The sequence below is a fragment of the Nostoc sp. genome, assembly GCF_036917235.1.
Classification (GTDB): Bacteria; Cyanobacteriota; Cyanobacteriia; order Cyanobacteriales; family Nostocaceae; genus Nostoc.
Genome location: NZ_JBALDU010000040.1, coordinates 1 through 115343, shown reverse-complemented (window position 1 = coordinate 115343; position 115343 = coordinate 1). Strand labels below are relative to the sequence as shown.

Genomic DNA, 115343 nt, shown 5'->3' with positions numbered 1-115343 from the left:
AAAGCTTAGGACTTGCAAAAATTCAGCAATACATTTTTATTTGCGCTGACTAGGCAATTGCTGCCCAAAAGGAGCTAGTCTGGAATTCTGGGATTACTTAAAAAAGCGACTTCAAGAGTTAAAACTCGATGAGCCGCACTAAAGTCATTCTATTTGCGTCTATAAAACTAAAGCCAACTGCTTGCGCGTTTCTTGTTCTAGATCGATAATGGTGGTTTACCCTGATGGTGTCTGGTATCGCCAAGCAAACCCGGAAGTTACCCTGCGGATCATCCGAGAACACTGAATAGGCAATAAAGTGGTAGAAAAATATGCGTTTTCAATCCATCTTTTGCCAGAAACTTCCCTAGTTTCTTGTGAACACCTCATAGAGGCTTAACAACTAAAGGATATGGTATAGCAGTAAGCTTAAAGAAAGTGCGGGTTGGTTTTGAGGTAGGGTCATCTTTAAGCCAATACTTACTTGTGAGTCCGAAAGATTATTATTTAATCAGTGTTTTTTACCCCGCCCCTTTCAAAGCGATATATAATAGCGCATTATAGATACTACTGCTATACGTATCCTTGCTGGACTTTTGCTATCGAGCGACTAGTCTATTGAAAGTGCTCGGCATTTTTGAGACTTCGAGACAGCAAAGGCAAGTTAAGTAGGAAAAAGGACAACATCTCGAATAACCCACCATAGAGGATAAATATTCAAGACTTTGATGGACCGAAGCGCGACAAGTGCCACTGCTATGAAAGAGCCCAGCATGAAAGATCACAAACGACTTCTATTGATTGATGATGACCCTAACCTCATCTTGCTGGTGAAGGATTACTTAGAATTCCGGGGATATGAAGTCATCACCGCTGAAAATGGACGTGAAGCTCTGGAAATTTTAGAGCAAGATGTTCCAGACATGATCATCTGCGACGTGATGATGCCGGAAATGGACGGATATACTTTTGTGGAACAAGTCCGGCAAAACGAACGCACCAGCTGGATTCCGGTTCTTTTCCTTTCAGCCAAGGGACAAAGTGCAGACCGAGTTAAAGGTCTGAACAAAGGTGCTGATGTTTATATGGTCAAGCCCTTTGAACCAGAAGAACTCGTCGCCCAAGTTGAATCCTCACTGAAACAAACTATCCGTTGGAAAGAACACCAAGCAAAAGGAGGCGAAAACGGTTCCCGCATCCAAGTTCCCTTTGATGTGCAGTTAACCCCAACCGAACTGAAAGTAGTTCAGTTTGTTGCTAGAGGTTTAGCTAACCGTGAAATTGCTGAAGAACTAAACGTTAGTCAGCGTACAGTTGAAAGCCATGTGTCCAATATGTTGGGCAAAACCAATCTCCACAACCGCACTGAACTAGCGCGGTGGGCGATTGAAAATCAAATGGCATAGTGAATTTTAGATTTTAGTTAGATTTTGGATTTTGGATTATCAATCTAAAATCCAAAATCCGAAATCCAAAATTAATTACCAACCATCTTCTTCAGGGCTGGATTGGTGCAAAACTTCTAAATCCAGTTCATCCAGGTAAGTTAGGGCGCTTTCAATTTGGGAAACAGTACCTCGCAGTTCCAAATCGAAGTAGCTATATTGTGGCACGTTTGCGCTTACCTGAGCATCAGCAATAATGACTGTAATGCCATAGTGAGAAACCAGTCGTGAAATGACTGGTTCCTCATGTAACTCTTTAGGGATACGAACCTGGATGCGAGTTTGGGTGCGTCTATTATCTAAAATATCAGTATTAAATTTTACTTGTTTATTTGGAATTGCCATTGTAGCTTCCTATTCGACTTCTTGGATAAGGGTTTAGCTTTGCACGATTTCTTTTAACACTAGCGTCACTCATCCCATGCACGCAAGCGGTAGCAAATGATTCATAATTCATCATGAAGATTAGATGATATGAATTATGGATTTTCATAAACAAGTGCGATCGCATCTAATGCAATACGGTTCGGTTAAGGTTTTTTGATGAAAATTATAGAGCGCAAAGATGCGAGAAATTATTGTAGAGACGGCGATTCATCGCTTCTCTTGTCTTAACCAAATAGTATTAGTATCTAATAAATTATGTATTTATTAAAACAGAATTCAGCATTCTTCTTTAGAAACTTATAAGTTAAATTTTCTTAGAAGATAAATCAACGCCCTAAAAAATAATTCTCCAGTGAAGTCTTAGTTTGAGTGTCGCTTTTATTATTAACATTTAATGCTATTGGAATTTCGATCGTAAATTCCGTTCCATAAGTAAGTTCAGACTTTAGCTGGATATTTCCCTGATGTTTCTCAATAATTTGATGGCTAATTGCTAAACCTAGTCCCGTTCCTTTGTTGATAGGTTTAGTTGTAAAAAAAGGATCGAATATCTTGCTTTGAATCTCAGAATCTATTCCATCACCGTTATCTCTAAATGTAATTATGACTGTTTCTAATTTAGTTACTTCAGTTTGAATTACAATTTGCTTTTGGCTCTGATTATCTAGCTCTAGTAAAGCGTCAATGCTATTACTAAGGATATTCATGAATACTTGGTTTAGTTGTGCTGGATAACATTGAACTGGTGGGAGATTACCATATTTTTTAATCATCTCAATTTTTGGTTGTAGTCGATGATTTAAAAGTAATAAAGTACTTTCTATACCTTCATGAATATTAACAGCTTTTTTCTCTGACTGATCGAGTCGAGAAAAGTTTTTTAGGGACAGCACGATGTCACGAATCCGATCGGTTCCTATCCTCATGGATGAAAGAATTTTTGGTAAATCATCGATGATGAAATCAATATTAAAGTCGCCGAATTTTTCTTCAAACAAAGAATACGAATCTGGATGTTCTTGTTGATATAGTTGGATTAAATTTAAAAGACAGTTTACATGGTTATTAAGATGATTAAAATTCCCGTGAATAAAATTAACAGGATTATTAATTTCGTGCGCTAAACCTGCAACCATCCGACCCAAGCTAGACATTTTCTCTGTCTGGATCAATTGAACTTGGGTAGTTTGTAATTCTCGTAAGGTATTTTCTAACTGTTGTGCTTGAAGTTGGGCAGTAGCAGTTGCAGTAGTGAGTGCTTTGAGGTTATTGTAAGCTTTAGAATGATAACGAATGCGGGCAATTAACTCAACTGGATCGGGTAATTTGATTAGGTAGTCATTTGCACCCTCAGCAAAAGCTTCTGCTTTGAGCTTTGCTTCTTCTTTACTGGATAGCATGACGATCGGAATATCACGAGTTACTGGATGAGAGCGAAACCAACGCAGTAACATTAATCCATCGATATCTGGCATGATCATATCCAAAAAGATCGTCGTTGGTTCTATGGCGATCGCATCTTGAATAGCTTTAGCTGGATTACTTGTGTAGTGAAGAGAAATATCTGTTTCTGTCGCAACGATTCGACGGAAGGCTTCGCTGATAATTACCTGATCGTCAATTAGCAAAAGTCTGACTGTGGATATTTTAGCATCCAGAATAAATGGCACAGCTTGCGGGGTTTCTGGTTCACTCCACTTCGGTGATAATTTTTCTGTCTTTTGAGATATTTGTAAGAGTGCTGTTTCTTGCGGGTTCATTTAGCACCTCTAAATGGGTCTTTGTTTTCACGACTACAAACTAATAAATTAAATGTACTAATTTGCAATTGTCGCAATTATATCTCAGTAATTCAGGATTTTGAAATACTTCGTAAAGGTGTTTTAAGCATTTGCTTCAAAGCATATATTTTGACAAAAGTATAATAAAGTACTATTTATTTAAGTATTTTGCCGTAAATTTGATACAGGCTGATGCGATCGCCTCAACTGGCAAAACCTCCACCGCAGCTTTTAATTCTACGGCTACTTTCGGCATACCATAAACAACGCAAGTTTTGCGGTCTTGAGCAATAGTATGCCAACCTGCTTCGCGCAATTGTTTTAAGCCTTGAGCGCCATCTCCACCCATCCCCGTCAGCAACGCCCCAACCCCCTTTCCAGTCCAATTTTTAGCCACACTCTTGAAGAAAACATCGACTGATGGACGATAGGAAAAATTTAGTGGTTCTTTGTCATAGCCAAGGGTGAGATCGGGACGCATGACCAAATGATGGTTTGTGCTGGCAAGCAGAACTTTACCGGGGTGTGGTGTATTTCCTGCGATCGCAATTTGCACAGGCATAGAAATTTGCTCATTTAACCAGGTGGCAAAACCTTGGACAAATTGGGCATCTATATGCTGAACAACAACCACAGCTGCCGGAAAGTCTTGGGGAAATTGGGAGAGAATAGTTGTCAATGCTTGGGGGCCACCAGTGGAAGCCCCGATAACAATTAGGGATGGAAGTGATTTTGAGTAATGGACACGCCGATGTGAAGATTTGCCAATTAAGCGGGCGATCGCAGCAATTTTATTTAGTAGCCCATCATCAGCCAAGGCTGGCGTATTGATGGCATCCAAGGCTCCATAACCCATTGCTTCAAAAACCTTGGCTGCATAGCGATTAACGCTAGCTGTCACCATCACAATGGCGCAGGGAGATTGGCTCATGATGCGCCGTGTCGCTTCTACTCCATCCATGCTGGGCATTAGTACATCCATCAAAATCAGGTCGGGAGTATCAGCTGCACATTTGCTCACAGCTTCCGCACCATCGTAAGCAACCCACGCCAGCTTGTAATCTGGTATTTTTACCACAGCCCGCCGCAGTGCTTCTACAGCCATGAACATATCGTTAGCGATCGCAATTCTCACAAATTATGGCATTTTTCCAAAATAACGCTACAAATACAACAGATAAAAACCCAGATTAAATCTTACTTTCTTAATTACGAATTACGTTAGCGTAGCGTTAGCGAGTCCTCGAGCGTCATTACGAATTACGAATTATTATCAAGCTTCTCCAATTAAATCAATCACTGCCTTTAATAGAGTGTCATCATGAAAGCTACTCTTAGTTAAGTAGTAGTCTGCACCTGCTTCTAACCCTTGCAGTCGGTCTTCTTCTCGGTCTTTGTAAGAAACAATAATCACAGGTATTTGCTTCAACTTGGCATGAGTTTTTATCTGGCTGGTGAGTTCAAAGCCGTTCATCCGGGGCATATCAATATCTGTCACCACTAAGTCATAATCGCCGCTGCGGATTGCATTCCAACCATCAATGCCATTAACTGCTACTTCAGCTTTGTAACCGTTGTTTTCCAAAAGTTTGCGCTCCATTTCGCGCACAGTTATTGAATCATCTACTACTAATACTCGCTTGTAAGTTTTGGTAACTGCCTGATGAGCAGACTGATTTACCTGAGAAAGTTGTCCACTGGAAAACACCTTTGCAATGGAACGGACTAAATCTTCGACATCGACAATCAAGACTGGCGAACCATCATCCATCAGGGCGGCGGCGCTAATGTTGGGGACTTTACCAAGGCGAGGATCTAAAGGTCGGACAACCAAATTGCACTCACCGAGAAACCGATCTACAACTAATCCATAACGATTGAGGCGATCGCTAATTACAATAACTGATAACGATTCTACATTCACCGCAGGCGAGGCTAACTCTAAAACTTGACTTGCCATAATCAACTCCACAGGTTGATTATTCATCATGAAAAATGGACGATTTTCCGATACAGCAATCTTAGACTTGGATAATATCAACACCTGTTCAATGCGCGTTAGCCCAAAAGCATAGGGTTCGCCAGCAATTTCCACCAACAGGGTGCGAATCACAGATAGCGTCAGCGGTAACTGCAAGTAAAAGGTCATACCCCTTCCCAACACAGAAACCGCCCGCAACGTCCCGCTAACTTCCCGCACTGCGCTATGGGCTATATCTAAACCCACACCTCTACCCGAAATTTCGGTGACAGTTTGGGTTGTGGAGAAACCAGGCAAAAACAGGAATTCCATCAACTCAACTTCGGTAAGTTGAGCTGCCATTTCCGGGTTTGTCAGTTGTTTGCTGATGACTACTTGGCGCAAAAACTCGATATCGATTCCCCGTCCATCATCTGCAACGGTGATAAACAACATTCCGGCACGATGGGTAACTTCAATACGAATAATTCCTTCTTCTGGCTTTCCGGTTGCTAAACGTTCCTGGGGCGATTCAATGCCATGATCGATCGCATTCCGCAGGATATGAGTCAACGGAGCTTCCAGACGTTCTAGAATATCTCGATCTACCAAAGTAGATTTACCGACGATTTCCAGTTTCACCCGTTTACCCAATTGTCTTGCTAAGTCGCGCACCATCCGGGGAAATCCCTGTCCCCCATCAGCAAAGGAACACATTCGAGTAGCAATAACTTCTTGATATAGGCGCTGGGAAAGGTTAGCAGAACGCTGAGAAAATTGTTCTAGTTCGTTTTGGCGATCGCTCATCATCTGGTAACATTCGTTAGCTTTTTGATGAGTTGCACTCAAGGTTTCCTTAATTTGCCGATCCAGATGATAGTTGCCCAATAAATCCTGTAACTTCTCCAACAGGTTAGATAATTCCCCCTGATTCTTTCTCAGCTTCAGCAAAGAGTTAGCAAATGGTTCTAACAAGTTCGCCTCAACTAAAGACTCTCCTGCTAAACCCATCAAGCGATTGAGATTTTCAGTACTCATTCGCACCGCCCGATTTTGGGTAATCCCCAGTTCTTCTAATGGGGATGGGGAAATAAGGGTTGTCTGTTGGTTGTCTTCTAACTGCGCTGTTGTTACTAGGGGATGAATTTCTGTAGAGGTTGCCTCTGGAGTTAGGATATTAGCGATCGCCCTCACCAATGATTGAATGCCAACATCTTCTAACACCTGCAAATTTGGGTTGGCTGTAACCGTTTCCGCTATACGCAGGAGCATATCTACCCCTTGCAACAATACATCAATGCGATCGGCAGTTAAGGTAAATTTTCCCTCTTGAGCCGCCACAAAGCAGTCTTCCATGACATGGGCAAGGTTGACAGCCGGATCGATTTGGACAATTCGCGCAGCGCCTTTGATGCAATGGGCTGCCCGCATTAAAGCTGCCAGTTCTGGTTGGGGATCGGGCTTAGTTTCCAGTGCCAACAGGCAATCATTCAATACCACAACTTGGGCTTTTACTTCCATGTTGAATAAATCAAGCAAGGAAAGATTGCTGACATCAAATTCTTCTAACATTACTACACCTTCCTAGAACACCGATTCATTAATCCTGGAAGAACCTCTCCCCCAACCCCTCTCCTACGAAGCTATGGTGTACACAAGTCTCTTGATCTGCACCTTTGTTGCATCGCCCTGCACGTTTGTTGTATTGACTCGAACCTTTGTTGCATCGCCCTGCACGTTTGTTGTATCGACTTGCACCTTTGTTGCATCGCCCTGCACGTTTGTTGTATCGACTCGCACCTTTGTTGCATCGACCTACAAAAATTAACCCACCCTACGTTCTGCAGCAACTTTAAAAGATTTGTGTACACCACCGTAGCCTACGAGGAGAGGGGAGTTTAGCTCCCCCTTCCCTACAAGAGAAGGGGGTTGGGGGGTTAGGTCTTTGATTACAGCACCTTCCTAGCTAAGGTAGTGAATAACAATTCATCATCTAAATAACTGACACTGTGGGATCGCTCCATTTGCGATCCGCCAGGTTGCCAGTGAAATAATCCTTTTGTATAAGTTTGAGTCAGACTCTTAGGCGAATCTTGTAACTCATCCCGGTGAAATCGGTGTACTCCATAAAGTTCGTCTACACCAAACACCCAAGTTTTATCTGCTTTTTCCAGCACCACCATGCGCGAATACACCACTGAACTGAGCGTTTGTACTGCTGTATCGACAGTTTCCAGATTCAACAAATCGCTCAAAGAGATACACAATCGCAATTCGCCTCGGATACTTACCAATCCGCGCAAGATTTGGTTGCTGCGATGCGGTATGGTATGAACCACACTCGCAGGAGAAATTTCTTTGAAGATTTGGGCAGAAAGTGCCAGCCATTCCCGTTGCAGACGAAAAATCACAACCGTGATTTGAGTTGTGCGTAAAGCATGGGATATCTGAGAATTTTCATCAGTTCTAGATTTAGCCAGTAACTCAGTCCACTGATGGCGATAATCTTCAGGTATGGAGCGCTCTAGCAAATAGCGTCCAGCAGTAGAGTAAACGGGGCAATTGCGGCAATGGGTATAGGTGGCTAATTGGGGACAAGAGCGATCGCCCTCAATGCCGATAAAATTCCAACAACGTTCAATATTTAATGGCGTAGCGGGGTTCATAAGGGCTGCTCAAGAGAATTGGTGAATCAGGGGTATAACGTCTTCTGTTTTCACCTGAAAGCGGGCAATCTCTTGACGCAATCCCTGCGCCACTTGGTTAAGTTGGGCTATAGCATGATTAATTTCCCGCAAAGAATCCGTAGTTTGCACAGAGGTACTGCTCAACTGCACCATCGCCTCACTAATTTGTTGCGCTCCCACAGATTGGGTTTCCATACCCTGGTTGACAAACTCAAATCGCGGATTCAGGTCTTGCACTTGCTGGATAATTTGCCCAACCTGCGTACTAATACTGGCAACATCTTCTATATTCCGCCCTACTTCTGCGGCAAACTTGTCCATCTCCATCACACCTGTAGAGACTGACGATTGCATCTGCTTCACCATCTGCTCAATGTCGAGGGTAGCAACGGCGGTTTGATCTGCTAATCGGCGAATTTCTCTAGCAACGACAGCAAAGCCCAAGCCATACTCTCCAGCTTTTTCGGCTTCGATCGCCGCATTTAACGATAGCAGATTCGTTTGGTCTGCCACCTTGGTAATTGTGACGACGATAGTATTAATGCTATTTGCCTTTTCGCTAATTACTCCCAATCGGGCAGCGATCGCATTTGTGGCTTCTGCTAACTGCCGCATAGTGATTTCCATCCGCACTATGTCTTTTTGACTATCATTCGCTGCTGTCGTTGTGATTTGTGAAATGGCCGCAACTTGTTCCATTGCACTTACTAATTCCCTAGAAGTAGCGGAAATTTCTTTAGTAGCGGCAGCTACCTCATTAGTAGAAGCAACTTGCTCGGTAAGCGTCCCTTCTAATTGTTTACCCGAAACTGCTATTTGAGTAGCTGAGGTAGTCACTTGGATACCTGAATGCTGTACCTGACGAATCAGAGTGTTGAGATTCTGAGTCATCCTTTGGAAAGCAGTTAAGAGTCTATTCATTTCATCTTTGCTGTTGGAATCAGCCATGACCTGAGTTGTTAAGTTCCCCGTGGAAATTTGCTCTGCAACCCTAACAACACCAAGAATCTGAAATGCAATTTGTCGAGCGATTATAAACCCAAAAATAATCGCAGTTATGGGGCCAATTGCAATTCCGATTGAAATCCAGAAAATGCTGCGAGCCACATTTTGTTCGACTTCTTTTTGTGTATCTGCTATATAACCTTCATTAAGTTTTAAAAGTTTGCTTGCTTGATCGTCAGTTATTTTAAATAAAGGTTCTTCCTTATTTGCTCCCTCGGAATCCATGCGATTACGTAATTGAATCGCTGTTTGAATAGTGTTAGAATCAGAAGTTTTTTCTTTTCCTTGACGCATGAATTCAATCTGTTTTTTCCAAGGATTGCGAACACCAAGTTGAGTGAACTGTTGTTCAATATCTAACAATTTCTCATGAGCTTCCTTCCAGGCATCTAGTTGTTCTTTAAGTAAGGCATACTCTTTTTTTTCTTGCTCGCTTAATGGCGTTGCTTCGTACTGTTTAATACCTTCATTAATCTGTTTCCAAGCATCCTGGATTTGAGTTATTGCACCTTGTCTTTCACTAACAGTGACTTCAGGATCGAATAGTAACCGTTCTGCCGATTGGATTTGTGTCTGACCTTCGTTAATTTTCCATATCCCGGACACACTGGGGATATTATCAGTCGCTAGTATATTAATGTACTGATTTAACTCGTTGGTGGTGAACCATCCCAGCAAGGCCATCGTGAGTACAATCAGTCCCATGAATAAAAATGAACCGATCAACCGTGTTTGCAAGGTCATGTTCTTGAACATTGGATATCCTATTGTTCCTCTGCTGCTGTAAAACGCATTCAGTTCTTAAAATTCCCAAATCACAAACAAGATGAACAGTCTGTATTTTTATTTTTAAACAAATTATTAAGTAGCTAGCCTTAGTTCAGAGACTAGCTTTTTTTTCTAATGTGAAAGTGTTGAGTGCTGAGTAAGAAGTTTGAGTATCTGAGGTGGATGAATCCCAATACTGCGTAGATTTTGAATATAGCGGTTCTTAGTTGAGTCCAATACAGACTTAACCCCCAGCCCCTTCCCTACAAAGCTACGGTGTACACACAAGTCTCTTGATCTGCACCTTTGATGCATCGCCCTGCACGTTTGTTGTATCGACTCGCACCTTTGATGCATCGCCCTGCACCTTTGTTGTATTGACTCGCACGTTTGTTGCATCGACCTGCACGTTTGTTGTATCGACTCGCACCTTTGTTCGACCTACAAAAATTAACCCACCCTACTGGCGTGGCAAGCTTAAAATGTTGCAATAAATTTTCTTGTGGGGTGGACATCTTGTCCGCCCCGGACGGGCGAGACGCCCATCCCACAAGAGTTAGATAATGCACTATTTTAGTCTTGCCACGGCACTACGTTCCGCAGCAACTTTAAAAGACTTGTGTGTACACCGTAGTCTAAAAGGAGAGAGGTCAAAGTCTATTGCATACAAACGAGAACCGCTATATTCATAGGTTGGGTTTCATTCCTCAACCCAACCTACACATTTCTAGTCCTAAAAACGTAATTACGAACTTGTACTGAGCGTAGCCGTTGGCGCAGCCTCTCGTAGAGAAGTATTACGAATTATTTAATCGGTGAATTCGTTGCCAAAGAAGATTAGCACTATCCGCATTTCCTTGATGTTCTTTGAGTAATGCCAGATGAGTCAGCGCCTCTTGGTGAGTCGGTTGTAAATAAATTGCTTTTTGAAAAGATTGTGCCGCCCGCTCATTTTGTGCCATCGCTTGCTGCACCTGACCTAGTAAAAGATATGCTTCAGTACTTGCCTGATTTCGGTTGAGATAGTCGTTGCATAGTTTAACCGCCTCATCCAATCGACCTTCATCGGCTAAAGCTCTAGCTGTTTCTAACAAATTTACTTTTAGTTCTATTGGCAATATGGGGTTCTGGGGAGCAACATTTAATCTCTCTTGGGTGACAATTTTTTTGGATAGCTGTCGCTTGTTGGCAACATCTATATTTTTGTCTGTAAAGCCTTGTCTCTGAATATTTGGATGATGATTTTTGCGAACATTTTCACCCCCAGTGGACTTTCGATGAGCAACTACTGAATCTTGACGAACTGAGATCAATTGAGTTTTAAACAATAACCAAGTTTCAGCGTGTCCAACAAATAGTAAGCCTTCTGTCTTTAGCAATCTTTCTAAGACTTGAATGGTGCGCTCTTTTGTTGTCACATCGAAGTAAATCAACAGGTTACGGCAAAAGACTACATCATAAAGCAGCGTGTCAGCAAGAAAAGCTGGATCTGCCAAGTTGTCATTAATAAAATTCACCATACATTTCACCTGTTCGCACAGGTGATATCCTGCCTCAGTTGCCTGAAAATAGCGCTCTTGAAACGATTGACTATTGCCGCGAAACGAGTATTGATTGTAGATTGCTCGTTGGGCTTTTGACAGGCACTTGTTGCTAACATCAACAGCATCAATGTGAATGTTTGTCGGATTTAATCCTGCTTCCAAAAGAGCGATCGCAATAGAATATGGTTCTTCACCGGTTGCACAGGGTACACTCAAAACCCGCAGTACGCCTTGGGGATTTTTTGGCAACCATTCAGATAATACGTAATGCTTCAGAAGTGCAAAAGACTCTGGTTCTCGGAAAAACCAAGTTTCTGGAACAATCACGGTGTCAATCAGTGCTTCCCATTCCTGCGTAGATACCTGTAACTTCCCCAGATAGTGAGCAATATCCGTGATGCCGCAATCTGCCATACGTTGATAAATTGCACTTGCGATCGCATCAGCACCAATAGAATTTGCATCTAAACCAATCTTGCTTTTTAGTAAAGCTTCAATAACAGATTGTGCCATTTATAGAATCTTCAGACCAATCTAAAATCTAGTATTGTGATGACTTTCTGGCAAGAGATTGACTTGCTGCGCTTCTGACAACAAGTACTCAATGCGAAGACACTGAATCATCCCTTGGTCATCAACAATCATTTTGCCCAAATATGGCGCTGTATCTATCTGAATATTGGGATCAACAAATTTAGACTGAGACTGGTGTAATGTTTCTACAACTTGTTCTGTCATCAAACCCAAAATATAAGGAGCCTTAAGTTCTGTATTATTACTCCCCCAATAATTGACTAGTATAATCCTAGTACTCAAGTATTCAGTGGAGGCTTTACCACGCATCAACTGACATAAATCGATTACTGGTACAATGCGTCCCCGATAATTAAAAACACCAGCGATATGCTCAGGCTGCTGGGGCAAAGTTTTGAGTACAACAAGTGGTATTACTTCTATAACCTGTCGGCTTTCTATGGCATATCGCTCATTCCCGATGTTGAGAAGTAACATTAGCATTAACTTACATCTCCAGTGCTAACTTTGATATTCCTTGTAGGCTATACAAGATGCCATCCTACGGTGATGAGAAATTTATTGCAGGCATATTCTAAAAACTATATGCTACTTTGTCAGAGTTTTAGGGAATTCTATTACTAGAACCTTAGATATAAATAAAAGTTAATTATTTAGGATATTTACTTCTGTGTAATGACCTATTCTATAAATCCCCATTGTCCAAAACCTGTTGACACGTAACGTCATGAGATAACACGACCTAATTTCTTCTTTTAGTCCAGCAATACAGGGATTAGAGGGCATTAGATATCGTTTGCGCGGTGCTTCTACAAAATAAAAAGTGGATACTCTTTTAGAAGCATTTCAATATGGGCACTATTTTCAGGATATCATGGTCAAAAAAACAGATGCGAAAGGAGTGAGATTATGCGCGAATCAGTCATTTATCAACAAATCCTAGAAGAAGGCGAAGCCAAAGGTAAAGCAGAAGGCAAAGCAGAAGGTAAAGCAGAAACAACAAGAAAATTGGCTTTAAATTTGTCGCGAATTGGAATGAGTTTAGAACAAATTGCTCAAGTTACTGAATTATCTATTGAGCAAATTCAAGTTTTACAAAAGGAGATTCAAAATTATTAATTTTAACTAATCGTTTTATAAAATACGCTACTTTGCAAGCGAAACCCGCATTCGCGGGTTTCAAAGTTTTTATTAGTCCACTAAGACTGACTTAGTTTGTGTAAACGCGATTTTTTATCGCCTTATTTAATCAAACTAAAACTCAGCACTTTGCGGTGTACGCGGGAAGGGAATCACATCACGAATATTTCCCATACCAGTTATAAATTGCACGAGTCGTTCAAAACCTAGTCCAAAACCAGCGTGTGGAACAGTACCGTAACGACGCAAATCCAGATACCACCACAAGTCTTCTGGGTTTAACCCTTGCGCTATTACTCGGCGTTCTAATACTTCTAAACGTTCTTCGCGCTGGGAACCGCCGACAATTTCGCCAATTTTCGGTGCGAGAATATCCATTGCGCGGACGGTTTTTTCATCGTCGTTCAACCGCATATAAAATGCTTTGATTTGCGCTGGATAATCTGTAACAATTACTGGCTTTTTAAACTGTTGTTCAGCTAGATAGCGTTCGTGTTCTGATTGTAAATCTAAACCCCAACTCACAGGATATTCAAATTTAACATCAGCTTTTTCTAAAAGTTTGATGGCTTCTGTATAAGTTAACCGTTCAAACTGATTATTAACAATATTTTCGGCTGTTGACAACACAGATTTATCAATACGTTCATTGAAAAATTCCATATCTTCTGGGCAAGTTTCCAACACATATTTAAAAATGTGCTTGAGAAACGCCTCAGCTAAATCCATATCGCCTTCTAAGTCACAAAAAGCCATTTCTGGCTCAACCATCCAAAATTCTGCTAGGTGGCGCGAGGTGTTGGAATTTTCTGCACGGAAGGTAGGGCCAAAGGTGTAGACGTTACTAAACGCCATCGCCATCACTTCCGCTTCTAACTGGCCGCTAACTGTTAAATATGTGGGTTTCGCAAAAAAGTCTTGGCTGTAATCTACTGCTTGGTTTTCTGTGCGCGGAATATTCTTTAAATCTAAACTGGTAACGCTAAACAGTTCACCAGCGCCTTCGCAATCGCTAGCAGTGATGATCGGTGTGTGTACCCACAAAAATCCTCTTTCTTGGAAAAATTGGTGAATTGCTGTCGAACAAGCATTTCTGACGCGGAAAACTGCACCAAAAGAATTAGTCCGCGATCGCAAATGTCCAATGGTTCGTAGAAACTCAAAGGAATGGCGTTTCTTTTGCAGGGGATATGTATCGGGATCAGCTTCGCCGTAAACTTTCACAGACTCGGCTTTCAATTCAATTCGCTGTCCTTTACCAAGGGAAGCCACTAGTACCCCTGTCGCTTCCACAGCCGCACCCGTATTCAATTTTTTCAATATAGCTTCATAATCTGGCAAATCCTGATTGATGACGACTTGCAAATTCGCTAGTGATGAGCCGTCATTGACTTCAATAAAAGCAAACCCTTTGGACTCGCGCTTCGTCCGCACCCAGCCTTGCACTTGGATGGACTCATCAGGTTGGCCACTTCGCAATATTTCTGCAATCCGTCGATTTGCCATATCTTACAACTTATATTTCGTCAACTTAGTAAGTAAAAATATTAAATAATCTTAACCATTTTACCCAATCCAAAATCTAAAATCCAAAATTGGATTTATCCAGCATAAGACTTTAATATCCAGCCTATGATAACGCCCATTCCACCAAAGCGGACGACTTGCCAGAAAGGTTTCTTTAAGCTACGCCAAGAAAATAACTGGCTTTCTAAGTTTAGTTCTAGCCTTTCCAACTGCTGTTGAATGTGCCGTAACTCTGCTTTGATTTCTGCTGTCTGAGATTTATTGTGCTTTAGTTGATCCTGACGCTGTTGCCATTGTGCCTGTTGTTGGCGATCGCGTTGCACTTGATCGTAACGTTCTTTTAAGGATAAGAGCGATCGCTCTACTTCCTCTAGTTCTTGTTCAAAATCTGGTTCGGGATTTTCTGCTGACGGCTGTGATTTTTTTGGCGGCTTCATTTACAAGTAGTAAAGTAGAAGTAAATGCAAATGTGCCAATAGTTATGTCCCAATCTATGCAGCTGCCGAAAACCAGTCAACTGAATGAACTTAGTACTCTGGAACTAGCTCAAGCCCTGATGGAAAGACTGAGCATTTCCCCTAACGATTGGCATCGCCTCAAGTCTAACCGCAATTCCCGCGCTAATGAACAAGTGGCAGCAGCGATTGTGTATCTTTTAAAGAATCAGCCACAAGAAGCTCAAGCGAGATTAGAACAGGCAATTGGTTGGTTAGATCGCTCTATTTCTGCCCCTCCCTGTCCAACTCACGGAAAAAGTTAGAAGTTAGGAGTTAAAAGTTTTAAATTCCTAACTCTTAACTCCTAACTTCTAACTACCCTACCGTCGCAGAGATAATCCTCGGCGATTTTCCATTTGTTTACAAAGCCTCAATTCTGTGCCTTTGCGGTTCCACTCTACCTGATCAAAAATTTGATGTAGAAGACATAAACCACGACCATTTTCTGACTCATCCGGTGGAAGATAGTCTGTTGGTTCTTCATTACTAGTAGATGAAGGAGTAAAGCCACTACCTTGGTCTGATATTATCCACCAATATTGATTATCTATTACGGAAAAACGAACTACAACTGTTTTACTCGGATCGAGATTATTACCATGTTTGGCTGCGTTGACTAGGGCTTCTTGAAGTCCCAGCCGCAGTTCTGCTTGTAATCTTGCTGGAATTTCTGCCAACAATAAGTCTAATATGGGACAAAGGTAGAGGGTTGAGGCAAAACTAATAGTGCCCCAATAACGTCCAACTGGACGGAGTGAAATAGTAATCACAAGAGAAACCCCATAGCTTTCAGTTAGCTAGACATCAGTTTGCTATTACAGTCACCCTGATAAAACTTGAGGTGGTCATGCTGCCTTCAAACTTGCGTCTTTAAAACTAAATTTTGAAAATGCTAGGGAGCATTTGCTCTATAACTATGAATTGGGATTGTTTAAATATATATCGGCTGAAATAAGTTCGATCCTTATGTCAGCAAATTAAGAATATGCTGTTAACTGGGCAGAGTATTCGCATACTCTAGCTAGTTGCCGATTTATAATTCACACAATCTTCTTCATATTTTTAAGAACCCATGCAACTTGAATTTATTTAAACAAAATGAATTTTTATTTTTGCCTTAATTCAATTTTAGCATCTTTAGTATGCACTAGACTAAAAATTTCAAATTTCAGTTTTTTTGAAGGAATTACTATCCTTGTCCAAATGTGATAGCACAAGAAAGGCGGCAGCTTCAACATGAGCCGTTTGAGGAAAAAAATCAGCAGGTTGTACCCGTGAGATGGTATATTGTCCATCTTGACAAAGCAATTTCAGGTCGCGGGCGAGGGTAGCTACTTTACAGCTGACGTAAACGATCCGAGATGGTTTCAATTGCCGTAAAGTATCTATGACTGCGCGATCGCACCCCTTACGTGGCGGATCGAGTATTACAACTTCTGGTATTGTGCCCATTTTGGGAAGCAATTTCTCTACTGCCCCGACTTGGAATGTCACATTATCAATTCCGTTGCGGTGGGCATTCAAAATAGCTTGTTCTACTGCTGCTGGTTGCACTTCTAATCCTGTAGCAATACGTACTTTTTTGGCGAGGGGTAAAGTTAAAGTCCCAATACCACAGTAGGCATCAACTAGGAACTCATGCCCTTGAAGATTGAGTTCTGATTGAATTACCTGTAATAGTGCCTCTGCTGTTTCGGTATACACTTGGAAAAATGTATCTGGGCGTACTTGAAATTCCAGTCCAGCAAAATTTTCACGCAGGTGTGGGACTCCAGCGATGCAACGGGTTTCTGATCCAAAGATAGCATTTGTGCGATCGCTATTGCGATTGAGCGATACTCCCACTAACTGCGGATAGCGCTTTAACCATTCCTGCGCTTGGGTTTCAATTCCTGATAAATTCCAGTCCTTTACTACCAAAGTCAGCAGCATTTCTCCAGTGTGTCGGCCAATGCGTAAACCGAGATGGCGAATTTTTCCTTGGTGGCGGTGTTCGTCGTAAATTGGCCAACCTTGCTGTTGAATATCCTGCTTAACTTCGGCAAGTAAGGGATTTAATCGCGCATCTTGGACTGGACATTGATTTAAATTAATTAATTGGTGACTACCTTTTTGATAATAACCAGCTTGTACCTGTCCTGTTGCTGATGTGCCTAGAGGATATGTAGATTTGTTACGGTAGCCCAAAGCAGAAGGGGCAGCGAGTACCGGATCTACTGGTGGTTGGATAAAACTGCCAATGCGCTCCAAAGCTTGGATAACTTGATTTTGCTTGGCTACTAGCTGGTAATCATAATTAATATGCTGCCACTGGCAACCACCGCACTTATCCGCCACAATACAACTGGGTCGAATCCGGTGAGGGGATGGTTCCAATAGCTGTTGGAGCTTACCGTGGCCATATTTGGGTTTAACATGAACCAAGCGGACAAGGGCGCGATCGCCTGGGACAGTATCTGGGACAAACACTACACGTTCATCAGCGCGTCCCACACCATCGCCTGTATCACTCAGATTAGCGATGGTTACTTCAATTAATTCACCCTGTTGCCAAATTATTTTAGTCATTAGTCATTAGTCATTAGTCATTGGTCTTTGGGATTAGGGGAGAGGTAATAGGTGACAGGTGACAGGGAATAATCCATGCCCTGTAACCTGTCACCTATTCCTTTCTTCACTCCCTACTCTCCTTAAATAGATAAATTCAATATATAAGTAGCTCCTATCCCTTCACTTGTGTACCTCCAACTCGCTAAACTAACAGATAATATTTCAGGTGATTTCAATCATCATGACTGTAATTAGCCAAGTTATTCTCAAAGCCGACGACGAACTGCGTTATCCCAGCAGTGGCGAACTTAAAAATATCAAAGACTTTTTGCAAACCGGCGTACAACGGACGCGGATTGCGGCTACCTTAGCCGAAAACGAAAAAAAGATAGTTCAAGAAGCAACCAAACAACTTTGGCAGAAGCGTCCTGACTTTATCTCCCCCGGAGGTAATGCTTACGGAGAACGCCAACGCTCTCTATGTATCCGCGATTTTGGCTGGTACTTGCGTCTAATTACTTATGGTGTGCTTGCCGGCGACAAAGAGCCAATTGAAAAAATTGGTTTGATTGGTGTCCGGGAAATGTACAACTCATTGGGCGTTCCCGTGCCTGGAATGGTAGAAGCGATCAATTCCCTCAAAACAGCCTCCCTTGGCTTACTGAGTGCAGAAGACGCTGCCGAAGCAGCACCCTACTTTGATTACATCATTCAAGCGATGTCTTAATACAAAGTGTGTGCTGGTTTTAGGAGTATACTTCCGGTCTACTAGAGTGAGTGCAATAAGCGCTCGATAGGCATAAGATACCCAATTTGATCGTACCTTCCCCACATTTGGTAGTGGCTATGGCTAAATCTCTGTCAAGTTACTAACCAGTTGTGGGGAAATTTATTTAAGTATAACTATGGAGTTTCTCAAAGGATGAAGGATATACGGACATAAAAAACCGACAGTCCTTGATTAAGGCTGTCGGCAATTAAGTGTGTTCCCTATTAATGACTCGGCTAGAGTTCAGTTGTCATTAATTATGCCTAGTTAGCGATCGCTGGGAGACGATCCTAATCATCGATATGTGTGATTCTCGTCACTTGATTGTTACATCTAAACTGCATATACCCGAATAATCTCTGAGTGAGACTAGACTCACGTAAGTAAAGGAGCTAGAAATTTCACCAATATTAAAAAATCAAGTTATCTTTAAAGACTAAAGCATTTGGTGTGCTAATGATCTTCATCTTGTCTATTTCATGGTCGGAATAATCCTGTTGAGTGCATTCTGGGTTGTACTACCCTTCGATCCAAGAAACAAGTTTGCTTGTAATAAAGGCTGCACAGGCATCTACTGCCAATATTTATCAAGATGGAAATACATGGTATTTAGTTAAAGTTTAATTGAAGAGCGATCGCGCTTCAATCTACAGGAAAGTAAAAGTGCGTAGCTTGCCGCCGTAGGCATCGTGTTTTACAACATAAATTAATTAGGATCCCAAAATAGTTTTAACGCCATTAACCAATTCAGCTACTAATTGAAATGATCCGGTGGTTGCAGCAATTGTATTAAGCATTGCTCCTTACGTATTTTTGCAGTTGCCTTAATTGAGTAAATCACAATAGCGCGATAAGCTAGAGTTAGCAGCAGAAGTGATTCACAACTGGCAAAAAACCTAGCTTGGGATAACGATGACAACAGAACAAAAGCACAGCAATTATTTATCAGAAGCCGAAAGCCGTTTGCGTCAACTTTCTCTTAAGAAGTTGCGAGTAGCAGTTGCAATTCTTGCTTATCTACAAAAAATAGAAGAAAACGAAGCTACTGAAAAAATATTATTAAATATTCCTGATTTTGCCAAATTTTTGCGCGAAATTGAACAAAATGAAGACAAATTAGAAAATACTGCCTCAAATCAAATTGCCTCAGATGAAGAAGTATGGCAGGCTTACTTAGCAGTTGAAAAAAAATGGGAAGAGGTATTTATTCAGCTTGCATACTCCTAAATTTCTCACTATTCCTCAAGTCTTAGATATTCACCAACGCCAAATTAAAAGATTTGGTGGAACATCAGGTGTTAGAGACGAAGGTTTGCTAGATTCAGCATTGGCACAACCTCAAGCTACTTTTGGCGGTGAACTTCTCCATCCAACAATTCACGAGCAAGCAGCAGCGTACCTTTACCATTTAGCAATGAACCATCCGTTTATTGATGGCAATAAGCGTACCGCTTTCGCTGTTATGCTTACTTTTTTGAACTTAAATGGCTAGACTCTCAACCTATCTCAAGAGCAAGCTTACAACTTGGTAATTCAAGTAGTTCAGAAAGAAATATCCAAAGAAGAATTATCTGCATTTCTGAAACTGCACTTACAGGGCAAGTAAATCGATAGAATAATGCTCTGTCCCCCCAGAGTGCATTACTTCCATGACTGCAACCTCAAAACCAGCCTTTTCCCCCCAAGAAATTGCGGCTGTTGGTCTTAAACCAGAAGAATACGCAGAAATTGTCCGTCGGCTAGGCCGTCATCCCAACAAAGCTGAACTGGGAATGTTTGGCGTCATGTGGTCTGAGCATTGCTGTTATAAAAATTCTCGACCTCTACTCAAACAATTTCCCACCGATGGTCCCCGCATCCTGGTGGGGCCTGGTGAAAATGCTGGTGTTGTAGACTTGGGTGACGGACTCCAACTAGCTTTTAAGATTGAATCTCACAACCATCCCTCAGCAGTTGAACCCTTTCAAGGAGCTGCAACGGGAGTCGGAGGTATTCTCAGAGATATTTTTACAATGGGTGCGCGTCCCATTGCCCTATTAAACTCGTTACGCTTTGGTTCCTTAGAAGATGCCAAAACCCAACGGCTATTCACTGGTGTGGTGGCAGGAATCTCTCATTATGGTAACTGTGTGGGAGTACCCACCGTTGGCGGCGAAGTTTACTTTGACTCTGCTTACTCTGGTAATCCTTTGGTGAACGTTATGGCACTAGGGTTGATGGAAACAGCAGAAATCGTCAAATCTGGAGCATCTGGCTTAGGCAACCCCGTGCTGTATGTTGGTTCCACCACTGGGCGCGACGGTATGGGAGGCGCGAGTTTTGCTAGTGCAGAATTGAGCGATCAATCCATAGACGATCGCCCTGCTGTACAAGTGGGCGATCCATTTTTGGAAAAGTCGTTAATTGAAGCTTGTCTGGAGGCGTTTAAGACGGGTGCAGTTGTCGCCGCCCAAGATATGGGAGCTGCGGGAATCACCTGTTCTACATCAGAGATGGCGGCAAAAGGCGGTGTGGGAATTGAACTAGATTTAGATAAAATTCCCGTCAGAGAAACGGGGATGGTTCCTTATGAATATTTGCTTTCGGAATCTCAAGAACGAATGCTGTTCGTTGCACACAAGGGACGTGAGCAAGAATTAATCGACATTTTCCACCGCTGGGGACTTCAAGCCGTTGTCGCAGGGACAGTCATTGCTGAACCAATTGTGCGAATTCTCTTTCAGGGTGAAGTAGCAGCAGAAATTCCTGCTGAGGCTTTGGCGGAGAATACCCCACTATATAACCGAGAGTTATTGGCAGAAGCGCCAGAATATGCCCGTCAAGCTTGGGAATGGACTGCTGATTCCCTACCTCTTTCCACAACTGCTGGAATAGAACTTCCAGGAGGACTGCAAAGTTGGAATGATATTCTCTTAACTTTGCTCGATACACCCACGATCGCATCTAAAAATTGGGTATATCGTCAATATGACCATCAAGTACAAAATAATACGGTAACACTGCCAGGTGGTGCAGATGCGGCTGTTATCCGTTTACGCCCCCTAGAAGAAATCCCCAATCTCAAATCCCCAATCCAAAATCTAAAATCAGGAGTGGCCGCGACGGTAGATTGCAATCCTCGTTATGTTTATCTTGACCCTTACGAAGGAGCTAAGGCAGTGGTGGCAGAAGCAGCCCGTAATCTTAGCTGTGTGGGTGCTGAACCTCTGGCAGTGACGGATAATCTGAATTTTGGCTCTCCAGAAAAACCCATTGGTTACTGGCAATTGGCAGAAGCTTGTCGTGGTTTGGCGGAAGGTTGCCGAGAATTGGCGACACCAGTCACGGGCGGTAATGTCTCTTTGTACAATGAAACTCTTGATTCTCAAGGTATCCCACAACTCATTTATCCCACTCCTGTTGTCGGTATGGTGGGCTTAATTCCTGATATAACCAAAATTTGTGGTCAAGGTTGGCAAGCAGCTGGCGATGTGATTTATCTTCTCGGATTGCCTTTAGCATCCCAAATCAGTTTGGGAGCATCTGAATATTTAGCCACTATCCACGATACTGTCGCCGGAAAACCACCACGGGTAGATTTTGACTTGGAACGCCGCGTCCAGAAAGTTTGCCGTGAAGGAATTCGTAATGGTTGGGTACGTTCAGCCCACGATTCTGCTGAGGGAGGAGTGGCGATCGCACTAGCCGAATCTTGTCTTGCTGGTAATCTTGGTGCCGAAATCAATTTGGAAATAGCAGCAACACAGTTAAACCGCTTAGACGAGATGTTGTTTGCCGAAGGTGGTGCCAGAATTTTAGTTTCTGTAGCATCAGCACAACAAGGAATTTGGGAATCATATTTACAGGAACATCTAGGCCAAGATTGGCAAAAACTGGGTACGGTTGGAAGTTTTGAGAAGGGTTTGGGGGTTTTCACCACTGATAACCAAACCTTAATCAAAGTTAGTATCGAAGATATGAACGATCGCTACTTCCATGCGATCGCTAAACGTCTCGCCATCCATACCACTACCCCTGAAGAAGTTAGGAGTTAGGAATAAAAAGCATAACTCCTAATTCCTCACTCTTTTATTAGCGTCTCTGAGCAAAATTACGGTACTGTTTTAATGGATGGTTAAAGATTTGTTAAGAAATCCTCAACCATTTATATAATCCCAGTAACTTGACTACCGATTTTAGATTTTGAATTTTAGATTTTGGATTAGGGGCGTTGCTTCTAGTTCATATCTTGCTCTTACTGGGCAAAAAATCTAAAATCGCCATTCTCAAATCCCAAACCGCATCCTTATTACGGTGCGATCAATCCAAAATCAAAATCGTCAATCGTTCGACTGAGCGTAGCCGAAGTCTCAAATCCAAAATTGATTGACCCCCCCCACCAGGAGCAAAGCTAGCATGATTTCTATTCATTCTGTCACTTCGGATGAATACCCCGACCCAACTAACAACCCAATCAATAGTCATGAAAATCAGCCTGACAAGCCCGAAGAAGCTTGTGGTGTTTTTGGCATCTACGCCCCAGGAGAAAACGTTGCTAAACTGACCTACTTTGGATTGTATGCCCTCCAGCATCGGGGTCAAGAATCAGCTGGTATTGCTACTTTTGAGGGGACAAAGGTACATCTCCACAAAGACATGGGCTTGGTGTCTCAAGTCTTCAATGAATCTGTCTTGGATCAATTGCTCGGTAGCCTTGCTGTTGGTCATACTCGTTATTCGACTACAGGTTCTAGTCGCAGAGTTAATGCCCAACCCGCAGTACTAGAAACCCGTTTAGGTTCCTTAGCACTTGCACACAATGGTAATTTAGTCAATACTGTGCAACTACGTCAAGAGTTGCTTGAGAATAAATGTAACTTAGTCACAACAACAGACTCAGAAATGATCGCTTTTGCGATCGCAGAAGCTATAGATACGGGCGCTGATTGGCTAGAAGGTGCAATTAAGGCATTTCACCGTTGCCAAGGAGCCTTTAGTTTAGTTATTGGCACTCCCGTCGGCGTTATGGGTGTCCGTGACCCTAATGGAATCCGCCCCTTAGTAATCGGCACTTTGGCTGGTAATCCAGTCCGTTATGTTTTGGCTTCTGAGACTTGTGGTTTAGACATTATTGGAGCCGAATACCTGCGAGACGTAGAACCAGGTGAATTAGTTTGGATTACTGAAGAAGGTTTAGCTTCTTATCATTGGAGTAAACAGTCCGAGCGGAAATTGTGTATCTTTGAAATGATTTACTTTGCCCGCCCTGATAGCGTCATGCATAACGAGAGTTTGTACAGCTATCGAATGCGATTAGGACACCAGCTAGCTAAAGAATCTTTTGTAGATGCCGATATTGTCTTTGGTGTTCCTGATTCTGGTATACCTGCTGCTATTGGATTTTCCCAAGCGTCTGGTGTCGCTTACGGCGAAGGACTGATTAAAAATCGCTATGTTGGGCGAACCTTCATTCAACCAACCCAAACCATGCGCGAATCGGGTCTGCGGATGAAACTCAACCCCCTCAAAGATGTGCTGGTAGGTAAACGAGTAATTATTGTAGACGACTCGATTGTACGGGGTACTACCAGTCGTAAACTAGTCAAAACCTTACGTGAAGCAGGTGCAGTAGAGGTACATATGCGAATTTCGTCTCCCCCTGTAACTCATCCCTGCTTCTATGGTATCGATACCGATTCTCAGGATCAGCTAATTGCTGCTACCAAGTCAGTAGCAGAAATTGCCAAGCAACTGGAAGTAGACAGCCTTGCCTATCTGAGTTGGGAGGGAATGCTAGAAGCGACACGAGAAGACACTAATAGTTTTTGTTCTGCCTGTTTCACAGGGGATTATCCTGTGGTGATTCCTGAGCAAGTGAAACGTTCTAAGCTGATCTTAGAAAAGGTAGTGGTATAGGGATTTGGGGCATTAGGGACATGAGTTGCAATACCCAGTCCCCAATCCCCAGTCCCTAATCCCCAGACTTAATCTGGGGATGATTCTGATTTTTCTGGCTTGAGTAAGGGGAAAGCGATCGCATCCCGAATACTGGCACAATCGGTTAATAACATCACCAAGCGATCGATCCCAATCCCTAAACCACCTGTAGGTGGCATACCATATTCCAAAGCGGTGAGAAAGTCTTCATCTACACCCTGGGCTTCTAAGTCACCAGCAGCTTTCCGCGCCGCCTGTGCTTCTAAACGTTCTCTTTGATCGATGGGATCGGTAAGTTCTGAGAAGCTATTCCCAGTTTCTCGCCCGACTATAAATAACTCAAATCGTTCTACCAAACCAGGCACAGAACGGTGAGGTTTTGCTAGGGGCGAAATTTCTACAGGGTAATCAATTACAAAGGTAGGTTGAATTAAATTGGCTTCTACTTTCTCTTCAAAGGCTAAATTTAATAATTTACCAATTGATTGGGCTTCATTTATACCAGGAATACCAGCATTTTTACTTGCTGTTTTTGCTTCTTCCAAACTTTGGAACGAGTTAAAATCTAAGCCCGTAAATTCTTTAACTAAATCGTGCATTGTCACCCGCCGCCAAGGTGGTGTTAAATTTATAGGTTCCCCTTGGTAGGTGATTTCCAATGTGCCGAGTACATCTTGGGCGACAGTAGTAATAATCCCTTCAGTCAACGCCATCATATCGTTGTAGTCGGCGTAGGCTTGGTAAACTTCAATCGTCGTAAATTCGGGATTATGTCGAGTCGAAATTCCCTCATTGCGGAAAACCCGCCCCAATTCAAACACCTTTTCAAAACCACCCACAATCAACCGCTTGAGATGGAGTTCTGTGGCAATTCGCAGATACAACTCCATTTCTAAAGTGTTGTGGTAGGTGATAAATGGACGCGCATCTGCACCCCCAGTCTCACTTTGCAAAACTGGAGTTTCAATTTCCAGAAAATCCCGCTGTTCCAAATAGCGGCGAATACCAGCAGTAATTTGAGCGCGACGGCGGAAAGTTTGTCGCACTTCCGGGTTAACAATCAAGTCAACGTAGCGCTGACGGTAACGCTTGGCAACATCCGTTAATCCATGCCACTTGTCGGGTAGGGGCAACAGGGATTTAGTGAGGATAGTATATTGTTTAACGTAGACAGATAACTCGCCCTTTTCAGTCCGTTTAATAGTACCTTTGGCTCCTAAAATGTCACCTGCATCTGTAAGTTGCTTCAGGTGATTGAAGGCATCGGCATCAATATCTGCCATACCTTCTTGAATGCGATTTTTATCCAGATAAAGCTGAATTGTACCGGTTTCGTCTTGCAAGGTGAAAAAAGCCAATTTCCCAAAAACGCGACGCGCCATAATGCGTCCAGCTATGGCAACTTCCAAATCAACTTCTTCACCACTGGATAAATCGGCAAATTGTTCTTGCAACTGCGCTGCATGATGGGTAGATTCCCAACGATAGGCATAAGGGTTAGTCCCTAGCTGCTTGAGTTGTTCTACTTTCTCCAGCCTCGCGGCTCGGATATCTTCTTCCGACATGGTAACGAACTAAATAGGGCAAGATTAATTATAGATGCTGCCAAAGTTGAGAGTAAGCAATAATCGCCTAAATAGGTGAGTTATCTCGATGAGCGCCAAAAATCCTGCCCATGCAGCGCCAACACTTTGTGCATCTGACTATCTTAAGCGGCTGCTATAGCAATCCTAAATGAGTTGTGAAAATTTGCGTTGTCCAGATCCCCGACTTCTTTGAGAAGTCGGGGATCTAATTTTTCATGAATGATTTAGGACTGTTATAGTAGAAGTTGCCTTAGTTCGGGTACAAGATCCCTCCCATTCAGTTGAGCCAATACTCCGAACCTGAGCCAGATATCGCTGTTATCCGCATCGATTCGCGAAAGTATATCGATCGCCATCCCGCACCCAATAAAATCTTTTTATTAACTCTCCTTGCGTATTTGTCAAGATTTTGAGATATTAAATTGAAAAATCAATTCAGATAGAAACTTATGACAACCGAGCAAGAGCTTCAATCTCTTTTTAATACCTTAGATGGCGATCAAGATGGCAAAATCTCCATTAACGATCTTTTTTTAAGTCCTGGCTTAAGTGCAATCATCTCATCAGAAACAAATACTACTAGTCCCCAGGAGTTACTAGTAGAGTATGATTCAGACAAAGACGGTAGTATTACCTTTGAAGAGTTAAAGGAAGCAGTTGAGAAAGCAAATAATTTAAACTAGCATTCAAAAAATCAACGCTACACTCACCCCAAAATCTCTCTCTAGCCCACACTAAATCCCTCTCTAGGCAACTATTGAGGGATTTGCCTTTATTTGTCCCTTAGTGACACTTTGCTATCCTCTACACATACTTAAGAATAAGTTGTACATGGCATTAATAATTAAAATAACTAGGCATGAAAAAGGTAAAATAAAAACCACTTGCGATCGCTTATTTTAAGGGAGCATCCCAAACGTGTAAAAACATATTTTGTCATTGCGAACGCTTCATTCGCAATGACAATCTGTTATCTTAGGAAATTTGCAAAATTGGGATGCTCCCTATTTTAAGCCTTTAATTCTTTCCTATTTCTAGCAAATGTCTAGATGAAATAGCTTTCATTTTCAAGTTAGTAAATTGCACGATCGCCTTTACCAAATCTTGCTGTTCTGGCTGCAAATTTAGTTTTTCTAGCGCTTGCTTGATATTATTACCAGCCCGGAGATTGTGATTAAGTTGGTCACGCTGAGATGAGTTTAACACTGCCGCAATTTCCCTATTTCTTCTCTGACGCACAGCCTGGAGTTCTTGCCGTTGTAAGGGAGTCAGGTTAATCTCCGACGAGGTGGAGTAGCTTGCAGTTTTGGTAGTTTGGGCGAAAAGAACACCAGAAGTTGTATTGATTTGAAGGGGTGCAGCTAAGGCAATTCCCGGTATCAACAGGACAAGAGCAAGAATATTAGCGAACACAGATAGTCGTTTTGTCAAGTAAATTGCCATATTGAGAAATGCCCATTACACAGTGGTGGAAGTTTGCCCACCTTTAACAAGTTGCTCAAGCAACTTGTTTGGTTAATTAACCTCCAAAACCAGGAATTAAACGCTTGAGGGCGCGACTAGCAACATCGCCATAGCGCAGTTCTCCACACAGAATCTTACCCATGATTTTCGCACCAGAGGGGCGCTTAACACCAACTTTGTAGCCAATGCCTGGAAAGCGATAAAATGCTCCACCTAATTTTTGCGCCCAAGCCATTTCAGTACCCCATTCTTCATTAATAGCTTCGCTATATTTTTCTAAAGCGTTGGTATCACCAGAAAGGGCCTCATTAATGGCTCCTGCTGCCATCAAACCGCTAAAAATTGACGGACGAATGCCTTCTGCTGTCATCGGATCGACTACACAAGCAGCTTCCCCAGCTAAAACCGCATTTTGGGTATGTAACTTTTGGTTGCCATCCCACAAGCAAAGGGGATAACCATACTGCTTACCAGTTTTGATATCTACATTAAACGATCGCGCGTACTCATCTAAAATTTTCTTAAAATCCTGCGGTTGACCACCAATAAACGTACCAACACCAATGGAATAACCGTCTGCCTTCGGGAAGTTCCAAATGTAGCCGTTTTTCACTAAGCCAAACTCGAAATGAATTGTAGATTTATCCTTGACCTCCGCGGCAACTTCTGCTTCCAAAGCTCCTGCTAAACGGCGTTTACGATCTTTGAAGCCGAGCCATTTTGCCATTGGTCCTTTAGCACCATCAGCCGCAATTAAGTAGCGACTTGTAACTGGACCATTAGTTGTGTTAACTTGCCAATAGTCGCTTTTAAATTCAATACCTGTTACTTCCGTATTATCTCGTAATTCAGCCCCTTGCTTCTGTCCTTGCTGCACTAGGAAATGGTCAAAAATATCTCGTCGCACCATCCAGACTGGTTCTTTGGTGGCTATTTTTGCCTCCACAGGGTCGCCTAATTTCCAGGTAAAGCGAAGGGAGTCGGCTTTTACAGAAATTACTGGGCTAAAATCAAAGTCAAACCATTGAGCGATCGCTGGAGATACACCACCACCACAAGGTTTATATCTTGGCAGGGATTCTTTTTCTAACACTAATACTGAGCGACCTTGTTTGGCTAAATGATATGCGGCTGTTCCACCGGCTGGCCCAGCGCCGACAATGATGCAGTCGTACATAAGGCTGAATTTTTGCTCCAGAATTAGTTTATTTTCTATTGAGATACTCAATCAATTTTTGTTAAATATCTAATAAATGATAAAGGCTGAAGAATTTATCCATCATTCTTCAGCCTTTATACTCAGACTTGAGACTTTAAACAGTCGTAATGTCTTTTTCTTTTTCTGCCAACAGTGAGTCTATTTTGGCGTTATACTCGTTTGTCAGTTTTTGCAAGTTGTCTTGTTGGTCTTTTGATTCATCTTTGGAGATTTCAGAGGCTTTCTCCTGTTTGCGAATGGCGTCTATGGCATCGCGGCGAATGTTACGAATAGCAACACGACCCTCTTCAGCATACTTGGATGCCATTTTAACGAATTCTTTACGGCGCTCGCTTGTTAAGGGCGGAATATTCAACCGGATTACAGAACCGTCGTTACTGGGTGTTAAACCCACATCTGAGAGGGAAATAGCTTTCTCAATGATGTTTAGCGTGTTGCGCTCGTAGGGTTGAATTAAGATCGTCGTAGCATCTGGCGTGCTAATATTTGCCAGTGATTTCAAGGAAGTAGGCGAACCGTAATAATCCACCAATACCTTATCTAATAGACTCGCATTGGCGCGACCAGTGCGAATCGAGTTAAAAGCTCGTTGAGTTGCCTCAACGGTTTTTTGCATCGTACTTTCAGCTTCAGCTAATTTCACAAGAACCTCCCACAAGGGTGCCGATGGATTCTCCCAAGACTGCTCGGTGGATGTTTCCTCGCACCGTTAGGTCAAATACCAGAATTGGGATATTATTTTCTTTACACAAGGCGATCGCAGTACTATCCATCACCCGCAAATCTTGGGTTAAAACGTGCGCGTAGGTTAAGCTATTGTAACGCTTGGCGTCAGGATAAATATGAGGATCGGCATCATATACTCCATCTACTTTGGTGGCTTTAAAAATCACCTCAGCATCAATTTCTGCTGCTCTTAATGCCGCCGTAGTATCTGTAGTAAAAAAGGGATTTCCAGAACCAGCACCAAAAATTACCACCCGTCCTTTTTCAAGATGACGGATGGCACGACGACGAATATATGGTTCTGCTAATTCTTGCATAGCGATCGCGGTTTGCACTCGCGTCTGTACTCCTATGCGTTCTAGCGAATCTTGCAGCGTCATGGCATTCATTACCGTGGCAATCATCCCGATATAGTCAGCGGTTGCCCTGTCCATCCCCGCCGACGCTGCTTTGACGCCACGAAAAATATTGCCGCCGCCAACAACTATGGCGATTTGAGTACCAGTGGCTATCACCTCTGCTAATTCTTGTGCTATTCCTTTGACCACTTCGGGATCAATGCCATAGCCCATGTTGCCCATTAAGGCTTCACCGCTCAGTTTGAGTAAAACCCGTCGGTAATTCGTTCCCATGAAGTTACGCTTTATCAAAAAAGTTGCAATTGCCTCCAATTTAAGATAACAGTTACAGGGACTATCTATGTCTAGTTACGCCAAATCAATGTAGTACCTACTGGTTCTGTTTGTGGTATGGCTATTTCTTCGCCTTTAAACAGAGAAGCGATCGCAGTTCTCAAATAATCCTCTCCCACTGATAATGGTTCTTGGGGATGATTATCAATTTTCCCTTTATAACGGACTATACCGTTAGTATCTATGAGAAAGGCCGTTGGTGTTTTTGTTGCGCCGAAACTACCGGTCACATCTTGCGTTGAGTCCCACAGGTACGGGAAGTTCAATTGGTGACGTAGGGCAAAAGCTTTCATATTTTCAAAGCTTGACCTAGTGTCGTGATCAACATTACTACCATTCAGTCCAATTAGTGTGAAGCCTTTTGGGGAAAATTCGGCTTGAATGTTTTTTAGCCTGCCTAAATACCGCTCTACATAAGGGCAGTGGTTACACATGGAAATAACGCCAACTGCTCGGAACTTCTCAAGATAACGCCTGAGATGGTGTACTTGACCATCAATTCCTGGCAGTTCAAAATCTGGTGCGTAGCTCCCAACGGGAGTATCAATTGTTTCTAGTAGATTCATGATTTCTGGCCCGCAGAACTAGGAACAAGAAAAATATTGTTAAATTCAGCGTCAGTTTCCAGTTGCAAACCACCCCTTAGCCGATGCCTCATATTCGCCAATCTTATAGACCAAATTTGCGATCGTAAATTGTGAAACTACTGAATCTAGCACTGATGCTAATTCGCTCACATCTAAAAAATAGCCAAAATATTACTCACATTAAAAAAGTTATGATTTCAACTACTGACATAATCTCAGTCGTGAGTAAATTACCTCTATCAACAAGATGAAAACTTTATACTGGATAAGACTATCAGCTTAAAAGCTTTCGTGGTATATGTATAGGCTATCACTAGAGCAAAAGATTTATTTTGAAAATCTGATAAATTTTATCCAAATTAAAAACAATTTTACTTGTGCCTTGCTGTTGAAAGCCTTTATACCTTGTTATCATCAAATTTTCCATGACAACCTCAAGTTCAAAAACAGCACTTAACTCTACAAAAACCTGGATTTGGCAAGATTTTCCGATCTGCTATCAAACCCAAGGAACTACAGGGCCAGCTGTTGTCCTGGTGCATGGATTTGGCGCTTCTTGGTGGCACTGGCGAAAAAATATTCCCGTATTAGCCGAAAATTGCCGTGTTTATGCTATTGATTTGATTGGTTTTGGGGCTTCCGCAAAACCTCAACCTAGTGAAAAAATTACCTACACATTAGAAACCTGGGGACAACAAGTAGCAGATTTTTGCCGTGAAGTAGTGGGTGAGCCAGCTTTTTTAGTGGGAAATTCCATTGGCTGTATTGTCACTATGCAAGCAGCAGTTGGCAACCCAGATATTGTCTTGGGAGTTGCTTTGCTCAACTGTTCTTTAAGGCTGTTGCACGATCGCAAACGGGAAACTTTACCTTTATCTCGTCGTTACGGAGCGCCTTTACTGCAACGCCTGTTATCTATCAAACCAGTTGGTGATTTCTTTTTCAATCAACTCGCCAAACCGAAAACGGTGCGGAAAATTTTGCTGCAAGCATACTCGAATCCTGAGATGGTGACAGATGAGTTGGTAGATATTCTCATTTCACCAGCAAGCGATCCGGGAGCTGGGGCTGTGTTTCTTGCTTTTACTTCTTATTCTACAGGGCCATTACCAGAAGACCTTTTGCCACTGTTACAGTGTCCGGCGATTATCTTGTGGGGAACGGCCGATCCGTGGGAACCAATTAAATTAGGGAGAGAATTAGCTAACTTTCCGCAAGTAGAAAAGTTTATTCCTTTAGAGGGAGTGGGGCATTGTCCGCAGGATGAAGCGCCGGAGTTAGTCAATCCGATTTTACTCGATTGGATTTGGGAGCGAAAAACAGTAATAGACTCACCAAAGTTAGAGGAATAATTTGCATTAAGCTAACCTCAAAATTTATAGAATGCATATTGAGAATTGATTCTTATTCTGCAATAAGTTAAAGGAAAAATCTAGGAATCTGATTTGATTTGTGAAAAGATCTAAGTATATGTAGTGACGTGGCAAGGCTTTATTATTTGGGTATTTTAATTATCAAACTTCTAGTTTTTTACATACAAACTTAATTTAATTAGGCTTTATCAATGGGTAATCCTAACCAATCACTTAGTTCATTAGCTAACCAATCAAGTTCATCTTCAGATGCTAAAGATATAGAAATTCTGTATTTAGATTCCCCAGCAAAAATAATAATTTCAGATTCATATATACTACCTAAGTAGTCAGGTGCATAGTCAGGTAAAGAGCTAAGTTTTATATGTCGTTTAATACGTTCTAGCTTGTTAATATCTTGCCTTGGGCTGGATATTTTTTCATCTATCTTCACTCCAAATATTTGATGACTTAAATAAATTTTTTGTTTATCAATCTCTAGTTGGGTATTTGCCAATATGTTGCCAATATAATTTGCAAATATAAAGAACATTGCTATAGCAAAAATCCACAAAGGAATAGAGAATAAAGCTAAGACAATTTTAGAAGACAAATCAGCCCAATAAATACCAAAGAGAATTACAATCAAGCTTATAGTAGGGATCAAAAACATTACCCCGAAGGTAATTAGAGATATATAAGCTTTGCTAAGTCCTGGTGAGGGAAAAATGATTTCCAAAAACTCTTCGTCTTTCCTTAATATGACTCTGCTATTTTGCGGTTTTGGAATCTCAGATGAAGCTTTATTCACAGACTATTCTTCTTTAAAAGAGATTTCATAGAGTTAACTCAAGATGAACTGACTTAAATAGAAAGCAAGGGCTGCACTACCCAAAGGGACTGTCAAATTATCAATACCCAGAAATGAAACAGCTTCTAAACTAGTAGCTATAAATGCAACCACAAGTGATATTACCCAAGTTTGCCAATTACTTCCTTGAGTGCCAATCAAAATCAAACTGCTGACGATATAGCTAACGAACATCATAGTTAGGGAGCCTTCCCAACTTTTTTGGATTCCAAAGACTTTATATTTGTGTGTACCAAAGCGTTGCCCAATCAAAGCTGCTAATCCATCTCCCCAAGTCATGATCAAAATTCCTAGTGCTGCGTATTGAGGTTGTTGCAAGTACCAGAAGTAGGCAACTAAAATACCGAAACTGACAGAGTAAAAAAATGTCCCGAAACTTTGCCGTCCAACGCTATTAATCCCAGGAAGGATGGGCAATCGGTAAGATAATAAGGTGATTGCACTCGCTAAAATAGAAGCTGTGATCCCTACGCTAGCAGGAATATTTAGCCACCAAGCGATTAAAATCACATTACCAGTGCCAATATGAACTATCTTCCGCACGATTTCTGGCTTGTCGGCAAAGCGGTTTACCACCCATGCAATCATGAGAATGAGTAACACCCAAATTGCAGCCGACGCAATTTGCAGCCAGAAAACCGGAATTGAGGTGAAGTCAGAAAATGTAATTAACAAAGATGCGACAAAATGAGAATTTTTACCCCTGTTACTAATTTATAAGATTTGGGTAGCTGCAATGAAATTATTATTTATTTGGCTGATTCGGGGCTACCGAATGTTTATCTCGCCGTTGTTTCTGCCGACTTGTCGCTTTCAACCAACTTGTTCGATGTATGCTATTGAAGCTATTGAACGATTTGGAGTGTTACGTGGTAGCTGGATGGCAACTCGGCGGATTTTGCGCTGTCATCCGTTTCATCCAGGTGGTTACGATCCAGTGCCGGAGGTGGTGGAGAAGGTGAAGGAGGAGTAGTTTGAGGATTGGAGTTTAAACGCAAAGGGGAGGCAGCGCGTTGCGGGGGTTCCCCCCGTTGTAGCGACTGCCGTCGCGCAAAGGGAAGCGCGGAGGGACGCAGAGAATGAGAAGAGGGGTAGATTATTAAAGGATGTGTTCGTGTGTATAGCTATTTGGGGAGATGTCAACAGATGAGGTTGTCATCTAGCGTGAGAAGGTTGAATAATTTAATTTGGACTTACGATGATTAATCCTACTGCAATTTCTATACCTGAACCACAAATTCCCACTCCTGGCCCGAGTCCACTACCTAGTCCCGAACCTATACCGGGGCCAGCGATACCCCAACCCTTACCGGGGCCTGTACCAGAACCAGTACCTGCTCCCATTCCTCAAACAGTTCCAGGGACAATTCCCCAAACCATACCGGAACCTGTTTAGATTACCTTGGTAATGTAATCTAAAATCTCAAATCTAAAATCCAAAATGCTAAGAGCCGGAATTGTCGGACTTCCCAACGTCGGAAAATCTACTTTATTTAATGCTGTAGTTGCTAATGCTAAAGCAGAAGCAGCTAACTTCCCTTTTTGCACGATTGAACCGAATGTCGGCGTTGTCGCAGTACCGGATGAACGGTTAAATGTTCTTGCTAAGATTGCCAGTTCGGTACAAATTATCCCGGCGCGGGTTGAATTTGTAGATATTGCCGGTTTAGTTAAAGGTGCAAGTCATGGTGAGGGACTAGGGAATCAATTCCTGTCCCACATCCGGGAAGTTGATGCGATCGTCCATGTGGTACGTTGTTTTGAAAATGACGATATTATTCACGTTGCTGGTTCTGTTGACCCAGCACGAGATATTGAAATCATTAATATAGAATTGGGTTTATCAGATTTAGCACAAATTGAGCGGCGAATTGATCGGACTCGCAAACAAGCTCGTACCAACAAAGATGCACAGTTTGAAATCACAGTGTTAGAAAAATTAGCTGCAGCTTTGAATGAAGGTAAATCGGTGCGTCAGGTAAGTTTGAATGAAGAAGAAGAAGTAATTATTAAGGGATTAGAACTGCTTACTTTTAAACCGATTATCTACGCTGCCAATGTATCTGAGGATGAGTTGGCAACTGGTAATCATTTTGTGGAAACAGTGCGGCAAATTGCAGCCACAGAAAATGCCCAAGTTGTGATAGTTTCTGCTCAAGTTGAAGCGGAGTTAGTAGAATTGCCAGAAGAAGATAAGGCTGATTTTCTCGCGTCTTTAGGTGTGGAAGAAGGCGGTTTGAAATCATTGATTCGTGCAACTTACTCGCTTCTAGGCTTGCGGACATATTTTACCTGCGGCCCTAAAGAAACCCGCGCTTGGACAATTAATGCTGGAATGTCTGCACCTCAAGCTGCTGGTGTAATTCACAGTGATTTTGAGCGGGGTTTTATTCGCGCTGAAACTGTCGCTTATAAAGATTTGGTAACAACTGGTTCGATGAATGCTGCGAAGGAAAAAGGGTTGGTTCGCAGTGAAGGTAAAGAGTATGTTGTGCAGGAAGGGGATGTAATGTTGTTCCGATTTAATGTGTAGGGTTAATTAACGAGTGGCCGTTATCAATCAGATAATGGTCAACTTACACACAAAGTCCGTAGGCTTTGCCCGCCGTAGGCATCGCACCAAATAAATTGATAAATATTCTATAATGTGCTTCAAAATATGCAAGGCGATCGCAAATAAACCAGCAATCCTCAAAATCTAGTAGCTATCATAAAATCGAGTGTATAGCTTTGTTGCTCTATCAAAGCCATAACACTGATACGAAAGGGATGCCACCGCGAACTCGACGCCAATCTTGCGCCCAAAATTGCTGGGATATGAGTAACAATGCACCTAAGACTACTATATTGATGATTAACTTAAGAAACCAAGGCATATTGATTTAGCCAAGTTGTGAGTATCGCTAAAAGGAGTGTGTTAACGGATGCTCAATCATATCAAATCCAAGCAATTTGCATTTGCATCAATAATCAGCTTTTTATACTCAAATTTGATAATATCTCTACGTAATTATTCGGTTCCCAATAGTACTTTCTGTAAACAAAGCAATAATTCGTTGACAGTATAGGGCTTCGATAAAAATGTATTGACACCAATAGCTGCTAGTGCACTAAGCTTATTGTCAGACATGAGTCCACTGCTGGCAATAATTTTGACTTGGGGGTTGATTTTTTGCAAGGTACGCATGGCTATTAAACTATCCAGTGAGGGCAGCATAATATCCATGAGGACGGCACTAATTTTGTCTCTATTTTGAGCATATAGTGCGATCGCCTCAATGCCATCACTGGCAACTAAGATTTTGTAGTTGTGAGCTTCTAATGATGTTGTCGTAATCTCTTGAATGGCGGCTTCATCATCCACAACCAAAATCAATTCTCCATGTCCTGTTTGTGGTGGCAAATTTTCGGGGCTGCGTGTTTCTATTCCTCCCCACTGCTGGCAAGTAAAGCTTAAAGCTAGGCGGGTTTTGGCGGCTTCAGATTGGGCGCGGGTTGCTTGGTCGTGCGCCGTTAGTTTCTCAGTAACTTTAGATACCTCACTTACATGACGCCTGAGTTCGAGTTGGTCGATTACTAGGCGACTCAAACCCACAAACGCCTCCACTTGTTTTTGGCTTAGTTGCCTTGGAACTTGGTCAATTGCACACAGAGTTCTCAACATATCTCCCTGCGGAGTAATTAAGGGTACACCTGCATAAAACCGTATATATGGATAGCCAGTTACTACCGGATTACTAGCCAACTTCTCATCAGCTAGAGTATCAGGAACCACCACAACGTTACGCTGCTCTTGGCAAAGATAAGATAATCCAACGCTCCAAGGCATTTCTGATACATCTAAACCTATTTTTGCCTTAAACCATTGACGGTTTTCATCAATAAAATTTACCAATGATATGGGAGTGCCACAAATAAAGGCCGCTAACTGAGCAAGATTGTCATAGGTTTCTTCGGGTTCTGTGTCAATAATTTGATACTGGTGGAGGGCTTCTAACCTCGCTACTTCTGTATCAATATGTCTAGGTTTCATTAACTTTTTTTAATAAATATAAATGTGATATCGAGTCGTCAGCGTGATTATCTTTAAATTAGCTTAACGTTTTTTAATAATTATTAATTCTTTCCTCTCCTTTGACTGTTCAGGAAAGTCTGTTAAAAGCGATTCTTAAAGGATGTTTGAAGGATGTTTGAAAAGTTTTTTCGTAACATCTAAGCCTTAGAAACCTAATTTTCCCAGCCCGCTTGGCCTAAAACTCTAGTATTTCCACTACATGACTAAGAGTATCCTTAATTCGCTCAAGTCAGTGTACTGCGCGGATGTATAAATAAACTCCGCTAGCAAACAGCAGTAGTAATATGACAGTCACCGAAGTGTATCAAATTATCAGACAGAACTGAGTAGTCTGAAGTATATTTTTTACTTTATTTTTTAAGCTAACAGCCTTGAATTACGTATTTATACGGCTAAAACATGGCTCAATTTTTGAGTTGTGGTGATTTTGCTGAGGTTGAATTTTTGCTCAAGAATTACACTCTTGTTGCAGTAAATCTGCTTAATCCTATTTTATTCTTTGCGCCAGGATAAGAAATCAAACTTTTTTGACTACCTATATTTACTGAAACACTGTTGAATCCATCGAATCAAATAAATCAACAATCAATTCAAAGACCAAGTATTAAATAATGGTTAATTTTCGACATTAGCCAATGCTCAATAGTTTGAATCGCCAAAAATTTTATTCTGAAAACATTGAAAAATTCAAATCGAAAAGGTATCAATATCTCCCTAATGAGATTCAAAAAAAATGTAAAAATTCTTGGAATTTGTTTATTATATTCAACAATTTTATACAAAATTGTATTTATTAAATTACCTGCGATCGCTCTAAGCATAAACAGGCACAATAATATTGATTTAATCGCTAATCATAACAAGTCATTAATCAATTCCGATCAAAAAATAAAGAAATTCCAAAGCCAAGAACTGTTAAAACAGGCTTTAAGAAAGTCTAACTCTAACCTAGAGAAACCAAAACAGTTACGCCAATTCACCATTGCTGACGTTATCCCAATTGAAGAATACAAAGACAAACCTCCCAAGCTACCTGAAGAAGATGAAGAAAAGCCTCAACCAAATACAATTCAACCATCAAATTCAAATCCATTAAAACCATACACACCCCAGCAACAAATACTAATAGAAAAACTACGTCGAACAAAAAAACAACAACAAGTAATCCAAAAGAAAATAATTATTGACGCTCTGACGGCAAGTTCCAATCGGTATTCTTGGATTGTTAATCCAACAGATAACCTGACTTTTAAACCTCAATTATTTAAACCAAATGAAGACGAAAATTATATAGATACAGATTTAAATATCAAATTTTCTGGAGACAATCAGTTTATTGATAAATTTACTTATGCTAAATTTCCCAAAGATGACCAGTTTTACTGGGTTCTCGATAACAATAGATTAGTAATTGAGACTAAAGGTACACAAGCAGGTATTCTTGCCCAAGGTAGAGCTTCTGAAACTTACATTACCCAAAATATGACATCAACCCAAGGATTTTGGGGATTGCAAAATATTAGTACTTTACCTGTGAATTTTGATGAATTAGTTGGCGGAGCTAAAATTCAAGATTTTTCTATACTTTCTCTAGCAGGAGAACTAATTAATCCTGAAGGAATACCTGCTGGTAAAGTAATAATTAATAGCGGAATTAATCTTAACGATCCTAATGTCACAGTTCTGGAAAATACTACACCCATTATTGGAAGCGGTTCCACTTTTAGTAATGATGGTGGCGGATCTTTATTTGATTTCTTAGATGCTACTAATACACCTAAAATTTTACAAGCCTTTCCTACCACGAATTTAAAGCCTTTATTAAATGGCGGAAGCGTTCAACTCAAGCTAGGCGAAATTATTCCCGATCGTGTTCTAGAAGCGACTGGTATTTTATGGGGAAATATCTTAACGGGTGAAGGTTTTGGTTTTACTGCTCCTGTCTCTTCATTACCAGGTGTTAAGATTGCCCAGAGAGGCGAATTTGATAATTTTGATTTATTAAATATAGCAGTTAATCCTTACTTGACGCCACTTGACAGAGACTTATCTTATTTAAATTCTTTATTATGGGTATCTTTCGGCAAAAGAGACCCCATATTTAAAACTTTATCTGAGACACAAAAAACTTCTAATTGGCACAGATTATATGTTAACTATCCTCATAATCGTACTATTGTTCAATATGATAAAGAAAAAATTAGTGCTAGTTATTCTAATATTTTTTCTAGCCCAGGATTGTCTATCACAGCTAATTTAAGTGACTTTAGTATTGATAGTATCCAAACAGCTAACTCTACTTTAGGATTGGCATTAGGCGGAATCTTTGAATTAATTAAAATAGATAATATTAATGAAAGTTTAGCAGAAGCACGACAAAGCTTTAAAAACGGAGAAAGTTTTGTTGAATTAAATACAAAATCTACACCAAATCAAAGAAGACAAATTAACAACAGACTAAATCGTACTTTAGCTTATTCTAATGCAACCAGCGATCTAGAACAAGTCTCTGGAAGTATCACACTTCAGAGTAAAATCACTCCCAATAATTCTAGTATTTTGGAACTGAGAACAGGAAATCACAAACGCACAGTCCAATTTTTACAAAGAGATGTTGAACTTTTAGATCCAGGGGATACATTCTTTTCAACCCTCAGACTTTCTAATGAAAGATTTGGCCCTCTGACTTTCATAGGAAATCAAATGCCTTTGACTAATACTGATATTAATCCTATTAACGAATCTAGCGGTGCTGAAGTTATTTTGACTAACTCCCAAGGACGACAATTTGTACAACGATTTAATTCTGAAGATAACACTATAGTACCAATTCCAGTCCGCACATTTGATTTAGCATTCGATTATTTTGAACTCACCAGAGTCGATCGCATAGGTGTGAGTTTTAAAAGCTTTGATGGTTATCTATCTTTACCTTCAGTCGAATTATTAGCTGCTGGTTCTGCTGGGTATTTAAACTATAGCGCTAGCTTAGGAACTTGGTTTAATATAAATGCCAACTCAGCGCCTGGAGTTTCTAATAATAATTTAGGGTTAGCAGAACCATCTGTGGGTATATATGCCAGTATTCTGGCTAACTATATTAAAACTCATGTCCAGCTAAACTCAAATAAAAAACCTGTATCTGTCAACACTCACATACCATCATTAAAAATTGACTGGAATAGTGCATCAAATAGCAATAATCCTTTTTCCACTGTATTCAGCTATTATTTTAATCATCAAGAAAAAAATATAAGTTTTTCTTTAGCTCCTGCAATAGCTTTTATTCAAGATAATAGCAATGGTGAGTTTTTAACACTGTTTAGTGGTGAACTTAGCACTAGCACAGGTTTAAATATTAATAGTAACCTAGAGTTAGGTAAAAGCCTTTTTTATGAGTTACAAGGTTTACAAAAAGTTGGTATAAATTTCTCTGTTGGTGCTTATATTAAAAATTATTTTACCAAGAATGTGGGTTTAAATACCCGATTATCTGGTCTAAACTACGGAGCTATTTTTAGATATAATTTTACAGATAATAATATTTTTATAGAATCTAAAATTGGTACAGGAGAAAATGGACTTGATATGCAAATTCAAGGTGGTTATCGATTTTAATTCAACAATATAACAATATAGGAGAGTACTATTTTAGTATGTAAAAACAATCAGTACAATCCAAGGAGGTTTCTTTCCCTTTCTTTTTCCTTGGATTTTTCCTATTGCCTTTTGCTCTTTCCCTCTTGCCTAAGAATTATCAAATATCGTAGATGCAATAAATTTAATATAGTTTTTGCAACTATTCTAAAGCCCCTAAGCCATTAGTACTGTTGACTGTTTGAATGGGAGAGGCTGTATCGGGAATTAATGTTTGATTATTGACTGTTTGTAAAGTTGGATTCAAAAACGAATTGTTATTATTTGTGATTATTTCACTAGCTGTGCCTACTGTCAGAGATAAAGAAGTTATTCTTTGATTAGTCGCTCCAATATTTGTCAAAGTAGGCGTTATTGTTAGAGTCGTATTTGTGCCGGGATTTAAAAAATTATTACTAACAGGTAAAGAGAGTTCACCACTAACACTTTGATAAGCGCCGGAAGGCGAAACTATAGAAATAGCACCACGTGCCACAGCTTCTTGTGCATATACTGGCACTGCAATAAAGTTGCCTACACTGATAAAACCCAGCAAGCAAATGGTTCTTTTGATAGTTCTAGGCAATTGACGAAACACGCTATACATAATTTATTCCTCATGCTTTTTTTGATTGGCATGAGCAATATAGCGGTAACTTTTCAGAAAATTTGATTGCTAGACTACCAAAATTTGGTATAAGAATTGACACTTAGTAAATAAAGGCAAAGTCCAATAGGCAAATAACAAGAGTAATTATTGTGTTATTGTCTTGTGCCTATTGCCTTCTAGCTTCCGTCTTTTGGCTTTTGTATTTTACCTATTGGCTAATTTAAAAGATTTCGTAAAGTATCTATTTAAACAACATCAAAAGCCCGATTTCTGCAAGAAACCGGGTTTATATGGTAATATAGTAGATAAGTTTGGAAATACCGCCCCTCAACTACATTCAAGGGGCTGTATTTTTTTCTTCAATCTTTTACATCTCAGTCACTCTCTACTTTATCCCCTGTCAAAACTATGGATATAAGTAAAGGAGAGCCAGTCAAAGAATTGATTCGCGTATTACCAAATACTTTGATGCCAATGCCCAGCATGGGGATAGTCGTAGACGTTTCGTCTCAACTGATGGCAAAATTTTCTCAAACAATACCCAAACAGAGGTTGAAAATTAATTCAAGAAGTGAAAACATATAGAGTAAAAGCCAATAGCTTTTGACACTATAGTGATTTTCTGTCAGTTAATAATCAGTCTATTCTAGACCGCCATTAACACTAGCTGCTCTGACAAGGGCTGCTAGGTCTTCAACTGCTGTAACAGTACCGGCATCAATCTTGGCTGCAATAGCTGCTTCGATTGTAGAACTGGGTGGTGAGACCAAGTTTACAACTGCACCTGGGTCTATTGTTAAAGTAACTACGCTTTCGTCATTTGCACCCGCGGTACCGCTATATGTAGGTGTAATAACTAACGCTGGTCCGGTGAAATATGCAGAAGTAGGTGCAGTTAACTCAGCACTGACGCTGACAGAAGCACCTGATGGTCTAACAATTGTAACCGCACCACGAGCAGCAGCATCTCCTGCATTTGCAGGTGCTGCAAATAAATTACCAACACCAACCAAACCTAATACACAAACGCTGCCTTTGAGAATTGCAGAAACTTTCATGATTAACAAACTCCCCGTGTTGTTTCTCTTTACGTTCTCAATATAACCATTGCCTGCCAAAAAAATCCCAGTAAGAATACTGAATTTTAGATAAATTACAGAGGTCAGAAATTAAAAAAACTAATAGATGGAAGTAATGGCGTGGATCTGAATAAAAGCTTCAAAACATCATATAAATAGAGTCGCAGCAAGGCTTATGCATAATCGGTAACTGTATGAAATTCGTGGCAATAATCACCAAATTTTGGGTTTTAGAAAATCAAATCTAGAAAGTAGTGGAGGTAAGACTTGAGACTGCTTTCAACACCCCAATCTATGTAAACGCTGCTTAATAATTCGTTAAAACTTGTCAGATATGGCTACGTCATATCTTTGCTAAATCTTAAGTGTATCTTTATGGTTAATATGCTGTGGGCAACGATTTGAATCCCCAGGCTGATGGCAGTTATTGTATGGATGCAATATGGCAGATAACTATACGCCAATACCACATTCCACAAAGTTGAAACCGATTATAAAATCTAGTTATAGGTTGGGTGGGTAGGGTAATTATCTGGAAAATACCCAAGGCGATCGCGCAAAGCGTCCAAAAATTTCTTAGTAATGTTGGCTTTCGTGTCTACACAAGTTAATTTTTGAATCTTTGACTAAAGTTATTTAAATACAAATAGATTTTTAAAAGTCTGATGTCTGTCCTTTACCAGTAGTGAGTTAGATAATAAGCACAGCAAAAAATTGCCTCAGCGTTTTGCTCAAGCACCATTTAACTTACTATATTTATTGTCCCCCAGTTGAATGGGCTACATCTGCCTGCCTTTAGGTCATTATGGCAAAATCTAAGAAAAGCGCTACCCCCATCAATCTCAGCGATCCACAATATTATCTTAACCGAGAGTTAAGCTGGTTAGAATTTAATGCCAGGGTATTACATGAAGCCTGTGACGATCGCACCCCACTTCTAGAACGTCTTAAGTTTTTGGGAATATTTAACTCTAATTTAGATGAGTTTTTTATGGTGCGCGTTGCTGGCTTAAAGCAACAAGTAGAGGCAAAAGTTAGCCTGTTAACTCCCGATGGTCGCACACCACAACAACAGCTAGACGATATTAGGTCTACCCTCACTCCCCATGTCAACAAACAGCACCAACATTTTGAGGAAGTACTTCGTCCTCTACTAGTAAATCATGGCATTCATATTCTGAATTACATAGATTTGAATCAAAAGCAGCGGACTCATCTCAACAGCTATTTTGAGGAACAAGTTTTTCCAGTTTTGACTCCTCTGGCTGTCGATCCTAGTCATCCCTTTCCTTTTATTTCTAATCTCAGTTTAAATCTGGCTGTTGTGGTCAAGAACCCAGACACCGAAGAGGAATTCTTTGCCAGAATCAAAGTCCCTAGTGTTCTCCCACGATTTTTACCGATACCGCCTGAGTTGGGAGATCAGAACAGCGAAAAACCTGCCCACTGGACTGGAGTACCTTTAGAACAGGCCATCGCTCATAACTTGGAATCTCTATTTCCAGGGATGAACATTCAAGAATATCATCCGTTCCGCATTACCCGTGATGCCGATTTGGTCTTAGAAGAAGATGAAGCAGATGATTTGTTGTTAGCGATCGAACAGGAATTGCGAAAACGGCGTTTAGGTGGAAGTCCAGTCCGGCTAGAAATTCAATCCCAAACTCCGGAAATAGTGCGATCGCGATTATTGCAAGATTTGGAATTAACAGAAAGTGATGTTTACGAGGTAGATGGTCTTTTGGGACTGCGGGATTTAATGTACTTTATGTCCTTGCCATTGCCGGAACTCAAAGATCCACCACGCCAATCTGTTGTACCATTACGGCTGCAAAGGCTGAGAGAACCGAGTTTAGACCCAGATGCGCTGGAGACGGACGAAGGAAAGGACTTTTTTGCTGTAATTCGGGAAAAGGATTTACTAGTACACCATCCTTATCAATCCTTTTCGGCTACAGTAGTGCGCTTTATTACCCATGCTGCCTACGATTCGAATGTGTTAGCCATCAAGATGACCCTTTACCGGACTTCTGGTGACTCGCCCATAGTCAATGCCTTGATTGCCGCTGCCGAAAATGGCAAGCAAGTATCTGTGCTGGTGGAATTAAAGGCACGATTTGATGAGGAGAATAATATTTACTGGGCAAAACGGCTAGAAAGAGTTGGAGTTCATGTCGTCTATGGTTTAGTCGGGCTAAAAACCCATAGCAAAACCGTCATGGTGGTACGGCGCGAAAAAGACCGGATACGTCGCTACGTGCATATTGGGACCGGTAACTATAACCCTAAAACAGCACGACTGTATACAGATTTGGGATTGTTTAGTTGCCGTGAAGAATTGGGTGCTGACATCACAGATTTATTTAATTTCTTAACCGGATATTCCCTGCAAAAATCTTATCGAGAGTTGCTGGTTGCGCCTGTGAATATGCGCGATCGCTTTTTGGCACTAATTCACCGCGAAATCGAAAATGTTCAAAATGGATTTTCTGGACGGATTGTCGCCAAAATGAATTCCCTAGTCGATCCAGAAATTATCGCCACTTTATATGAAGCTTCCCGCGCTGGAGTGCAAATCGACTTAATTATCAGGGGTGTTTGTTGTTTACGCCCAGGAATCAAAGATATTAGTGAAAACATTCGTATCATTAGCATTGTCGGTCGCTTTTTAGAACACTCTCGAATTTATTATTTTCATAACAATACACAGGAGGAGATATATATCGGCAGTGCTGACTGGATGCGTCGCAACCTAGATCGCCGAGTCGAAGTAATTACCCCAGTAAAAGACCCAGATATTGCTAAAGATTTGCAAGAAATTATGGGAATTATGCTCGCAGATAATCGCCAAGCTTGGGAATTACAAGCTGATGGTACTTACATTCAACGGCGTCCTTATGATGATTCTCCAGAAGCTAATTCACAAAAAATTCTCATGAACATGGCATTACGCTCAAGTGGTGTAGTCTCAGCCTGATTGATAAAAAAATAAGTTACTTATACCTTGACAACTAGCTCAACTTAGCTATTTTTGGAAAAATTGAATTTTTTGAGCAGTTGTCTAAGTCGTTTATCATAGGGTTCACACAAGTTATTCAACCATAGGATAGAGTCAGTGCTGGTACTTGTTCTCATAAACTGGAGAGGCTATTCTGAATAAATTTGTCTTTCCCCTCAATGTTAATGTTATCCTGCGAGCTTTCTACCTTGCGTGTTTTAGTAGTTGATGACCACGAACTGACTCGTTTAACCTTACAATTGGTTTTTTCTTGCCAGGAAAATATTCAAGTAGTAGGTTTAGCCAGTAATGGTGAAGAAGCTATAGAAATGGTTAAACGTTGCCATCCTGACGTAATTGTTCTAGATTTACAGATGCCAGTCATGGATGGCTGGAGTGCGTCCAGTCACATTAAAGCTATATCTCCGAACACCCAGATTCTTGCTTACTCCTCAGTGGAAGACGTAAATTTTCACGGGACAAAGGCAATGTCTAGCTTTGATGACGTTTGCAAGAAAGATGTACCTACAAGCGAACTTATTGCCTTAGTTAGGCAGCTAGGTCAGCGTGCAGGAGATGGTTAAGTGGCAGGATAAATGATGCAGTGATGTTGCTTCGCCAACTCAGGCTTAGTTCAATTTTGGGGATTTGAAGACATGATACTACTAAAAAACGTCGGTCTAGCCTAAAGTTAAGGTGAAACCGACGTAATTTTTGATAACTTCTACTCTACTGGAATGGTGCGTCTAAATTCATCAATTAGTTCATCCAGTTCTTCCAAAGCCTGATTTACATCTATTCTCAAAGTTCCCAGGTTTGGTTGCTCCAGTAAGCTTAATAGGTAATCGCGTTTACTTTGAACTGCGACAATTCGTTCTTTTATAGTCTGTAAATCCATTATTTTTTTCCTATCTTTAACTACCTTTAAATTTAAAGTTAACTCAAAATCTAATATTTTGGCACACTATACGCCGTTAGTAGTCAACTTAGAGCTACCTGCCTTCCCTACGAGATGCTGCGCAAATAGTAGACTAAGGAAAAATTGAGTGTTTGAAAATCACAAAGACAAAAGTGGGTAAAGTCTCGTTTAAACGAAGCTAGTGCTTTGGGCGGAAATGCTTGACTTGTTGGCTCTTGGTGTGTTGCCTTCCGGCTCTTTAGCAACTCCCGTGCGGTTTAACCGCCTTAATATGGCAATGCTGAATACTAGCGCCTGGGGACGATGTTCTTTCCTAATTTGTTGCTCATAGCCGATGATAATAAAACTAAGGTATTCAGACTTTATACTAATTTAAGCTCATGCTACGCCAAATCTCTTTAGGAACACTCGGTCTAACTATCGGTGGCATATTAACCATCATTGGCTTCGTCGCCTATGCTGATAATAATGCCACACTCAATCTTGTCGGATTTTTTTACGGGATTCCTCTATTATTGGGAGGGCTGGCACTAAAAGCTAATGAACTTAAGCCAGTACCATTTACCCAAACTACGTCACCATCAGCATTGATACTGCGCCAACAGCAAGCAACTGATACGCAAAATAAAATTCGCAAAGACATCACCCGATATTGCTACGGTCAAGACGCTCATCTAGATACAACACTTTCTTTTCTGGGTTTGAGTCCCACCGATCAGGAACGACCAACAGTCACAGGGTTACGAGAAACAGAAGTTGATGGGAGCTATGCCCTAATTTTAGAATTTGATTCACCGTTAATACCAATTGATGTGTGGCAAAAAAAGCATGAAAAAATGACCAATTATTTTGGACCTGGATTGGAAATTCAAATAATGCAGCCATCTGAAAATACAATTGAGCTAGCGCTAATCAATATTCAAAAAGAATCACTAGTCACCAGTCAGTAGTTAAGAGCAAAATCTTAAGCATTTACCAAAAAGTTACTTTTCTAAACGAACTGCGTACCACTGTAAATATTTTCCAGGCCCAATATCTAATTCGCAACTAGTGTCAATTAAATATTGGGCTTGAGTTTCCACAGTATCAAACTTTTGCAAGTCAGGCGGTAAATCTTGAATTATGAGTTGTTGAAGAGTTATTTTGAGCTTTTCTAATAGCTCTGATGGTGTCATAAATTGTTCTGCCTGATTTGTTTCTAGAACAACAAAATGATCCTGCTGGTACATTAATGAGTCTGGCATTTTAAAGATTTAGCGAAGGTCAATAGGTTTGGATGGTTTTTGTAAGAACTTTTGCTTGTTTGTGTAATCAGCTTGAGTTCTGGGTGGTTTATGGCTAGAAAGAAATGGTTATGAAGTCACTTGAAAATAAATTTTTGCACTAAGTTTTATCTCAATCTTATGTAATTATACTAAACCTCAGCAAGCCTTGTCGGATAGACTAAATAAATTTCAGTCAGGTGATATTAGTATTTAGTATTAGCTATCTTCTGAGGGTACTTTGACAATTGCTTTTCCTTATCTCACTAGGTTTATAAACTAACTACATAACTAAATAATTAGGGTGTGTATTTGTAATTCTCAAAAAAATCGTAATTTGACTTTAACAATAGGGAAATATAAAAGTAACATTTTCTCCCATAACCATCGCTGAACAAAAAGGCAGCAATTGCCTTCGTGTTCCAATTACAGATTGTCTATGCAACTTATTTATCTACCGCTTGCTTGGCCCAACAACATTGGGCAGTCCATTGTCAAAAAACAGTTGATTGTGAAGCCAGACACGCCTTTGCCGCAAATTCTGGCATTGATGAAAATAGCGATCGCCCCCATGCGATTGAGTTGCACAGCCTTTTTCAGGATAGGTCCGCAAGTGGAAGGCAACTCATGTCAGGCATAAGCCCATTTACTGTTTCTAAGCAACCACCACTGATACTAGTGGCTGATGATGACAAGACCATCCGGGTATTGTTGCGTAAAGCAATGGAACAAGAAGGTTATCGAGTAGTTGAGGTCAATGATGGTAAGCAATGTTTAGATGCTTACGAGACTATCAAACCGGATATAGTTTTGCTAGATGCTGTAATGCCTGTGATGGATGGCTTTACCTGCTGTAAGAACTTGCTCCAGATTGCTAGGAATAATTTAATCTCAGCCCTTGCCACTTTTGATACTGACTCGACTCTTAACAATACAGTCATCTCCAAGATATGGGAGCGCACTCCCATCTTGATGATCACATGCTTGGACGATGAGGAATCTGTAAACCGTGCTTTTGAAGCGGGAGCGACTGATTATGTCACTAAGCCAATTCACTGGCCTGTATTGCGCCAGCGGTTGCGGCGACTGCTACAGCAAGCACAAGTATACAAACAGTTAGAGGCGGCAAACGAAGCTTTGCATCACCTTGCCAATGTAGATGGCTTAACTGAGTTGGCTAATCGTCGCCGCTTTGACGATTATCTCAATACTCAATGGATTAATCTCGCACAAGAGGGATTTCCCTTGTCAATGATTTTGTGTGATATCGACTTTTTTAAATTTTATAATGATAAATATGGCCATCCGGCAGGGGATGTATGTTTACAAAAGGTGGGCGCTGTCTTAAGCCTTAAGGCACAAAAACATCAGGATTTAGTAGCGCGTTATGGTGGCGAAGAATTTGCTGTAATTATGCCATACACTCCTGCATCTGGCGCACTTCACGTTGCCGCCGCAATCCAAGCCGGAATCAAAGATTTGCAAATTGTTCATGACGGTTCTGCTGTAAGTCAGCACGTCACTCTCAGTATGGGCGTGGCAACTGTTGTCCCGACTTGGGAATCTTCACCTTCAGAGTTGATCGTGCTGGCAGATAAAGCACTCTATCAAGCAAAGGCCGGGGGACGCGATCGCTTTGTCTCAAGTTCTTAATTGTCATTAGTCATTAGTCATTGGTCATTTGTCAATACCCATTAGTTAAGAAGGATAAACTGGCAGTGTGAAGTGAAACCATGCTCCGTTATTGGGGGCGGAATCCACCCAAATTTGGCCATAATGTGCCAAGACGATGCGTTGGCATAGACAAAGGCCAATGCCGTAACCTTCTGTACCTTCATCCCGTTGCAGGCGAAAGTGGTTTTCAAAGATGCGATCGCGATTCTCTACAGGAATACCAGGCCCAGTATCGCCAATACTAAACTGAACTTTTTGGGTAGTGCGGTGCAATCCGGCGATGCTAATCTTGCCACCTTCTGGGGTGTATTTGATAGCATTATCCAACAGATTCACTAGCACTTGCCGGATACGTTCTGGATCGGCATATACATAAGGTAAGTCGTTGGGAATATCTGTTTCGACCTCTTGGGATTTGGCGGTGTAGCGATCGCACAACTCTTCTAGTACATCTAAGCACAATTTACCTAGCTGTACCTTTTGTGGTAAAATAGGAAACTCCGTATCTTTGCCACGACCTACCTGCAAAAGGTCGGCAATCATCCGATCGATGATCTTCGTTTGATTACGGGCTTGTTTTAATAGATGCGCTGTCAAGGATGGTTTGAGGCGTTGAAATTGGCCTGTCTCTAAATTGTAGTTAGATTGGAGAGTTTCGATGGCGATCGCGGCGGCAGTTAGGGGATTGCGGAGATCGTGTGCCAGCATCGCAATCACCCGATCTTTAAACTGTAGCTGCTCTTGGAGGTTATCTTTTTCCTGTTTTAAGCGAAAAATTTCGTCTGAGAGTCGGATGAGTTCGGCAGAAACAGCAACTGAACGGATAGTGGATTTGGGTGATGTCACTCTAGCAGTATCGTCTATCCGTTCTTGTAAGTCTTCTTGTAATTTCAAATAGGCGTCTACAGCGGCTTGCCAGCGAGGCCACCAGTTTTTCAATTGCGCTATGATATTACTCCCAGCCAAAACCTGTCGTGGTTCCGGGTGAATTTTGATTAAAGCTGGCGTTGCTACCAATTTAAAGTGTTCTGCTAAGTAAGGTTGTTGTCCAACATCAATAGTTTGAAGTTCAAAACTATACTCAGCCTGCAATTCTTTTAAGTAAGCACGTATTCGCTGCACCTGTTGACGGGACTTGGGGCGTCCATCGACAAACAGTAACAGCTGGAGTGGAGCCTCAGAATAAATAGGCTGATCCTGGGAAACTTGCATGTAATCGTGTTTCAGCACTGGTAACAACCCGGTGACGCTTTACAGAAAGTAAAAAGGACTGACGGTTGTCGATGGTCGTTGTTTTTTCTTCTTAATATCTATTTTAGATTTTCATATTCCTATCAGATCTGTGTTTTTGACATCAGACATATCTTATTCAGCCTTTTGCTCCCTTTTGGTTAACTTCATCTCCAAGAAACACCCAAGCCCCTTGAATATAAGTCTTAATTTGCCCTGAATCAAAAATTTTCACCAGAGCCAGGAGGTGAAAGGTTTAATGGTATGTCAAATCGGCTAGTACAGCACCATGTCAATTTGAGTACTCGCTTTAAGCAAGCGATGTCTACGACGGGCTACGCCTACGCCCAAGAAAACACTGATGCTAATTGTATCTAATCTATCAGGAAGCTGTTAACTGTTCAGACCAAGTTTGTAGAGTTTTTTTTCAACCGCCAGTGCATTTGATGAAGTGTCTTTTTTGCCTCAAACCAATCATTAACTAGGATTGAGTAAAAACAGCCATATCTAACTATGTACTACTTCTATAACTTGCGAAGCGCACCTTCCAGCTTTCCTAAAAGAACCACAGCCCTATCCCAGAATAACAGGGGATGGCTTGATTGAGGGAAAGTTTTGGATAACATAGAGGCGATCGCGCACTTTTAGAGGAAGCACTCACTGCTTTCGAGGTTGTCAAGAAACCCTTGACTACAGCACAAGTGGCACTTTCTCCAGAAAATCAATTTAGAAATACTAGGGAAACTGCTGCGACTCTTGACTGCTTTACCTATTTACCCTAGTCGCCAATAAGAACGAACTTACGCTAATTTCCTGGAATTGTTTAACACTGGCATTTTCCAGAGATTGCCTTACTCACCTTACCATCGTCAGATGAATAATTTCCAGAATCGGTTTTCAGCCAGTGTTAATGAACTCGATCTATTCCCCTCTTTGGGTGAGGCTAAGGGGGGCTTTATTACTAGTCTATCACTTCAGTTGCTTGGGGTAGGCATCGCATTACAACTAGTGCATCTGGAAGTAGATTCCAGCTTTTGCTAGCTAAACTGTTTTTTGACCAGTTATCAATCAGTTATCTGCTCTACAACTTGGATGTTTAGGTAACTATCTGAAAAATTGGTTCACGATCAAGTATCGATCGGTTTGTAGTCGGTGGCTCAAGTCCTCATCTAAAGACTAAATTCTTTACTACAAACTTTCAACTCATGAAACTCCTATAGAGCAAGGATTTCAGATTTATTGATGTTTTTTATCAAAAATGTTAGTTTTTCAGAATTTTAGGGAATTCTATAAATAAGCATAGGAATTATCAAAACCTAATGGCTGTAAAACGAAGACAATACGGTAGCTTTTGCTACCGTTTACTCATTTTTGGAGATATCATCACTAACATAGACATTTAGGAAGAAGACGTAGTAAGTCGGTAGTGTCTTTTGGTGATTATAGAGAGTCAGAGGAGAGCAGGGCAATAAAGGAGAATAACCGTGTCCCATGCCCCATTCCCATTTAATGGACAGTCTGCGCTAGGGTAGGAATTGAAACTCAATTTGTGATTTCCTGTGCTTCCCTGTAAACGTCCAGCTGTATTTCTAATTTGGGCTGTTATACTCACTTCGTTAACAGCCTGTGCTAATAGTCCAGTCGCCAAAAACCTTGAGCAATCTTTGGCGGCAGATCCGAAACTACAAAGCGATGGTGTTGTCTTTGGAGAATCCCCAGGTAATCAACCGCAAGCACAGCAAAATGAATCAGCAGTTCAGTTACCATCTGATTTTCCTAAAGATATCCCTTTATATTCCAATGCCAAACTACAGGAAGTTACACCTGCTAGCGGCTCAGAAAACAAAGTCTCAACTCGTTGGTTAAGTTCTGACCCCAGTAATTTTATTGCTAGTTTTTATCGCAGCCAGTTTCAAACAAATAACTGGCAGATTTTACAACAGCCGACAGATGACGCGGGAGGAGCTTTTGAGGCACGTCGCAACGATTTGCTGTTGAAGGTTTCCATTCAGCCCAAATCAGTTACTAACGCCACACCTAATCAACCCCAAACAGCCACTGAATTACTGATTGATTACGTACCAAATAGTACTGCAACAGCACAACCTACTTCAACTACAAATCCTAACGAAACTGCTAACGCCGTTCCTCAACCGGGAAATTCACAGTTCATTGGCCCAATACCATCCACAAACTTGGCAGCACAGACACCAAGCACAACAGCTAATAACCAAACAATCCCTACAGCCACCCCTAAATCTCAGGTATTCAACGATCTGAATAAGGCACCACAAGAATGGCGGCAACATATCGAAGACTTGGCTGCATTAGGTGTTTTATCTATTGAAGCAAAAACAACTAAGAGCAACTCCACGACCACAACTAATCAGTTTGAACCCGGTAAAATCGTCACACATCGAGAATATGCTCGTTGGCTAATTGCTGCTAACAATGCTGTATATACCAACAATCCAGCTAAACAGATTCGTTTGGCATCAGAAAGTACTCAACCAGCTTTTAGTGATGTGTCAGCAAAAGATCCTGATTTCCCAGCAATTCAGGGATTAGCCGAAGCTGGATTAATTCCCAGTCCTTTGTCTGGAGATTCTACAGCCGTTTTGTTTCGTCCTGATGCACCTCTAACGCGAGAACAATTGCTGCTGTGGAAATTACCCCTAGATAGTCGCCAAGCTTTACCCTCTGCTAACTTAGATACGGTCAAACAAACCTGGGGTTTCCAAGACGCAGCGCGAATTGACCCCAAGGCTTTAAGAGCAGTGTTGGCTGATTACCAAAATGGCGAACAATCGAATATTCGGCGGGTGTTTGGTTATACGACTCTGTTTCAACCCAAAAAATCAGTAACTCGTGCTGAGGCTGCTACGGCTTTGTGGTATTTCGGTAGTCAGGGTGAGGGTGTATCGGCTACTGAGGCTTTGAAACTAAAGCAAAGTTAAAGCTATGTCTACGACGTGTACCTGATTTAGTTGCAGTTAGTCCAGTCTCAGCATAAAAGTGGGCAATTCCGCCCTTTAGTACAAAAATTTTGCTATTTCTTTGTAATATACCTATTTTTCATCAAGAAAATGTAAATCTAAGTGTTTTAAGGGTTTTTACCTGTGTTTCATAAATTTTTGAGGCATAGTTAAGTGAAACAACGTAAATTAACTCAATAGACGTACTTAATTTTGAAGTATCTCAAAAGAGTAAGTTGTGAGACTATCGCCCTTTCATTGCTTTGAAACAAGTTAAAAAGACCATAGGTAAAACAAATATGAAAAAACAAGCTGTAGCAGCAGGATTTGTTCTATTTTCTTTCATGTTGCCGACCCAAGCTTCGGCTGTGAGTTTTGATCGGCTTTATGTATTTGGCGATAGTCTTTCTGATACAGGCAATATATATAATGCTACTGGGAAAACATTCCCTCTAAGCCCACCTTATTTTGAAGGACGTTTTTCCAATGGGCCGCTCTGGGTGGATTATCTCGGAGAGCAGCTAGGTTTAAAGCCTACTTTATTCACTACTCTTCCTTCCACACCTGCTACCCAAGGGATAAACTTCGCTTTCGGTGGTGCTAGCTCTGGTTCAGGTAACGCTGTCGTTCCTAATCCAAATTTACCGGGAGTACTCCAACAAGTCCTTGGTTTTGCTGGAACTCTGCAAGCAAATAATCAAACTGCTGACCCAAATGCACTTTATACATTGTGGGGAGGTGGGAATGATTTCCTTTTTCTTAACCCCGAAGACTCTACCACGCCAATCAGTAATATATCCCTGGCGTTGAATACTCTGGTAGGAGCCGGCGCGAAAAATATTTTGGTGTTTAATTTGTCAGATTTGGGAAAGATCCCAGCAGCTAAAATTGACGATCGCAACCCTGCAACCCTTAGTAAATCGACTAGTGAGTTTAACTTGGGTTTAGCAAAAACTGTGAGCGCTTTGAGTCAAAACCCAAATCTTAACATCATTCCTATTGATACTTTTTCTTTATTTAATCAGACCAGTGCATTAGGTTTTACGAATGTAACCGAGTCTTGTCTATCTAGGCTAGATATATGCGAGCCAGCTAACAACAAGTTTCTCTTCTGGGACGATTTCCACCCAACGACTGCTGCTCATAAGTTAGTAGCAGACGCTGCACTGGCGGCGATTGAGGCTAAGTCTGTTCCTGAACCTTCGATAAACTTGGGGATTTTAGCCCTTAGTGCTTTTGGTGCGGTAGGAGTGCTGAAGCGTCAACAAAAAAGGTCAGCAGGGCGGGTTATTGATGCGCAATTTTCTCATATAACAGTTAAAAACTAAACTAATTGATGTGAGATTGCGATCGCTTATTTGGAATACTTGAAGAATTAGCTATGCACCATTCTCGGAGTGGTGCAGAAACCGAGATTAACCAGTTGTTGATGCAACGATTTGCGGCGCTGGGTGTAGAAGTCTGGTGCGTAGCTTGCCGCCGTAGACATCGTTTTCACACCTATTTGGCTAGATGCTTGATTTATGTCAAACTCTAATTATTGAGCAATACTTTTATCAAAGCCGATGATGGGATTTGAACCCACGGCCTGCTGATTACGAATCAGCTGCTCTACCACTGAGCCACATCGGCGTACACAATCTAAGAGTATAACATGATTTAATCATGGTGGATCAAAATCGCAAAAATCGTCTTAACCCCGAACAATACGCCAGCCTCAAAGCAGAAATAGCTGCTCCTTATCGCGGCTTACGACAATTTTTCTACATCGCTTTCGGTGCTTCTGGCTCACTCGGTGCATTCGTCTTTTTTTTCCAAGTGCTTGCCGGACGCAATGTTGAGAGTGCAATGCCAAGTTTAGCTCTGCAAGTAGGAATAGTTGCCCTAATGGTCTTCCTTTGGCGCTGGGAACAGCGTCGGCAACGAAGCACCCAATCGGGTAAAAGCCCTAATTCTTGAAGGCAGTTCACCAGTTGAAATTCAAACTGGGCATCGATAACCCTGTGTTAACATTATCGCCACAACCCTCAGACTATGGCAATTTAAAAAACGTTAATCAAACTTTTGAGAATGTGGAAATAGTTGATTAATTGCTTGCTCAACTAACCTGAATACAGGTTCAGGATACAGCGATGGGTTTTGGGTGACACTCATGCTTCACGTTCAGATAGCCATTAAGCATAATTTTATCGTAAGTTACTGATTTCACTATCTGAGCTATGAGAGAGAAAAAATAAAAAAATTATTAGGAAATTCCAAAAAGCAAAAATTTCTGGGAAAATAAAAATCATTGAAACGGGGTTAGCTTATATAAATACCCTGACCATAAACCTAATCACATTCAAATGGGGTCGGCTATATTTAAATACCCCAAATTTTATATTTAGAAAAACTCAAAATTAAAAAGATCGCATTAATTGGAAGCGCCAGACTAACAAATTATTAGTCTGGCGCTTCCAATTTGCTAACTAGGCATTTATTGGGCTGTTACCAAATAAGATGAAGGAATTGGTTGGGCACGTCCAGCATTGACGAGTGCCTGGTAAACAAAGGCAGCAACCTCGGCTCTAGTCGCCTGACGATTAGGATTTAGTTGCTTCACTGTGGGATAGTTGATTACTAGTTGCCGTGCAGTTGCCGCAGCAACAGGAGCGATCGCATAATTAGGAATCTGGGCCGCATCGGTGTAAAAAGAAAGGATATTTTGATTACTTGCAGTTAAGCCCAAACCATTAGCTAAAGCAACTAACGCTTGTACTCTGGGAATTTGCTGCTGTGGTTTAAAAGTGCCATCGGGATAACCAGAAACAAATTGACTCTGGTAAGCAGATTGAATGGCAGCGTAAGCCCAGAAATTGCTTGCTACATCCTTAAACTGAATGGCTGCACGTTTAGCTGCTGGTTTTAGGGCTTTAGTGACAATAGTGGCGAATTGAGCGCGGGTTACAGGTTCATTGGGTTTAAAGCTGCCATCAGGAAAACCCGCAATAATATTTTGGGAGGCTAAGGCTTCGATGTAGGTTTTTGCCCAGTAATTTGCTGGCACATCTTTAAAGGCAACAGGCCCTCCAGGGGGTACGTCAACACTGGCGGCAACAAAATCTACTGAGCCAAAAATCTTTTTCTGATCGATATCATTGCCAACAGCGACAATCTTACCTGTTTTGGTAGCGTTGTTCACATCATAACGAGTGTTGTTGCGAATAAGATTGCCACCAGGATTTTCGTTAGTGCCAAGGTCGGGTAAAGCACTAACAGTTGCTACAACTCCATCCCGCTTATTATTTTGAATGACATTCTTACGCAATACGGGCTTCGCTGACTCTGAGATAAAAAGACCGTCTTGGTTTTCGATAATTTGGTTTTCTACAACTAGAGGTGTGGAAGTGCCACCGATCGCAAGACCAAAACCGGTATCCTGAAATAAGTTACTCCGAATTTCTCCTTGGGCAGTTTTAGCAATTGAAATCCCATTGCCTTTGTTTTGCACAAAGAGATTACCTTCGACTTTGGGATTGCCTGTACCCGTAACAAAAACACCCTCTCTGACACTGTTAGTAAAAGTACTGTTTTTGATAATCGGATTAGTTGACTCTACCCACACACCCGTACCCCGGCTATTTGGGTTAGTAACGGTGACACCAGCGATCGTGGTATCTTGCTCGGCCAGGATGGTAATGTCCTGTCTGGCAAAGGTGCGACTAGTGTAGAAGCCTCCACCTGCAATCAATATCGCTTGACCTTTTGTAGCTTCATCACCCCGCAGTGTCACCCCTGGTTTAAGTAAAAGCGGGAAGGTTTCACCACTTTCCTGGTTATAGTTACCAGGTGCTAATTGAATAACAGTACCTGCTTGGGCTTGACTGAGAGCGAAACTTATGCTTTTGTAGGGTGCAGATGAGGTGGCACCAGCACCAGCCCTATCTGCACCAGTTGCTGAATTAACGTAAATTGCTGCGGCAGTTGCAGGAGCTTGCGCTGTGATAGTTGGGGCGATATTTTCTGGATGAGTGGCACCAGCATTAACCTCATTAGGTAGTAGTATTGACCCACTAGAAACAACAAGTATTGCCGTTAGTCCGGCTCCTACGCGCAAAGTATATCTGAGATGACTGCTAGAAAGAAGGCGAAAATTTTTCGCTAGAGAAATGTGATAACCCCGATATTTCATTTTTTGAGTCTGTGATGTGCTGAATTACGGTATGTCGAACAAGGTTAAAGGTAGCAGCTTTGTAGCTGCTGTAAAACCCATGCAAACTATACTGGATGATTAGCACTGATTCAGCTAAATTCCCTAGATAGATCACAGAACTTATACATTGCTTATATTTAGGACTTACGCACAGTCATGGAAAATCAAACCACAGAGGACACAGAGGAATAAAAGGTAGAGAGTTTTTTTGCGTAAGTCCTAATATTGTGTTATCTAGAAAATTTTCTTATGGGTACTATGGGGATGAGGCGATTTTTAGTATTATTTAAAGCTAGATACTGCGACTACTTCTGCTGGAATACGATTGCAGGAAAAGCAAACCTATTGGAAATCGGGAGAAATGCGTTTTTATTTTTTGGGGCTACGTCGTCTCTTAGTTTTAGTGGGTAGTATCTGTCTTCTATTTTTGTCCACTCCTGCCTTTGCTGCGGAACGAGTAGTGTTGAAGTATGGTATCTTCCGCGAATCACTTTCTGTAGAGGAACTATCCACCTTTGCTCAAACAGGCGAACTCTCACGTTCACTAAGAGTGAATTTAGCTTTAGCGCGACAAGACCCCAAAGCCATTCGCCAGTATTTAACAAAGCCAGTGAAGGTAAACCCTGTATTTTTAGATAGAGTGCTAAATAGCCAGATTGGTAATATTATTTTGGCTCAAATTAGTCAAGTTATTTCTACACCGTCTCGGAGAGCAGATCGGCAGGCTTTACGAGCTGCTTTGGTACTTTCTGCGAGTCAAGACGGCCAAGTATCGCTGATTGAAATTATTAAGAATTATCCCACCAATGAAGTGGAAGTTGATGGCGATCGCTTGGAGAGTGCATACCGTCAACTCCGCCGCTTGCAAACAAACCTACAAGATTTATTAGGTGTTTAGTAAGCTAAAGTTTCTAAAGTTTCTCGTAAATACCGCTGTACCTGCTGTTCCAAGCGAATTCCATGCAATTGAGCATCGCGTTCTAGTTGCCAACGTTGAAAACCTGAACTAGTGGATATCGCACATTTGAGGCTATACCAAATTTCAGTATCGGCAGAAAATTGGCGATCGCTAGAAGCTGGAATTTGAGCCATAGTTCCTTATTCCTTTATTTTAAACTTCAACGGTAACTGGGCATTGGGCATTGGTTATTAATTGCTTTTCCCTCATTTCCCCCTGCTCCCCCTGCTCTCCTCTCTAGCCCTTGAAAGTGAAATAATATACTTTAGGGGCTACTACGAATCTGTATTGATCCTAAACAATGATTGCAATAATCGGGGCACGATTTGATTAACCCGCACTCCTAAAATGGTGAAATCTTGCTTAATCTTTTCTAAAGATAATGGCTCGATGCCAGCGAATTCTGTCTCATTAATCACCAAAACTCGCATTACACTCACAGGTATTTGTAAAAATAGATTGCTGCCTAAAAAGGCTAATCCCGCAAGCACTAGTGCAAGGCTGCGCCATTGTGGGAGGAATTTAGCTGAATTTGCTACTAATGGGGCAATTTGGTAAAGATTCCACAATATCCAAACCGATAATACTGCTGCCACTAATGCCAGGACACGATTTAATTTTGTATTAATTAAACAGAGAATTTTTCGCTGCCGTTCAGTCAGATTTTCTGGCTTTAGGGCTATTCCTAAAAGAGCAAATATATAAAAGGGGCGACGCAACTGCATCCATAGCAGTGGGAGAACACCAATGGCGGCAACTAGGGATAGCTCCATCCAGACTGGCAAAAACGGTTCGCCTACAGACAGGAACAATAAGCAGAGTACTAAAAAAACAGGCAACGTCGCCAATCCAGCGACGTGAATCCACAAAATAGGTTCAGAGCGAAATGAATGCATAATAAAAAGTTATGAGTTAAGAGTTAGGAGTTAAGAATTAGTAGTCTTTAACTCCTAACTCCTAATGTATCACTCCTAACTCCTAAGCATTTTACCCTTAACACTATCTCGTTAAGGTGAGAGTACGGCGCTTCGTAACCATCTGATAGGATTCGATGATGTCACCTTCAACCCAATCATTGAATTTATCCATGCCGACACCGCATTCATAACCTGCGTTGACCTCACGGGCATCTTCTTTCATCCGTTTTAGGGAATCAAGAACGCCTTCAAAGATCACTTTACCGCCACGTCGCACCCTGACTTTGCAGTTGCGAACTAGCTTGCCAGATTGAACGTAGCAACCGGCAACCGCACCACGACCGACTGGGAAGACAGCACGGACTTCGGTTTGACCCAAGGGTTCTTCCACCAACTCTGGTTCCAAAAGACCTTCCAAGGCATCTTGGATATCTTCTAGGAGTTTGTAGATGACGTTATATTCTCTGACATCTACACCTGCTTCATCGGCGGCTTGTCTAGCACCACTGGCAAAGGTGGTGTTGAAGCCGATAATTACAGCGTTACTGGCAGCGGCTAAATCGATATCTGTCTCGGTGATTTCCCCAGCAGTCGCCAACAGCATCCGAATTTGGACTTCGTTTTGCGGGATTTGCTTGAGCGCTCCCACAATAGCTTCTACGGAACCTTGTACGTCTCCTTTCAAGATCAAGTTGAGTTCTTTCAACTCGCCTTCTTGTGCTTGAGCGGACAGCGTTGTGAGGGTAACACGTCCTTGTAACAGGCGGGATAGGCGTTGTCTATCGGCGCGATCGCTAGCGAGGGATCTGGCTTCTTTTTCGTTGTGGAAGACCTCGAACTCGTCGCCGGCGGCTGGCACATCACTTAAACCTAGTACCTCGACAGCAAAGGAAGGAGAAGCAATGTCTACTCTCTTACTTCTGTCATCTACCATCGCTCGGACTTTACCAAAGGCCGAACCAGCTACCAAGATATCTCCCACATGCAGGGTGCCATTCTGAATTAGCAGGGTAGCAACTGCTCCCTTGGCTTTATCCAGATGTGCTTCAATGACAGTTCCTTTGGCGGTACGATCTGGGTTGGCAGATAGTTCTGCAACCTCTGCTACTAACAGAATCATCTCTAAGAGCGTATCCAGATTTTCACCTCTGATGGCGCTCACCGGAACCATGATTGTCTCACCACCCCAGTCTTCTGCGGTCAGACCATACTGGGTCAGTTCTTGTTTAACCCGCTCTGGCTGTGCCCCTTCTTTGTCAATTTTGTTAATTGCAACAACAATTGGCACTCCCGCAGCTTGGGCGTGACTAATGGCTTCAATGGTTTGGGGACGGACACCATCATCAGCAGCCACTACTAACACCGCAATGTCTGTTACCCGCGCTCCTCGTGCCCGCATAGCTGTAAAGGCTTCGTGACCAGGAGTATCCAGGAAGACTATCTGCTGTGGTTTGCCCTCATGTACTATATCTACATGGTATGCACCAATGTGCTGAGTGATACCGCCAGCTTCGCCAGCAGCCACCTTAGTTTTGCGGATTGAGTCCAGTAGGGTTGTTTTACCGTGGTCTACGTGACCCATAATTGTCACGACAGGGGGACGGCGATGAAGATATTCTTGGTCTTCTGCGCCGACCATTTCCGTGATTTTCCGAGCTTCTGCTTCTCGTTCGACGGTTTCAACTTCTATTTCTAGTTCTTTTCCTACCAAAGTAATTGTGGGAATATCTAGATTTTGAGTGATACTCACCGCCATACCTTTAAGGAACAGGATTTTGACAATCTCTGTATCGGGAACGGCTAAAACGTCAGACAGTTCTTGCACAGTCAACGGCCCTGTGATCGTCACTTTTTCGGGGCGATCGCGTTTTGTCTCGGCTTCTTGGCGACGGTTTTGGTGATGGTCGCGGCCCGAAGACTTGGAACCAGACCTAGAACCAGATTTTCTCCCTCTTGCAGTTGGGGCGCTAGCAAGGGTTGCACCTGGCATCTGTACAGGTCGAGTCGCTTTGGGTTTGGGAGGACGAGCGATCGAAAGGCTGACTTGGACGGTGGCTGGTGAGTCGATATCGTCATCATCCAGCAAATCTTCTTCAAACTCATCATCGAGTATGGGTTTGATCCGCTTGCCTTTAACGCCAGCTTTTGCCTTCTCTTTAACTTCGTCAATGATTTCCTCTTCTACCCACTTTTTGCCACCTTTGGTTGGGCGAGGGGGACTTGGGCGTTTCAAGTCGAGGAGATCCGGTGTGACTGGCTCATCACCCAATCCTTGAGATTTCCCCGCTATTCCTGACATCTGTCTGGGTGGAGTAGCGATCGGCATTGCGGCTGCTACTGCTTCACCTGGACGTGCCGGTCTGGGTCTTTGTCCCTCTCCCACTTGTGATGGTGCTGATGGTCTATTACCCCTCTGCTCTGGTCTGCTGGGTGCAGGGGTAGGACGAGTTGTCCTTTGTGGCGCACCTGGTGCGGACTGGTCTGTTGGCAGTTTAGCGACTCTTGGCTTAATTTGCTCGCGATCGCCTTCTGCGGGACGTAGCCGTTGGTCGCGTTTGAGGATCGGTTTATCTGCCTGAGATACTGGCTGCTCATCTACTACCTGGGCAACTTCTGCCTCAGGTCTGGCTGGAGGAGCAACTAGTTGCGGTTTGATCGGTTTTTCCGATTTTGGTCTGGGTGAAACTGTTTTTTCCGGTTTTTGGGATGCTATTTTTTCCGGTGCCGGATTTGGATTAGGCGTTTGTTCCAAGTCAGCGATCGGAGGTTGCTCTTGAGTCTCAGATTGAGTCCGGGGCACAGGTCGAGTTGGTGCTGCCGGTTTCAGGGGTGAGACTGGTGTAGCGAAAGGCCGTGGAGGAGAGGGAGGATTAGCTTCAGACAAGGCAGCTTGGGTATTGTTAGCAAGTGACGCCTCGGAGGCGTTGGAGGTAGTATTTCTCAATATTTTGGGTTTGCGTATTTCCAAAATTTGCTGTTTGTGGGGTGCAGCAGGTCGGTTACGTCCGCCGTTCGGTGGTGAATTCGGCTTATGGCTGGTTGTACCTAGTTCCTTTTTGGCTGACACATTCGTAGTTGCTAGCTTTTCTGCTGCCGCCCGGATGTTTTCTGCCTCGGATTCTGAGATCGTGCTGCTATGGCTTTTGACCGCAATATCGAGCTGGTCGCAAATTGCTAGTAGCTCTTTGTTATCCAAATTCAATTCCTTTGATAATTCATAAATTCTAACTTTGCCGTTGTTCATCCACTCTTCCCCTTTAATTTACAGTTTTAGCGGATGGTTGCCTGGTTTGCGACATCTCCATCCTTGGATTACTGTTTTTAGACTGCCGTTCAGTTTTTGCCGGTGCCTCCAATCAGGAAAGAGAGATGTTTCGGTTTAATAATGGCATCCCCACCAGGAATGATGGTTGAGGGATACCCATAAAAATTTCTTAAATAAAAGATTTTTATAGGAACCCTTGACGCCGAACTGCGCCTGAGCGCTACCAGGTTGCCATTTTGTAGTTTCTTGTTTTGTTGATTCTGAGTCTTCCACAACACAATCGATTACATCTTGTTCTGGGAGTGTTGCCTCGCCCCTCGTTATTAGAGAGCCGAATGCCTTTTACACCCATTTACTATTTTGGCACTAACCTTAACGATCAACAGAGCGTGTGATGAAAGCACGACTTCGGCTTTCGACACAATTCATCTAATGATTACGTCACAAAGTTGTTCCAACTAAATTTGGTTTTGGGTATTACTGCGGGCTAGACGTTGCGACAAGCTTTGGTACAGTGCTTCTGGCACTGATGCATGTAGCGATCGCCCTAGTCGATTTTTTTTTTGAGCTGCTTGTAGGCAACTCGTTTCTGGACAAATATAGGCGGAACGCCCCATGCCCTGATCTAATTGTACCTTTCCCGATGGAAAGACGCGGACAATCCGCCAAAACTCATCTTTTGAGCCTACTTTACGGCAACTAATACAGCGCCGATAATTTGGTTTCATCGGTTCTCTACGATCTCAGCCCAGGATAATGGAAGTAAAAAGAAGCTTATTATTACTATTTTTTACTTATACCAAGTAGCTTTTGAGAAAATAATCCTTGAGACTGAGACTACAATCTACAGTATCAAAACTTTACAAAATTAATCAATTATTCATCATCATTGTTGTCAAAACTATCTTCCTCTTCTAATTCTTCCTGACTTTCATCCTCGAATTCTTCTTCATATTCAAGATCGTCTTCCTCGGATTCCTCTGATTGATATTTTGTTCTGACAGCTGCAAATTTGGCATCCTCTCCTGCAAAGTCATACTTAGCTTTGTCTTTGATGTCTATTTTCCAGCCAGTTAGACGGGCTGCCAAACGGACGTTTTGCCCTTCCTTACCAATGGCCAAACTCAATTGATCTTCAGCTACAAGTACGTGAGTTTGGCGCGATTCTGGGTCCATTAGGCGCACTTCATCTACCCGTGCTGGACTTAAGGCATTAGCAATGTATGTTGCTGGGTCTGGCGACCAGCGAATTACATCTATTTTTTCACCGCGTAATTCGTTGACTACCACTTGAATTCGCGATCCCCTGGCTCCAATACAAGCGCCTACTGGGTCTACATCGCGATCGAGAGTATCTACTGCTATTTTAGTCCGGGGTCCGACATAACGGGAAGGGGGGTTTGCCTCCCTCGCTACGGCAACAATCCGTACAACTTCATCTTCAATTTCTGGGACTTCGTTGGCGAAAAGATAAACTACTAAACCAGCATCAGCACGAGACACAAGCAACTGTGGTCCTCGTTGCTGACCTTGGGAGACTTTTTTCAGATATACCTTGAAGGTGGCATTTGCCCGATAATTATCGTTGGGTAGCTGTTCCCGCTTGGGTAATTCGGCTTCTACTTCTGGCTGACCAAAATTACTGGTGACTGCCAAAACCACTGATTGCCGCTCAAACCGCAGGACTCTTGCTTGGAGAACAGTTCCTTCTAAATCTTGGAACTCTTCTTGCACCATCTGGCGCTGTTGATCCCGTAATTTTTGCGCCAATACTTGCTTAGTTTGCATCGCCGCCATCCGACCAAATTCTCCTTGGTCGGGGGTAACATCCAGCACCACAGAGTCCCCTAACTGCGCTTCGGGAGCGACTTGCTGAACTTCGTCTAGGGAAATTTGGTGGTCTGTGTTATCTACTTCCTCAACAATGGTTTTGGTGGAAAGAACGCGAAAGCCTTCTCCTTCAATATCGAGTTCTACTTCAAAATTCTCAAAATAATCTTCGTCAAACTGTCTGCGCTCTAAATTTTGGGCACGGCGATAACGTTCATAGCCTTTGAGTAGGGCTTCTCTAATCGCTGATTGAACTGCAAGCCGGGGTAAATTGCGATCGCGACTTATACTTTCAATTAATTCTTTTAATCCAGCTAAAGTAACCATTGACATAAGCAATCTCCTTTAAAAATTAGGGAGTGGGGAGAGATGCGATTAATCGTGTCTCTACTGAGTGGCGACTCGGGACTAGGGACTGAAAACTACGCACTAGAGCCAGGGATTAGAGAATAGCTTTAAACTAATCTCTAACCTCTAGCCCCTAGCCTCTAACCTTTAGCCCTTAGTTCCTAATCTTTAGCCTTGAGCTAAGGTGCTCTAGTCTCTAACTCTTGAGCCATAGCCCTTTGTTTATCGGCGCTCCTCTAACTGCACCTTAGTAATTAGGGAGCGGGGAATTTGGACTACACGACCTTTTTGGTTTAAGTAAAGTGCTGTCTCATCCCGACGAATCAACAGACCAATCCACTCTTGTTGTCCGTCGTAGGGTGGCGTTGTAGAGATAATGACAGGAAATCCTTTAAAGGAAATAAACTCCCTGTCTGTTACCAGTTGTCGCGAAATACCAGGACTAGACACTTCCAAGACGTATGTATCTGGAACGATTTCCGCAGCATCTAAGGAGGCTTCTAAAGCACGGCTCATCCTCTCACAATCGTTCAACCCAGTGTCTTGCTCAGGATTGCGAATGTCTACCCGCAACACTGGTGGACTTTGGTTGGTATGAAAAACCACGCCAACCACTTCCAATCCCAGTTCTTCTGCTACTGGTGTCGCCAAATCAATAATTTGTGGAACTAAAGGATGAGCCATGAGAGAATTCAATAAAAAAAGTGGGCATCGACCCACTTCCTGCGATAGATATATCTTCCAAGAAGTCTTGTGACGAACCAAATGATGATTCGCCTAATTCGAGTTTAGCGCATTTCTTTTATAGTCGTGCATTGGGGATTGGGTACTTGTACTGAGCGTACCCCTACGGGGAAGCAAGCTATGGGTAGCGTCTGTCTGCGACACGCTGCGCGAACGTAGAGAAGTATTGGTTGTTTTTCTTATCCTCTCTTGTCCACTCATCTCTCTACTCCTCTGCTCTCCCTACCCTTCTCGTATTTTTGGGAGAGTAGCGCCTTTATCCACTACCACCGGCACTGATACTTGTGTTCGTAGCTGCCTGGTTTGCTCGATAATTTGGTCTATGTCTTCTTGGGATAAACGCTGGACATAGTTGAGTTTGATTTCCTCTAAGAAGTCAAACAGTAAACTCTGAATTTCTGAGAGTACATGTTTTTCCTTGATTTGAGATCCCAATACCTTAGTGAAGCTTTCTACTAGCTGACTGGTGAGTTTTGCTCCTACAGGGTCTTCAACAGCGCTAACTAAAGTTTTGTAAAGATTAGTTGTGATTTGAGTCGCCAGTTGTTCGCTTAACTGGGTTTGAGCCTGTCCCACGCCAGGGAGATTCTGGAGGTTGCGGTAGACGGGGACTTGATGGAAGACGGTTTCGATGTTGTGGCGCAGAATGGCAACGATCGCAGGTTGGATATCAGGTAGCACTTGGTAGACAATTGTTTTTATCAAAAGACCTGCGATCGCTTCCACTTCATTCACATTATTAATATCTATGTAGGGACGTAAATTTTCTTGTTGCGAGAGCCAGCTTGTCAACTCACCCCGCTGAATTGAACCCTGAACCTGATTAATCACCCTCACCACGACAATTTCTGTGAGTTCTTCGGCAAAATTGGCGACAATCCCCTGATTAATTTGCTTTCGCACTGGATGCAGATTCAATAACCGCGCTTGATCGAGGCGAATTAATACAGGTATGATTCGCAACCCTCGCCAAAATGGCAGTAGTAAAAATAAATCGTACCAACGCCACAATAGTGCTTCTAACCAGCTAAAACCAGGATGTTGGCGTTTGAGTAAGAAGGTGCGCCCCAGCAATTCTACGCCAAATAAAATCACAAAGAGTAAGTCAATAATCCAGAATTTATCAATAAAATCGCCATTTTCCCCGATTTGGCGGTAGTAGTTACTGGCGATCAAAGGGCGGATGCTTTTGTTAAAAAAATTAATTTCTTCAAGCCAGCCATTTTGTGATAAATGCGGCTGACTCCAAAAAGTAGCGAAGGACTGTTTTGCAGATTCTTTGCGGATGTGCGATCGCATCCTTTGTTTGATTTTCTCCAGCGTCCCACTCTTATTTGCTCCCGCAAACGGGTTACTGTCAATCATCTCGCTGCTAAGACGACTTATTTGTATTAGCCTGTTATTTACTTGAGGCGACTCTAACCCACTTTGCCTAATTTGTTCTTCTAATGCGTCTACTGTTTCTAGATAACTTTTTGTGTCTCGATGACTTTCAATACCTTTGATTGGGTCATAAATCTTAGTAATTTGGGGAAGTTTTCGCAAGTAGAAATCTCGCCAAGGTACGTAACTTAAATCGAACAACACTAAACTTAAATTTACGGTGGCAGCAATTGCCATAAATCTTTCAAACCAAAGATTACGCTGCTTAGAAGATTTTACATTTTTCATTTTCCGTAAAATATGATACTTGTTTGGGTATTTAAAATATAAACTCTTTCATTTATTAATTTTCTTTTTGCCTTTTCTAACCAATTAGAGCAATTTCCAGTCGAGTAGACCCTAGTAGAAGGGCACATCTGTCATGGCTGTCAATTTAAGCCCAAACTAAAACCCCTTTAAAACCTCTTTTCCAACCATAGGCTGAAAATACTCCTCATTGCAGAACAGCCACAGGTCAACAGACTAGACTTCTTGCATAAGTCGGGAAAAGGGAAGGGGAAAAGGTTCTGTATTGTCCCCTTCCCCTTTAACCAAAACCTTTTCCCCCTCTTGCAAAAGTGCTTTTTGCAAGAGGTCTACTGCCTTTCACCTTAATTTGACACAAATACACAGATGTGCATTTCTACGGCAATTTAGTGTTAAAAGGATTTATTCGATTCAAATGATAAGATAACCGCTATATCTCTGCCAACACAAGATCATTCTTTTGATAGATGACACAAATTATTTTCTAAATTTTTACCTAAATTTAACAAAAAAAATCACAATTTGTTCAAAATTCATTAAATAATCGTGAAAAAAGTTATTAAACAAACTTAAAATGCAGCTGTTAACGTTTATGATCCTGCTGATTTAACCCAAAGGAGTTTTTAAGTATGTGGTGTGGGTTTGGAAAATCAAGCGCAACCTTTGCTGTTACTTGCCTGATGACTGCTAGTTTGGTAATTGCAGACACAAGTTTTGCAGCCCCTCAAAAAAGTTATACGCCCCAGCAATTCCGTGAGGTATTGCGGGGATTAGGCTATAACGTCAAGGTAACAAATACTGCTTTGACGGATGAGGAAACTAAAAAGGCAATTCGAGAATTTCAGACTGGTTACAAGCTAAAACCTGTCGATGGCATAGCAGGGCCAAAAACCCAAGATTTTGCTGCTAACATCGTTCAAATTCTGCACAGAAATTTGAATGTAGTGGTGAAGCCAAATCCTCCCCTACCGCGCGATCATTTTTATGGTTCCCGCACGGAAGAAGTGGTGAAGGAGTATCAGAAGAAATATCAGTTGCAAGAAACTGGAATTGCTAATTTAGCACTCCGCCAAAAGCTGAATGAAGAAGCAAAGACACTCTTTAGCCAGCCGACAACTAAACCAACAACTAAGCCGACAACTAAACCAACAACTAAACCGACAGCTAAACCAACAGCTACACCGACAGCTACACCGACAGCTACACCGACAGCTACACCGACAGCTACACCGACAGCTACACCGACAGCTACACCGACAGCTACACCAACAGCTACACCAACAGCTACACCAACAGCTACACCCTAGTCCCCACAAAAAACTCCTACCCCAAAACTAGCCCCTCAGGTCATCTGATTTGGTTCCTCTAGGGGTCTGCCCTTGGGTGTAGGTAGAATTGGACGGAGATCGTTGTAAGGCATAGGAATGTACTGCACGCTGGGTCGTCCTCCTTGTGGCTGTGGGTACAGATCCATGAGATCGTAAATAGAATGGGGCAGTCCGACGGTTACGGGCAGCCCCATTTCTGTTGCTTCTTCAATAGTGATGGGATAGTCGTGGGTGACGCGCCCAGTTGTCAAGGCTTCGATAATCGGTTCGATATTTTCTGGCAGAACTTTTTGTTTAGGTATACTGTCTTTTAGCAAAGTTCGCACAAATCGCTGTACCTGCTGTATAGCTTTGCGTGAGAGGTCGGCCATAATTAGAGTTTGGTCATCAATCTCACTGATGGGTTTATCTTCAACTACTTTTAGGATACTGGCTGCGGGGTAATTACCCAGTTGGGGATCAACTGGCCCCAAGACAGCGTTAGCATCCATAATAATTTCATCAGAGGCGATCGCAAGCATTGTACCGCCACTCATAGCATAGTGGGGTACAAAGACTGTGACTTTTGCTTGGTGACGAATTAATGCTCTAGCGATTTGTTCTGTAGCTAAAACCAAACCACCAGGAGTGTGCAAAATTAAGTCAATCGGTACATCTGGGGGTGTGAGGCGAATTGCTCGTAGTATTTGTTCTGAGTCTTCAATAGTAATGTAGCGAGATATGGGAATTCCCAAAAAGCTGATGGACTCTTGGCGGTGAATGAGTAAAATCACCCGACTTTTGCGTTCCTGCTGGAATTGTTGTAAAGCACGCAATCGCCGATATTCTATTTGACGTTTTTGCCAAAGGGGTTGCAAAGAAGTCAGAAGGAGGAAAATCCAGAATAAATCACCAATACCAAAGCCCATATAATTTATTTTTGTTCAAAAATAACGGTTGCCGTCATTATTGTCACAAATTTGGGGCGATCGCAGTTCTATCTATAGATTTATAGAAAAATTACGAATTATTTACTACCCCCTTCGCCAAATTTTAATAGTGTCGTCATCACTACCGCTAACTAGGGTTTGGCCATCGGGACTGAAGGCAACGCATCTAACATAGTTGGAATGCCCTGTAAGTGTGCTGATTTCTGTACCACTGTGTATGTGCCACAGTTTGATAGTGTTGTCCCAACTGCCACTAGCGAGAAATTGTCCATCCTGGCTAAAGGCGACTGACCAAACTGAATCAGAATGACCTGTGAGAGTACGAATTTCTCTGCCTGTATTTATATGCCAGAGTTTAACCGTGTTGTCACCACTACCACTAGCAATAATTTCTCCATTTTTGCTGAAGGCGATACAGTTGACAAAGAAAGAATGGCCTGTGAGTGTGTAAATGTTTCTGCCTGTGTATACTTGCCACAGTTTAATAGTGTAATCATTACTGCCACTAGCGACTAGTTGTCTATCCTGGCTATTGGTTGCAGCTGTTCTCGGAGAGTAGGCGACTGACGAAACTGAGTCGGAATGACCTGCGAAAGTTTGGATTTCTATGCCTGTGTTTACCTGCCACAGTTTGATTGTGCAGTCAGCGCTACCACTAGCCAAAAACTTGCTATCTGGACTAAAAGTGACAGAATTCACCCAATTAGCATGACCAGTGAGAGTACGAATTTCTTTACCCGTCTTGACATCCCACAATTTGATTGTATTGTCCCAACTGCCGCTAGCTAAGATTCCCCGGTTCAGGTCTGTAACTCCCGCAGATTTGCCGGATTCGCCTTGATAAGAAAGGTTTGAAGAGATTGGGCTAAAGGCGACGGAATGAACCATACTGGAATGACTAGAAGACCAACGACCCAGTTGACGCACTAGCTTGCCAGTACCTACTTGCCAAAGTTTGATGGTCTTGTCATTACTGCCACTAGCAATAAATTGTCCGTCTGGGCTAATGGCGATCGCATGAACCATACTAGAATGACCTTTTAGGGTCTGTACACATTGCCAGTTCTGCCGATCTAATACAACAGGTACAGGTACAGGTAGTTTCACTCTAGGTGTTATCACTAAAGTAGATGATATTTTAGTTATATCTTCCCCAATATCAGGACCCAATAAATCCAACCACTCCTGTACAGACTGGGGACGATACGTTGACTCCAGATCCATGCCGCACATAATAGCCTGATTTACCCTGTTGCTGATGTTGGGATTAAAATATTGTGGTGGTTCTAAATTAATATTGTGACGTCTATCATCTGCACTAGTTGGTACAACTGCGGTAAGCAAGTTATACAAAGTAGCGGCTAGGGCATAAATATCAATGTATTCTCCTCGCGGCGCTTCTGATTCATACTGTTCAGGTGGGGCAAAACCAGGAGTACGATACACTGTATGCCTTTGGATCATATTAGGAACAAATTCTCTAGCGATGCCAAAGTCTATCAGCACTGCTTCTAATTTATCAATGCGGATCATGATGTTGCGTGGTTTGAGATCCCGATGCAACAGTCCTTTAGAATGGATTAGGGTCAAAGCATCGCCAATTTGCCGGATGTACAGTAGTGCTTCTGCCTCTGATAGCACCCCTATTCGCCTCAAGCGCTGTGCTAAATCTTCCCCTTCGATGTAATCCATCACCATGCAGGGCAAATTCCCCTCATCAAAGATAGTTTCTATCTGTACTATATGAGGATGGTGGCACACAGCCAGCCGAACTGCTTCATCACGAAAGTCTTGCCGTAACTTGTTTCGGTGGAGTATCCAGGCGGGGTGATTCAGGATTTCTTCTTTGAGGGTTTTAATCACTCGCTGTTGATTTCGTTGATTTCTGGCAAGATAAGTAATGCCAATTCCGCCTTCACCTAATTGGCCTTCAATAATGTAGCGTCCCCCGAATAAAGACTTTCCTGCATTCCACACCATTAGTAATATTTGACAATTGCTGGTATTTATTTTGGCAAGGTATCAGAACAGCCAACACGAATTTTTGGGAATTCCATTTAAATTGCTGTTGTAGCTTTTTGGAACTTAATTACTTAGATAACATTTTCATTAACCTCAATAATTACTAATAGTATAAAGTTGGATATACCCTCATAGTTTTGCCTAAACTATGCCTTTATACGAAAACATGAAAGTTGAATTGCTCATGGTAGAGTAAACAGTAACTTTAGACATATTTGTTCATAATAATTTGACTTGTAGGTAATCTAAAATTATGCTAAAGAATCTCAATTTGAAACAAAAATTTACAATTCTGCTACTGGTAATTTTGACATTTGGTCTGAGCTTGAGTGGATTTACTCTTTCTTCTCTACTGAGGGAGAATGCTAAACAAGATATTAGCTCCACTGGTCTCATGCTCATCCAAACAATGAGTTCTGTTCGTAAATACACCAGTACTCAAGTGAATCCAGAGCTAGTTGATAAATTAGCTACTGAATTTTTGCCGCAAACCGTTCCTGGATACTCAGCACGAGAAGTGTTTGAAATTTTACGTAAAACAACAGACTACCGTGATTTCTTTTATAAAGAAGCAACTCTCAATCCCACAAATCTTCGGGATAAGGCTGACGGTTTTGAGACGGAAATTGTAGAACACTTCAGAAATAAATCAGACCTTAAAGAAGTTAGTGGATTTCGTTCAATTCCTGGAGGGGATATCTTTTATATTGCTCGTCCCTTAGCAGTTTCTGAACAAAGCTGTCTGGTCTGTCATAGTGTACCGGAAGCTGCACCTCAAAGTATGATTAGTCTTTATGGTGCTGCTAATGGATTTGGGTGGAAGCTTAATGAAATTGTTGGCGCTCAGATTATATCAGTACCTGCAAAGAATGTCATCAGCAAAGCCAATCAGTCTTCCTTACTAATTATCTTGATTGTATCAGCTATATTTATAGCGACTATCCTGTTAGTCAACTTGTTCTTGAATCGACAAGTTGTAATGCCTCTTAAACGCATGACTCGCATAGCCGAAGAAGTTAGTACGGGACATATGGAAGTTGAATTTGAGCAGATGTCTAATGATGAAATTGGTAATTTAGCTAAAGCCTTTAAACGGATGCAGTTAAGTTTAGAAATGGCGATGAAAAGAATCAAACGTACTCAAGGAGGTACAAGCGATTATAATAATTCGTAATGATGCTCTCTACGAGACGCTGCGTTTAGCTTGCTTAAGAGCAGTACGTGGATTAGCTACCGTTACGCTAACGTAATAACTTTCTGTAGAAGACGTTGCGTGTAGCTTTGCCAAAAAACCTTGTTACTTTTATTAGCTCTCTTGACTTAAATTTACAGAATTAGTTAAGAAATTAAAAATTATTCATCAATTTCATGATGTCTAAATCTCTATGAAAATAAGCTTTTTTTGAATTCAAAAGCTGCTTGAAAGTTAGGAATTTCCTTAGTTACAAGTTCAATAAATTGGTCAGCTGAAATATAAGGATTGTGAGCTAGTATTTCTTCTATAATCAGATTTGCCATTGGGCCGATGTGGTAGGCTAATTCTTGCTGGCAATGTTTGATAAATGCTGGTTGGAGTGAGGATTGTTGTTGCTGTTGTTCAATTCGTTGCCCAGTTTGTGGACTAGTCAGTGAACTAAAAATTGTTTCTTCAGATTGGTTATATGACTGCGATATGGTTGACATAGCCTGAAATTCAGGGTTAAATACCGTGGCTGGCAAATCATCAACCATGATTGCAGAAGATATTGCTATTTCTGGTTCTCCAATATGGACTAAATCTCTAAGAACTTCGCTGGCTGTTTGGTACCGCTTATTAGGTCTATCTTCCAACATACAATCAAGTACTTGAGCAAACCCATCAGTAACATAGGTATAATCACGCCAGTTCCATTCAAGTGAGTATTGATCCATTAGTAAAGATGGATCTCTAGCTGTGAGTAATACAATGGCAGTTACACCCAAAGCATAAAGGTCACTAGAGGGTGAACATAATCCCAAACTAATCTGTTCGCGGGGAGCATATCCAACTTTGCCTACAAGAGACATTTTGCCAACAAACGTTATTTGGTGGTTGGAACTTCTCCCCTCGTTAATATCAGCAATTTGCTTGCCTACCCCGAAATCAATCAGCACTGGCAGATCCTTGCCATCGGGTAACATGATGTTGTCAGGAGAAATATCTCGATGGATGATGTTGTGCTGATGGACATATTCCAAAACAGGCAGCAGATTCTTTAGCCACTGTATAACTTCGTCTTCAGAAAAATTTCTTCCTTGACGTTGAAGTTCTCCTAACAGTCTTGAATATGTTTTACCGTCAACATACTCTTGTACTAAAAATAGCCGGCCATCTCCTTCAAAGCAAGCCAAAAACTTGGGAATTTGAGGATGTTGCAATTGATGAAGAATTTTTGCCTCTCTTTTAAATAAGTTACGATATTGTTCTAGTCCACTTTCACCTGTGCCAATGGGTGCAAATTCTTTGAGGACACAGGCTTCATTAAACCGACGAGTGTCAAATGCTAAGTAAGTTCGTCCCAATCCTCCCTGTCCTAGAAGTTTTTGGATAATATAGCGGTTATCGATTAGAGTTCCAGCAGCTATTTCTGGTCTTGTCATAGGGGACTGTGACATCATCATCGCACTCCTAGCGATTTTGTTATTGATAAATTATCTAATTTGCTGAAAGTCAGAAACTCTAGCAGATAAGGGCTGATAACATCCTTTAAATTGAGGTTAGCACCACTATCAAGTCAAGGAAATACACTTTTCTACAATTTTCTGATGGTCTTGTGTTACCAAATAGACAATTTTAACCTGAGTAGTTTGCTCGTACTACTCATACTTAAGTATTTTAGCCGCCGCAACATAATCAGTGTCTGCGGTAATATCTGCAAATGTTCAGGGCATCGCCTTTGAGATTTGCTGCTAAACCTTATTTTCCCCTTAGTAACCCAATTGAAACTGAGTTGAGGAACAGTAAGGATATAGCGTGACATCATGGTTTTTCATAAAAACTGAGGTTGCTATAGACTTGCCGAAAGGAATATTATATGTATTTCAAGTGCTAAATATGCGATCGCTCTCAAAAATTAATCTTTCTGGGAGCCAATATCGTTATCAGATAGCTGCTTCGGTATCGGCTATCAAAGTTTTTAGTGCAGGTAACTCTTCAAAAGCAGAAAATTATACCGCGTATCAGAAAAGACTTGTAAAGCTACAAGAATTCATCTAGTTCATCAGGATTCACGCCTAACTGACGCAAACGTTCTATTAATTGTTCTACTTTTCCTTTGGCTTGAGCAACTTCTTGTTCCGCAATGATAGCTCGTTCAGTTGCAGCAGCGGCTTCCTCTGTGGGTGCGGGAATTAATTCTCCCGTCAAAGTGAAACACCTTAACCACAACCTTTCAATATCTCGAAATGAACCTTGCCATAAGCCTAAACTTAAATTTATCTCTGGCATTAGTAGGTATCCATTAGTCAAGTTCATAGGTTCATAGTGACCGCCTACTAACTGAAAAGCCCGAAGTTCGTTAGTACAGCGACTAAAAACAATATAATAGGGAATCCGCAAAATTCGTTCATAAACTTCCTATTTACTAGGAGGTTTATTTGCTGCACTTTCTCTTCTTGTGCCTAAATCTTCGTCTTCTGTACCTGGAGATAATAACTCAACAGCCACGAAAGGATTTGCTGGTTCTTGCCAAGTTACATAACTTAACCGTAAATCCTGCCCTTTGTATAATTTTCCTACGCCTACTACACCAAACCAATCTGGGCGCTTACACCACAAAGGATGCTGGAGATCGTAATAAAGATTAAGGTCAGCGGCACTGTAAACTAGTTCGGGATTCCAGTTAATGGGCTGAAAAGTTAAGTATAAAAGTAAGGGTTGTAAAAAGTGAAAATCGTCTGGCAAACCTGGTTCCTCTGGGTTGTCGCTTGGTAAATCATACATTGTTGGTAAGGTTTCCCAAGGAGGAAGCGGCGGATCGGATTGAGGGATATAGTTAGAAAATGTAGTCATATCTTTAGATTATTCAATAAAAGACCATATTTGCTGGATGCGTTGACGCACTTTTTCCCAATCATTTGGTTGTAAAACTCCTAATTGACGGTCTAATAGACGTTTTTCTACTGTGTTTATCTTATGCAACCTAACTACCGACGGACGCATTAAACCTGCTTGCTGCCATTCTATAATTTCAAAATAAAAAACCGTTTGAGTTATTTGACCACTTAGGGTGCGAATTTCCCTTCCTGTTGCGACTTCCCACAGTTTGATAGTGTTGTCTCTACTACCACTAGCCAACATTTGCCCATCACTACTGATGGCGACGGAATTAGCCGAGGAAGAATGACCACTCAAGGTGCGGAGAAGTTGACCTGTAGTTGATGACAAAAAGTGAATAATTGAATCTACCACACTTGCTAAAATATCTTCCTTGGGGCTGAGGGCTATTTTTCCAGAAATCCCCAGAATATTGTGGACGCATTCCCAAGATGGGGGTGTATTGGGACGAGAGATTACTGGTTGTGTTGGCGGTATGGGACTTGCACCCAACAAACCCAACCACTCCTGCACAGACTGGGAACGAAACTTGTAATTTAACGCCATCCCCTTCATAATTGCCTCATTCACCCTGTCGCTAACACTGCCATTCAACTCCTTGGGTGCTTGTAACGTAAAATTTTGCAGCCTAGCTAGTGCTAGCATCGGCAATTGTCCAGTCACTAAAGAATATAATGTAGCGGCTAAGGCATAAACATCAATATATTCTCCCCGTTGTTCAATAAGTGCATACTGTTCTGGTGGCGCATAACCATCAGTTCGATTCACTGTATGTCGTTGAACTCCACCAGAAATAAATTGTCTAGCAAGACCAAAGTCAATTAGCACCGCTTTTGGTTTACCCGCACGCATAATATTACTCGGCTTCAAATCCCGATGCAGCAAGCCTTTCTCATGAACTAATACCAAAGCTTCGCCAATTTGCCTAATATATTCCAGTGCTTCCCCTTCCGGTAACGCCCCTTTGTTGGTTATTTGCTTGCCCAAATCTTCGCCTTCGATGTACTCCATCGCCATACATGGCAAATTACCTTCATCAAAGACATTTTCTACCTGCACAATGTGAGGATGGCGACATAAAGCCAGTCGCAAAGCTTCATCCCGGAAGTCATGCCGTAATTTATCTTGATGTGGTATCCATTGGGGATGATTGAGGATTTGTTCTCTGAGGGTTTTGATGACTCGCAATTCACTGCGTCGATTTTTAGCAAGATAGGTAATACCAACTCCACCTTCGCCCAATTTTCTCTCGATTATGTAGCGACTACCAAATAACTCCTGCCCTGGATTCCACGCCATTGGTCAAAACCGTAGTTTTACTGATATTTATTTTGGCACACCATAAATATCAGTTTTTGCCAAGGTTGATGTGTAAACTTTGTATGCAATGTCTCTACATTAAGTTTTTTACTCAACTTTGCTCATAGGCTGTTAAGAATTCATCCCGCAAGATACCCACTTGAGTGCAAATTGATCTTAATGTCCCTGATTTAATTTGAGATTGATTAGGCATTACCAATGGTGTCTGCGATCCATCTTCATTTTCTCGCACCATGACAATATGTTCACGTTCCCGAATAATAAGAAATCCTAACAACTCAAATGCTTTGATAACTCTCTTCTTCGGAGCATCGACAGGAAACTTCGGCATTAAATAGCCACCTCTGCTTCTGTCATAAAAGCTTCGATTACTGGTGATTCATCTTCGAGCATTTCTTTGCCAAATATCTCAATGTAGCAGCGAATAGCTGACTTGACATCGGCTAAGGCTTCTTCATAGGTGTCACCTTGACCAACTATCGCCCCTTTTATACCAAGAGGATAGGCAACATAACCGTCAGAATGTTTTTCGACAATAATTTTGATTTGTTTCATCACTAGAGCGTTTAGCAAAGTAAACTTTAGGCAATTCTGATGCAGCCTACAATAAGCAGTATATTCAATCGTAATCAATTTATGGCGTAGGCGTAGCCCGTCGTAGACATCGCAGTTGTTTAACCCTCGTCTTACCTAACAACTGGTATTCAGCCCTACTTAATCATTTGTGAGAAACTAAGATCCCCGACTTGTCAAACAAACCGGGGATCTGTGGCTTTCAATTTTTCCTAAAACATTTCATCACATTTCTGGCTCAATTCCCGCCGCCCGCAATTGTGCTGCTAGTCGTTCAGCACGTTGGCGTTCTTGTTCGGCGCGTTGGCGTTCCTGTTCAGCACGTTGGCGTTCTTGTTCAGCTAATTCTGTTCCCCAAGGTAAAAGGTTTCCTTGTTCATCCCACCACCTTAACCACTTTCCTGTGCGGTTTTCACGAGTACCTTGTGACACTCCAAGGTAAAGATTGATTTCGGCTATCCAATAGCGTTGATTTTCGTCAGGCTCTTGCAAAATGTACTGTTCTGTGTTTTGTAAGTGATACATCTCTAAACTGCCGCTATCTGGTTCAAAGATGATGTAGTTTGGTACTTTTAAAATGCGCTCGTAGAAAAACCATTTTCCTGGGGGATATGTTGCTTTGATAGAATACTCTGTCTCCTGTGTATCGGAAACAAATTCCATGACAATTACGGGAATATCACCCTGTAGTTGAGGTGTGTAACTGCGTATTACTTCTTCTCTACTAACATTAATTTTGGCAATGAAAGCCCAATCAGGGGCTTTAATGACCATTTTGTTGTTTAAAGTGGCACAAATGCCGTAATTAGTTGTTGTTAGGGCGTTGGCTGAAATTTTTCCAGCTAATTGTAGGCTTTCCGTGAGTGCAGCAGCTAGTGCTGGTTGATTGATGTTATCCACTGGATCGTCCGGGAGTTTGTAATCATCGGGTAGTTTTTCCCAAGTGATTTGGTAGTCTTGGGTGAGGGTTGTCATGGCGGGTTTTCCTTTGGGGTGTAAAAGGGACTGGGGATTGGGGACTAAGGATTAGGGACTCGGTTTTCACTCGTAAAAATTATGAAATTTGCTTTGATCCTTCCCAAATTTTGGAACAATTTCCCAGTACCCAGTACCCAGTCCCCAATAGTTACTCATCTTCATCTGGTTCTAAATCGTCGGCTGTCAATTCCTGATGCGGGATGGCGGCGATAATTGCATCTATGACTTTAGAGACTGGTAATATCTCAATATTTAAATCGGGGAATTTTGTCCCTTTGGGCACGATCGCTCGTTTAAATCCCAACTTAGCTGCTTCTTTCAACCGCAGTTCCATTTGGGAAACCGATCGCACTTGTCCACCTAACCCAACTTCACCGATTAATACTGTACCGGGATCGACGATGCGATCGCGGAAACTAGCTACAATTGCGATCGCTATTCCTAAATCTACTGCCGGTTCTTCCACATTCAACCCACCCGCAGAAGCAACGTAAGAATCTAATTTTGACATGGGAATTCCCACCCGTTTTTCTAAGACGGCGAGAATTTGTACTAGGCGGTTGTAGTCTACGCCAGTTCCCGCACGTCGAGGAGAAGGGTAGCTGGTGGGACTTACTAAAGCTTGCAATTCCACAACGATGGGGCGAGTACCTTCGCAAGCAACCACAATGGCAGTACCTGGCGCTGGATCGTCACGGTTGCCTAAAAATAGCTCTGAGGGATTGGAGACTTCTCGCAGTCCCTCCGCTACCATTTCAAAGATACCGATTTCGTGAGTTGCACCGAAGCGGTTTTTGACTGTCCGTAATAACCGATGGGAGGCAAAGCGATCGCCTTCAAAATACAACACTGTATCAACTAAATGTTCTAAAACTTTTGGCCCAGCGATCGCTCCTTCTTTGGTAACGTGTCCCACAATCAGCATGGTGACATCTTCGTGCTTCGCCACCTTCATCAGTGCTGCGGTACATTCCCGTACCTGAGCTACTGAACCTGGTGCAGAAGTCAGTGCCGGAAAAAACACCGTTTGGATACTATCAATCACCGCCACATTTGGCTTGAGAGAGTCTATTTCCCGTAAAATTTCTTCTAAATCTGTTTCTGGCAGTACATATAAATCTGCACCTATACTGTCAGGATCTATGGAAAGTTTAGTCTCTACTACTACTGTTACATTCTCCTCATTCACCACACTTAGGGGTTTTGATACTCCCAAACGAGAAGCTCGTAATTTTACCTGCTGTCCCGATTCTTCACCAGTTACGTAAAGGATGCGGTATTTCTGCGCTAATTGATTTGATACTTGCAATAATAGAGTAGATTTACCGATACCAGGATCGCCACCAATCAGCACCATAGAGCCGGGGACAATCCCACCTCCAAGCACTCGATCCAATTCTTCATAACCAGACTCCCAGCGAGCGATTTGGCGATCGGTAATTTGATCGAATGTTAAAGAGGCTCGCGCTTTAGCTGGTTTATTGTGAGATTTGCCATTGCCTTGAGCGGATTGCCAACTACTCACGCCCCCTCGACTGGGTACATCTACTGAGGATTGAATAGTAATTTGTTCTTCTAGAGAGTTGTAAGTACCGCAAGCTGGACACTTACCAAACCACTGGGGCGATTCTGCTCCACATTCGTTACAAGTGAAAAAGGTTTTTGGCTTTGCCATTCTTAAATCTTATTAAATAATCTTAATATTTACTTAATTCTTGAAAAAAACTAAAAACTAATAATAGTGGTATTTAGAGCTTTTTCCAAATCAATTCATGGAATGATATCTTAATATTATGGTATTAAAAATTAATCATGTAAATTTTTAGTCAAGGAGCCTAGAGAAACTTGGAAAGCCATAAAGAAAAAATCTTGGTGGTAGACGACGAAGCCAGCATTCGCCGGATTTTGGAAACACGCCTTTCCATGATTGGCTACGATGTAGTGACGGCTGGCGACGGGGAAGAAGCTTTGGAAACTTTTCGCAAAACTGAGCCTGACTTGGTAGTTTTAGATGTAATGATGCCAAAGCTAGACGGCTATGGTGTATGTCAAGAATTACGAAAAGAATCAGATGTCCCCATTATTATGCTAACAGCCTTAGGTGATGTAGCCGATCGCATCACCGGATTAGAATTGGGTGCTGATGACTATGTAGTTAAACCATTTTCCCCCAAGGAGCTAGAAGCCCGGATTCGCTCGGTGCTGCGGCGAGTAGATAAAAACGGAGCTTCTGGAATTCCCAGTTCTGGGGTAATCCATGTTGCTAATATTAAAATCGATACGAATAAGCGACAAGTCTACAAAGGCGATGAGCGCATTCGATTGACAGGTATGGAGTTCAGCTTGTTAGAGTTGTTAGTCAGTCGCTCTGGAGAAGCTTTTTCTCGTTCGGAAATTTTGCAGGAAGTATGGGGTTATACACCAGAACGTCATGTGGATACCCGCGTAGTCGATGTACATATATCACGTTTGCGCGCAAAATTAGAAGACGATCCTAGCAACCCAGAATTGATTCTCACTGCACGGGGTACTGGTTATCTTTTCCAGCGGATTATTGAACCAGGAGAGGAGTAAGGAGATGAGGGAGCAGGGGAGGCAGGGGGACAAGGAGAATAACCCATGCCCAATGACAAATGACTAAACCCGATCCTAATCGAGTTTTGCGGCGTCTACCTATTGTCGTGGGTGGGCTAGGCGCTGTACTTTTATTGATTAACCGTTTATTGACACCGGAATTAACCCAGTCTCAATCGCGTGGTGATGTAGTGGGTGTGATTTTGAGTGCGGTGTTAATTTTGACGGGTTTAATTTGGCAGCAAGTTCAGCCGCGATCGCCTGATACTGTAGAACTAATTGGAGAAGAAGGTTTTGTACTCGCACCAGATTTACCTGAAGCCGTAAAAACAGAGCTAGCCTGGGCATCTCATTTATTGTTGACTAATACAGTAACGCGATCGCTTGTGGTTTTTTATCAAGGTAAAGTTTTGTTGCGTCGCGGGATTCTGGGTACTAAATCTGAAGTTGTGCCAGGAGTAATCTTAAAACAGGTACTCGAAAAACAAAAGCCGATTTATCTAGTTGCTCTAAAAATATATCCAGGTAGGCTTGAATTTGATTATTTACCAGAAAATACTCAAGGTGTAATTTGTCAACCTATTGGCAACCAAGGTGCATTAATTTTGGGAGCAAATGCTCCTCGCAGTTACACCAAACAAGATGAAAACTGGATTGCGGGAATTGCTGATAAATTAGCCGTTACTCTTAGTATTTAGATTGTCAGCTAGTTTAGGAGCCAGCCAATTTTAGTGAGACAAGGGGCTTAAGCCCCTTGTTTGGGAGCAAGCTCACAGTTAATCGGTATTAGCAAGTCAAGTTATTAAGTATCACAAGCGCATTTTAAATTTAAAAATTAAATCTAAAATTTTAAGTTTTAAATTCAATCACCAAGAAGTTAAAAAATTCCAACCTTCCTTTTCTTGCGGTGTCTTTCCTTCTTTATCTTCTAGTTCTTCCGGGATCTTTAAATTTGTCTGTTGAATTAAATTATCATATTCTCCTGAATCAACCCATTTTAATAACTCGCCAGCCCGCATAACTACCCAAGAAAGCCCAGATTCTGTATAGCTTAATATTTTGGTGACTTTATCCACACTATCAAAGTTATTGGATGCAAACTCACGAGCTTGAATGAGAAAATCTTCAATTACAGCAGTAGTCAAGTACTCATCTGGTAAACCCGCGAGTTTCATCAGTGTAGTAGTTGCTATGTTAATATCCTGACAAGCAAGCAAAGCAGCCCGATCGGCAGTAAACCTAGCCATCATCCGCCAATTATACAAACCTAGTTCCATTCCACCAGCTACCAAACCACCTACACCCAGTGTGGTACTGCTCAACAAATTTTTCAACGTTGGCATAACAATTGCCATTTGGTGATAAACCATGTGCTGACTCTTGATGCGAGCAACTTCATGTCCAAAAACGTAAATTAATTCATCTGAGTCAAGCCACTCCATTGCATCTAAATTGATACCGACAAGGGGTTTTTCCACGCCAACAATGTAGGTTTGAATGTTACCTGTGCCTCGAAATAGATACAATTCAGGAAGTGGATCAACATCAAGAATTTGGCAAGTTTCTACAAATGCTTGATGTAATTGGGGAAAATTACGGGGTGAAATTCTGATTTCACTACCAAGGCTTTGCAGTCTGAGTAGGCGATCGATGCCGTATTCGTTAATTTTTTTGAGTAGTAAGGAGACACCGGGCATATTTTGCAAAGAAGCCAAGGCTTTGCGATCAAAGGGGTGCTCGTAGGTTTTAGAACTTAGTCCAGTTAATATTTTTCTCGTCATAGGTTTTGAGCTTTTAAATAGCAGTTTAGAAGCATTAGGCAAACTTGCACCACATTGTACTAGGCATTTTTCGCTATCTTACCCAGATAGAATAAACAGTAGGAGCGCGCAGATGTGCATACGTGTCAACTTAACGCTAAACCCGCTTGGTGACAACGTTTTGCCATCAACACCCTGCCTCTCCCATCCGTGAGAGGGGAGCTAGACATTCAATATCCCCTTCTCCCTTGGGAGAAGAGGTTAGGGGATGAGGGCGTGAGGGATTTGCAAAACGCCTGTCCGATATAGTTTTCGGGTTAAGTTGACACCAATGAGAGATGTGCGTCCCTATGAGAAAATTTGGAAATTTACAATTGATCTATGCAAATTATTTATTGGCTATTAGTTGCTGTAATGGTTGTGGGTATTATTGGTGCTGTAGTTCCAGCTATTCCTGGTAGCAGCTTAATTTTAATTGCAATTATTGTCTGGGGAATCGTTAGTAGTTCCTTTGCAGCTATCAAGATTCCCCTAATTGTGACAGTTCTAGTTTTACTACTCAGTGTCGGAGTGGATTTTTTAGCTAGCTATGTGGGAGCAAAACAAGCTGGAGCTAGCAAGTGGGGGCAAATTGGCGCAATTGTTGGTTTGGTGGTAGGATTTTTGGGATTATTACCAACTTTACCTTTTGGGGGACCACTGTTAGGAATTTTACTAGGCCCGCTTTTGGGAGCAATTATTGGTGAGTACCTGTACCGGCGCGAATTAGGGTTGGCGATTAAAGCGGGTATAGGAATTGTAGTTGGGTCTTTGGTTGGAAATTTGATTCAAGGGTTGTTAGCGATCGCCGCAGTTGTAGTTTTTGTTGTAACAACCTGGCCACAGGTATTTGGCTCTTAGCATTTGAAAAATCTTACAGATTTGAGAACCGTGTTAATAGCTAGCAATTAGCCGTTTGTTACAAACATTCAATTTGATCGCAAAGACTATCTATAATAAACAAATACAGCGTTTCCTCCCATTTATTCTATGAGAGGAACCTTTCAGTAAATATTGGCAACTCGAAAGATTATAGATACACTGCATACTCCATTGATCTAAAATCTGGCTTAGTAATACTAAGTATAAATAATCACTATTTTTGGACATTACGCAGATAGTTTTTATTAAAGTCAGAGCTATTGCCAATAATTCAAACCCTAGAGAGTAAGAGATATACGAAGCGCAGATATGTAAGAAATTAAAATTTTATGAAGACTATTTATTAGTTGAAGATGTGATGAAGACCACTCAGTAAATATTGCAGGTTCTAAGTCTATGTGATTTTATGGAGATAAGAAATACATCACGCAAGTTTCGCTTTCACTGACAGTATTTTAAATAGATTACTGATAGTAAAAGTCAAGCAATCAATTTCTCTGTTCCAGATTATTATTAGGACTCTCAAAGGCTCATGATTAATTTTAAATCTAAATTACTAAACGCTACTCTGGCTGCTAGTTTTGCAATCCCCTTGGCAACTGCTGGGATGTTTACATCTGCTGGTTCGGCTCAAGCTGTAACCTTGAACGGAAGTATTGGTCTTACTGGTACATCTATCGTTCCTAGTGATGGAATCAATCCAGCTAAGACTAGTATTAAATTTTTTGATATTGATAGTGTTGATACTGATGGTGATTTTAAATTCTTCTCACCGACCTTATCAGGCACAGGTATTACCATTAACACTTTAAATTTAACAAAGATAGCTAATCTACCAACAGTGGGAACAACCACAAGCGCTACATATTCTACAGGCGTTTACACTCCGTTCATTGATTTCGGATCGCGAACCTTGGGTAGTACTACTGCGCTTCTTACCTTTGATCTAGATGATTCTGTAGTTACCAGAATTCGGAAATCGACTACTAACATTAATGACGTAATATTGGATGGGATTACGGGCAAATTTAATTTCAATGGAAAAACTATTGGGGTTGGCAATTTGGGTGCTTCTCTTAATGGAAAAACAAGTGAGTACCACTTAACTCTCGAAGCAGTTAGCGTTCCTGAGCCAACCACAATGCTAGGTTTAGGTTTAGTTGGTGCTGGTATGGTTATGTCTCGCCGTCGCAAAAGTGTCATTCAATAGTCCTATCCTAAATATAAAAAAGTTACTTTTAACAACTAAAAGTAACTCTAATTAATCTATTTCGATCTGGCTGGAATGCAAAATTTACCAACCAGGTCGAATTTTTTATAGGCCAGACAAATCTATATTATTAGATAGACTTAAACTGACTGCAAAGAATTTTTGGCTTCGTTTGCGATCGCATCGACTTCATCATTAGCCAGAGTTTCTAATATAGATTTGGCTTCTGGATTACTCAAACGAGCCAAGGCTTGTACAAGTCTGTAACGAATTTGCCAATCTGGATTGGTAGCATAGGGAGCCAACAGAGGAACTGCTTGTACATCTCCCAAGTCACCCAAAGAACTAATAGCAGCAGTTTGGACTAATTCGTTTTCTGATGAAAGTGCCTCTTTGAGTAGTTCAAAGGCTCGTGGATCGCCCAACTCTCCTAATGTAGCAATAATACTGAATTGTATTAGCCATTCCCCAGTTGTATGATAAAGCTGCTGTAAATCTTCAAAGGCTTCATGTAACTTCAGAGCGCCCAAACAGTCTGCTGCTGCTGCTTGTACATCTACTTCGGAGTCATTAAGCAAGCGATCGCGCAAGATATCCAAGGATAATTGTAAATCTTGGGTTCCGAGTGTATCCATTTGACTCACCGCTGAATAACGGACACGGGAATTGCGATCGCCAATCGCACTTTGAATTAATTCAAAGCCAATCGCAGGTTCCAGTTCGCGGATTTGATTTACTGCACGTAAGCGATCGCCTAAATCCTCAGAACTGAGCAATTGCTTAACAGACTCCGGAGTAATACTCATTTAGTTATCCTTGATTTTCAAATGTATAAAAAACAGCCATTAGTTAATACTCAAGGGTCAAAAAACTCTTGAGTATTAACTAATGACAACTGACTAATCTTGACTAGCAGCCATAGCCCGAATAATATCACCACGAGTGAGAATACCAATTACTTGACCTGTACTCTCAAGTACTGGCAAGCGGTGAACGCTGCGATCGTGCATGATTGTAGCTGCTTCTCTTAAAGTTTTATCAGGGGAAATAGCGATCGGGTTTTTACTCATCACCTCCCCGACGGTTTGCCCTAGAGCCTTGTGCAAATCACGGTCATACGTAGCAGGATTTTTTAAATAGATAACACTATCAAGAAACATAATGTACGCAGGTGGAGTAACACCAGTTTCTTGCCACATCAAATCGGTTTCCGAGATAATGCCCACCAATTTACCGAGATCGTCCACAACAGGTAGTCCGCTGATATGGCGTTCTGCGAGAATTTGGATAGCTTCCTTGAGTGGAGTTTCCTCCCGGGCAACAATAGGATCGCGGCTCATCACATCGGCAACGGTTTTAGGCATTTATTTGCTGACACCTTAAATCAAAGTCCCTGCGCCTATTGTAGAAAATTGCGGTACTCAACCTGATGCAATTAATAGATTGTTACGGGATTCGTCATTTGTCATTTGTCATTGGGCATTGGTTATTAATTATTCTCCTCTGCTCCCCTGCTCCCTCTGCTTCTTTCCTAGCACCCACTTCCTTTCAATGCAGCAATAATTTGAGTATTTGCTTTCGGAAAAGTAAAATGCTCCAGTTCTTCCAAACTTACCCAGCGAATTTCATCGGATTCTAAAGGTTGGGGGACACCTGTAAGATGGCGGCAATAATGTACTGTGAGGGTAACGCGCAAGTTTGTATAACTGTGGTCAATAGTAATCAGATGCTCTCCCACTTCAATCACTATTCCCAGTTCTTCGGAAATTTCCCGTTGAATACATTCTTGGATGGTTTCACCAGGCTCAATTTTACCACCAGGAAATTCCCACAAACCACCCATTTCTCCTTCTGGACGACGACGGTCAATTAAAATTTGCTTTTGGTCATTCCAAATTACTGCAACACCAATGATTTTATGGGGTGGGAAAGAACTGCTTTCACTCATAGTTAAATAGGGAGTAGGGAAATAATTCCTGAATTTTGATTCTTGACTAATAACAAAACTCGGCAGACTAGTTGTAACTCTGCCGAGTTTTGATTTATTGCAAAGGTGATTTAGCACTGTTCGTTTATCCACAAATGTGCATTCATCATTTATAAATAAGCCTCTAATATCATATTCGGTTAAAGAGTTATTGTTCAGACCGCAAAAAGGCTTAGACGATAGGAATTTTTATGCTTTCTGCATAGGCTCGGGAGTTATAACTAACTAGCCTGACATCAGATAAATTGAATTAATCACAAAATTACAGAAGTTCGCAGAGAAGCGAAATCAAAGACTCCGCGTTCGTCTGCGTTGAAATTTCAACCTGAATTCGTCACTATTTTGGATATGTTAGAAAACTTAGCTGATGTATAATCGGGAATTAGCAGCAAAAATTTTGCAGAGACTTATTTTCAAGTCGCATCGCTGTAACTATGATTAGCTCTCAGTCCAACAATATTGATTGAATTTCCCAAATGTTACATTTCTAGTCAATTTCGCTGTTGTCGGTTTCAGATCCTTGTAGCGCCATTTCAAAATTCATTCTCTGTTCAGCGTTACGCAAGAAATAACCACTAATCATCGCAGAAGCAAGAAGCCTACCTAGATTTTCCCGATTTGTGGTTACAGTAACACCAAAGTGTTCTGAAGGTAGATTACCCAATAGTCCTGTAATATTCCGTTCCATCACCTGAAAGACTTCGGCAGACGTGGGTTTGGATAGCTGGGTAACTGTCTCTGGACTCAAGGATTTAACGTACTGCCAGAGTAAATCGTTAGTTTCTGATTCGCTATTAAAAAATTCTGAGACACGATTGGATGGGTTACTCATTTTTTAGCTCCTTAACTACCACTATTGGCTGCGGTGCTTGTGATTGGAATATTAAATGTCTGTTTTGGATTTAGACTTAGTTATTTTGTCTTCCTGTCAACTAATGTAACAGCCTAGCGCAAGAGTGGAAGTAGGTGTAACCGTACCAAAGTCAGCGTATTTTCTCACCCCAATAAATAGGTGAGGAGTGGGGAGTTAGTTACAAACTCATCACTCCTAACTTCTAACTCGCCAAATATTCATCCATATTGGCTTTAGACTTGCGAAGTTTGCTTAAGGCTTCCCGCTCAATTTGTCGGACTCGTTCTCGACTGATGTTCAATATTTCACCAATTCTAGCCAGAGTCAGGGCTTGCCCATCAGTTAAGCCAAAGCGCAGTGTAATTACTTCCCTCTGTTGTGGTGTGAGATCGCCCATCAGACGATCTAAGTCATAAGATAGGGAAGATTGCATAACAAACTCTTCGGGAGAAGCACCTGGATCTTCCAGCATTTCTCCGAGTTCGGTGTCGTAGTTATCACCCAGACGCAAATCCAAGGAAAGAGGCAAACGCGCCTTTTCTAAATACTCTCGTACTTGTTTGGGGGTCAATTCTAATTCTTCAGCTAGCTCCCCAGCCGTAGGAGCGCGTCCCAATTTTTGAGACAATTGGCGCTGTGCCTTTTTAATCTTATTTAATTTTTCGGTGATATGAATCGGCAACCGAATGGTGCGAGCTTTTTCGGCTATAGCACGAGTAATCGCTTGCCGAATCCACCAATAGGCATAAGTAGAAAATCTGTACCCTTTGGTGGGGTCAAACTTTTCTACGCCTCGTTGCATACCAATGCTACCTTCTTGGATCAAGTCCAGTAAATCGACGTTGCGCTTGATGTATTTTTTGGCAACGGACACTACCAGCCGCAAATTGGCTTCTACCATCTTGCGTTTGGCAATTTCACCATCTGCGATCGCTTCGTTCAACTCTGCTGGTTCTAGGTTTGTTGCTGTGGCCCACTCTTCTAGAGTCGGTTGACGATCTAGCTGGGTGGTAAGAGATTCTCTTGATTCGTGCAAAGCACAGGAACGTTGCACCTGTTTACCATAGAAAATCTCTTCCTCGTGTGTTAAGAGTGGCACACGGCCAATCTCACGCAGGTAAGTCCGCACGAGGTCTGTGGCTGTCTGAGCGGTCTTCATGGCGCTACTCTTTGGTAATGATGGGGTTGGCGGTAGGGTCATTAAGGGATAGATGCTTTCTTTATTAGGGTGCTACCCAGTCAGACTGGGAACCCATGTTATGGTTTGCAACTTACGCGCCTGAGAAACTCGGCTGCTCATAATCATCAAATTTAGGCTTGTTAACTGCTAAAACTACAGTTATTTCCTAGTTTTCACAAGTATCTACAGTTAGATAAAAGGTTGCTTTTTAAACATTTTTTATGGAAGTCCTATGAACAATTGTAACATTTATGAGAAGATTTTGGCTAGATAACGACATGAAATCTACTGGTTTTTCCAGTTAATGCAACGTTGCCCTCTATCTTAAGGCTGACTAAAAGTCAATTTAAGAAATTATCTGGTTCAAATAATTTTCCTCATATTTGTTAAAGTATCTCAATGAGAACTATATTCATTCTCTTCTAACAATTGTTTAATTTTTTCTGGGAATTGGGCATGGGGCATTGGGCATTAGTTATTAATTATTCTCCACTGCTCCCCTGCCCCCCTGCTCTTCTGCTTCCCTAAACCCTCGCAATCGGGCAATACTCTTGGATAGTTTTTACATCCAAAGTCGTATTTTGTAAGGAACGGATGGCGGCGACGGTAGCTTTTGCACCGGCGATGGTAGTAATGATGGGAATTTTGTAAGCTAAGGCTGTGCGGCGGATTAACCTAGCATCAGTCTGAGCTTCTTCCCCTGAAGGTGTGTTGATAATAAGTTGAATCTTCTTGTTTTTGATCGCATCAAGGACATGGGGACGACCTTCATGGAGTTTTAAGACTAATTCAATCTTTAGCCCCTGTTCCAGAAGAACTCGGCGTGTACCAAGGGTAGCCATCACTGTAAAGCCCAAATCGATAAATTCTTTCACCACACCACTTGCAGCAGCTTTATCGCGATCGCTCATTGATACAAATACAGTTCCCGTCAGTGGTAAACGCTCCCCAGCACCCAATTCCGCTTTGGCAAAAGCACGGCCAAAGTCGCTGTCAATCCCCATCACCTCACCAGTGGATCTCATTTCTGGGCCCAATATTGTATCAGTTCCTGGGAATTTATTAAAGGGTAATACAGCTTCTTTTACAGCAATGTGAGTTGGGATGACTTCTTCGGTGAAATGTAGCTCCTCTAAGGTTTTACCCGACATAATTAAGGATGCTAGTTTTGCCAACTGTACACCTGTCGCTTTAGATACAAAGGGCACTGTGCGCGAGGCGCGGGGGTTGGCTTCTAGAATGTAAACTTGGGGAGAATAGCTGCTTGCACCGACAACGGCAAATTGGATATTCATCAACCCCACGACTGACAGCGCTTGCGCTAGCTGCACCGTCCAAGTGCGAATTTGATTGAGAACAGCTGGTGATAGGGAAATGGAAGGTAAGGAACAAGCGGAATCTCCTGAGTGAATTCCTGCTTGTTCAATGTGTTCCATGATGCCACCAATGACTACCCGTCCTGTATGATCGGCGATCGCATCGACATCGACTTCAATGGCGTTTTCCAAAAACTTATCAATCAAAATTGGATGTTCTGGTTCCACTAGTACCGCAAAGGTCATGTAGCGTTCCAACTCAGCATCCGAATAAACGATTTCCATCGCCCGTCCCCCCAACACATAGCTGGGACGCACCACCACCGGATAGCCAATACGTTTAGCAACAATCAGCGCATCTTCGTAACTCCGGGCGATACCATTAGGCGGTTGAGAAATATTCAACTGTTGGAGAATCTTTTCAAACCGTTCCCGGTTTTCTGCCATGTCGATGGAATCTGGGGATGTACCCCAAATTTTAGTGAGGAGTCCTGATGTGTCATTGTTAAGAAACTCTTGTAAAGGAATAGCCAACTTTAGCGGTGTTTGTCCGCCAAATTGGATAATCACCCCGACTGGATTTTCAGTTTCGATGATGTTAAGAACATCTTCTTTTGTTAAAGGCTCAAAGTAAAGGCGATCGCTAGTATCGTAATCTGTTGAAACTGTCTCTGGGTTAGAGTTGACCATAATCGTCTCATACCCCGCTTTCTTCAAAGCATAAGCGGCGTGGCAACAACAATAGTCAAACTCAATTCCCTGTCCAATGCGGTTGGGGCCACCACCCAAAATCAACACTTTTGGCTTGGTTGCGGGCATTACCTCTGTTTCTTCTTCGTAGGTAGAGTAGTAGTAGGGGGTAAAGGCTTCAAACTCAGCGGCGCAGGTATCTACAGTTTTGTAAACTGGGATGATTCCTAGTGACTTGCGGTAGGCGCGAACTTCATCTTCGGTGGTTTTGGTGGCATAGGCAATCTGGCGATCGCTATATCCGTCTCGCTTTACTCCATAAAGTTGCTCTTTTGTCAATTGCTGCAATGGTGTCCGCTTGAGGAATTTCTCGACATCTAGCAGTTGCTGAAATTTATCTAGGAACCACGGGTCAATACCAGTCAGTTCATAGATTTCCTCAGCACTAATCCCTAGTTGCAAGGCATGGCGCACGGAGAAAATGCGATCGGGGTTAGGTGTCCGCAGTTGGGCGCGAATTTGTTCGCCACTAGGTAATTTTTCGGCTTTGTCGCAACCCCAACCAGCGCGTCCTGTTTCGAGCGATCGCAGTGCCTTTTGGAAGGATTCATTGAATGTACGCCCAATTGCCATTGCTTCCCCAACTGATTTCATTTGGGTTGTCAGTACTGGGTCAGAACCGGGGAATTTTTCAAAGGCGAAGCGGGGGATTTTTGTCACCACATAGTCAATTGTCGGCTCAAATGATGCGGGAGTTTTCTTGGTGATGTCATTTTTAATTTCATCCAAGGTGTAGCCCACAGCCAATTTTGCCGCCATTTTGGCAATGGGGAAACCCGTAGCTTTGGAAGACAAAGCTGAACTGCGGGAAACGCGGGGGTTCATTTCAATTACAACCACATCACCATTCAGCGGATTGACAGCAAATTGAATATTAGAACCACCAGTTTCCACACCTATCTCACGGATGATTTTAATTGCCATATCCCGCAGCCTTTGATATTCTTTATCAGTCAGGGTTTGCGCAGGAGCGACGGTAATTGAATCCCCGGTGTGAATGCCCATTGGGTCAAGGTTTTCGATGGAGCAGATAATCACCACGTTATCTGCCAAGTCACGCATCACTTCGAGTTCATATTCTTTCCAGCCGAGTAAAGACTGGTCAATGAGAATTTGCGAAACGGGGCTGGCATCTATACCCACCTGTGCCATTTCTTCAAATTCTTCTTGGTTGTAGGCAATGCCGCCGCCACTTCCGCCCATTGTGAAGGCAGGACGAATAATTAGGGGATAAGTACCAATTTGGCGGGCAACAGCTTTGGCTTCTTCCAAAGTTTCGGCTGTGTCGCTGGGACACACAGCTACCCCAATCCTTGCCATTGCTTCACCAAACAGTTTTCGATCTTCGGCTTTTTCGATCGCTGGGAGTTTAGCGCCGATTAACTCAACACCATACTTTTCCAACACTCCATTTTTGGCTAAAGCAACGGCGAGATTGAGGGCGGTTTGTCCTCCCATCGTTGGTAGTAGAGCATCAGGGCGTTCTTTTTCGATGACTTTTTCGACCAATTCCGGCGTTAACGGCTCAATGTAAGTGCGATCGGCCGTTTCCGGGTCGGTCATAATCGTTGCAGGGTTGGAGTTGACCAAAATCACTTCATAGCCTTCTTCTCGCAGCGCTTTGCAGGCTTGAGTGCCAGAGTAGTCAAACTCACAGGCTTGTCCGATCACAATTGGACCAGAACCTAACAGTAGAATCTTCTGGAGGTCGTCACGGCGGGGCATAGTCGTTGCCTTGGAATATGAGAATAGAAATCCTGATCATTTTAAGGGTCTTTACCCCCTCTGGTGCTTTTTATTATTAAGTTTTCTAAGTTTGATGACAGGAAGGGAGTGGGGATTGGGGCATAGGGTACAGGTGAGAGGGTACAGATTATTCTCTGTTACCTGTTACCTGTCACCTCTCCCCTAACCCAAATACCCAATGCCCAATGATTATTTTGTATTTCTAATTTTATTTAATTATGATGCTCAAATTTCTAAAGCTTTTGCGAATCTTTATTATTTAATCTGATAACTCTTGCAATAAATGATGATTTATTTTGGTATGTATCTGTCCGCCTATTTATGTACAAATAGATTACTTAGATAAAAATTTATCTTAACTAGCTAATTGCTAAATATTTTCAACGTTAAATATTATATAAATATGTTTACTTAGATTAAAAATGGCAGAGAAATAGGGATACCATTCTCTGCCATTTTTTATAATATTTTAATAGTTGGTGCTGCCAACTTTTACTTTCAGTCTAGTTAGACAAATCTAAATTATGAGAATTTTAGCTTTGAGCTGCTTGGACAAACCCTAAAGTTAAGCTGTCTTTGGCGAGGAAGTGAGATAAATGATACGCACGTTCCTCAGTTTTCAACAAAATCTTTTCGTATAGATAGCGAGTGCCCCGATCGCCTAAGCTCTCTGCCTGAGCGGCTTGGCGACGAATTACACCAATGATTGCTTGTTCGGCAGCTAGGTCATTTTCCACCATTTGGCGAGAGGAATATACGCCTTCAGATTCTTGCTCAAAACAGGTTAATTCTGCTAATTTGCTGAAGGTAGCTACTGGCACACCACCCAGTCCATCTAAACGTTCTCCAATTTCATGAACGTGGTCTTGTACTTGGTTGTAGCTTTCGTTAAAAAACTCATGCAGAGAGTAAAATTCTGATCCTTCAACTACAAAATGATGCTTTTGGTACTGCAAGTACAGTGCCTGGAAACTAGCTAATACAACGTTAAATCCTTCTGTAACTGGAGCAGTTACGCTGTGATCTAGCAACACAGGATTGTCATAAACATGACCAAAGTTCCGTAACAAAGTTTGCATTTCAGCCATTGTTCTCCTCGCTATTTAGCAATTATAGATTTTAACTGCTTATTCTTTACATATTAACATTTTCACAATAATAGCAAGCCAATTTGCCATCACAAGATTTTGTATTTTTGTTTACTAAAAGTCTTAAGTTTATCATTGGCTAAATTATGGCAAGCTCATCAAGTTGTGTATATTTCTCATTCCTGTTTACATGAAAAGTTAAATGTGCATATATTCCGAAGGAGTGAGGGGAGATGGAGGAGTAAATGCCTCCTTGCCCTAATACTCCTTGTCATCCCCCCGATCTCTCTCATGGGGCGATCGCAAGAATTTTATTTTTTTTGCAAAATTAATGAGAATTGTTTGCACTTAAGGTATGCTGGTTTTAAGAGGCTAGACTACTAAGATTTTCAAAAAGCAGGGAGTTAAATGGCGGTAGTTACTGCAAGTTTGTTGCACTTTGAGGGCAATTCTCTTGAAATCGTATAGTTCAGAAATAGAAATAAACCACCTTGTAGAGGTGAATTGGGTAGACCGCTGGCAAGTCTATCAACGCTTAGAGGAGTTAGACATTCCCTGTAGTTGTGCGGCTAACCAGCCATTAAAAGTTGAAATTAGCAATCCGACTGCGGCTGTTCAACTTTGGAGTGTAATACGGCGATTTACAGCTTCTCGTCAAGACCAGATTTGGACTCTTGAGTGTTGCTGGAAAAGTCGTTATCAACAGTTCTAATTTTTAGCTACTGCTGAGAATATCTTGCTTGACAGCTTGTATTAGTTAAAAGGAGCTTAAAAAATGGGTGCATCTCACAATATGGAAGTATCAGAATTTTGCCTTGAGGGCAGATTTATAGATTTTGTTATTAAAGACGGCTATAAGCTGAAAGGTTTACTGCTAAGTACTCATGAGGGTGAATGCTACATTAAACTTGCTAAACACTTACGGGCTACTTTTGATTTGCGGCTACCAGCAGGTACTTGGCTACAAGTTGTTGGTTATAAAGAATACGATATAAAAAAAGACAAAGTTACACTGAAAGCTGAACGTGTGATGGCGGCGCGTTCTGAAATAGCAACAATTCAAACGATCGCAGCACCACAAGAACCCCCATCTATTGATAATGTCAAGGTAAAACCAGCTAAGACTAAGGCCACGATTTTGGTGTGTCAAAAGTCTGATTGTATGAAACGTGGTGGTAAAGCAGTTTGTCAGGCGTTGGAGGCGGCTTTAAGCGATCGCGGTTTAGAAGACCAAGTTACAATCAAGGGCACTGGTTGTATGAAGAACTGTAAAGCTGGGCCGAATTTAGTAATGCCAGATAAAACCCGCCATAGCCGAATTCAAGCTGCACAGGTTCCCGCCTTGATGAATCAGCATTTTGGCGACAAAGATTTAGAAGCACAGCCTGAGAATTTAAGGGAAGTAGCGACATTTAATGGCAAACTTTGGGGAAGTAGTTCATAAAATCTTGACATTTGAATGAGAAAGCTTAATAATATCTTCTCAAGTGTGTTCCGTTAATACTCGGCCGTAAAGTCCGCTAGAAGTTTGCAATAAAATCAAAAAACTGGCTTTAATTAAGGCCAGTTTTTTGAATGAATAGAGTTTAAATTAAGCAATTTTTAACCGGAATGCTTAGGTAATTTGGAAAGGTTCAAAGAAAGTGATTGATTGGTGAGTAAGTAAACGCATTGAGGCTTGTTGTTGGACATCGCTTACAGTTGAAGCGTCAATCATCAATGACTTAAAAACAAATGCCACATCACCTTCAGTGGATATACATCGTTTTTTTGCCACTTAGCACGATAGTCATGATTTTTCTATTCCGTCATGACTGGAATCGCCTCGCTAAACTCTACCGCACCGAAGAAGCACCGCCACAAAATTTCTCTCGAATGCAAAACGGTTCTGTGGGTTTAGTTCACTATAAAGCAACTTTAAATGTTGGTATAACTCCTCAAGGGATTTATTTGAGTATTTTCCCTTTATTTAGCTTTGGGCTTACGCCGTTGTTGATTCCCTGGAGTGCCATTAGGAAAATTGAACTTGCTAACCAACTATTTATTGAGCGTTTTCGTTTGTATCTGAGTTCGCCAAAAGTCACTTTGATTTTAAACAAAGATATTTTGGAATCAGGTAAAGAATTTTTAGCCTCACAGGGATTTGAGTGGATTTAGACAAATCCCGTTTTTAGCTGGCTGATATCATTTTGAATTTTAAATTTTGGATTGTGTATCTTACAGTGAAGCAAGCTATGCGTAGTGTCTCATTTAGATACAGAATTACATTGAGCGATCGCTACACTTTCTCATAAGAAAGGAAAAATAGCTTAATATTTTTATGTAATTGCGTTCAGCCGTTAGTCTCCCGAATCCAAGTTAGCTGAGATATTGCGCTTACCTGTTTCTGTGCCAGAGGTTGAAATCCCAGACTCATAGTGCAAGTCCACTGAAATAGACTTGCATTATGAGAGAAGAAATTGATTAGCAGTTTCTTGTTGGGACTTGTGGGTTTGCTCAAGGGTAGGTTGCAAATTACATGACTTAGTTAGACAAGACTGCAACAACTGTCGCATGGATGTAGCTTGCAGATGGTCAGGGAAGACAATTAAAAAGTCATTTAGGTCTTGGATAGCTTCATCAATAGATTCTGAGGAAGCACCCTTTGATAACGCATAGCGATATAAATGGTCTGCTTGTTGAATGTATTGAGCAGCCAAACAGTAAAGGGCTAAATTAAAAGCATTACGCCAGTCTTTAGGATTTTTTTTGCAATGCTCTGTAGCCAGCTTGATAGCAGGTACTAAGCAAGTTCGTGCTTTGGCTGGTTGCTTAAGGGCTAAGTAGACTAAAGCACGATTATACCTAGCATCTTCATAGCGTTTTTCCTCATCAGCTTTTAACCCATTTGCTAACTGCTTACCCCAATACTGAACTTCAGCAGAATCCGCATCTTTGCCAGCCTGAAGCATTGTTTTTGCATATTGTTGGGCAAACGTGGGTTGATTTTTGAGTGCAGTCAGAAATTCATTCAGAGCTACCAATAAATTCTTTTGCGGTGACTGACATAATTTATGGTACAACACGTTTAATGTGTGACTTTGCCAGCTAGGATCGCGCTGTTTCTTATCTTCCTCTAACTGCAAATCGTTCCGCAGGCTGTCATAATATTGTGCCAACTTACCATGTATGTCAGCCCAACCTTGCGGTGATGAAAGGCGTTTGTGGCATAACATTTGGGTTTTGACGACATCATGATAAACCCAGCCATTGCTACGTTCGTTGATAAAAGATGTTTCTTTCAGCCAAGAAAATAGCTCATCAGCTTCTTCTTCTGTTCTTAACTTGGCTATAACATCCCGGTTCAAGCACCGAGGAATGGCAGCATCAAGCACCATTTGTCGCCGTTTGGGGTCGTCAATCCATCTTAAAAAGCTTTTTACAGCACTGTTGCTAGGCTCAATTATCTGGTTGGGGTGATTGGGATGAGCATCTGCTAGCATTTCTATTAGCAGGGGTAAGTTTCCAGAAACGTTTAAAATTACTTCAACAATACGACTGTCTGTAATGCCTTTCCGAGTTAGATAGTGTTGGGCTTCTTCTTCTGTAAACGGTTCTAGAGGCAAACGAGCTATTAATCCTTCGTAGGATGCCCAGTCATTTTTATCTAATTCTTGCCGACTGGCAACGATCATTAATATATTGGCAGATACTTTACCGTGCTGGTTCTCAAAAATTTCCCATAACCAGTTCTCTAGGAATTCTCCGGTGCGTTCTGAGGTATCGAAAAACAGGACAACAGGAGTTTTCTCAGCAATTTTAGAAATATCTTGCAAAAATAGCGGGGTCAGAACTTCTTTAGGTTCTTTAACTAAATGTACCTCATCTTTATTTGTTATTTTCTTTGCAACATAAGATGCCCATTCTCCGGCTTGGGTAGCCAAAGCATCCTCATCTACAAAGTCAAATACAGTACCACCAACGGGAACTCGACGCGCCAGATGCACACCAGTTTTTACCATAGTTTTCCCGACAAAAGCGGAAAAGCCTTGAGGAGCTTCTGGATCTGTTTTTAATTCTTGGCACTTTTGGCAGTAAACTTTATAGCGATCGCTAAACTGCGTTAGTTTGTAACCTTGCTGTTCTAACTCTTCAGCTATACGACCCATGACTTCTGGTATGGTTTTTTCAGCTTCATCGATGTAAGCCGAAATCATTTTTGCTTCGTCAGCAATTTTCCGAAACTGCCGCAGCAAAGTAGTTTTACCAACTCCGCCTTGACCAGAAACGTTAAACAGAAAACAATGGCGATTGTCTTCTACTGGTAATGCTAAATTTTGGCGAAATCGGTTTATTTGGTCTTCACGACCGACAAAATTTGATTGTTGACGTTGCTTAACAATATCTTGTAAACTCTTGGGCTTGTCTTGGGTGTTCATAACAAGATTTAATTTTGAGGCGCTAATTGTTCTAAAAAGAACTACCGAATATACAAAATGTATTTCGGATTTTCCCAAGCTTTTTTGAGGTAATTTTTAGGCGTTGACCTTCTGAGGCTCGACGTTGACCTTTTGAGGCTCGACGTTGACCTTTTGAGGCTCAATGTTGACCTTCTGAGGCTCGACGTTGACCTTTTGAGGCTCGACGTTGACCTTTTGAGGCTCAATGTTGACCTTCTGAGGCTCGACGTTGACCTTCTGAGGCTCAACTTTGACCTTTTGAGGCTCAACTTTGACCTTTTGAGGCTCAACTTTGACCTTCTGAAGCTCGACGTTGACCTTCTGAGGCTCGATATTGACCTTCTGAGGCTCAAAAATGCCTTGGCGATTAGAAATCGCGGCTACACAGACAAAACCCACCTGCGTAGGTTTCAAGAATTTTTGGATACAAAACGCGAAAAGGGCATAACAATGTTATGCCCCTACAAATTATGTGTATTTTAGTAAGTTTACAACTGGTATAATTGCCTTTTTAAAGCTTTAGCTAACTGGGACTTTGCGTTGCTTTTTCTTAGAGCATTGATTCCTAAGCCGAGAACCAGTATCATCCCTCTATGACAGTTCCACAAGTGAAATATTGACACCTGCCTGCGGAGTTTTTGCAATCTATTGGAGCATTGTCATGAGCAACCTCAGCGTCCAGCTTTCTGACTCTTTGTACAAAAGTTTGCAGGAACTTGCCAAACAAGATGGGATTTCTATCGATCAGTTTGTGGCGACAGCAGTTGCAGAGAAAATTGCTGCATTAACAACTGAAAATTTATCTAGGGGAGTTAGCAAAGCGAGGCAGTCGAGAAAAATACGACGCAGTTTTAGCAAAAGTACCAGATATTGAACCGGAATCTTACGATCAATTACCTACAGCTTAATAACAAAGCGATCGCCTACGATTTGTCATGATAAAGAGAAATGGCTTAATATTTGTATGCAATTGGGTTTAGCGTTGGTTTGGTAGGGTGCGTTAGCAGCAGAGGAAGGCATCAAAAGTATCTAGAATGATGCATTAAGAATGTAATGCACTCTACAAATTCTTAATGTTTGTAAGTCACTCATCGGAGTCTGAACCTGAAACTTCATTCAAGTCTGCCAAATTTTAGCCCTCAAAATTTGCTGGTTTAAGTCTTGGCCATTCAAGAATCGCCCCTTCAAGAATCGCCCCTTCAAGAATCGCCCCTTCAAGATTCGCCCGTATAAGATTCGCCCGTATAAGATTAGCCCCTTCAAGATTCGCCTCTCCAAGATTAGCCCTTTCAAGATATGCCCCTTCAAGATTCGCCTCTCCAAGATACGCCCCTTCAAGATTCGCTCCTTCAAAATCCGCCCCTTCAAGATTTGCTCCTTCAAAATCCGCCCATGCAAGATTCGCCCCTTCAAGATTCGCCCCTTCAAGATATGCCCCTTCAAGATATGCCCCTCCAAGATACGCTTCTTTAAAATTTGCCCCTACAAGATTCGCCTCTCTAAAATTCGCCCATTCAAGATACGCTTCTTTAAAATTTGCCCCTAAAAGATTCGCCTGACAAAAATCCTTCAAAACTAAAGTGCAACCTTGCAAATCCAAAAAACTCAAGCAATTCAAGCAAAATACATCAGTATCAGTATCGAATCTTTGCCCTTGCAAGCGGTAAATCCAGATACCGAAAGCTTCAGGAGTATGCCATTGAATCTTTGAAACTGTCTCTGTCACTCTAGCGCAAGCATTTAAGACAGCCAACAACGCTTCTTCCGCATTTCGTGCTTGTCTATTTTCTTCTTGAAAATCAGGTCTGGGAGTCAAGCGTTCCATCGGCATTCCATGACGCAACATAAAACCAATCAGATGGCATAATGTCTGCTGCCAATTGCCAACATCCGATGCATTTTGTAAACGCATTTCATCTGCAACAAAGTTAAAAAGGTATTCATCCATAGGGGATGCACCGCAGAGAATTGCCCACCTTTTTAAGGCCTCGCGCTCATCCCATCCTTCATCTGGATCGTTTTGGCGATCCTTTAGCTTTTTATGAATGAGCCTAACTTCTCGCACGATGCGTTTTGCTGTCAAATATTCACCAAAACTTTTGTGAGTAAATTCAAAAGTTTTTTCTTGTTCTTTAACTCCACTTTCACGAAAATAAAAAGCTGTCAAAAGACGAGTTACACCTAATTTTGCACTTTCCTGAAACTTGTCTAAAAGACTTTTTAAACTACTATGTTCACAATGGGCTTCAATCTCTCTAACTGTTGTTGTTCGTCCATCTCCATGCCAAGAAGCTAAAGCAATTTCTTCGAGGATGCGAACAAAGTCTTTTTCCTCAATTCCACGAATAGCCGGATGTTGATAACCAGCCCAACCGCGCTGATAAACTGCTGTGAGCAAATTTGCATAAATTGCATTCAGGTTGCCGTCTGTAGGAAATTTATTTTGCTGGTCAAAACTCAATGCTACCAAGTAATTCAGCAAGGGTTGAGCAGTAATTTCTGCCAGGTTATCTTGGTTTAACTCTTCTGGTAAGCAATCATAAGCTCGTCCGCTAGCATTGCCGTATTTCTGCCACCAAATCTGACGTTGATCTTGCTGCAACAACTTTTGATCATCAATGTAATTCTTTCTCTCATCTTCAGTAACAAAATAAGGCAAGATATACAAGATTTGCTGTACTTGGCGAAAATCGCTACTATTTGCTTGCACTACCAGTTCCCGACCACTGATTAATACTTGTAAGCAAGTTTCACGCCCATTAAACCGCTCTACTTTTCTTTGGACTTCACGCACAAATTGTTGAGCAATCTCAGTGGCAATTTTGCCCTGCATGGCAAGCTCATCTAAACCATCGAAGATAATGAGTAAGCGAGAATCAGCCTTATCTTTATCTAGAGGATTATGTCTGAGAAAGCCATCGTCTCGCACAAACTTAGCAACTGCCTCAACTAAGTCATCCGAGGGTTCAAAATGGTGCAAAGGAATAAATAAAACCGGAATTTTACCTTTTTCTGCTTGGTTAGCTACAAAGATTTTGGTAAAGGAAGATTTACCACTTCCTGGGCCACCACTAATCACTCTAATGGCATCATTGCGATCGCCTTTTTCTAACCAAGTTTCTAGTTCAATTTCTAAATCAAGAACAACTCGTTGATATTTCTCATCTTCTCTCAGGCGGCGTTCAAATTCTTCTGACTTTTCACCCGCAATTTTTTGCTTATAGTAGGCGCGTAAAGGAACATAAACTTGTTTTAAACCAAAAGCTTCTAAAAGCATCGGTTCTTCAACCTGTTTTTGTAGCCAAGCTAAATAACGCTGCCATGACTGTTCCCGTTCATTGGCTTGAGTAAAGGGGGTATCCAGTTCTTCTTTTAAACAAGCATATTTTTCTGGATGTTTTGCCCACTCTTCATGTAAAGCAAACACAAAATAGGTAGGAAGACGATGACTAATTGTCTGTGCTTGAGCTTCATTGACGCTAAAGTATTCTAACCAGTCGGCAAAAGCAGTTTTAATCGCTTCCAGAATCGGCAAATCTTTGGGACGGCTAAAAAAATCTTGGTCAATACGCAATTCTATACTTTCTAGAGAATGGTTGAGGCGATCGCACAATAGCTCAAGATCGCTCTCGTTTGGTTTTTCAAACAGTAACTCTTGATTTCCCTTTACCAAACTCACTATTGCTTCTACCAAAGAACGGTAAATTAGTAACCAAGCAACTTCCTCTGGTGCGGCTGCTAAACCTAGTGCTGCTGTAGCATCCAAAGCATCTTTGGCTACCTCTTCCCACTTACCTAAGGCCCCATCTATCGCAACTTTTCCTAATGATTTAAATAGTTCTTTAAAGTCAGCGTTAATGGGTCTATTCCATAATGCAATAGGTTTGCTAACTAAAAATCCAGAGGTATTGCTCATAACTGTTGTATGACGCTGGTAGATGTACTGAGTTAATATATTTCAACAAGGTTTTATCAGATTTTTACTGAAAACCAGCAGTAAATTTAATAATTTATCTAGATATTTTTCATGCGTTGACCTTTTGAGGCTCGACGTTGACCTTTTGAAGCTCAATGTTGACCTTCTGAGGCTCGACGTTGACCTTTTGAGGCTCGACGTTGACCTTTTGAGGCTCAATGTTGACCTTCTGAGGCTCAATATTGACCTTCTGAGGCTCAACTTTGACCTTTTGAGGCTCAACTTTGACCTTTTGAGGCTCAACTTTGACCTTTTGAGGCTCAACTTTGACCTTCTGAAGCTCGACGTTGACCTTCTGAGGCTCGATATTGACCTTCTGAGGCTCAAAAATGCCTTGGCGATTAGAAATCGCGGCTACACAGACAAAACCCACCTGCGTAGGTTTCAAGAATTTTTGGATACAAAACGCGAAAAGGGCATAACATTGTTATGCCCCTACAAATAAGATATATTTTATCAAATTGATAATTGGTATGATTACCTGTTTGAAGCTTTAGCTAACTGAGGCTTCAGGTTGCTTTTTCTTAGAACGGCGGTTAAACCTGCGTCCCATCTCATCAATTACTGCATCTAAACCTGTGACATCACCGCTAGCTTTGGCATAGCTATAAACTGCTAATGCTGAGGCATACGCTTCACTAGCAGCAGCTATACAGGTATCATCTACCAGTTCTTGCAGTTGCGTCAAAGATAACAGCACCGGATATAAGTCCTCATATATTTCCAAGTCCCGGCGCATCTCTTCTAAATCAAAAGAACGGGGCAAAAAGTTAGGGTTTTGTGTCGCCACTTCTAAGGCTTTGCTGACAAAAGCCCGACTTTTATCTCCCATCTTTAACATTGTTCGCCGGTCTTCGGGGGTTAAATCTACCAAAAACGGTAACTTTTCTCTAATTGTAGCGATCGCTTGCATGACCGCTTCTTTGTCTGCTGGGGCTAAACTGGCACTGATACGATTTTCTGCCATTTTTAATACTCCTTTATGGTACTTAATTTCAGTATTCCCAAAGTTATAGAAGCGATCGCATTCATCTAAGGGGAACGCTCAAAAATACTTACAATTGCCAATCCTCAACTCTGCTGTTGAAGTCGTAATTTTTCAAGCCATAATCCAGTCAAGCTTCTATTTCCAGCAAAAGTGCCCGATAACCTGCTTGGACAAAGTGTTTATCGGCGGTTGCTGCAATAATTAAGTCCCGATCCTGCATGGCAATAAACGAAATACAATCAGTTAACCCCCAGGTTTTGTCTAAACGGGACTGATAAAGTTGTAAAGCACGGTTGAGCAGTTGTGTGTCTACACTCACAACACACATATTTTGTGTTTGATAACACTGCTGGATAAATCGTATTGCGGCTGTGCGATTAAAAGCACTCAAAGCATTACCAACTTCAATTAAAACAGCTTCAGTTACCCATACTTCCACGGCGCTTTGAACACGCGGTAGCAGTGTTTTAGCCTTGAGATGGAATTGATCGCGTACATTTAGTAAGGCTTGGATATAGCGGTTCTTGGTTGAGTGAGGTACAAGAACCCCACCCCCAACCCCCTCCCCGCAAGCGAGGAGGAGGCTAAGATGTACCTCATGTGATTAGGAAACGCTATAAAAACAGTGTCTAAAAATATTCGCTCACCCGTCATGTGTTAATTTCAGGCTGACGTTTTGGTGTGCCATACAAATAATGGTCATGTTGACTTGCCCAATCTTCGGGTGCATCAACTGTCCCTGTTAAATCTTCTAATACATCCCACACATCGGCCACTTTGGTTTCAGATGAGTTAATATCTTCAGAAACGATGGTAATCACATAGCATTTGTTCAGTTCTAAATCAGGTGGAATATCTGGGCGCAAAACAGAACCATCAAATGTAACCGTTAAAATTTTGCTCATTGCTCTATTTCCTCTAACCGCCAATCACTGCGATCGCATCAATTTCTACCAACACATCTTTAGGTAAGCGCGATACCTGCACACAAGCCCGCGCTGGGGCTGTATCTTCCGGGAAATATTTAGCATATACGGCATTCACCGCCGCGAAATCATTCATATCAGCTAAAAATACAGTGGTCTTCACCACATCTTGAAAAGTCGCGCCAGCTTCTGTGAGGATCGCTTCAAGATTAGTTAATACCTGCTCAGTTTGCTTTTTGACATCATCAGTGTAGACGACATCACCAAGGCGGGGATCGATGGCAATTTGTCCAGCGATGAATAGAAATTGACCAGAAGCTGCGATCGCTTGATTATAAGGGCCGACTGGTGCGGGTGCGTTATCAGTATTAATTACTTTACGGGTCATAGATATTACTTTCTCTAACGATGTTTCTTGTTTACCGATTTCCGCCTCAGCTGCGATCGGTTTATAGACTTCTCCATCTGGCATTATCGCACCAGTTAGGTCAGCATCTTTAAAGGTTGCTCGATAGATATTTGCCCCAGTTAAGTCAACCCTTATCAAATTTGCTCCATCCAAATTTGCCTTGGTTAAATTTGCCCATCGCAAATTAACTTTTTCTAAATTCGCTCCTTGGAGAAATGTTTTTGTAAGGTTTGTACTTTGAAGAGATGCTGCTGCAAAATCTATGTCAGCCAAATTCATGCCTGAGAGATCAACTGTGTTCAGATTCGCTCTATGAAATATACTTCCTTGGAGTTTGGCACTTTGCAATATTGCCTCACTTAAGTTTGCCAGAGTTAAATTTGATCCAATTAAGTACGCCTGACCCAAATCGGCCTTAGTTAGATTAGCTTTACTGAGATTAGCTTCAGCTAAAGAAGCCGCAGTCAGGTCTGCACTACTAAGATTTGCCCCACTTAAATTTGCTATATCTAAGTTTGCATAAATTAATTTCGCACTACTTAAGTTTGCATCTGTGAGGTTTGCCTGTTCTAAGTTTGCATGATTCAAATTTGTGCTATTCAAAGTTGAGCGACTTAAGTCAGCACCATTGAGGTCTGCCCAATAAAATATTGCTGAAGAAGCACTTATTGAATTTAATTTTGTATCTATTAGAGACGCTTTAGTGAGATTTGTACTATTAAGTTTTGCTTGGGTTAAGTTTGCCCCACTTAAATCAACTCCAGTCAAATTTGCATTAGTTAGGTCTATCTCACTGAGGTCTGCACCTTTGAGATTTTCTTGACTCAAATTTACTGAATGAAATTTCCGTTCTCCTGCTGCGTATTTCTCTAAAAGTTCCTCAGCATCCATAATTCACCCTAAAATACCACTGACACAGTATAATCACAAAAACTTTGTGTCACAGGTATTCCTCTCCCCTCTTCCTTCGCGCCCTTGGCGTCTTGGCGGTTCGTCCCTCTTACCCCAACCTCGGACGTATCCCATAATGCCGATATCGCCAATAATCGCGCAGAATGCGATCGTGGTCAAAACATAAATTACCAGGCACACACCAATACTCAAAAATGCCTACACCCTGAGCATCATCACCAGCCTTTGGTTCACCCTTAGCTGTCGCCAAAAACACAATACTAATCGTATGCTGACGCGGATCGCGATTTGGGTCAGAATATACCAGTAATTGTTCAACTAATTCCACCTGTAAACCCGTCTCTTCCTCAGCTTCTCGCCGCGCCGCCACTTCCACAGCTTCGCCATAATCTACAAAACCACCAGGAATAGCCCAACCTAAAGGTAGATTATGTCTTTCAATTAACACTATTGGCCGATGAGGTCGATCTACTAGTTCAATGATGATATCAACTGTCGGTGTAGGATTTCGGTAAGTCATAGTTATTTAGTCATTAGTCATTGGTCATTGGTCATTGGTCATTAGTCATTGGTTATTCACAAAGGACAAATGACAAATGACTTTACCCTGCAAATACTGTTCCGTGATAAATTCGATGCGATCGCATCGTGTCTCCATCACACAATTGCCCCCTCTCATAATTCAGGTTATTTATGCCTTTTCCTAGATCCAGTGGCATTTTGCTGCATCCTACCTCCTTTCCCAGTCGATTTGGCATTGGGGATTTAGGCTTAGAAGCCTATCGCTTCATTGATTTTCTCAAAGAGAGCCATCAACAATATTGGCAAGTTTTACCACTGGGCCCCACTGGATACGGTAATTCTCCTTATATGTGCTACTCGGCAATGGCAGGAAATCCTCTGTTAATTAGCCCAGAAAAACTCTTAGAAGAAGGTTTACTATCTGAAGAAGACTTTGCTAATTTACCAGGATTTCCGGTAGAAAAGGTAGATTTCGATCGGGTTGTGCCGATTAAGATTGGGCTACTCAAAAAAGCCTGTGACCACTTTAGAGCCAATGCTACGCCTATCCAGCAGAAAGAGTTTGCAGGTTTTTGCGATAGTAAAGCCTATTGGCTGGATAATTACGCCTTATTTATGGCGCTGAAAGATGCCAATGAGAATGCAAACTGGCACGCATGGAAGCCAGAATTTGTCAAGCGCGATCCCCAAGCATTGGAGCAAGCACAGCATCGGCTCAATGGAGAGATTTATTATTACAAATTCGTCCAATTTGAGTTTTTCCGCCAGTGGTCTGACCTAAAAAGCTACGCTAATATGCGCGGCATTGACATTATTGGCGATATTCCCATCTACGTAGCTCATGATAGTGCCGACGTGTGGGCGCATCCCGACATCTTTTGCTTAGATCCAGAGACGGGACAAGCAGCACAAATGGCAGGAGTTCCACCAGATTACTTTAGTGCCACCGGTCAATTGTGGGGAAACCCGGTTTATAACTGGGAGGAATTGCAAAAACAAGATTTTAAATGGTGGGTACAACGCTTTGAGGCAATGCTGGATTATGTAGATATAATTCGCATTGACCACTTCCGAGGCTTTGAGGCTTATTGGTCTGTGCCCCAAGGTGAAGAAACTGCGATGAATGGTAAATGGGTGGAAGCGCCTGGAGATGCTTTTTTTGCAGCGATTAGGGAGAAGTTGGGCAAGCTACCCGTCTTGGCGGAAGATTTGGGAGTAATTACACCAGAGGTAGAAGCGCTGCGAGACAAGTATGAATTTCCTGGGATGAAGGTTTTGCAATTTGCCTTTGGTTCCGATCCCGGTAATCCATTCTTACCATTCAATTACCCGCGAAATGCTGTAGTTTATACCGGCACTCACGATAATGACACAACTGTAGGCTGGTTCAATTCAGCTAATGACAACGAAAAGCATAACTTATGGCTTTATTTAGGTTGTATTAGTCCTGAAGGCATCCAGTGGGATTTAATTCGCCTAGCTTTGAGTTCTATAGCCAACCAAGCGATTATTCCCTTGCAAGATGTTTTGGGATTAGGAAACGAAGCGCGGATGAATTTTCCTAGTGTTGCTGAGGGGAACTGGGAGTGGCGCTATCAAGCCGGAGCGTTAACAGACGAATTGCGCGATCGCTTGAAAGTTCTTACCAGACTCAATGGACGCGCCCCGGAAGCACAGTGAGGAATGGGGAGATGAGGCAGCAGGGGGAGAAAAACTTACTCATCTCCCTCATCTCCCTCATCTCCCTCATCTCAAAACTTAGGCTTGGCAGCAATCCTAACTTCTTCCTCTTTCCCTGGTTCTCCCATTTCCTTAGCTTTCTCTTGATTGACGCTCACCAACACACCGCCAGCATTATCAGTTTTCACTGTCAGTTGCTCTTGGGCTTTCCAAACTCGGTGAGTTCCCTCTGGCAGGATACCCTCAAACTCGGTTTTGCCATCGGCTACTACACGAATCCAAGATGAGGCTTTCAAAGTCACACCAACCTGGACAACCTGTCCCTTTTGGACACCGCTCAGGGTATCGCTGACAGGTTGTACCTGCGTTGACTCTTTTAATTGAGCTACTTCTGGTTTAACAACAGACTTTTGTTTTGGATATGGCTGGTTTGGGCTATTACCTGCTTGTAGTAACGCGTTATTTAATAACTGAGATAACCCATTTACAGAACATACTATTAGCAATATGTAAAGAAAGTAAAGATGAATCGGACGTAGTTGAGCTAGGGGTGAATTATTCCCCCTACTTAGAGGGCTAACTTGTGCAGAACTGATTGGAAAAGCGCCAGAAAATTCTACTCCATTCAAGCCTAGTGCATCGGCAAATTGTCTGATTAAACCCTGAATATAGACTGGTTCTGGTAGATCGTTTAAATTACCTTCTTCGATCGCCTGCAATAATCTTCGGGGAATCCGAGTCAATGCAACCACTTGCTCTAGAGATAAACCCTGTTCCTGACGCAATGCCCAAAGTTGAGCGCCTAATTCTGCCAACTTTTCGGCTCGTTGTTCCTCTAATGAAAGTGATGGCTGGTGCTTATTCTTCTTTCTTAGCCATTTCATGCCTACTGACACTCCTTAACTCCACTGAATCAATAATTAGGTTGCGTTATCTGATCTTGCAAAAAGTGAATCTCACGATCTTTGAGGGAACGATATTTACCCTCTGATAAAAAGGGTTCCTTTGGAGTTTGTAATTGAATTGGGCCGATAGCAGTTCGATGCAGTTTGATTACTGGGTATCCCAACTGTTGAGCTATACGGCGAATTTGGCGATTTCTTCCCTCCTGCAACACTATTTCTAAAACACTTTGCTCGGTACGACGTTCTATTTGATGTACCTTAGCGGCCCTGGTTTTTCTACCCTCCAACATCACACCTTGACGCCACATCTGTAGTACAGTTTCTGGAGGATGTCCTTTGACCAAAACATGATATGTCTTGGAAATACTGTGACGTGGATGGGTTAGTCCAAATGTCAGTTCTCCGTCATTAGTCAGGATTAATGCTCCTGTAGAGTCTGCATCTAGACGGCCAACTGGGTGAATACCTGAACCCTCCCGTAATTCTTTCGGTAGTAAATCCAGGACTGTTGTTCTGCGATGAGGGTCATAGCAAGTAGAAACCACTCCCGCTGGTTTGTGCAGCAATAGATATACTAAAGCCGGACGCTGCTTTTCGGATACAGGCTTACCATCAATTGCGATCGCATCTTTTTCGGGATCGACTTTTTGACCTAAATGTGCCAATACCCCATTAATCCGCACCCGTGAGTGCCTAATCATTTCTTCGGCTTCACGACGTGAGGCGATACCCCATTGAGCAAGAATTTTTTGTAACCGTACCTCCATGTGGAAATTGCTTATTTACTGTTATCAATTAAATGATATTTGCATTTTGTAGCGAGTAGGCATAAATGTTACATTTAAAGCTTATTTAATTTCGGTTCGGTTGTAGAGCAAATACTCATAAACAGATTGGTTAAATGCCAGAGCAAAATCCCCAAACAACAAGTGGAAATAAAATCCGCATAATTACGCAGGTACTCACAACAGCAGTCAAGCTCTGGTTGAGATCGCAGACCAGCCAAATATCGGAATTAGAAGTGGAGATTAAAGCTAGCGATCGCCAACTTTTCTCTGGACGTATTCCTTCGGTATCTGTTTTTGCAACTCATGCAGTTTATCAAGGTCTCCTAATTACACAAATTCAATTAATAGCAGAAAATATTCGAGTAAATATCGGTTCCGTACTCAAGGGAAAACCTCTACGACTGTTAGAAACAGTACCAGTGGTTGGCGATTTGATCGTAGACGAGAAGGATCTGAATGCTTCTCTCTCATCAGACTTATTATCGACTGCTTTGAGCGATCTATTGGTTAAGGTTTTACCAAAAGATTATCCCCAGTCACAATCAATCAAGTGGCAAGAAATTCTGCTTGGGAACAACCAAATTATACTGCGAGGTTTGAGAGTAACCAATAGTGAAACAACGCCTTTAGAGATTTGTCTAGGCTTACAATTACTCAGTGGGAATGAGTTGCAAATGGTACATATCCCAATCAAGCGCGATCGGGAAGATATATTAAAGGACAATTATGAGTACAATCTGGATCTTGGCTCAGATGTCGATATCGAAGAATTAACGCTGATCCCAGGCAAGCTAGTATGTCGTGGGCGGATTAACGTTAACCCTTGACGATCGCAAATTAAAAATATTAAATGATGTGGTGTTTTGTGGGGAGCAGAGGAGCAAAGGAGAAGTTGCAGTAAGTTTTTCCCCTCTGCCTCTTGTGCCCAATGCCCAATGCCCAATGCCCAATACCCAACTCACCTATTTACTAAGTAGTGGTAAAAGTAATGTCACAAAATAGTAAACCAAAGGAGCAGTAAAAATATAACTATCCGTACGGTCTAAAATACCACCATGACCGGGGATTAACTGCCCAGAATCTTTAACTCCAGCATCCCGCTTGAGCATAGATTCTGTGAGATCCCCTAAAAGACTAGCAATGCCAATAAGTAAACCTAATGCTAAACCTGTGAAGGGAGATTCAGGCAAGTGAAGATAATAGGCTCCTGCTATGGCTACGGCAACACTTGAAGTAATACCAAAGACAGCGCCTTCTACTGTTTTTTTCGGGCTAATGTCAGACAAACGGGTTTTCCCAAAGAATTTGCCAATGGTGTAAGCACCGATATCAGCTGCCCAAATACATAAAAAAGTCAGTAGTGTGGCTGTAAAACCTTGTGCTAAAGAAGCGGAATTTGCCTTTTCCCAGAAATCTGTCCAGGTTGTGGGCCAGTAACCTCCCAAAGGGAGATTGCTAAAAGTAGCGCTATCAATTGCTCGTAACCGCACCCAATAACTTGGTAAATAACCGACGTAAAACAGCCCCATAATAGAAGCGGAAACATCAGCGATCGTGGCAAATTTGGGTTGAAACAGCAGGTAAAAACAAATAAGTGTGCCGGCTATTGGCATCACAGCGTCAGCTAAACTGCCATCAATGGTACAAATCACCAGCAAGACTTGGCTGACACCCATAGTGGTTTTAGCGGCGGGAGCGATGCCTCTGGCTCGCACCAAATTAAAATATTCCTGTTGACCCAAAAAGATGATGACCGCAAAGATGATGGTAAAGTACCAACCCCCCAAAAGGGTTGCGGAAAGAGCAAGAGCGATCGCAACAATTCCACTAATAATCCGAGACCAAGGCATAGAAGTATTTTGGATTTTGGATTTTGGTGAGGTAGCCCCCGTCTTGGCGGTTCCCGTCGATGGGGGACTACCGAACCCGAAGGGATTATGGATTAGAGATTAGGTATTCGAGATTAGGGATTGGTAATTGTGGCTTGGTTTCTGATGACATATTACCTAAATCCCCAATCTAAAATCTAAAATCGTTCGACTGAGCGACTTGCCTTGAGCGAAGTCGAAAGGAGCCGAAGTCTAAAATCTAAAATCTTTTCAATTTAGTCTAGTTTCTCACCACTTAGGATAAAAATGGGATCGACGGCGGTAAAGGTTTGAGAAAAGCCGCGTGTCTCTAGGCGGTTAACCGCAGACTGAACGACTTCGATATTTCTAGCTCTTAATAGGGAAAAGCTCTGGGAAATAGCATACAGACTTTCTAGATTAGCAGCTGTGGCTACAACCCGACCGGATGGCGGCAAATAATGCCAAGCTGCTTGCAGAATTTCCTGAATAGGTCGTCCTCCCTCAATACAAACACGATGAGGGGTAATTTTGAGGTCATGTAAACACTCTGGGGCGCTGCCTTCAACAACTTCGACATTTTTCACATCAAAGCGATCGCAGTTACGCTTGATCAGATTAGCTACTTCTTCATCCCTTTCGATAGCGATAATTTGTCCGCCTGGACACAATAGCCCCACTTCTACCGGAATTGTACCCGTCCCTGCACCAATATCCCACAACACGGAATCTGATTTCAGCCGCAGTTGGGCAATCAATAGCAGTCGGACTTCTCGCTGACTCAGGGGAATTCCTGGCAAATGCTCGAATAATTCATCGGGAATACCAGGGGTAATATAAGGCCAAAGTTGGGAGGGCATAGAATTACGCAATTATACTAAAGATATCGATTTGCCAAATTGAAAAGCTATCAGCTATAAAACTTTTCAACCGTAGCATTACAAGAAAACATAATGATTGGCGAAATATTAAGCGATCGCTACGAAGTTCAGCAGCTATTAGGAAAAAAAGCAGGGCGACGGACGCTATTAGCTCGTGATTTGCAAACTCAGGAATTAGTTGTCATTAAATTACTCTCTTTTAGTAGTGACTTTGAGTGGGATTCACTCAAGTTGTTTGAGCGAGAAGCCGAAACTTTAAAAAACCTAGCACATCCCTCAATTCCTGGCTATTTAAACTATTTTGAGGTAAATTTACCAACCATCCAAGGATTTGCTCTAGTACAAACTTATATCCCTGCACAAACTTTAGAGCAATATTTACAAACTGGACGGACTTTTACCGAAACTGAAATCAAACAGATAGCCAAAGCACTTTTAAAGATTCTCGTTTACCTACATGAACTACATCCGCCTGTAATTCACCGTGATATTAAGCCTAGCAATATTTTATTGGGGGAGCGTTCTGGAAATAGTGTTGGTCAAGTTTATTTGGTAGATTTTGGCTCAGTACAGACAGTCCTGGCTAGCGAAACCGGGACAAGAACTGTGGTAGGAACCTATGGCTATATGCCACCAGAGCAATTTGGCGGACGCACTGTTGCAGCATCAGACCTTTATAGTTTAGGCGCAACCTTAATTTACTTGGTGACGGGTACTCACCCAGCCGATTTACCCCAAAAGGATTTTCGGATTCAGTTTGAACAAGCGGCTAATCTCAGTCCCAGCTTTAGCAATTGGTTAAAGTGGATGATTGAACCTAGTTTAGAACGTCGTTTGAATTCTGCGATCGCTTCGGTAGCAGCTTTAGAGAAACCACAACCGACAAACTTGCCTACTTTAGTTGTTGGCAAACCAGATGGGAGTAAGATTCAACTAACCAAAAAGGGGGATTCTCTAGAAATTATCGTTCCACCATCTGGTTTTGATCCATCAATAATATTTACAGGTTTGTTTGCGATCGTCTGGAATTCATTTATTTTCTTTTGGACGATTGGCGCACTTTCAGCACCTTTTCCTGTCAACATCCCCTTTGCCTTGTTTTCACTTCCATTTTGGGGTGCTGGCTTTATGATGGTATATAAATTTTTATTTCATTTTTTTGGACGCATCTGCTTACGCCTGAATCCCGAACAAATAACCCTAACCTGGGAGTTGTTTGCTTGGAAATTTTATCGTCCCCGTGCATTGCCAAGACAAAGTATTAATAAGTTAGTTTACATTCCCAAACATTTTACTAAAGATTCTGAAGGTACTAGAATTGCCGTTCCCGCACAATTGGATATTTGGGTAGGAGTAAAAAAATATCAGCTTGGTGGTAGTGGTGGTGCAATTAAATCTGAAGCGGAACTTGAATGGCTAGCTCATGAATTAAGCGATTGGTTAGGTTTGCCAATTACCAATCCAATTAGAAGTTAATTGAGCTAGCGATCGCTTTGTTCAAGGTTTCTAGTTCTATCCCGACCACACTCAGCACAGAACATACGTACTATTTGAATACAGATTTTTGGCACATTGCCCTATTCATCCAGCAAATTAATTAAAAAAAATAGCTCACAGTTGGAAAACTTGTGCTTTTATGGATGATACTGTCTTCATAGACCGTACAGATGTACTAACAAAGTTTAGATGAGACTTAATTGTAACCCTTACTACGAAACAAAATTTGGTGCTGCTTATTTAGGAAACAGCCTAGAATTAATGGCAGGTATCCTCGACGAAAGTATCGATTTAATTTGTACCTCTCCACCATTTGCATTGGTTCGTAAAAAAGAATACGGAAATGTTGATGCCGATGAATATGTTGAATGGTTTAAAGATTATGCGGCACATTTTTACCGTATTCTTAAACCAACAGGCTCACTGGTTATTGATATTGGTGGCAGTTGGATTAAGGGGATGCCAGTTCGTTCTCTTTATCATTTTGAACTAGTAGTTGCTTTATGCAAAGCAAAAGAAAAAGGCGGACTTGGATTTTATCTGGCACAAGAGTTGTATTGGTATAATCCAGCAAAACTACCCACACCTGCTGAATGGGTAACAGTTCGCAGGGAAAGAGTTAAAGATTCGGTAAATACAATTTGGTGGCTGTCAAAAGAACCGCATCCTAAAGCTAATAATAGAAGGGTTTTAAAGCCTTATAGTGATGCGATGAAAAACCTTTTAAAGAATGGGTATAAACCCAAAGTTAGACCATCAGGCCATGATATTTCCGATAAATTTGGCAAGGACAGGGGAGGAGCTATTCCCCCGAATATTATTGATGGGCGTTGTAGTACAGACAAAGATGAAATAGGACAACAGACTCTTATACAAGAAACTTTATTTGAAGATTTAGTCCAACCCGTAAATGTGATTTCTGCCTCGAATACCGCTTCCAACGATTATTACCAAAGACGTTGCAAACAAGAAGGTTTTAAGCCACACCCAGCAAGATTTCCTCAAGCTTTACCAGAGTTTGTCATCAATCTTTGTACAGAACCAGGCGATATTGTTTTAGAACCTTTTGCTGGTTCTAATATGACAGGTCGAGTTGCAGAAACTTTACAAAGACGCTGGTTAGCTTTTGAGATTGATGAAAACTACATCAAAAGCTCAAAACTGAGATTTGAAGAAAATGCTCCTTTGGTTGTTGAACCTCCAGCAGATTTACCACCAATAGCAATAGAAAATGCAGATAATAACCAGTCAGTACAGTTAGGACTGTTTTAAAGAAGGCGCTCCAACTAATCAGATGTTTTAAGGAAATTACAGAATGGAGTCTAATAAATTAAAAAGGTTTACTTATGGACATCAGTTTGAGCCAGCAAAATTCTCTTTAGTTGAAATTCTGGAATTATGTAAAGAGTGTCAACCAAGTCGAGACACACTGGAAGCCAATATTGCCCAACGTTATTTTTCCCAACATTCTAAACGGGCATCATCTAGGGCGTGTCATCAATTAAGCCAAATGACAGAAGCAGCCAGATAAATTGCACCCAAAAAGTTAGTAGCGCGTTTATCGTAGCGCGTCGCA

The 115343-nt window shown here is 41.8% G+C and carries 102 protein-coding genes, 1 tRNA gene and 5 pseudogenes; 42 read left to right on the top strand and 66 right to left on the bottom strand.

What is annotated here, in order from left to right; genetic code table 11:
- Positions 1 to 707 precede the first annotated feature (707 nt).
- Complete coding sequence (locus V7K44_RS14515) at positions 708 to 1385, top strand: response regulator transcription factor (RefSeq protein ID WP_012407592.1); 678 nt, start codon at positions 708 to 710, stop codon at positions 1383 to 1385.
- A gap of 75 nt (positions 1386 to 1460) precedes the next feature.
- Here the strand turns inward: V7K44_RS14515 and V7K44_RS14510 are convergent, their stop codons facing one another.
- From V7K44_RS14510 to V7K44_RS14470, 9 genes are all read right to left on the bottom strand, one after another.
- Positions 1461 to 1769, bottom strand: a complete 309-nt coding sequence (locus V7K44_RS14510; RefSeq protein WP_334932506.1) for an NIL domain-containing protein — start codon at positions 1767 to 1769, stop codon at positions 1461 to 1463.
- A 368-nt stretch (positions 1770 to 2137) separates the two neighbouring features.
- Positions 2138 to 3571 (bottom strand): ATP-binding protein, encoded by a 1434-nt coding sequence (locus tag V7K44_RS14505; protein ID WP_334932504.1) that lies wholly within the window; start codon positions 3569 to 3571, stop codon positions 2138 to 2140.
- 172 nt (positions 3572 to 3743) lie between these two features.
- Positions 3744 to 4727: a chemotaxis response regulator protein-glutamate methylesterase gene (locus V7K44_RS14500; RefSeq protein ID WP_334932502.1), complete on the bottom strand. Its 984-nt coding sequence runs from the start codon at positions 4725 to 4727 to the stop codon at positions 3744 to 3746.
- Between the two features lie 138 nt (positions 4728 to 4865).
- On the bottom strand, positions 4866 to 7124 hold the full coding sequence (locus V7K44_RS14495) for a hybrid sensor histidine kinase/response regulator (protein ID WP_334932500.1): 2259 nt from the start codon (positions 7122 to 7124) through the stop codon (positions 4866 to 4868).
- Positions 7125 to 7501: 377 nt separating this feature from the next.
- A complete protein-coding gene (locus V7K44_RS14490; protein WP_334932498.1) occupies positions 7502 to 8218 on the bottom strand; it encodes a chemotaxis protein CheW in 717 nt (238 codons plus the stop codon).
- A 9-nt stretch (positions 8219 to 8227) separates the two neighbouring features.
- The gene (locus V7K44_RS14485; RefSeq protein WP_334932496.1) at positions 8228 to 10000 is read right to left on the bottom strand and encodes a methyl-accepting chemotaxis protein; all 1773 of its coding nucleotides are present in this window, start codon (positions 9998 to 10000) and stop codon (positions 8228 to 8230) included.
- 275 nt (positions 10001 to 10275) lie between these two features.
- Complete coding sequence (locus V7K44_RS14480) at positions 10276 to 10527, bottom strand: hypothetical protein (protein ID WP_334932494.1); 252 nt, start codon at positions 10525 to 10527, stop codon at positions 10276 to 10278.
- A gap of 282 nt (positions 10528 to 10809) precedes the next feature.
- Entirely contained in the window at positions 10810 to 12069 is a 1260-nt protein-coding gene (locus tag V7K44_RS14475; protein ID WP_334932492.1) for a CheR family methyltransferase, read from the bottom strand.
- A 21-nt stretch (positions 12070 to 12090) separates the two neighbouring features.
- Positions 12091 to 12567 carry a chemotaxis protein CheW gene (locus V7K44_RS14470; protein WP_334932490.1) on the bottom strand — a complete coding sequence of 159 codons (477 nt, stop codon included), beginning with the start codon at positions 12565 to 12567 and terminating at the stop codon, positions 12091 to 12093.
- 432 nt (positions 12568 to 12999) lie between these two features.
- On the opposite strand from V7K44_RS14470, the gene V7K44_RS14465 reads away from it, so the two are divergent.
- Positions 13000 to 13209, top strand: a complete 210-nt coding sequence (locus V7K44_RS14465; RefSeq protein ID WP_442940691.1) for a hypothetical protein — start codon at positions 13000 to 13002, stop codon at positions 13207 to 13209.
- Between the two features lie 135 nt (positions 13210 to 13344).
- Here V7K44_RS14465 and asnS read toward each other — a convergent pair whose 3' ends face one another.
- Together asnS and V7K44_RS14455 are read right to left on the bottom strand one after the other, a co-directional pair.
- The gene (gene asnS, locus V7K44_RS14460) at positions 13345 to 14736 is read right to left on the bottom strand and encodes an asparagine--tRNA ligase (RefSeq protein ID WP_334932488.1); all 1392 of its coding nucleotides are present in this window, start codon (positions 14734 to 14736) and stop codon (positions 13345 to 13347) included.
- A gap of 95 nt (positions 14737 to 14831) precedes the next feature.
- A complete protein-coding gene (locus tag V7K44_RS14455; RefSeq protein WP_334932486.1) occupies positions 14832 to 15194 on the bottom strand; it encodes a hypothetical protein in 363 nt (120 codons plus the stop codon).
- A 44-nt stretch (positions 15195 to 15238) separates the two neighbouring features.
- Between V7K44_RS14455 and V7K44_RS14450 the strand changes: the two genes are divergently transcribed.
- Positions 15239 to 15517, top strand: coding sequence for a DUF6439 family protein (locus V7K44_RS14450; protein WP_334932484.1), 279 nt, complete (start codon positions 15239 to 15241; stop codon positions 15515 to 15517).
- Positions 15518 to 15574: 57 nt separating this feature from the next.
- On the opposite strand, the gene V7K44_RS14445 is transcribed toward V7K44_RS14450, so the two are convergent.
- Positions 15575 to 16024 carry an ATP-binding protein gene (locus tag V7K44_RS14445; protein WP_094348589.1) on the bottom strand — a complete coding sequence of 150 codons (450 nt, stop codon included), beginning with the start codon at positions 16022 to 16024 and terminating at the stop codon, positions 15575 to 15577.
- 391 nt (positions 16025 to 16415) lie between these two features.
- Positions 16416 to 17822: a 23S rRNA (uracil(1939)-C(5))-methyltransferase RlmD gene (gene rlmD / locus V7K44_RS14440; RefSeq protein ID WP_334932482.1), complete on the bottom strand. Its 1407-nt coding sequence runs from the start codon at positions 17820 to 17822 to the stop codon at positions 16416 to 16418.
- Between the two features lie 223 nt (positions 17823 to 18045).
- Here rlmD and V7K44_RS14435 point away from each other — a divergent pair, with 223 nt between their 5' ends.
- The 5 genes from V7K44_RS14435 to purF all read left to right on the top strand — a co-directional run bounded on the left by V7K44_RS14435 (position 18046) and on the right by purF (position 24468).
- The gene (locus V7K44_RS14435) at positions 18046 to 18531 is read left to right on the top strand and encodes an allophycocyanin subunit alpha-B (protein WP_012407637.1); all 486 of its coding nucleotides are present in this window, start codon (positions 18046 to 18048) and stop codon (positions 18529 to 18531) included.
- Between the two features lie 954 nt (positions 18532 to 19485).
- Complete coding sequence (locus V7K44_RS14430) at positions 19486 to 19800, top strand: hypothetical protein (protein WP_334932479.1); 315 nt, start codon at positions 19486 to 19488, stop codon at positions 19798 to 19800.
- Positions 19787 to 20065, top strand: coding sequence for a type II toxin-antitoxin system death-on-curing family toxin (locus V7K44_RS14425; protein WP_334932477.1), 279 nt, complete (start codon positions 19787 to 19789; stop codon positions 20063 to 20065). Before V7K44_RS14430 ends, V7K44_RS14425 begins: the two co-directional genes overlap by 14 nt.
- A 157-nt stretch (positions 20066 to 20222) precedes the next feature.
- Positions 20223 to 22607, top strand: coding sequence for a phosphoribosylformylglycinamidine synthase subunit PurL (gene purL, locus V7K44_RS14420; RefSeq protein ID WP_334932475.1), 2385 nt, complete (start codon positions 20223 to 20225; stop codon positions 22605 to 22607).
- 361 nt (positions 22608 to 22968) lie between these two features.
- Positions 22969 to 24468, top strand: coding sequence for an amidophosphoribosyltransferase (gene purF, locus V7K44_RS14415; RefSeq protein ID WP_334932473.1), 1500 nt, complete (start codon positions 22969 to 22971; stop codon positions 24466 to 24468).
- Between the two features lie 68 nt (positions 24469 to 24536).
- Here the strand turns inward: purF and lysS are convergent, their stop codons facing one another.
- A complete protein-coding gene (gene lysS, locus V7K44_RS14410; protein ID WP_334932471.1) occupies positions 24537 to 26054 on the bottom strand; it encodes a lysine--tRNA ligase in 1518 nt (505 codons plus the stop codon).
- Between the two features lie 470 nt (positions 26055 to 26524).
- Here lysS and V7K44_RS14405 point away from each other — a divergent pair, with 470 nt between their 5' ends.
- Positions 26525 to 26758, top strand: a complete 234-nt coding sequence (locus tag V7K44_RS14405) for an EF-hand domain-containing protein (RefSeq protein WP_292779520.1) — start codon at positions 26525 to 26527, stop codon at positions 26756 to 26758.
- Positions 26759 to 27092: 334 nt separating this feature from the next.
- Here the strand turns inward: V7K44_RS14405 and V7K44_RS14400 are convergent, their stop codons facing one another.
- From V7K44_RS14400 to V7K44_RS14380, 5 genes are all read right to left on the bottom strand, one after another.
- A complete protein-coding gene (locus V7K44_RS14400) occupies positions 27093 to 27518 on the bottom strand; it encodes a hypothetical protein (RefSeq protein ID WP_334932469.1) in 426 nt (141 codons plus the stop codon).
- A 76-nt stretch (positions 27519 to 27594) separates the two neighbouring features.
- Positions 27595 to 28716, bottom strand: a complete 1122-nt coding sequence (locus V7K44_RS14395) for a geranylgeranyl reductase family protein (protein ID WP_334932467.1) — start codon at positions 28714 to 28716, stop codon at positions 27595 to 27597.
- A 136-nt stretch (positions 28717 to 28852) separates the two neighbouring features.
- Complete coding sequence (gene frr / locus V7K44_RS14390; protein ID WP_334703822.1) at positions 28853 to 29401, bottom strand: ribosome recycling factor; 549 nt, start codon at positions 29399 to 29401, stop codon at positions 28853 to 28855.
- The gene (gene pyrH / locus V7K44_RS14385) at positions 29388 to 30116 is read right to left on the bottom strand and encodes a UMP kinase (RefSeq protein WP_104905868.1); all 729 of its coding nucleotides are present in this window, start codon (positions 30114 to 30116) and stop codon (positions 29388 to 29390) included. The genes frr and pyrH overlap by 14 nt, the downstream gene beginning before the upstream one ends.
- Positions 30117 to 30187: 71 nt before the next feature.
- The gene (locus tag V7K44_RS14380) at positions 30188 to 30742 is read right to left on the bottom strand and encodes a thioredoxin family protein (RefSeq protein WP_334932464.1); all 555 of its coding nucleotides are present in this window, start codon (positions 30740 to 30742) and stop codon (positions 30188 to 30190) included.
- Between the two features lie 446 nt (positions 30743 to 31188).
- On the opposite strand from V7K44_RS14380, the gene V7K44_RS14375 reads away from it, so the two are divergent.
- On the top strand, positions 31189 to 32115 hold the full coding sequence (locus tag V7K44_RS14375; protein ID WP_334932462.1) for an alpha/beta fold hydrolase: 927 nt from the start codon (positions 31189 to 31191) through the stop codon (positions 32113 to 32115).
- A 199-nt stretch (positions 32116 to 32314) separates the two neighbouring features.
- Here the strand turns inward: V7K44_RS14375 and V7K44_RS14370 are convergent, their stop codons facing one another.
- Positions 32315 to 32926, bottom strand: a complete 612-nt coding sequence (locus V7K44_RS14370) for a hypothetical protein (protein ID WP_334932460.1) — start codon at positions 32924 to 32926, stop codon at positions 32315 to 32317.
- A 33-nt stretch (positions 32927 to 32959) separates the two neighbouring features.
- The gene (locus V7K44_RS14365; RefSeq protein WP_334932458.1) at positions 32960 to 33661 is read right to left on the bottom strand and encodes a diacylglycerol/polyprenol kinase family protein; all 702 of its coding nucleotides are present in this window, start codon (positions 33659 to 33661) and stop codon (positions 32960 to 32962) included.
- Between the two features lie 61 nt (positions 33662 to 33722).
- On the opposite strand from V7K44_RS14365, the gene yidD reads away from it, so the two are divergent.
- The 3 genes from yidD (at position 33723) to ychF (ending at position 35519) form a co-directional block, all read left to right on the top strand.
- Positions 33723 to 33959, top strand: a complete 237-nt coding sequence (gene yidD / locus V7K44_RS14360; protein ID WP_012412579.1) for a membrane protein insertion efficiency factor YidD — start codon at positions 33723 to 33725, stop codon at positions 33957 to 33959.
- 225 nt (positions 33960 to 34184) lie between these two features.
- Positions 34185 to 34382 carry a hypothetical protein gene (locus tag V7K44_RS14355; protein WP_334932456.1) on the top strand — a complete coding sequence of 66 codons (198 nt, stop codon included), beginning with the start codon at positions 34185 to 34187 and terminating at the stop codon, positions 34380 to 34382.
- 45 nt (positions 34383 to 34427) lie between these two features.
- Positions 34428 to 35519, top strand: coding sequence for a redox-regulated ATPase YchF (ychF, locus tag V7K44_RS14350; protein ID WP_334932455.1), 1092 nt, complete (start codon positions 34428 to 34430; stop codon positions 35517 to 35519).
- 477 nt (positions 35520 to 35996) lie between these two features.
- Here ychF and V7K44_RS14345 read toward each other — a convergent pair.
- Both V7K44_RS14345 and V7K44_RS14340 read right to left on the bottom strand, forming a co-directional pair.
- Positions 35997 to 36444 (bottom strand): annotated as a pseudogene (locus tag V7K44_RS14345) (response regulator); the annotation flags it as partial.
- A 2-nt stretch (positions 36445 to 36446) separates the two neighbouring features.
- Positions 36447 to 37019, bottom strand: a pseudogene (locus tag V7K44_RS14340) (GAF domain-containing protein); the annotation flags it as partial.
- Between the two features lie 720 nt (positions 37020 to 37739).
- On the opposite strand from V7K44_RS14340, the gene V7K44_RS14335 reads away from it, so the two are divergent.
- Positions 37740 to 40679: a hypothetical protein gene (locus V7K44_RS14335; RefSeq protein ID WP_334932453.1), complete on the top strand. Its 2940-nt coding sequence runs from the start codon at positions 37740 to 37742 to the stop codon at positions 40677 to 40679.
- Between the two features lie 181 nt (positions 40680 to 40860).
- Here the strand turns inward: V7K44_RS14335 and V7K44_RS14330 are convergent, their stop codons facing one another.
- Positions 40861 to 41304: a hypothetical protein gene (locus V7K44_RS14330; protein ID WP_334932451.1), complete on the bottom strand. Its 444-nt coding sequence runs from the start codon at positions 41302 to 41304 to the stop codon at positions 40861 to 40863.
- Between the two features lie 411 nt (positions 41305 to 41715).
- On the opposite strand from V7K44_RS14330, the gene V7K44_RS14325 reads away from it, so the two are divergent.
- A complete protein-coding gene (locus V7K44_RS14325; RefSeq protein WP_334932450.1) occupies positions 41716 to 41892 on the top strand; it encodes a hypothetical protein in 177 nt (58 codons plus the stop codon).
- A 56-nt stretch (positions 41893 to 41948) separates the two neighbouring features.
- Here V7K44_RS14325 and V7K44_RS14320 read toward each other — a convergent pair whose 3' ends face one another.
- A complete protein-coding gene (locus tag V7K44_RS14320; protein ID WP_334932448.1) occupies positions 41949 to 42365 on the bottom strand; it encodes a hypothetical protein in 417 nt (138 codons plus the stop codon).
- Positions 42366 to 43191: 826 nt separating this feature from the next.
- Between V7K44_RS14320 and ppk1 the strand changes: the two are divergent.
- Positions 43192 to 45401: pseudogene (gene ppk1 / locus V7K44_RS14315) on the top strand (polyphosphate kinase 1).
- Between the two features lie 162 nt (positions 45402 to 45563).
- Positions 45564 to 45968, top strand: coding sequence for a response regulator (locus V7K44_RS14310; RefSeq protein WP_334932542.1), 405 nt, complete (start codon positions 45564 to 45566; stop codon positions 45966 to 45968).
- A 140-nt stretch (positions 45969 to 46108) separates the two neighbouring features.
- Here V7K44_RS14310 and V7K44_RS14305 read toward each other — a convergent pair whose 3' ends face one another.
- Positions 46109 to 46282 (bottom strand): hypothetical protein, encoded by a 174-nt coding sequence (locus V7K44_RS14305; protein WP_199784779.1) that lies wholly within the window; start codon positions 46280 to 46282, stop codon positions 46109 to 46111.
- A 401-nt stretch (positions 46283 to 46683) separates the two neighbouring features.
- Here V7K44_RS14305 and V7K44_RS14300 point away from each other — a divergent pair, with 401 nt between their 5' ends.
- A complete protein-coding gene (locus V7K44_RS14300; RefSeq protein ID WP_334932446.1) occupies positions 46684 to 47253 on the top strand; it encodes a DUF2854 domain-containing protein in 570 nt (189 codons plus the stop codon).
- Positions 47254 to 47286: 33 nt separating this feature from the next.
- On the opposite strand, the gene V7K44_RS14295 is transcribed toward V7K44_RS14300, so the two are convergent.
- Positions 47287 to 47547, bottom strand: coding sequence for a chlororespiratory reduction protein 7 (locus tag V7K44_RS14295; protein ID WP_334932444.1), 261 nt, complete (start codon positions 47545 to 47547; stop codon positions 47287 to 47289).
- A 457-nt stretch (positions 47548 to 48004) separates the two neighbouring features.
- On the opposite strand from V7K44_RS14295, the gene V7K44_RS14290 reads away from it, so the two are divergent.
- Together V7K44_RS14290 and V7K44_RS14285 are read left to right on the top strand one after the other, a co-directional pair.
- On the top strand, positions 48005 to 48205 hold the full coding sequence (locus V7K44_RS14290) for a hypothetical protein (RefSeq protein ID WP_334932442.1): 201 nt from the start codon (positions 48005 to 48007) through the stop codon (positions 48203 to 48205).
- A complete protein-coding gene (locus V7K44_RS14285) occupies positions 48193 to 49218 on the top strand; it encodes a PleD family two-component system response regulator (protein ID WP_334836965.1) in 1026 nt (341 codons plus the stop codon). The genes V7K44_RS14290 and V7K44_RS14285 overlap by 13 nt, the downstream gene beginning before the upstream one ends.
- 45 nt (positions 49219 to 49263) lie before the next feature.
- Here the strand turns inward: V7K44_RS14285 and V7K44_RS14280 are convergent, their stop codons facing one another.
- Positions 49264 to 50469 (bottom strand): histidine kinase, encoded by a 1206-nt coding sequence (locus V7K44_RS14280; RefSeq protein ID WP_334836840.1) that lies wholly within the window; start codon positions 50467 to 50469, stop codon positions 49264 to 49266.
- Between the two features lie 1559 nt (positions 50470 to 52028).
- Between V7K44_RS14280 and V7K44_RS14275 the strand changes: the two genes are divergently transcribed.
- From V7K44_RS14275 to V7K44_RS33200, 3 genes are all read left to right on the top strand, one after another.
- Positions 52029 to 53426 (top strand): S-layer homology domain-containing protein, encoded by a 1398-nt coding sequence (locus V7K44_RS14275; protein ID WP_334932439.1) that lies wholly within the window; start codon positions 52029 to 52031, stop codon positions 53424 to 53426.
- A 317-nt stretch (positions 53427 to 53743) separates the two neighbouring features.
- A complete protein-coding gene (locus V7K44_RS14270) occupies positions 53744 to 54772 on the top strand; it encodes an SGNH/GDSL hydrolase family protein (RefSeq protein WP_334932437.1) in 1029 nt (342 codons plus the stop codon).
- A 53-nt stretch (positions 54773 to 54825) separates the two neighbouring features.
- Positions 54826 to 54981: a hypothetical protein gene (locus V7K44_RS33200; protein ID WP_442940690.1), complete on the top strand. Its 156-nt coding sequence runs from the start codon at positions 54826 to 54828 to the stop codon at positions 54979 to 54981.
- Between the two features lie 23 nt (positions 54982 to 55004).
- Here the strand turns inward: V7K44_RS33200 and V7K44_RS14260 are convergent.
- A tRNA-Thr gene (locus V7K44_RS14260) sits at positions 55005 to 55076 on the bottom strand.
- Between the two features lie 33 nt (positions 55077 to 55109).
- Between V7K44_RS14260 and V7K44_RS14255 the strand changes: the two genes are divergently transcribed.
- Positions 55110 to 55403: a DUF3493 domain-containing protein gene (locus V7K44_RS14255; protein ID WP_334932435.1), complete on the top strand. Its 294-nt coding sequence runs from the start codon at positions 55110 to 55112 to the stop codon at positions 55401 to 55403.
- A 517-nt stretch (positions 55404 to 55920) separates the two neighbouring features.
- Here the strand turns inward: V7K44_RS14255 and V7K44_RS14250 are convergent.
- Positions 55921 to 57615, bottom strand: a complete 1695-nt coding sequence (locus tag V7K44_RS14250) for a DUF1565 domain-containing protein (protein ID WP_334932433.1) — start codon at positions 57613 to 57615, stop codon at positions 55921 to 55923.
- Positions 57616 to 57997: 382 nt separating this feature from the next.
- On the opposite strand from V7K44_RS14250, the gene V7K44_RS14245 reads away from it, so the two are divergent.
- On the top strand, positions 57998 to 58534 hold the full coding sequence (locus V7K44_RS14245) for an alpha/beta hydrolase (RefSeq protein ID WP_334932431.1): 537 nt from the start codon (positions 57998 to 58000) through the stop codon (positions 58532 to 58534).
- On the opposite strand, the gene V7K44_RS14240 is transcribed toward V7K44_RS14245, so the two are convergent.
- The 7 genes from V7K44_RS14240 to V7K44_RS14210 all read right to left on the bottom strand — a co-directional run bounded on the left by V7K44_RS14240 (position 58531) and on the right by V7K44_RS14210 (position 67369).
- On the bottom strand, positions 58531 to 58728 hold the full coding sequence (locus V7K44_RS14240) for a hypothetical protein (RefSeq protein ID WP_012412012.1): 198 nt from the start codon (positions 58726 to 58728) through the stop codon (positions 58531 to 58533). The two genes, V7K44_RS14245 and V7K44_RS14240, sit on opposite strands and share 4 nt — an antisense overlap.
- A 141-nt stretch (positions 58729 to 58869) precedes the next feature.
- Positions 58870 to 59490 carry a low-complexity tail membrane protein gene (locus V7K44_RS14235; protein WP_334932429.1) on the bottom strand — a complete coding sequence of 207 codons (621 nt, stop codon included), beginning with the start codon at positions 59488 to 59490 and terminating at the stop codon, positions 58870 to 58872.
- A 103-nt stretch (positions 59491 to 59593) separates the two neighbouring features.
- Complete coding sequence (infB, locus tag V7K44_RS14230) at positions 59594 to 62755, bottom strand: translation initiation factor IF-2 (protein ID WP_334932427.1); 3162 nt, start codon at positions 62753 to 62755, stop codon at positions 59594 to 59596.
- A gap of 479 nt (positions 62756 to 63234) precedes the next feature.
- The gene (locus tag V7K44_RS14225) at positions 63235 to 63504 is read right to left on the bottom strand and encodes a YlxR family protein (RefSeq protein WP_334822236.1); all 270 of its coding nucleotides are present in this window, start codon (positions 63502 to 63504) and stop codon (positions 63235 to 63237) included.
- 148 nt (positions 63505 to 63652) lie between these two features.
- Positions 63653 to 64939 carry a transcription termination factor NusA gene (gene nusA / locus V7K44_RS14220; RefSeq protein WP_334932425.1) on the bottom strand — a complete coding sequence of 429 codons (1287 nt, stop codon included), beginning with the start codon at positions 64937 to 64939 and terminating at the stop codon, positions 63653 to 63655.
- A gap of 237 nt (positions 64940 to 65176) precedes the next feature.
- Complete coding sequence (gene rimP, locus V7K44_RS14215) at positions 65177 to 65638, bottom strand: ribosome maturation factor RimP (RefSeq protein WP_334932423.1); 462 nt, start codon at positions 65636 to 65638, stop codon at positions 65177 to 65179.
- A 282-nt stretch (positions 65639 to 65920) separates the two neighbouring features.
- Positions 65921 to 67369, bottom strand: coding sequence for a hypothetical protein (locus V7K44_RS14210; RefSeq protein WP_334932421.1), 1449 nt, complete (start codon positions 67367 to 67369; stop codon positions 65921 to 65923).
- Positions 67370 to 68016: 647 nt separating this feature from the next.
- Between V7K44_RS14210 and V7K44_RS14205 the strand changes: the two genes are divergently transcribed.
- A complete protein-coding gene (locus V7K44_RS14205; protein ID WP_334932419.1) occupies positions 68017 to 68694 on the top strand; it encodes a peptidoglycan-binding domain-containing protein in 678 nt (225 codons plus the stop codon).
- A 35-nt stretch (positions 68695 to 68729) separates the two neighbouring features.
- Here V7K44_RS14205 and V7K44_RS14200 read toward each other — a convergent pair whose 3' ends face one another.
- Together V7K44_RS14200 and V7K44_RS14195 are read right to left on the bottom strand one after the other, a co-directional pair.
- Positions 68730 to 69623 (bottom strand): SDH family Clp fold serine proteinase, encoded by an 894-nt coding sequence (locus tag V7K44_RS14200; RefSeq protein ID WP_334932417.1) that lies wholly within the window; start codon positions 69621 to 69623, stop codon positions 68730 to 68732.
- A 105-nt stretch (positions 69624 to 69728) separates the two neighbouring features.
- On the bottom strand, positions 69729 to 71624 hold the full coding sequence (locus V7K44_RS14195) for a serine/threonine-protein kinase (protein WP_334932415.1): 1896 nt from the start codon (positions 71622 to 71624) through the stop codon (positions 69729 to 69731).
- Between the two features lie 295 nt (positions 71625 to 71919).
- On the opposite strand from V7K44_RS14195, the gene V7K44_RS14190 reads away from it, so the two are divergent.
- A complete protein-coding gene (locus tag V7K44_RS14190) occupies positions 71920 to 72840 on the top strand; it encodes a Tll0287-like domain-containing protein (protein ID WP_334932413.1) in 921 nt (306 codons plus the stop codon).
- Positions 72841 to 73049: 209 nt separating this feature from the next.
- Here V7K44_RS14190 and V7K44_RS14185 read toward each other — a convergent pair whose 3' ends face one another.
- The gene (locus tag V7K44_RS14185) at positions 73050 to 74300 is read right to left on the bottom strand and encodes a serine/threonine-protein kinase (protein WP_334932411.1); all 1251 of its coding nucleotides are present in this window, start codon (positions 74298 to 74300) and stop codon (positions 73050 to 73052) included.
- Between the two features lie 358 nt (positions 74301 to 74658).
- Here V7K44_RS14185 and V7K44_RS14180 point away from each other — a divergent pair, with 358 nt between their 5' ends.
- Positions 74659 to 74901 (top strand): hypothetical protein, encoded by a 243-nt coding sequence (locus tag V7K44_RS14180; protein WP_334932409.1) that lies wholly within the window; start codon positions 74659 to 74661, stop codon positions 74899 to 74901.
- Here the strand turns inward: V7K44_RS14180 and V7K44_RS14175 are convergent.
- The 6 genes and pseudogenes from V7K44_RS14175 to radA all read right to left on the bottom strand — a co-directional run bounded on the left by V7K44_RS14175 (position 74884) and on the right by radA (position 80287).
- A pseudogene (locus V7K44_RS14175) lies at positions 74884 to 75696 on the bottom strand (Uma2 family endonuclease). The gene V7K44_RS14180 and the pseudogene V7K44_RS14175 sit on opposite strands and share 18 nt — an antisense overlap.
- 207 nt (positions 75697 to 75903) lie before the next feature.
- Positions 75904 to 77040, bottom strand: a pseudogene (locus tag V7K44_RS14170) (protein kinase domain-containing protein); the annotation flags it as partial.
- A 112-nt stretch (positions 77041 to 77152) separates the two neighbouring features.
- Complete coding sequence (locus tag V7K44_RS14165; protein ID WP_334932405.1) at positions 77153 to 77392, bottom strand: type II toxin-antitoxin system HicA family toxin; 240 nt, start codon at positions 77390 to 77392, stop codon at positions 77153 to 77155.
- Positions 77392 to 77634 (bottom strand): type II toxin-antitoxin system HicB family antitoxin, encoded by a 243-nt coding sequence (locus tag V7K44_RS14160; RefSeq protein WP_334932403.1) that lies wholly within the window; start codon positions 77632 to 77634, stop codon positions 77392 to 77394. The genes V7K44_RS14165 and V7K44_RS14160 overlap by 1 nt, the downstream gene beginning before the upstream one ends.
- A gap of 225 nt (positions 77635 to 77859) precedes the next feature.
- The gene (locus tag V7K44_RS14155) at positions 77860 to 78609 is read right to left on the bottom strand and encodes a Uma2 family endonuclease (protein ID WP_334932401.1); all 750 of its coding nucleotides are present in this window, start codon (positions 78607 to 78609) and stop codon (positions 77860 to 77862) included.
- A gap of 151 nt (positions 78610 to 78760) precedes the next feature.
- Positions 78761 to 80287, bottom strand: coding sequence for a DNA repair protein RadA (gene radA / locus V7K44_RS14150; protein WP_334932399.1), 1527 nt, complete (start codon positions 80285 to 80287; stop codon positions 78761 to 78763).
- 170 nt (positions 80288 to 80457) lie between these two features.
- Here radA and rpaB point away from each other — a divergent pair, with 170 nt between their 5' ends.
- Both rpaB and V7K44_RS14140 read left to right on the top strand, forming a co-directional pair.
- A complete protein-coding gene (rpaB, locus tag V7K44_RS14145; RefSeq protein ID WP_012412029.1) occupies positions 80458 to 81186 on the top strand; it encodes a response regulator transcription factor RpaB in 729 nt (242 codons plus the stop codon).
- A 59-nt stretch (positions 81187 to 81245) separates the two neighbouring features.
- Positions 81246 to 81884, top strand: coding sequence for a cofactor assembly of complex C subunit B (locus V7K44_RS14140; protein ID WP_334932397.1), 639 nt, complete (start codon positions 81246 to 81248; stop codon positions 81882 to 81884).
- 168 nt (positions 81885 to 82052) lie between these two features.
- On the opposite strand, the gene V7K44_RS14135 is transcribed toward V7K44_RS14140, so the two are convergent.
- Positions 82053 to 82967 (bottom strand): M48 family metallopeptidase, encoded by a 915-nt coding sequence (locus V7K44_RS14135; RefSeq protein WP_334932395.1) that lies wholly within the window; start codon positions 82965 to 82967, stop codon positions 82053 to 82055.
- A gap of 360 nt (positions 82968 to 83327) precedes the next feature.
- On the opposite strand from V7K44_RS14135, the gene V7K44_RS14130 reads away from it, so the two are divergent.
- Both V7K44_RS14130 and V7K44_RS14125 read left to right on the top strand, forming a co-directional pair.
- Complete coding sequence (locus V7K44_RS14130; RefSeq protein ID WP_334932393.1) at positions 83328 to 83846, top strand: DUF456 domain-containing protein; 519 nt, start codon at positions 83328 to 83330, stop codon at positions 83844 to 83846.
- 553 nt (positions 83847 to 84399) lie between these two features.
- Positions 84400 to 85077, top strand: coding sequence for a PEP-CTERM sorting domain-containing protein (locus tag V7K44_RS14125; RefSeq protein WP_334932391.1), 678 nt, complete (start codon positions 84400 to 84402; stop codon positions 85075 to 85077).
- 140 nt (positions 85078 to 85217) lie between these two features.
- Here V7K44_RS14125 and nblB read toward each other — a convergent pair whose 3' ends face one another.
- From nblB to V7K44_RS14090, 7 genes are all read right to left on the bottom strand, one after another.
- On the bottom strand, positions 85218 to 85883 hold the full coding sequence (nblB, locus tag V7K44_RS14120) for a phycobilisome degradation protein NblB (protein ID WP_334932389.1): 666 nt from the start codon (positions 85881 to 85883) through the stop codon (positions 85218 to 85220).
- 93 nt (positions 85884 to 85976) lie between these two features.
- Positions 85977 to 86441, bottom strand: a complete 465-nt coding sequence (locus tag V7K44_RS14115) for a CBS domain-containing protein (protein ID WP_334932387.1) — start codon at positions 86439 to 86441, stop codon at positions 85977 to 85979.
- A gap of 167 nt (positions 86442 to 86608) precedes the next feature.
- Positions 86609 to 87025, bottom strand: coding sequence for an 8-oxo-dGTP diphosphatase MutT (gene mutT, locus V7K44_RS14110; RefSeq protein ID WP_334932385.1), 417 nt, complete (start codon positions 87023 to 87025; stop codon positions 86609 to 86611).
- Between the two features lie 526 nt (positions 87026 to 87551).
- Complete coding sequence (locus V7K44_RS14105) at positions 87552 to 87896, bottom strand: DUF760 domain-containing protein (protein ID WP_099102117.1); 345 nt, start codon at positions 87894 to 87896, stop codon at positions 87552 to 87554.
- 223 nt (positions 87897 to 88119) lie between these two features.
- Positions 88120 to 89076, bottom strand: a complete 957-nt coding sequence (locus tag V7K44_RS14100; RefSeq protein WP_334932383.1) for an RNA polymerase sigma factor, RpoD/SigA family — start codon at positions 89074 to 89076, stop codon at positions 88120 to 88122.
- 545 nt (positions 89077 to 89621) lie between these two features.
- The gene (carB, locus tag V7K44_RS14095; protein ID WP_334932382.1) at positions 89622 to 92888 is read right to left on the bottom strand and encodes a carbamoyl-phosphate synthase large subunit; all 3267 of its coding nucleotides are present in this window, start codon (positions 92886 to 92888) and stop codon (positions 89622 to 89624) included.
- A gap of 554 nt (positions 92889 to 93442) precedes the next feature.
- Positions 93443 to 93997: a Dps family protein gene (locus V7K44_RS14090; RefSeq protein WP_334932380.1), complete on the bottom strand. Its 555-nt coding sequence runs from the start codon at positions 93995 to 93997 to the stop codon at positions 93443 to 93445.
- A gap of 454 nt (positions 93998 to 94451) precedes the next feature.
- Between V7K44_RS14090 and V7K44_RS14085 the strand changes: the two genes are divergently transcribed.
- The 3 genes from V7K44_RS14085 (at position 94452) to V7K44_RS14075 (ending at position 96154) form a co-directional block, all read left to right on the top strand.
- Positions 94452 to 94709, top strand: coding sequence for an Asr1405/Asl0597 family protein (locus tag V7K44_RS14085; protein ID WP_322731540.1), 258 nt, complete (start codon positions 94452 to 94454; stop codon positions 94707 to 94709).
- 63 nt (positions 94710 to 94772) lie between these two features.
- Positions 94773 to 95441, top strand: coding sequence for a (2Fe-2S) ferredoxin domain-containing protein (locus V7K44_RS14080; RefSeq protein ID WP_334932376.1), 669 nt, complete (start codon positions 94773 to 94775; stop codon positions 95439 to 95441).
- A gap of 290 nt (positions 95442 to 95731) precedes the next feature.
- Complete coding sequence (locus V7K44_RS14075; protein ID WP_334932374.1) at positions 95732 to 96154, top strand: hypothetical protein; 423 nt, start codon at positions 95732 to 95734, stop codon at positions 96152 to 96154.
- 287 nt (positions 96155 to 96441) lie between these two features.
- On the opposite strand, the gene V7K44_RS14070 is transcribed toward V7K44_RS14075, so the two are convergent.
- Both V7K44_RS14070 and V7K44_RS14065 read right to left on the bottom strand, forming a co-directional pair.
- On the bottom strand, positions 96442 to 98415 hold the full coding sequence (locus V7K44_RS14070) for an ATP-binding protein (protein ID WP_334932372.1): 1974 nt from the start codon (positions 98413 to 98415) through the stop codon (positions 96442 to 96444).
- Positions 98416 to 98511: 96 nt separating this feature from the next.
- A complete protein-coding gene (locus V7K44_RS14065; RefSeq protein ID WP_334932370.1) occupies positions 98512 to 98850 on the bottom strand; it encodes a hypothetical protein in 339 nt (112 codons plus the stop codon).
- Between the two features lie 247 nt (positions 98851 to 99097).
- Here V7K44_RS14065 and V7K44_RS14060 point away from each other — a divergent pair, with 247 nt between their 5' ends.
- On the top strand, positions 99098 to 99310 hold the full coding sequence (locus tag V7K44_RS14060; RefSeq protein WP_334932368.1) for a toxin-antitoxin system HicB family antitoxin: 213 nt from the start codon (positions 99098 to 99100) through the stop codon (positions 99308 to 99310).
- Positions 99311 to 99568: 258 nt separating this feature from the next.
- Here V7K44_RS14060 and V7K44_RS14055 read toward each other — a convergent pair whose 3' ends face one another.
- A complete protein-coding gene (locus V7K44_RS14055) occupies positions 99569 to 102352 on the bottom strand; it encodes a pentapeptide repeat-containing protein (RefSeq protein ID WP_334932366.1) in 2784 nt (927 codons plus the stop codon).
- A gap of 124 nt (positions 102353 to 102476) precedes the next feature.
- On the opposite strand from V7K44_RS14055, the gene V7K44_RS14050 reads away from it, so the two are divergent.
- Complete coding sequence (locus V7K44_RS14050; RefSeq protein ID WP_334932364.1) at positions 102477 to 102857, top strand: hypothetical protein; 381 nt, start codon at positions 102477 to 102479, stop codon at positions 102855 to 102857.
- A 48-nt stretch (positions 102858 to 102905) separates the two neighbouring features.
- Here the strand turns inward: V7K44_RS14050 and V7K44_RS14045 are convergent, their stop codons facing one another.
- The 5 genes from V7K44_RS14045 to V7K44_RS14025 all read right to left on the bottom strand — a co-directional run bounded on the left by V7K44_RS14045 (position 102906) and on the right by V7K44_RS14025 (position 106167).
- Complete coding sequence (locus V7K44_RS14045) at positions 102906 to 103379, bottom strand: hypothetical protein (RefSeq protein ID WP_334932362.1); 474 nt, start codon at positions 103377 to 103379, stop codon at positions 102906 to 102908.
- A 148-nt stretch (positions 103380 to 103527) separates the two neighbouring features.
- Complete coding sequence (locus V7K44_RS14040) at positions 103528 to 103839, bottom strand: type II toxin-antitoxin system VapC family toxin (RefSeq protein ID WP_334932360.1); 312 nt, start codon at positions 103837 to 103839, stop codon at positions 103528 to 103530.
- 211 nt (positions 103840 to 104050) lie between these two features.
- Entirely contained in the window at positions 104051 to 104305 is a 255-nt protein-coding gene (locus V7K44_RS14035) for a hypothetical protein (RefSeq protein ID WP_334932358.1), read from the bottom strand.
- Positions 104306 to 104318: 13 nt separating this feature from the next.
- Positions 104319 to 105626: a Rid family detoxifying hydrolase gene (locus V7K44_RS14030; RefSeq protein ID WP_334932356.1), complete on the bottom strand. Its 1308-nt coding sequence runs from the start codon at positions 105624 to 105626 to the stop codon at positions 104319 to 104321.
- A gap of 109 nt (positions 105627 to 105735) precedes the next feature.
- Entirely contained in the window at positions 105736 to 106167 is a 432-nt protein-coding gene (locus tag V7K44_RS14025) for an NUDIX domain-containing protein (RefSeq protein ID WP_094348508.1), read from the bottom strand.
- Between the two features lie 173 nt (positions 106168 to 106340).
- Here V7K44_RS14025 and malQ point away from each other — a divergent pair, with 173 nt between their 5' ends.
- Positions 106341 to 107849 carry a 4-alpha-glucanotransferase gene (malQ, locus tag V7K44_RS14020; RefSeq protein WP_334932353.1) on the top strand — a complete coding sequence of 503 codons (1509 nt, stop codon included), beginning with the start codon at positions 106341 to 106343 and terminating at the stop codon, positions 107847 to 107849.
- Between the two features lie 71 nt (positions 107850 to 107920).
- On the opposite strand, the gene V7K44_RS14015 is transcribed toward malQ, so the two are convergent.
- Together V7K44_RS14015 and V7K44_RS14010 are read right to left on the bottom strand one after the other, a co-directional pair.
- The gene (locus V7K44_RS14015) at positions 107921 to 108733 is read right to left on the bottom strand and encodes a helix-turn-helix domain-containing protein (protein ID WP_334932351.1); all 813 of its coding nucleotides are present in this window, start codon (positions 108731 to 108733) and stop codon (positions 107921 to 107923) included.
- A 29-nt stretch (positions 108734 to 108762) separates the two neighbouring features.
- Positions 108763 to 109521 carry a pseudouridine synthase gene (locus V7K44_RS14010; RefSeq protein WP_334932349.1) on the bottom strand — a complete coding sequence of 253 codons (759 nt, stop codon included), beginning with the start codon at positions 109519 to 109521 and terminating at the stop codon, positions 108763 to 108765.
- Positions 109522 to 109655: 134 nt separating this feature from the next.
- On the opposite strand from V7K44_RS14010, the gene V7K44_RS14005 reads away from it, so the two are divergent.
- Positions 109656 to 110369, top strand: a complete 714-nt coding sequence (locus V7K44_RS14005; RefSeq protein ID WP_334932347.1) for an LmeA family phospholipid-binding protein — start codon at positions 109656 to 109658, stop codon at positions 110367 to 110369.
- A 135-nt stretch (positions 110370 to 110504) separates the two neighbouring features.
- Here the strand turns inward: V7K44_RS14005 and V7K44_RS14000 are convergent, their stop codons facing one another.
- Complete coding sequence (locus tag V7K44_RS14000) at positions 110505 to 111392, bottom strand: phosphatidate cytidylyltransferase (RefSeq protein ID WP_334932345.1); 888 nt, start codon at positions 111390 to 111392, stop codon at positions 110505 to 110507.
- 254 nt (positions 111393 to 111646) lie between these two features.
- Entirely contained in the window at positions 111647 to 112249 is a 603-nt protein-coding gene (gene cbiT, locus V7K44_RS13995; protein WP_099100273.1) for a precorrin-6Y C5,15-methyltransferase subunit CbiT, read from the bottom strand.
- 93 nt (positions 112250 to 112342) lie between these two features.
- Here cbiT and V7K44_RS13990 point away from each other — a divergent pair, with 93 nt between their 5' ends.
- The 3 genes from V7K44_RS13990 (at position 112343) to V7K44_RS13980 (ending at position 115298) form a co-directional block, all read left to right on the top strand.
- The gene (locus V7K44_RS13990; RefSeq protein WP_334932342.1) at positions 112343 to 113746 is read left to right on the top strand and encodes a serine/threonine protein kinase; all 1404 of its coding nucleotides are present in this window, start codon (positions 112343 to 112345) and stop codon (positions 113744 to 113746) included.
- A 210-nt stretch (positions 113747 to 113956) separates the two neighbouring features.
- A complete protein-coding gene (locus V7K44_RS13985; protein WP_334932341.1) occupies positions 113957 to 115039 on the top strand; it encodes a DNA-methyltransferase in 1083 nt (360 codons plus the stop codon).
- Between the two features lie 43 nt (positions 115040 to 115082).
- Positions 115083 to 115298: a hypothetical protein gene (locus V7K44_RS13980; RefSeq protein WP_334932339.1), complete on the top strand. Its 216-nt coding sequence runs from the start codon at positions 115083 to 115085 to the stop codon at positions 115296 to 115298.
- Positions 115299 to 115343: the final 45 nt, after the last annotated feature.

Excerpts from the sequence above, each read along its gene's own strand:
- V7K44_RS14130 (WP_334932393.1), top strand. The coding sequence starts at position 83,328 with ATGCAAATTATTTATTGGCTATTAGTTGCTGTAATGGTTGTGGGTATT.
- V7K44_RS14060 (WP_334932368.1), top strand. The coding sequence starts at position 99,098 with ATGAGCAACCTCAGCGTCCAGCTTTCTGACTCTTTGTACAAAAGTTTG.
- V7K44_RS14245 (WP_334932431.1), top strand. The coding sequence starts at position 57,998 with ATGCGTTTTTATTTTTTGGGGCTACGTCGTCTCTTAGTTTTAGTGGGT.
- V7K44_RS14305 (WP_199784779.1), bottom strand. The coding sequence starts at position 46,282 with ATGGATTTACAGACTATAAAAGAACGAATTGTCGCAGTTCAAAGTAAA.
- V7K44_RS14470 (WP_334932490.1), bottom strand. The coding sequence starts at position 12,567 with ATGTTACTTCTCAACATCGGGAATGAGCGATATGCCATAGAAAGCCGA.
- V7K44_RS14155 (WP_334932401.1), bottom strand. The coding sequence starts at position 78,609 with ATGACAACCCTCACCCAAGACTACCAAATCACTTGGGAAAAACTACCC.
- V7K44_RS14140 (WP_334932397.1), top strand. The coding sequence starts at position 81,246 with ATGACTAAACCCGATCCTAATCGAGTTTTGCGGCGTCTACCTATTGTC.
- V7K44_RS14355 (WP_334932456.1), top strand. The coding sequence starts at position 34,185 with ATGATTAATCCTACTGCAATTTCTATACCTGAACCACAAATTCCCACT.
- V7K44_RS14205 (WP_334932419.1), top strand. The coding sequence starts at position 68,017 with ATGTGGTGTGGGTTTGGAAAATCAAGCGCAACCTTTGCTGTTACTTGC.
- mutT (WP_334932385.1), bottom strand. The coding sequence starts at position 87,025 with ATGAGTGAAAGCAGTTCTTTCCCACCCCATAAAATCATTGGTGTTGCA.
- V7K44_RS14090 (WP_334932380.1), bottom strand. The coding sequence starts at position 93,997 with ATGGCTGAAATGCAAACTTTGTTACGGAACTTTGGTCATGTTTATGAC.
- V7K44_RS14235 (WP_334932429.1), bottom strand. The coding sequence starts at position 59,490 with ATGCATTCATTTCGCTCTGAACCTATTTTGTGGATTCACGTCGCTGGA.
- V7K44_RS14295 (WP_334932444.1), bottom strand. The coding sequence starts at position 47,547 with ATGCCAGACTCATTAATGTACCAGCAGGATCATTTTGTTGTTCTAGAA.
- rlmD (WP_334932482.1), bottom strand. The coding sequence starts at position 17,822 with ATGACTAAAATAATTTGGCAACAGGGTGAATTAATTGAAGTAACCATC.
- V7K44_RS14325 (WP_334932450.1), top strand. The coding sequence starts at position 41,716 with ATGGATATAAGTAAAGGAGAGCCAGTCAAAGAATTGATTCGCGTATTA.
- V7K44_RS14510 (WP_334932506.1), bottom strand. The coding sequence starts at position 1,769 with ATGGCAATTCCAAATAAACAAGTAAAATTTAATACTGATATTTTAGAT.
- V7K44_RS14310 (WP_334932542.1), top strand. The coding sequence starts at position 45,564 with ATGTTAATGTTATCCTGCGAGCTTTCTACCTTGCGTGTTTTAGTAGTT.
- V7K44_RS13985 (WP_334932341.1), top strand. The coding sequence starts at position 113,957 with ATGAGACTTAATTGTAACCCTTACTACGAAACAAAATTTGGTGCTGCT.
- rimP (WP_334932423.1), bottom strand. The coding sequence starts at position 65,638 with ATGGCTCATCCTTTAGTTCCACAAATTATTGATTTGGCGACACCAGTA.
- V7K44_RS14165 (WP_334932405.1), bottom strand. The coding sequence starts at position 77,392 with ATGCCGAAGTTTCCTGTCGATGCTCCGAAGAAGAGAGTTATCAAAGCA.
- V7K44_RS14375 (WP_334932462.1), top strand. The coding sequence starts at position 31,189 with ATGACAACCTCAAGTTCAAAAACAGCACTTAACTCTACAAAAACCTGG.
- V7K44_RS14320 (WP_334932448.1), bottom strand. The coding sequence starts at position 42,365 with ATGAAAGTTTCTGCAATTCTCAAAGGCAGCGTTTGTGTATTAGGTTTG.
- V7K44_RS14055 (WP_334932366.1), bottom strand. The coding sequence starts at position 102,352 with ATGAGCAATACCTCTGGATTTTTAGTTAGCAAACCTATTGCATTATGG.
- V7K44_RS14135 (WP_334932395.1), bottom strand. The coding sequence starts at position 82,967 with ATGACGAGAAAAATATTAACTGGACTAAGTTCTAAAACCTACGAGCAC.
- V7K44_RS14495 (WP_334932500.1), bottom strand. The coding sequence starts at position 7,124 with ATGTTAGAAGAATTTGATGTCAGCAATCTTTCCTTGCTTGATTTATTC.
- V7K44_RS14270 (WP_334932437.1), top strand. The coding sequence starts at position 53,744 with ATGAAAAAACAAGCTGTAGCAGCAGGATTTGTTCTATTTTCTTTCATG.
- carB (WP_334932382.1), bottom strand. The coding sequence starts at position 92,888 with ATGCCCCGCCGTGACGACCTCCAGAAGATTCTACTGTTAGGTTCTGGT.
- V7K44_RS14025 (WP_094348508.1), bottom strand. The coding sequence starts at position 106,167 with ATGACTTACCGAAATCCTACACCGACAGTTGATATCATCATTGAACTA.
- V7K44_RS14480 (WP_334932494.1), bottom strand. The coding sequence starts at position 10,527 with ATGTCCACCCCACAAGAAAATTTATTGCAACATTTTAAGCTTGCCACG.
- V7K44_RS14000 (WP_334932345.1), bottom strand. The coding sequence starts at position 111,392 with ATGCCTTGGTCTCGGATTATTAGTGGAATTGTTGCGATCGCTCTTGCT.
- V7K44_RS14455 (WP_334932486.1), bottom strand. The coding sequence starts at position 15,194 with ATGAAGCCGCCAAAAAAATCACAGCCGTCAGCAGAAAATCCCGAACCA.
- V7K44_RS14300 (WP_334932446.1), top strand. The coding sequence starts at position 46,684 with ATGCTACGCCAAATCTCTTTAGGAACACTCGGTCTAACTATCGGTGGC.
- infB (WP_334932427.1), bottom strand. The coding sequence starts at position 62,755 with ATGAACAACGGCAAAGTTAGAATTTATGAATTATCAAAGGAATTGAAT.
- V7K44_RS14405 (WP_292779520.1), top strand. The coding sequence starts at position 26,525 with ATGACAACCGAGCAAGAGCTTCAATCTCTTTTTAATACCTTAGATGGC.
- asnS (WP_334932488.1), bottom strand. The coding sequence starts at position 14,736 with ATGGCAAATCGACGGATTGCAGAAATATTGCGAAGTGGCCAACCTGAT.
- V7K44_RS14285 (WP_334836965.1), top strand. The coding sequence starts at position 48,193 with ATGTCAGGCATAAGCCCATTTACTGTTTCTAAGCAACCACCACTGATA.
- V7K44_RS14290 (WP_334932442.1), top strand. The coding sequence starts at position 48,005 with ATGCAACTTATTTATCTACCGCTTGCTTGGCCCAACAACATTGGGCAG.
- purF (WP_334932473.1), top strand. The coding sequence starts at position 22,969 with ATGATTTCTATTCATTCTGTCACTTCGGATGAATACCCCGACCCAACT.
- V7K44_RS14200 (WP_334932417.1), bottom strand. The coding sequence starts at position 69,623 with ATGGGCTTTGGTATTGGTGATTTATTCTGGATTTTCCTCCTTCTGACT.
- V7K44_RS14105 (WP_099102117.1), bottom strand. The coding sequence starts at position 87,896 with ATGAGTAACCCATCCAATCGTGTCTCAGAATTTTTTAATAGCGAATCA.
- V7K44_RS14035 (WP_334932358.1), bottom strand. The coding sequence starts at position 104,305 with ATGAGCAAAATTTTAACGGTTACATTTGATGGTTCTGTTTTGCGCCCA.
- V7K44_RS14515 (WP_012407592.1), top strand. The coding sequence starts at position 708 with ATGGACCGAAGCGCGACAAGTGCCACTGCTATGAAAGAGCCCAGCATG.
- V7K44_RS14430 (WP_334932479.1), top strand. The coding sequence starts at position 19,486 with ATGACAACAGAACAAAAGCACAGCAATTATTTATCAGAAGCCGAAAGC.
- V7K44_RS14330 (WP_334932451.1), bottom strand. The coding sequence starts at position 41,304 with ATGTATAGCGTGTTTCGTCAATTGCCTAGAACTATCAAAAGAACCATT.
- V7K44_RS14210 (WP_334932421.1), bottom strand. The coding sequence starts at position 67,369 with ATGAAAAATGTAAAATCTTCTAAGCAGCGTAATCTTTGGTTTGAAAGA.
- V7K44_RS14505 (WP_334932504.1), bottom strand. The coding sequence starts at position 3,571 with ATGAACCCGCAAGAAACAGCACTCTTACAAATATCTCAAAAGACAGAA.
- nblB (WP_334932389.1), bottom strand. The coding sequence starts at position 85,883 with ATGAGTATTACTCCGGAGTCTGTTAAGCAATTGCTCAGTTCTGAGGAT.
- V7K44_RS14015 (WP_334932351.1), bottom strand. The coding sequence starts at position 108,733 with ATGAAATGGCTAAGAAAGAAGAATAAGCACCAGCCATCACTTTCATTA.
- V7K44_RS14070 (WP_334932372.1), bottom strand. The coding sequence starts at position 98,415 with ATGAACACCCAAGACAAGCCCAAGAGTTTACAAGATATTGTTAAGCAA.
- V7K44_RS14225 (WP_334822236.1), bottom strand. The coding sequence starts at position 63,504 with ATGAAACCAAATTATCGGCGCTGTATTAGTTGCCGTAAAGTAGGCTCA.
- lysS (WP_334932471.1), bottom strand. The coding sequence starts at position 26,054 with ATGTCGGAAGAAGATATCCGAGCCGCGAGGCTGGAGAAAGTAGAACAA.
- ychF (WP_334932455.1), top strand. The coding sequence starts at position 34,428 with ATGCTAAGAGCCGGAATTGTCGGACTTCCCAACGTCGGAAAATCTACT.
- V7K44_RS13990 (WP_334932342.1), top strand. The coding sequence starts at position 112,343 with ATGATTGGCGAAATATTAAGCGATCGCTACGAAGTTCAGCAGCTATTA.
- malQ (WP_334932353.1), top strand. The coding sequence starts at position 106,341 with ATGCCTTTTCCTAGATCCAGTGGCATTTTGCTGCATCCTACCTCCTTT.
- V7K44_RS14185 (WP_334932411.1), bottom strand. The coding sequence starts at position 74,300 with ATGTCACAGTCCCCTATGACAAGACCAGAAATAGCTGCTGGAACTCTA.
- V7K44_RS14240 (WP_012412012.1), bottom strand. The coding sequence starts at position 58,728 with ATGGCTCAAATTCCAGCTTCTAGCGATCGCCAATTTTCTGCCGATACT.
- V7K44_RS14450 (WP_334932484.1), top strand. The coding sequence starts at position 15,239 with ATGTCCCAATCTATGCAGCTGCCGAAAACCAGTCAACTGAATGAACTT.
- V7K44_RS14395 (WP_334932467.1), bottom strand. The coding sequence starts at position 28,716 with ATGTACGACTGCATCATTGTCGGCGCTGGGCCAGCCGGTGGAACAGCC.
- V7K44_RS14380 (WP_334932464.1), bottom strand. The coding sequence starts at position 30,742 with ATGAATCTACTAGAAACAATTGATACTCCCGTTGGGAGCTACGCACCA.
- V7K44_RS14490 (WP_334932498.1), bottom strand. The coding sequence starts at position 8,218 with ATGAACCCCGCTACGCCATTAAATATTGAACGTTGTTGGAATTTTATC.
- V7K44_RS14005 (WP_334932347.1), top strand. The coding sequence starts at position 109,656 with ATGCCAGAGCAAAATCCCCAAACAACAAGTGGAAATAAAATCCGCATA.
- V7K44_RS14100 (WP_334932383.1), bottom strand. The coding sequence starts at position 89,076 with ATGAAGACCGCTCAGACAGCCACAGACCTCGTGCGGACTTACCTGCGT.
- V7K44_RS14475 (WP_334932492.1), bottom strand. The coding sequence starts at position 12,069 with ATGGCACAATCTGTTATTGAAGCTTTACTAAAAAGCAAGATTGGTTTA.
- cbiT (WP_099100273.1), bottom strand. The coding sequence starts at position 112,249 with ATGCCCTCCCAACTTTGGCCTTATATTACCCCTGGTATTCCCGATGAA.
- V7K44_RS14115 (WP_334932387.1), bottom strand. The coding sequence starts at position 86,441 with ATGCCTAAAACCGTTGCCGATGTGATGAGCCGCGATCCTATTGTTGCC.
- V7K44_RS14190 (WP_334932413.1), top strand. The coding sequence starts at position 71,920 with ATGCTAAAGAATCTCAATTTGAAACAAAAATTTACAATTCTGCTACTG.
- V7K44_RS14075 (WP_334932374.1), top strand. The coding sequence starts at position 95,732 with ATGCCACATCACCTTCAGTGGATATACATCGTTTTTTTGCCACTTAGC.
- radA (WP_334932399.1), bottom strand. The coding sequence starts at position 80,287 with ATGGCAAAGCCAAAAACCTTTTTCACTTGTAACGAATGTGGAGCAGAA.
- V7K44_RS14030 (WP_334932356.1), bottom strand. The coding sequence starts at position 105,626 with ATGGATGCTGAGGAACTTTTAGAGAAATACGCAGCAGGAGAACGGAAA.
- V7K44_RS14485 (WP_334932496.1), bottom strand. The coding sequence starts at position 10,000 with ATGTTCAAGAACATGACCTTGCAAACACGGTTGATCGGTTCATTTTTA.
- V7K44_RS14045 (WP_334932362.1), bottom strand. The coding sequence starts at position 103,379 with ATGGCAGAAAATCGTATCAGTGCCAGTTTAGCCCCAGCAGACAAAGAA.
- V7K44_RS14080 (WP_334932376.1), top strand. The coding sequence starts at position 94,773 with ATGGGTGCATCTCACAATATGGAAGTATCAGAATTTTGCCTTGAGGGC.
- V7K44_RS33200 (WP_442940690.1), top strand. The coding sequence starts at position 54,826 with ATGCACCATTCTCGGAGTGGTGCAGAAACCGAGATTAACCAGTTGTTG.
- V7K44_RS14250 (WP_334932433.1), bottom strand. The coding sequence starts at position 57,615 with ATGAAATATCGGGGTTATCACATTTCTCTAGCGAAAAATTTTCGCCTT.
- V7K44_RS14010 (WP_334932349.1), bottom strand. The coding sequence starts at position 109,521 with ATGGAGGTACGGTTACAAAAAATTCTTGCTCAATGGGGTATCGCCTCA.
- yidD (WP_012412579.1), top strand. The coding sequence starts at position 33,723 with ATGAAATTATTATTTATTTGGCTGATTCGGGGCTACCGAATGTTTATC.
- V7K44_RS14195 (WP_334932415.1), bottom strand. The coding sequence starts at position 71,624 with ATGGTGTGGAATGCAGGAAAGTCTTTATTCGGGGGACGCTACATTATT.
- V7K44_RS14400 (WP_334932469.1), bottom strand. The coding sequence starts at position 27,518 with ATGGCAATTTACTTGACAAAACGACTATCTGTGTTCGCTAATATTCTT.
- pyrH (WP_104905868.1), bottom strand. The coding sequence starts at position 30,116 with ATGGGAACGAATTACCGACGGGTTTTACTCAAACTGAGCGGTGAAGCC.
- V7K44_RS14255 (WP_334932435.1), top strand. The coding sequence starts at position 55,110 with ATGGTGGATCAAAATCGCAAAAATCGTCTTAACCCCGAACAATACGCC.
- nusA (WP_334932425.1), bottom strand. The coding sequence starts at position 64,939 with ATGTCAATGGTTACTTTAGCTGGATTAAAAGAATTAATTGAAAGTATA.
- V7K44_RS14125 (WP_334932391.1), top strand. The coding sequence starts at position 84,400 with ATGATTAATTTTAAATCTAAATTACTAAACGCTACTCTGGCTGCTAGT.
- V7K44_RS13980 (WP_334932339.1), top strand. The coding sequence starts at position 115,083 with ATGGAGTCTAATAAATTAAAAAGGTTTACTTATGGACATCAGTTTGAG.
- purL (WP_334932475.1), top strand. The coding sequence starts at position 20,223 with ATGACTGCAACCTCAAAACCAGCCTTTTCCCCCCAAGAAATTGCGGCT.
- V7K44_RS14435 (WP_012407637.1), top strand. The coding sequence starts at position 18,046 with ATGACTGTAATTAGCCAAGTTATTCTCAAAGCCGACGACGAACTGCGT.
- V7K44_RS14465 (WP_442940691.1), top strand. The coding sequence starts at position 13,000 with ATGCGCGAATCAGTCATTTATCAACAAATCCTAGAAGAAGGCGAAGCC.